The 115,343-nt window shown below is 66.8% G+C and carries 106 protein-coding genes and 2 tRNA genes (2 of these 108 running past the window's edge); 51 read left to right on the forward strand and 57 right to left on the reverse strand.

Annotated elements, in window-relative coordinates; translation table 11 throughout:
- The 3 genes from RIA68_01475 to RIA68_01485 form a co-directional block, all read left to right on the forward strand.
- Window positions 1-53 carry the final stretch of a hypothetical protein gene (locus RIA68_01475; GenBank protein MEQ8316101.1) on the forward strand. The gene continues 535 nt to the left of window position 1, outside the view, so only the last 53 of its 588 coding nucleotides appear in the window; its start codon lies off the left edge, out of view; the stop codon is at window positions 51-53.
- A gap of 390 nt (window positions 54-443) precedes the next feature.
- Window positions 444-1,052: a hypothetical protein gene (locus RIA68_01480; protein ID MEQ8316102.1), complete on the forward strand. Its 609-nt coding sequence runs from the start codon at window positions 444-446 to the stop codon at window positions 1,050-1,052.
- Between the two features lie 30 nt (window positions 1,053-1,082).
- Window positions 1,083-1,724, forward strand: coding sequence for a hypothetical protein (locus RIA68_01485; GenBank protein ID MEQ8316103.1), 642 nt, complete (start codon window positions 1,083-1,085; stop codon window positions 1,722-1,724).
- Here the strand turns inward: RIA68_01485 and RIA68_01490 are convergent.
- The 4 genes from RIA68_01490 to RIA68_01505 form a co-directional block, all read right to left on the reverse strand.
- Window positions 1,678-3,711, reverse strand: coding sequence for a hypothetical protein (locus tag RIA68_01490; protein ID MEQ8316104.1), 2,034 nt, complete (start codon window positions 3,709-3,711; stop codon window positions 1,678-1,680). The genes RIA68_01485 and RIA68_01490 overlap by 47 nt on opposite strands.
- Before the next feature lie 2 nt (window positions 3,712-3,713).
- Complete coding sequence (locus RIA68_01495; protein ID MEQ8316105.1) at window positions 3,714-5,894, reverse strand: efflux RND transporter periplasmic adaptor subunit; 2,181 nt, start codon at window positions 5,892-5,894, stop codon at window positions 3,714-3,716.
- Between the two features lie 11 nt (window positions 5,895-5,905).
- Complete coding sequence (locus RIA68_01500) at window positions 5,906-7,912, reverse strand: efflux RND transporter periplasmic adaptor subunit (protein MEQ8316106.1); 2,007 nt, start codon at window positions 7,910-7,912, stop codon at window positions 5,906-5,908.
- A 94-nt stretch (window positions 7,913-8,006) separates the two neighbouring features.
- Window positions 8,007-9,041 (reverse strand): efflux RND transporter periplasmic adaptor subunit, encoded by a 1,035-nt coding sequence (locus RIA68_01505; GenBank protein MEQ8316107.1) that lies wholly within the window; start codon window positions 9,039-9,041, stop codon window positions 8,007-8,009.
- A gap of 156 nt (window positions 9,042-9,197) precedes the next feature.
- Here RIA68_01505 and RIA68_01510 point away from each other — a divergent pair, with 156 nt between their 5' ends.
- Genes RIA68_01510 through RIA68_01520 form a run of 3 tightly spaced genes read left to right on the forward strand, consistent with a single transcriptional unit; the run spans window position 9,198 to window position 11,887 of the window.
- The gene (locus RIA68_01510; GenBank protein MEQ8316108.1) at window positions 9,198-10,247 is read left to right on the forward strand and encodes a hypothetical protein; all 1,050 of its coding nucleotides are present in this window, start codon (window positions 9,198-9,200) and stop codon (window positions 10,245-10,247) included.
- 24 nt (window positions 10,248-10,271) lie between these two features.
- The gene (locus RIA68_01515) at window positions 10,272-11,303 is read left to right on the forward strand and encodes a type II secretion system protein (GenBank protein MEQ8316109.1); all 1,032 of its coding nucleotides are present in this window, start codon (window positions 10,272-10,274) and stop codon (window positions 11,301-11,303) included.
- A complete protein-coding gene (locus RIA68_01520) occupies window positions 11,303-11,887 on the forward strand; it encodes a 4'-phosphopantetheinyl transferase superfamily protein (protein MEQ8316110.1) in 585 nt (194 codons plus the stop codon). The genes RIA68_01515 and RIA68_01520 overlap by 1 nt, the downstream gene beginning before the upstream one ends.
- Here the strand turns inward: RIA68_01520 and RIA68_01525 are convergent.
- The 15 genes from RIA68_01525 to RIA68_01595 form a co-directional block, all read right to left on the reverse strand.
- Entirely contained in the window at window positions 11,884-12,972 is a 1,089-nt protein-coding gene (locus RIA68_01525) for a 5-(carboxyamino)imidazole ribonucleotide synthase (GenBank protein MEQ8316111.1), read from the reverse strand. The genes RIA68_01520 and RIA68_01525 overlap by 4 nt on opposite strands.
- On the reverse strand, window positions 12,969-13,505 hold the full coding sequence (gene purE / locus RIA68_01530) for a 5-(carboxyamino)imidazole ribonucleotide mutase (GenBank protein ID MEQ8316112.1): 537 nt from the start codon (window positions 13,503-13,505) through the stop codon (window positions 12,969-12,971). The genes RIA68_01525 and purE overlap by 4 nt, the downstream gene beginning before the upstream one ends.
- A gap of 39 nt (window positions 13,506-13,544) precedes the next feature.
- Entirely contained in the window at window positions 13,545-14,075 is a 531-nt protein-coding gene (gene mnhG, locus RIA68_01535; GenBank protein MEQ8316113.1) for a monovalent cation/H(+) antiporter subunit G, read from the reverse strand.
- Window positions 14,072-14,395: a monovalent cation/H+ antiporter complex subunit F gene (locus tag RIA68_01540; GenBank protein MEQ8316114.1), complete on the reverse strand. Its 324-nt coding sequence runs from the start codon at window positions 14,393-14,395 to the stop codon at window positions 14,072-14,074. The genes mnhG and RIA68_01540 overlap by 4 nt, the downstream gene beginning before the upstream one ends.
- Window positions 14,392-14,844: a Na+/H+ antiporter subunit E gene (locus RIA68_01545; GenBank protein MEQ8316115.1), complete on the reverse strand. Its 453-nt coding sequence runs from the start codon at window positions 14,842-14,844 to the stop codon at window positions 14,392-14,394. The genes RIA68_01540 and RIA68_01545 overlap by 4 nt, the downstream gene beginning before the upstream one ends.
- Before the next feature lie 20 nt (window positions 14,845-14,864).
- Window positions 14,865-16,505, reverse strand: a complete 1,641-nt coding sequence (locus RIA68_01550) for a proton-conducting transporter membrane subunit (GenBank protein MEQ8316116.1) — start codon at window positions 16,503-16,505, stop codon at window positions 14,865-14,867.
- Window positions 16,502-16,849 (reverse strand): Na+/H+ antiporter subunit C, encoded by a 348-nt coding sequence (locus RIA68_01555; GenBank protein ID MEQ8316117.1) that lies wholly within the window; start codon window positions 16,847-16,849, stop codon window positions 16,502-16,504. The genes RIA68_01550 and RIA68_01555 overlap by 4 nt, the downstream gene beginning before the upstream one ends.
- A gap of 18 nt (window positions 16,850-16,867) precedes the next feature.
- Window positions 16,868-17,284 carry a Na+/H+ antiporter subunit B gene (locus RIA68_01560; GenBank protein ID MEQ8316118.1) on the reverse strand — a complete coding sequence of 139 codons (417 nt, stop codon included), beginning with the start codon at window positions 17,282-17,284 and terminating at the stop codon, window positions 16,868-16,870.
- Window positions 17,281-19,680 carry a proton-conducting transporter membrane subunit gene (locus RIA68_01565; protein MEQ8316119.1) on the reverse strand — a complete coding sequence of 800 codons (2,400 nt, stop codon included), beginning with the start codon at window positions 19,678-19,680 and terminating at the stop codon, window positions 17,281-17,283. Before RIA68_01565 ends, RIA68_01560 begins: the two co-directional genes overlap by 4 nt.
- 159 nt (window positions 19,681-19,839) lie before the next feature.
- Entirely contained in the window at window positions 19,840-20,499 is a 660-nt protein-coding gene (locus RIA68_01570) for a CoA transferase subunit B (protein MEQ8316120.1), read from the reverse strand.
- Window positions 20,500-20,525: 26 nt separating this feature from the next.
- The gene (locus tag RIA68_01575; GenBank protein MEQ8316121.1) at window positions 20,526-20,813 is read right to left on the reverse strand and encodes a hypothetical protein; all 288 of its coding nucleotides are present in this window, start codon (window positions 20,811-20,813) and stop codon (window positions 20,526-20,528) included.
- Entirely contained in the window at window positions 20,810-21,109 is a 300-nt protein-coding gene (locus RIA68_01580; protein MEQ8316122.1) for a hypothetical protein, read from the reverse strand. Before RIA68_01580 ends, RIA68_01575 begins: the two co-directional genes overlap by 4 nt.
- Window positions 21,102-23,093 carry an ABC-F family ATP-binding cassette domain-containing protein gene (locus tag RIA68_01585; protein ID MEQ8316123.1) on the reverse strand — a complete coding sequence of 664 codons (1,992 nt, stop codon included), beginning with the start codon at window positions 23,091-23,093 and terminating at the stop codon, window positions 21,102-21,104. Before RIA68_01585 ends, RIA68_01580 begins: the two co-directional genes overlap by 8 nt.
- A 52-nt stretch (window positions 23,094-23,145) precedes the next feature.
- Complete coding sequence (locus tag RIA68_01590) at window positions 23,146-23,607, reverse strand: PTS sugar transporter subunit IIA (GenBank protein MEQ8316124.1); 462 nt, start codon at window positions 23,605-23,607, stop codon at window positions 23,146-23,148.
- Between the two features lie 104 nt (window positions 23,608-23,711).
- Complete coding sequence (locus tag RIA68_01595; GenBank protein MEQ8316125.1) at window positions 23,712-25,178, reverse strand: transcription antitermination factor NusB; 1,467 nt, start codon at window positions 25,176-25,178, stop codon at window positions 23,712-23,714.
- Window positions 25,179-25,209: 31 nt separating this feature from the next.
- Here RIA68_01595 and RIA68_01600 point away from each other — a divergent pair, with 31 nt between their 5' ends.
- The 5 genes from RIA68_01600 (at window position 25,210) to RIA68_01620 (ending at window position 29,990) form a co-directional block, all read left to right on the forward strand.
- On the forward strand, window positions 25,210-26,838 hold the full coding sequence (locus RIA68_01600; protein MEQ8316126.1) for an ATP-binding protein: 1,629 nt from the start codon (window positions 25,210-25,212) through the stop codon (window positions 26,836-26,838).
- Window position 26,839: 1 nt separating this feature from the next.
- Window positions 26,840-27,301 carry a pyridoxamine 5'-phosphate oxidase family protein gene (locus RIA68_01605; protein MEQ8316127.1) on the forward strand — a complete coding sequence of 154 codons (462 nt, stop codon included), beginning with the start codon at window positions 26,840-26,842 and terminating at the stop codon, window positions 27,299-27,301.
- Window positions 27,302-27,755: 454 nt separating this feature from the next.
- A complete protein-coding gene (locus RIA68_01610; GenBank protein MEQ8316128.1) occupies window positions 27,756-28,172 on the forward strand; it encodes a hypothetical protein in 417 nt (138 codons plus the stop codon).
- Window positions 28,169-28,408: a helix-turn-helix transcriptional regulator gene (locus tag RIA68_01615; GenBank protein MEQ8316129.1), complete on the forward strand. Its 240-nt coding sequence runs from the start codon at window positions 28,169-28,171 to the stop codon at window positions 28,406-28,408. The genes RIA68_01610 and RIA68_01615 overlap by 4 nt, the downstream gene beginning before the upstream one ends.
- Window positions 28,409-28,556: 148 nt before the next feature.
- Window positions 28,557-29,990: an amidohydrolase family protein gene (locus RIA68_01620; protein MEQ8316130.1), complete on the forward strand. Its 1,434-nt coding sequence runs from the start codon at window positions 28,557-28,559 to the stop codon at window positions 29,988-29,990.
- A 245-nt stretch (window positions 29,991-30,235) separates the two neighbouring features.
- Here RIA68_01620 and RIA68_01625 read toward each other — a convergent pair whose 3' ends face one another.
- The 6 genes from RIA68_01625 to purD form a co-directional block, all read right to left on the reverse strand.
- Window positions 30,236-31,447: a pentapeptide repeat-containing protein gene (locus tag RIA68_01625; protein MEQ8316131.1), complete on the reverse strand. Its 1,212-nt coding sequence runs from the start codon at window positions 31,445-31,447 to the stop codon at window positions 30,236-30,238.
- A 735-nt stretch (window positions 31,448-32,182) separates the two neighbouring features.
- A complete protein-coding gene (locus RIA68_01630) occupies window positions 32,183-32,467 on the reverse strand; it encodes a hypothetical protein (GenBank protein ID MEQ8316132.1) in 285 nt (94 codons plus the stop codon).
- Between the two features lie 19 nt (window positions 32,468-32,486).
- Window positions 32,487-33,185, reverse strand: coding sequence for a heme-binding protein (locus RIA68_01635; GenBank protein MEQ8316133.1), 699 nt, complete (start codon window positions 33,183-33,185; stop codon window positions 32,487-32,489).
- Between the two features lie 90 nt (window positions 33,186-33,275).
- On the reverse strand, window positions 33,276-35,591 hold the full coding sequence (locus RIA68_01640) for a prolyl oligopeptidase family serine peptidase (GenBank protein MEQ8316134.1): 2,316 nt from the start codon (window positions 35,589-35,591) through the stop codon (window positions 33,276-33,278).
- 162 nt (window positions 35,592-35,753) lie between these two features.
- Window positions 35,754-36,500, reverse strand: coding sequence for a DUF1579 family protein (locus RIA68_01645; protein MEQ8316135.1), 747 nt, complete (start codon window positions 36,498-36,500; stop codon window positions 35,754-35,756).
- A 107-nt stretch (window positions 36,501-36,607) separates the two neighbouring features.
- A complete protein-coding gene (gene purD / locus RIA68_01650; protein ID MEQ8316136.1) occupies window positions 36,608-37,954 on the reverse strand; it encodes a phosphoribosylamine--glycine ligase in 1,347 nt (448 codons plus the stop codon).
- 41 nt (window positions 37,955-37,995) lie between these two features.
- Here purD and RIA68_01655 point away from each other — a divergent pair, with 41 nt between their 5' ends.
- The 14 genes from RIA68_01655 to RIA68_01720 all read left to right on the forward strand — a co-directional run bounded on the left by RIA68_01655 (window position 37,996) and on the right by RIA68_01720 (window position 48,964).
- Window positions 37,996-38,529 (forward strand): N-acetyltransferase family protein, encoded by a 534-nt coding sequence (locus tag RIA68_01655; GenBank protein ID MEQ8316137.1) that lies wholly within the window; start codon window positions 37,996-37,998, stop codon window positions 38,527-38,529.
- 18 nt (window positions 38,530-38,547) lie between these two features.
- Window positions 38,548-38,621, forward strand: a tRNA-Met gene (locus RIA68_01660).
- Between the two features lie 423 nt (window positions 38,622-39,044).
- On the forward strand, window positions 39,045-39,293 hold the full coding sequence (locus RIA68_01665) for a hypothetical protein (GenBank protein ID MEQ8316138.1): 249 nt from the start codon (window positions 39,045-39,047) through the stop codon (window positions 39,291-39,293).
- Window positions 39,294-39,319: 26 nt separating this feature from the next.
- Window positions 39,320-39,847, forward strand: a complete 528-nt coding sequence (locus tag RIA68_01670) for a DUF2924 domain-containing protein (protein ID MEQ8316139.1) — start codon at window positions 39,320-39,322, stop codon at window positions 39,845-39,847.
- Window positions 39,844-41,439: a recombinase family protein gene (locus RIA68_01675; protein ID MEQ8316140.1), complete on the forward strand. Its 1,596-nt coding sequence runs from the start codon at window positions 39,844-39,846 to the stop codon at window positions 41,437-41,439. Before RIA68_01670 ends, RIA68_01675 begins: the two co-directional genes overlap by 4 nt.
- Window positions 41,436-41,843: a hypothetical protein gene (locus RIA68_01680; protein ID MEQ8316141.1), complete on the forward strand. Its 408-nt coding sequence runs from the start codon at window positions 41,436-41,438 to the stop codon at window positions 41,841-41,843. The genes RIA68_01675 and RIA68_01680 overlap by 4 nt, the downstream gene beginning before the upstream one ends.
- 480 nt (window positions 41,844-42,323) lie before the next feature.
- Window positions 42,324-43,181: a hypothetical protein gene (locus RIA68_01685; protein ID MEQ8316142.1), complete on the forward strand. Its 858-nt coding sequence runs from the start codon at window positions 42,324-42,326 to the stop codon at window positions 43,179-43,181.
- On the forward strand, window positions 43,171-44,946 hold the full coding sequence (locus RIA68_01690; protein MEQ8316143.1) for a hypothetical protein: 1,776 nt from the start codon (window positions 43,171-43,173) through the stop codon (window positions 44,944-44,946). The genes RIA68_01685 and RIA68_01690 overlap by 11 nt, the downstream gene beginning before the upstream one ends.
- 370 nt (window positions 44,947-45,316) lie before the next feature.
- Entirely contained in the window at window positions 45,317-45,916 is a 600-nt protein-coding gene (locus RIA68_01695; protein MEQ8316144.1) for a hypothetical protein, read from the forward strand.
- Between the two features lie 168 nt (window positions 45,917-46,084).
- A complete protein-coding gene (locus tag RIA68_01700; protein MEQ8316145.1) occupies window positions 46,085-46,405 on the forward strand; it encodes a hypothetical protein in 321 nt (106 codons plus the stop codon).
- Window positions 46,405-47,262: a PD-(D/E)XK nuclease-like domain-containing protein gene (locus RIA68_01705; protein ID MEQ8316146.1), complete on the forward strand. Its 858-nt coding sequence runs from the start codon at window positions 46,405-46,407 to the stop codon at window positions 47,260-47,262. The genes RIA68_01700 and RIA68_01705 overlap by 1 nt, the downstream gene beginning before the upstream one ends.
- Before the next feature lie 35 nt (window positions 47,263-47,297).
- Window positions 47,298-48,110, forward strand: a complete 813-nt coding sequence (locus RIA68_01710; GenBank protein MEQ8316147.1) for an ATP-binding protein — start codon at window positions 47,298-47,300, stop codon at window positions 48,108-48,110.
- A 3-nt stretch (window positions 48,111-48,113) separates the two neighbouring features.
- Window positions 48,114-48,575: a DUF669 domain-containing protein gene (locus RIA68_01715; protein ID MEQ8316148.1), complete on the forward strand. Its 462-nt coding sequence runs from the start codon at window positions 48,114-48,116 to the stop codon at window positions 48,573-48,575.
- Window positions 48,563-48,964, forward strand: coding sequence for a RusA family crossover junction endodeoxyribonuclease (locus RIA68_01720; GenBank protein MEQ8316149.1), 402 nt, complete (start codon window positions 48,563-48,565; stop codon window positions 48,962-48,964). Before RIA68_01715 ends, RIA68_01720 begins: the two co-directional genes overlap by 13 nt.
- Window positions 48,965-48,980: 16 nt before the next feature.
- On the opposite strand, the gene RIA68_01725 is transcribed toward RIA68_01720, so the two are convergent.
- Complete coding sequence (locus RIA68_01725; protein MEQ8316150.1) at window positions 48,981-49,358, reverse strand: hypothetical protein; 378 nt, start codon at window positions 49,356-49,358, stop codon at window positions 48,981-48,983.
- 38 nt (window positions 49,359-49,396) lie between these two features.
- Here RIA68_01725 and RIA68_01730 point away from each other — a divergent pair, with 38 nt between their 5' ends.
- The 3 genes from RIA68_01730 to RIA68_01740 all read left to right on the forward strand — a co-directional run bounded on the left by RIA68_01730 (window position 49,397) and on the right by RIA68_01740 (window position 55,213).
- Window positions 49,397-51,100, forward strand: a complete 1,704-nt coding sequence (locus RIA68_01730; protein ID MEQ8316151.1) for a DEAD/DEAH box helicase family protein — start codon at window positions 49,397-49,399, stop codon at window positions 51,098-51,100.
- Window positions 51,100-53,268 carry an AAA family ATPase gene (locus RIA68_01735; protein MEQ8316152.1) on the forward strand — a complete coding sequence of 723 codons (2,169 nt, stop codon included), beginning with the start codon at window positions 51,100-51,102 and terminating at the stop codon, window positions 53,266-53,268. Before RIA68_01730 ends, RIA68_01735 begins: the two co-directional genes overlap by 1 nt.
- Before the next feature lie 613 nt (window positions 53,269-53,881).
- Complete coding sequence (locus RIA68_01740; GenBank protein ID MEQ8316153.1) at window positions 53,882-55,213, forward strand: DNA modification methylase; 1,332 nt, start codon at window positions 53,882-53,884, stop codon at window positions 55,211-55,213.
- 20 nt (window positions 55,214-55,233) lie between these two features.
- Here RIA68_01740 and RIA68_01745 read toward each other — a convergent pair whose 3' ends face one another.
- From RIA68_01745 to RIA68_01760, 4 genes are all read right to left on the reverse strand, one after another.
- Window positions 55,234-55,596 (reverse strand): hypothetical protein, encoded by a 363-nt coding sequence (locus RIA68_01745; GenBank protein ID MEQ8316154.1) that lies wholly within the window; start codon window positions 55,594-55,596, stop codon window positions 55,234-55,236.
- Window positions 55,597-56,115, reverse strand: coding sequence for a winged helix-turn-helix domain-containing protein (locus RIA68_01750; GenBank protein MEQ8316155.1), 519 nt, complete (start codon window positions 56,113-56,115; stop codon window positions 55,597-55,599). It abuts the gene before it with no gap.
- Between the two features lie 66 nt (window positions 56,116-56,181).
- The gene (locus RIA68_01755) at window positions 56,182-56,391 is read right to left on the reverse strand and encodes a hypothetical protein (protein MEQ8316156.1); all 210 of its coding nucleotides are present in this window, start codon (window positions 56,389-56,391) and stop codon (window positions 56,182-56,184) included.
- A 30-nt stretch (window positions 56,392-56,421) separates the two neighbouring features.
- The gene (locus RIA68_01760) at window positions 56,422-56,679 is read right to left on the reverse strand and encodes a hypothetical protein (GenBank protein MEQ8316157.1); all 258 of its coding nucleotides are present in this window, start codon (window positions 56,677-56,679) and stop codon (window positions 56,422-56,424) included.
- Between the two features lie 182 nt (window positions 56,680-56,861).
- Between RIA68_01760 and RIA68_01765 the strand changes: the two genes are divergently transcribed.
- On the forward strand, window positions 56,862-57,101 hold the full coding sequence (locus tag RIA68_01765; GenBank protein ID MEQ8316158.1) for a hypothetical protein: 240 nt from the start codon (window positions 56,862-56,864) through the stop codon (window positions 57,099-57,101).
- Window positions 57,091-59,382 (forward strand): hypothetical protein, encoded by a 2,292-nt coding sequence (locus tag RIA68_01770; protein ID MEQ8316159.1) that lies wholly within the window; start codon window positions 57,091-57,093, stop codon window positions 59,380-59,382. The genes RIA68_01765 and RIA68_01770 overlap by 11 nt, the downstream gene beginning before the upstream one ends.
- A 35-nt stretch (window positions 59,383-59,417) precedes the next feature.
- Here RIA68_01770 and RIA68_01775 read toward each other — a convergent pair whose 3' ends face one another.
- From RIA68_01775 to RIA68_01785, 3 genes are all read right to left on the reverse strand, one after another.
- Window positions 59,418-60,113 (reverse strand): hypothetical protein, encoded by a 696-nt coding sequence (locus RIA68_01775; protein MEQ8316160.1) that lies wholly within the window; start codon window positions 60,111-60,113, stop codon window positions 59,418-59,420.
- Between the two features lie 152 nt (window positions 60,114-60,265).
- On the reverse strand, window positions 60,266-61,234 hold the full coding sequence (locus RIA68_01780; GenBank protein MEQ8316161.1) for a nucleotidyl transferase AbiEii/AbiGii toxin family protein: 969 nt from the start codon (window positions 61,232-61,234) through the stop codon (window positions 60,266-60,268).
- On the reverse strand, window positions 61,231-62,034 hold the full coding sequence (locus tag RIA68_01785; protein MEQ8316162.1) for a hypothetical protein: 804 nt from the start codon (window positions 62,032-62,034) through the stop codon (window positions 61,231-61,233). Before RIA68_01785 ends, RIA68_01780 begins: the two co-directional genes overlap by 4 nt.
- Before the next feature lie 256 nt (window positions 62,035-62,290).
- Here RIA68_01785 and RIA68_01790 point away from each other — a divergent pair, with 256 nt between their 5' ends.
- The 18 genes from RIA68_01790 (at window position 62,291) to RIA68_01875 (ending at window position 76,357) form a co-directional block, all read left to right on the forward strand.
- A complete protein-coding gene (locus RIA68_01790; protein ID MEQ8316163.1) occupies window positions 62,291-62,515 on the forward strand; it encodes a hypothetical protein in 225 nt (74 codons plus the stop codon).
- On the forward strand, window positions 62,509-64,032 hold the full coding sequence (locus tag RIA68_01795; protein ID MEQ8316164.1) for a phage portal protein: 1,524 nt from the start codon (window positions 62,509-62,511) through the stop codon (window positions 64,030-64,032). The genes RIA68_01790 and RIA68_01795 overlap by 7 nt, the downstream gene beginning before the upstream one ends.
- 2 nt (window positions 64,033-64,034) lie before the next feature.
- Window positions 64,035-66,041, forward strand: coding sequence for a Mu-like prophage major head subunit gpT family protein (locus tag RIA68_01800; GenBank protein MEQ8316165.1), 2,007 nt, complete (start codon window positions 64,035-64,037; stop codon window positions 66,039-66,041).
- A 71-nt stretch (window positions 66,042-66,112) separates the two neighbouring features.
- Complete coding sequence (locus RIA68_01805; protein MEQ8316166.1) at window positions 66,113-66,445, forward strand: DUF2190 family protein; 333 nt, start codon at window positions 66,113-66,115, stop codon at window positions 66,443-66,445.
- Between the two features lie 27 nt (window positions 66,446-66,472).
- Window positions 66,473-66,859: a hypothetical protein gene (locus tag RIA68_01810; GenBank protein ID MEQ8316167.1), complete on the forward strand. Its 387-nt coding sequence runs from the start codon at window positions 66,473-66,475 to the stop codon at window positions 66,857-66,859.
- Window positions 66,856-67,128, forward strand: coding sequence for a hypothetical protein (locus tag RIA68_01815; protein ID MEQ8316168.1), 273 nt, complete (start codon window positions 66,856-66,858; stop codon window positions 67,126-67,128). The genes RIA68_01810 and RIA68_01815 overlap by 4 nt, the downstream gene beginning before the upstream one ends.
- Window positions 67,125-67,568: a hypothetical protein gene (locus RIA68_01820; GenBank protein ID MEQ8316169.1), complete on the forward strand. Its 444-nt coding sequence runs from the start codon at window positions 67,125-67,127 to the stop codon at window positions 67,566-67,568. The genes RIA68_01815 and RIA68_01820 overlap by 4 nt, the downstream gene beginning before the upstream one ends.
- A gap of 3 nt (window positions 67,569-67,571) precedes the next feature.
- Window positions 67,572-68,000 carry a phage tail tube protein gene (locus RIA68_01825; GenBank protein MEQ8316170.1) on the forward strand — a complete coding sequence of 143 codons (429 nt, stop codon included), beginning with the start codon at window positions 67,572-67,574 and terminating at the stop codon, window positions 67,998-68,000.
- Window positions 68,001-68,016: 16 nt separating this feature from the next.
- A complete protein-coding gene (locus RIA68_01830; protein ID MEQ8316171.1) occupies window positions 68,017-68,535 on the forward strand; it encodes a hypothetical protein in 519 nt (172 codons plus the stop codon).
- A gap of 20 nt (window positions 68,536-68,555) precedes the next feature.
- Entirely contained in the window at window positions 68,556-68,786 is a 231-nt protein-coding gene (locus tag RIA68_01835) for a hypothetical protein (GenBank protein MEQ8316172.1), read from the forward strand.
- A complete protein-coding gene (locus tag RIA68_01840) occupies window positions 68,776-69,240 on the forward strand; it encodes a hypothetical protein (protein ID MEQ8316173.1) in 465 nt (154 codons plus the stop codon). Before RIA68_01835 ends, RIA68_01840 begins: the two co-directional genes overlap by 11 nt.
- Window positions 69,237-69,677, forward strand: a complete 441-nt coding sequence (locus RIA68_01845; protein ID MEQ8316174.1) for a hypothetical protein — start codon at window positions 69,237-69,239, stop codon at window positions 69,675-69,677. The genes RIA68_01840 and RIA68_01845 overlap by 4 nt, the downstream gene beginning before the upstream one ends.
- Entirely contained in the window at window positions 69,678-71,666 is a 1,989-nt protein-coding gene (locus RIA68_01850; protein MEQ8316175.1) for a hypothetical protein, read from the forward strand.
- 29 nt (window positions 71,667-71,695) lie between these two features.
- Complete coding sequence (locus RIA68_01855) at window positions 71,696-72,505, forward strand: hypothetical protein (GenBank protein MEQ8316176.1); 810 nt, start codon at window positions 71,696-71,698, stop codon at window positions 72,503-72,505.
- Window positions 72,506-72,508: 3 nt separating this feature from the next.
- Window positions 72,509-73,537, forward strand: coding sequence for a hypothetical protein (locus RIA68_01860; protein ID MEQ8316177.1), 1,029 nt, complete (start codon window positions 72,509-72,511; stop codon window positions 73,535-73,537).
- The gene (locus tag RIA68_01865; protein MEQ8316178.1) at window positions 73,534-74,094 is read left to right on the forward strand and encodes a methyltransferase domain-containing protein; all 561 of its coding nucleotides are present in this window, start codon (window positions 73,534-73,536) and stop codon (window positions 74,092-74,094) included. Before RIA68_01860 ends, RIA68_01865 begins: the two co-directional genes overlap by 4 nt.
- Entirely contained in the window at window positions 74,094-74,993 is a 900-nt protein-coding gene (locus tag RIA68_01870) for a hypothetical protein (GenBank protein MEQ8316179.1), read from the forward strand. Before RIA68_01865 ends, RIA68_01870 begins: the two co-directional genes overlap by 1 nt.
- A complete protein-coding gene (locus RIA68_01875; protein MEQ8316180.1) occupies window positions 74,990-76,357 on the forward strand; it encodes a Hint domain-containing protein in 1,368 nt (455 codons plus the stop codon). Before RIA68_01870 ends, RIA68_01875 begins: the two co-directional genes overlap by 4 nt.
- Before the next feature lie 4 nt (window positions 76,358-76,361).
- Here RIA68_01875 and RIA68_01880 read toward each other — a convergent pair whose 3' ends face one another.
- From RIA68_01880 to RIA68_01955, 16 genes are all read right to left on the reverse strand, one after another.
- On the reverse strand, window positions 76,362-78,731 hold the full coding sequence (locus tag RIA68_01880; protein MEQ8316181.1) for a heavy metal translocating P-type ATPase: 2,370 nt from the start codon (window positions 78,729-78,731) through the stop codon (window positions 76,362-76,364).
- Window positions 78,715-80,061 carry an APC family permease gene (locus tag RIA68_01885; GenBank protein MEQ8316182.1) on the reverse strand — a complete coding sequence of 449 codons (1,347 nt, stop codon included), beginning with the start codon at window positions 80,059-80,061 and terminating at the stop codon, window positions 78,715-78,717. The genes RIA68_01880 and RIA68_01885 overlap by 17 nt, the downstream gene beginning before the upstream one ends.
- A gap of 2 nt (window positions 80,062-80,063) precedes the next feature.
- Window positions 80,064-81,128 (reverse strand): hypothetical protein, encoded by a 1,065-nt coding sequence (locus tag RIA68_01890; protein MEQ8316183.1) that lies wholly within the window; start codon window positions 81,126-81,128, stop codon window positions 80,064-80,066.
- Complete coding sequence (locus tag RIA68_01895; GenBank protein ID MEQ8316184.1) at window positions 81,125-84,967, reverse strand: efflux RND transporter permease subunit; 3,843 nt, start codon at window positions 84,965-84,967, stop codon at window positions 81,125-81,127. Before RIA68_01895 ends, RIA68_01890 begins: the two co-directional genes overlap by 4 nt.
- Window positions 84,960-87,020 carry an efflux RND transporter periplasmic adaptor subunit gene (locus RIA68_01900; protein ID MEQ8316185.1) on the reverse strand — a complete coding sequence of 687 codons (2,061 nt, stop codon included), beginning with the start codon at window positions 87,018-87,020 and terminating at the stop codon, window positions 84,960-84,962. The genes RIA68_01895 and RIA68_01900 overlap by 8 nt, the downstream gene beginning before the upstream one ends.
- Window positions 87,017-88,459 (reverse strand): TolC family protein, encoded by a 1,443-nt coding sequence (locus RIA68_01905; GenBank protein ID MEQ8316186.1) that lies wholly within the window; start codon window positions 88,457-88,459, stop codon window positions 87,017-87,019. Before RIA68_01905 ends, RIA68_01900 begins: the two co-directional genes overlap by 4 nt.
- 744 nt (window positions 88,460-89,203) lie before the next feature.
- Window positions 89,204-90,118 (reverse strand): cation diffusion facilitator family transporter, encoded by a 915-nt coding sequence (locus tag RIA68_01910; GenBank protein ID MEQ8316187.1) that lies wholly within the window; start codon window positions 90,116-90,118, stop codon window positions 89,204-89,206.
- A 9-nt stretch (window positions 90,119-90,127) separates the two neighbouring features.
- Window positions 90,128-90,646 carry a hypothetical protein gene (locus tag RIA68_01915; protein MEQ8316188.1) on the reverse strand — a complete coding sequence of 173 codons (519 nt, stop codon included), beginning with the start codon at window positions 90,644-90,646 and terminating at the stop codon, window positions 90,128-90,130.
- A 2-nt stretch (window positions 90,647-90,648) separates the two neighbouring features.
- Window positions 90,649-93,885, reverse strand: coding sequence for an efflux RND transporter permease subunit (locus RIA68_01920; protein ID MEQ8316189.1), 3,237 nt, complete (start codon window positions 93,883-93,885; stop codon window positions 90,649-90,651).
- Between the two features lie 3 nt (window positions 93,886-93,888).
- Window positions 93,889-95,364 carry an efflux RND transporter periplasmic adaptor subunit gene (locus RIA68_01925; GenBank protein ID MEQ8316190.1) on the reverse strand — a complete coding sequence of 492 codons (1,476 nt, stop codon included), beginning with the start codon at window positions 95,362-95,364 and terminating at the stop codon, window positions 93,889-93,891.
- A complete protein-coding gene (locus RIA68_01930; GenBank protein ID MEQ8316191.1) occupies window positions 95,361-96,809 on the reverse strand; it encodes a TolC family protein in 1,449 nt (482 codons plus the stop codon). Before RIA68_01930 ends, RIA68_01925 begins: the two co-directional genes overlap by 4 nt.
- Window positions 96,810-96,930: 121 nt before the next feature.
- Entirely contained in the window at window positions 96,931-97,356 is a 426-nt protein-coding gene (locus tag RIA68_01935) for a hypothetical protein (GenBank protein MEQ8316192.1), read from the reverse strand.
- Window positions 97,357-97,642: 286 nt separating this feature from the next.
- Complete coding sequence (locus RIA68_01940; GenBank protein MEQ8316193.1) at window positions 97,643-98,245, reverse strand: cation transporter; 603 nt, start codon at window positions 98,243-98,245, stop codon at window positions 97,643-97,645.
- Window positions 98,242-101,355 (reverse strand): CusA/CzcA family heavy metal efflux RND transporter, encoded by a 3,114-nt coding sequence (locus RIA68_01945; GenBank protein MEQ8316194.1) that lies wholly within the window; start codon window positions 101,353-101,355, stop codon window positions 98,242-98,244. The genes RIA68_01940 and RIA68_01945 overlap by 4 nt, the downstream gene beginning before the upstream one ends.
- Before the next feature lie 12 nt (window positions 101,356-101,367).
- Complete coding sequence (locus tag RIA68_01950) at window positions 101,368-103,143, reverse strand: efflux RND transporter periplasmic adaptor subunit (GenBank protein ID MEQ8316195.1); 1,776 nt, start codon at window positions 103,141-103,143, stop codon at window positions 101,368-101,370.
- The gene (locus RIA68_01955; protein MEQ8316196.1) at window positions 103,140-104,546 is read right to left on the reverse strand and encodes a TolC family protein; all 1,407 of its coding nucleotides are present in this window, start codon (window positions 104,544-104,546) and stop codon (window positions 103,140-103,142) included. The genes RIA68_01950 and RIA68_01955 overlap by 4 nt, the downstream gene beginning before the upstream one ends.
- A 532-nt stretch (window positions 104,547-105,078) precedes the next feature.
- On the opposite strand from RIA68_01955, the gene RIA68_01960 reads away from it, so the two are divergent.
- Both RIA68_01960 and RIA68_01965 read left to right on the forward strand, forming a co-directional pair.
- A complete protein-coding gene (locus RIA68_01960; protein ID MEQ8316197.1) occupies window positions 105,079-105,564 on the forward strand; it encodes a metalloregulator ArsR/SmtB family transcription factor in 486 nt (161 codons plus the stop codon).
- 321 nt (window positions 105,565-105,885) lie between these two features.
- Window positions 105,886-106,452 (forward strand): hypothetical protein, encoded by a 567-nt coding sequence (locus tag RIA68_01965; protein ID MEQ8316198.1) that lies wholly within the window; start codon window positions 105,886-105,888, stop codon window positions 106,450-106,452.
- Between the two features lie 35 nt (window positions 106,453-106,487).
- Here RIA68_01965 and RIA68_01970 read toward each other — a convergent pair whose 3' ends face one another.
- From RIA68_01970 to RIA68_01990, 5 genes are all read right to left on the reverse strand, one after another.
- A complete protein-coding gene (locus RIA68_01970) occupies window positions 106,488-106,856 on the reverse strand; it encodes a DUF2200 domain-containing protein (GenBank protein MEQ8316199.1) in 369 nt (122 codons plus the stop codon).
- A 71-nt stretch (window positions 106,857-106,927) separates the two neighbouring features.
- A complete protein-coding gene (locus RIA68_01975) occupies window positions 106,928-110,728 on the reverse strand; it encodes a DPP IV N-terminal domain-containing protein (GenBank protein MEQ8316200.1) in 3,801 nt (1,266 codons plus the stop codon).
- Window positions 110,729-110,912: 184 nt separating this feature from the next.
- A complete protein-coding gene (locus tag RIA68_01980) occupies window positions 110,913-111,821 on the reverse strand; it encodes a DPP IV N-terminal domain-containing protein (GenBank protein ID MEQ8316201.1) in 909 nt (302 codons plus the stop codon).
- Between the two features lie 39 nt (window positions 111,822-111,860).
- Window positions 111,861-112,352: a hypothetical protein gene (locus tag RIA68_01985; GenBank protein ID MEQ8316202.1), complete on the reverse strand. Its 492-nt coding sequence runs from the start codon at window positions 112,350-112,352 to the stop codon at window positions 111,861-111,863.
- Between the two features lie 143 nt (window positions 112,353-112,495).
- Complete coding sequence (locus tag RIA68_01990) at window positions 112,496-112,705, reverse strand: hypothetical protein (protein MEQ8316203.1); 210 nt, start codon at window positions 112,703-112,705, stop codon at window positions 112,496-112,498.
- Between the two features lie 230 nt (window positions 112,706-112,935).
- On the opposite strand from RIA68_01990, the gene RIA68_01995 reads away from it, so the two are divergent.
- Window positions 112,936-113,008, forward strand: a tRNA-Thr gene (locus RIA68_01995).
- Window positions 113,009-113,044: 36 nt separating this feature from the next.
- Here the strand turns inward: RIA68_01995 and RIA68_02000 are convergent.
- The 3 genes in view from RIA68_02000 to RIA68_02010 are tightly spaced (at most 53 nt apart) and all read right to left on the reverse strand, a layout consistent with a single transcriptional unit that may run on beyond the window.
- Window positions 113,045-114,328, reverse strand: a complete 1,284-nt coding sequence (locus RIA68_02000; GenBank protein ID MEQ8316204.1) for a M20/M25/M40 family metallo-hydrolase — start codon at window positions 114,326-114,328, stop codon at window positions 113,045-113,047.
- A 52-nt stretch (window positions 114,329-114,380) separates the two neighbouring features.
- Window positions 114,381-114,836, reverse strand: a complete 456-nt coding sequence (locus tag RIA68_02005; protein MEQ8316205.1) for a hypothetical protein — start codon at window positions 114,834-114,836, stop codon at window positions 114,381-114,383.
- 53 nt (window positions 114,837-114,889) lie between these two features.
- A protein-coding gene (locus RIA68_02010; protein MEQ8316206.1) for a class I SAM-dependent methyltransferase crosses the window boundary here: on the reverse strand, window positions 114,890-115,343 show its 3' portion. The gene runs 353 nt beyond the window's last position; only the last 454 of its 807 coding nucleotides appear in the window; the start codon falls outside the window, past its right edge; it ends in the stop codon at window positions 114,890-114,892.

A 115,343-nucleotide genomic window follows, 5' to 3' on the forward strand; every position in this document is an offset into this window, starting at 1 on the left:
CAACGAGCTTCGCCTTGCTCGGCCTGCTCGCCCTCGGCCACCGGCGTCGATGAGGCGATATGCGGACCTTGGCCAATGCTGCGCGAGCGTCGGCCACCGCCAACGGTCCTTCCGTCAGCATTGACGGTCCTTCCGTTACAGCAACCGGTCCTTCCGTCACGGCCACCCGTCCTTCCGTCAGCGTTGACGGTCCTTCCGTCACAGCAACCCGAACTTCCGTTAGCGTTGACGGTCCTTCCGTCACAGCTAACGGTCCTTCCGTTACAGCAACCCGGAGGACCGTCATCGCCGTTCTCGGACCGGGTTTCGGCCACCACGGGCCGTGCGGCCCGCTCTGGCCATTTGCGGGACCAAGGCAACCGCGCGCCCGCCCGACCACGTACCGGGGCCTAGGTTCTCGCAAGGCGCGACGGTCGCCGCGCTCGCACGCCCGGGGGTCCACCATGCACCGCACGTCCACCGCCGTCGCCGCGTCCGCCGCGCTCGTGTTCTCGATGACCGCCGCCGCCGTCGCCCAGACGCCCGGCACCGTCTTCATCGAGATCGACCAGCCCGTGCTGGCGCCCGGCGAGTCGACCACCGTCCGCCTGCTCGCCGGCTGGGGCGGGCCCGACTTCGCCATGGCCGGCGTCGCCACGAGCCTGCTCGCCGATGCCGGCGGGCGCGACGTTGCCGCGTCGTGGTCGGATTGGGCGCTCATCGCTCCGATGGACGGCCCGGGCACGAGCGAGGGCGAGGCGATCGGCAACGGCTTCGGCGGCATCATCGCCGGCCAGCTCAACTTCCCCGTCGCCGGAATCTACTCCGAGCCCGACCCCAACCCCATGCCCTTCTGGGAGGTGACCTTCACCGCGCCCACGGACCTGGGCGCGTTCGAGGTCGACCTCTCGACCGACACCGAACGCTTCGACGTCTACATCGCCCGGTTCTCGGCGTTGAGCGAGAGCCGCCTCGACGGGCTGACCGAGGGCGCCGGCACGATCGTCGTGGTGCCCGCGCCCGCGGGCGGCGTCGTGCTGCTGGGCCTCATCGCGCTGCGTCGCCGCCGCTGACGCACCGGTGCTGGACCGAGGAGCTTGAGCATGCGTGTTCGCAACGCCTCCATCGCAATGGCCCTCGCCACCGCGGCGAGCCTCGCGCACGCGCAAGTGCCCGGCGAGGTCATCATCGAGATCGACCAGCCCGTGCTCGCGCCGGGCGAGGCGACCACCGTGCGCTTGTTGGCCGGCTTCGACAGCACGCAGGACTTCGCCATGGCCGGCGTGCACACCAGTCTGCTCGCCGATTCGGGCGGGATCGACATCGACGCCGCGTGGTCGGACGTTGCGCTCGTGTCTCCGATGAACGGCCCCGGCACGACGGCGGGTCTGCCCGACGCGGGCGGCTACACGGGCATTATCGCCGGCCAGCTCCACTTTCCGATCGCCGGCCCCGGGGCCGACACGAGCGACCCGATCGCCTTCTGGGAGGCGACCTTCACCGCGCCCGCGGACGCGGGTGCATTCACCGTCGACCTCTCCACGCTGACGACGACCTTCGCGATCTACATCGAACACGATACGAGCCGCTTCGAAAGCCGCCTCGACGGCCTCACCGAGGGCGCCGGCACGATCGTTGTCGTCCCCGCGCCCGCCAGCGCACTGGCATTCGCCGGATTGCTTGCGATGCGACGCCGCGCTAGCCGCCCGGCAGGTGCTTCTCGATCCAGTCGTCCTGCCGCATGACGTGGCCGCGGTTGACGCGGTCGCGGTGCTCGGCCCGGCGCTGGCTCTGACGCACCGCGAGCCGCGCCAGGCGGTCCTTGCCGACCTCTTCGCGGGCCGTGCGGCGGCGGACGAAGCCGGCCAAGCCGGGCGCGTTGTGCTCGACGAGCTCGTCTTCCAGGCTCGCGAAGATCTGGGCGCTGCCCGGGTCGCCCTGGCGCCCGGCGCGGCCGATGAACTGCCGATCGATGCGCGTCGAGGCGTGCAGCTCGGTCAGGATCACGTGCAGGCCGCCGGCTTCCTTCGCCCGTTCGTCCAGCATGATGTCCGTGCCGCGGCCGGCCATGTTCGTCGCGACGGTGATGGCCCCGCTCCGCCCGGCCTGCGCGATCAGGTCGGCCTCGGTCTTGTCGAAGTTGGCGTTCAAGACCTGGTGGGCCAGACCGCGGGCCTCGAGGCGTTCACTGATCCGCTCGCTCACCTCGATCGACCGCGTACCCACCAGCACCGGCCGCCCCTGGGCGTGCTGGGCGACGACCGAGTCGACGATCGCCGCGAACTTCGCGCTGCTCGAGCGGAAGATCCGTGTCGGCCACTGCTCGCGGATCATCGGCTCGTTCGTCGGCATGACGACGACCGGCCGCGAATACACGGCCTCGATCTCGCTCCGCGCATCGATGGCGGTGCCGCTCATGCCCGCGAGGAACCGGTAGCTCCTGAAGAACCGCTGGAAGCTGACTCTGGCCAGGGTCTCGCGGTCGGCGGTGACCTCCACGCCCTCCTTGGCCTCGACCGCCTGATGCAGCCCGTGCTCCCACGAGCGGTCGGCCAGGTACCGCCCGGTGTACTCGTCGACGATGACGACGCGGCCGTCGACGATCTGGTAGTGGTGCCCGCGGAGGTAGCAGTGCCGCGCGGCCAGCGCCTGCTTGATGAGCTCCTCGGCCCGGCGGGGCGCGCGCCAGATGGCGTCCTCTTCCTTGGCGAAGAGGTCCCTGAGCCGATCGCGGCCGCGACGCTTGAGCTCGGCCCGGCGGCGCACGTGTTCGACGGTGTAGTCGGGCCCCTCGTCCAGCCGGGCGGCGAGCCTGGCGGCGGTCGCGTAGACCGCGCTCATCTCGTCCTCCTTGCGGGCCTGGGCGATGATGAGGGGGACGACGCCCTCGTCGATCAGCACGGCGTCGGCCTCGTCGACCAGCGCCGCGTGCAGCCCGGGCACGAGCGGGCTAAACGCCGCGGCCTCGGGGCGATCACCAAACCGAGCCAGCGTCTGCCGGCCGGTCCACGGCGTCTTGAGGCGGCCGATGCGAAGCTGGTCGCGCAGCCAGTCGGCCGTGATCTGCTTGGGCGTGCCGTACACGATGTGCCGCGCGTACACGCCCGCGCGGTCCTGGGGGCTGAGCTCCTGCGTGATGGCGCCCACCGTGAGCCCGCATCGCTCGTAGATCGGCCGGCGGCTCTCGGCGTCGCGCGCGGCGAGGTAGTCGTTGACGGTCAGCACGTGCAGCCGCTTGCGGCTCCACGCGATCAGGGGCGCGGCGATCGAGCCCGTCAGCGTCTTGCCCTCGCCCGTGGCCATCTCGACGACGCGGCCGTGGTAGAGGCCCAGCGCGCCGGCGAGCTGCACGACGTACGGCTCCTGGTCCGTCTGTCGCCGAGCGACCTCGCGCATCAGACCCATGGCGTGGCGGAGCTGCTCGGCATCGGCCCGGCCGCGCACGAACGCCTCGCGGGCCGTGCGGACCGCCTCGTCGAGCTGGGCGTCGCTCAGGTCGACGATCGTGGGGCGGAGGGCGTCCACGCGCCTGGCCTCGGCCAGCAGGTGCCGCGTCGTGGTACGCAGCCGGTCGGCCCGGGCCCGGGCCATGACGGCCAGCTTGTCGAGCCCGCCGTAGTGCTCGGGCTTGCGCTGGCGGGCGCGCAGCGCCTGGAACATGACCTCGTACCGCGTCAGCTCGCTGACCGACGGACCACCGACGCCGCCCGGCATGGAAGGGGTCGCGCTCATCGTCAGATGTCGATCCGTCCCTGGACGAGCTGGCGCAGCCGGTCGACCCACTGGCCGAGCAGCGGTCGCGGCGGCAGCTCGAAGCGTACGGCCACCCGCTCGCCGGGCATCGGCGGCACCGTCGCGCCGTCGGCGTCGAAGTTGGCCTCCATCTCGACGATGAACCTGGGCCGCGTTGCCTGGGGCGACTGGCTCTGGCGGCGGTCGGTCTGCACCTGGCCGCCGCCGATGTCGGCCAGCGCCGGGTGCGGCAGCGTGCGATCGCCGGCGCTGCGACGCACGAACTCGGTCACGTCGAAGGCCACGCCCGGCTGCGTCCGCCGGCGGATCTCGGCCGTGAAGTCCTGCTCGAAGCTCATGGTCTGCAGCCAGTCGGCCTGACGCTGGTCCATCGACGCGACCACCCGAACGTCGTCGCTGGCGACCACCGCGCACACCGGCGCGCCCTGCCGCACGTACTGACCGGCCAGCCGCCGCGGATCGTCGGCGACGTAGCCCGCGTGCGGCGCCCGCATCGTGAGGGCGTCGACGCGCTCCTGCAGAAACGCGAGCCGTTCGAGCAGCACGCCGCGACGCTCGTTCATGAGGTCGCCGACGGGCACCTGCTGGGCCATCGCCGAGCGGAAGCGGGCCTCGAGCTCTCGGAACGCACCCATCGTCCGCTCGAGCTGGGCGACCAGCTCGGGATTCTCGGCCACGGCGAGGACCTGCCCCTCTTCGACCCACTGGCCGGGCGAGACGAGCACCTCCTGGACGAACCCGTCGCTGCCCGCGAACACGCCGGTGAACTGCTCGCTCTCGATGACCGCGCTGGCGCGCCGGTAGTCGGGCATCGGCACCGCGCCCACCAGCAGACCAGCCAAGCCGACTGCCGCGATGCTCGTGAGCACGACCCGCGAGCGCTTGTCTGCGATCATCGGGCTCGTCGCAAGCCAGTGCGTCCACTTGCCCAGCGGCATGACGAACCACACCGTCGCCGTCCAGATGGCAAGCACGAGCCCGAGCCCGAACATCTGCCCCATCACGAAGAGCGTGATCGAGAAGAACAGGAACACGCGGTACACCATCGCCGCCCAGCCGTAAGCGATCAGCCAGGGCCGCTCGCCCGCCTGCACGGTGGGGGGCTTGGCGTTGCGAATGCGGTACATGTACTTCTGGAAGTGGAACTTGATGAGGTTCTGCGCCCGCTGCATGAGGTTGGGCGCTTCCAAGAGATCGCTGAGGATGTAGTACCCGTCGAACCGCATCAGCGGGTTGGCGTTGAACAGGATGGTGCTGATGCTGGCCGTCAGCATCGCGTTGTAGGCAAATTGGTTGACCACGCCGCCCGTGTCGAGCGTCGCCAGCCAGACGAAGGCCGCGATCGACGCCGCCGCGAGCTCGAAGATCATGCCCGCCGCGCCCACGGCCACCCGCTGCCACTTGCTGGCAAAGGCCCACGTGCTCGACGCGTCGACGAAGGGCGCCGGGAACATCACGAGCATCATGATGCCCAGCTCGGGCACCTGCCCGCCGAAGCGCTTGCACACCAGCCCGTGCCCGCTCTCGTGGATGATCTTGCTGACGATGAAGACCACGATCAGCCATGGCCAGTTCGCGGGCGCGATGGCGCCCTGGAAGCGCTCCGAATCGAAGAGCGCCCCGGCCTCGCTCGTGAGCGCGGCGATCGCGCCGAGCAGCAGCAGGCACCAGGCGATGAAGCCCCAGCGATTCAGCAGCGGCCGCACGATGGGCTCGACCGCCGTGAAGATCGAATCCGGGTTGAACAGCCGGATGCGGAAGTACATGATGCCCATCGCCTGGCCGATGGCCTTCTTCTTGATCCGCTGGCGGGCCCGCGTGAGCAGCTGCTCGGTCTCCGGCGTGTCGTCGGCCTTGAGCAGGTTCGCGTTATAGAGCTGGCTGATGAGCTCGACCGTCTCGACCTGCGTCGGGGCCGCATCGCCGTGCGTCTCGAGGCACAGCGTCCACGTCTCCTCGACGGTTCGCTTGCCGTCCAGCAGGCACACGAATTCGTAGGCCATGGGCGTGAGGCGATAGAACTGGTTGCTCGCCGGGTCGTGCACCACGTGCCAGCGCCGGCCGCGGTAGTGCTGGCGGGTGATCTGGGTGTGGCTCCGCAGGCGCGGCTTCATCGCGCGCACGCGGCTCCACATCGGGCTGAAGGTCGGCCGTTCACTCATGCGCCGTCACCTCAATACCACAGCCAGAGTCGGGCGGTGTCGAGCAGGCGCCTGCTCAGCACCCAGATGATCCGCTTGTTGCCCGTATCGATGTACGCGATGCCCTCCATGCCCGGGCGCAGCCAGCCGGGCGGATCGTCGAGCGAGCCGCGCAGCTCGAACACGTTGCTGCCCTCGTCGGGCTGGCCCATGGGCACGAGGCTGTTCGCCGTGAACGTAAATCGCTCCCCCGGCCGCGCCCGCGTGGCGAAGCCGCCGATGCTCTCGGGCGAGACGTAGCCGATGTCGTTGTCGGGCACGCGGGCAACCACCTCGAGCTGGTCGAGGCTGGCGATGCGGAACATGGGCTCGCCGATGTTGATCGCCGAGCCGATCATCCGCCTCGGATCGCCCGAGACGATGGTCCCGTCGATGGGCGCCACGATGGTCGAGCGCTCGATCTGCGTCTCGATGTACCGCAGCCGGGCCTGCTCCTGCTCGAGGCGACCGAGCGCCTGCTCGGCGGAGCTCAGGTCGCCCTCCTTGCGGGCCTCGTCGGCCTCGCGCCGCGCCGCCGAGACCGACGCCTGCGCATCGATCCGGCTCTCGCGGAGCTCGGTGGTGTCCAGCTGCATCAGCAGGTCGCCCTTAGCCACCTGCACGCCGGGCCGGATGCCTTCGGGAACGCTGGCGATGATGCCCGCGAACGGCGCCGCGATCGAGCGTTCGTGCACGGCCAGCAGCTCGGCCTGCGCGTCGATGCGGTACGGAATCTTCACAAACGTCACGACGATCAGCAGCACGAGGGCGACGAGTGCCGCCACCTTCCAGGCCGTGTGCCGCGGGCCGACGAGCCAGGTACCGCTCTTGAGCACACTGTGCCACGCCCGCTGGGGGAGCGGTCGGTCGTCGCTGCGGCGCAGCTCGATGACCGGGCCAACCAGGTCGAGCGTTGCCTGGAGCAGCTCGAGCTTGGCCGTGTCGAGCTGATCTTCTTCAGAGAGCTCGATGGTGACGACGCCCACCACACGCTCGCCCGCGCGGATCGGCAGCGAGGCGACCTTCAGCCGCGCGTCGGACGACGCGAGCTGCCGGTGGGCGTGCGAGACCTGGCCCGCCAGCGTGGGATCAACAGCGGGCTCGGTGTCCGGCTGCCCGGCCGACTGCGCGGGGTCTTGCGGCACCTGCGGCACTGGGTAAACCACGGCGTGGGCCTGGTCGTAGCACTCTTCCATCGCGGCCTGCAGCATGCGCACCATGTGCAGCCGGCGGTCGACGTGCTCGGTGTCGCTGAGGGCCTGCACCCGGACCACGCCCGAGTCTCCGAGCCCACGCACCCAGCCGATGGCCGCGCGATCGGCCGACGCCGCCCGCGACAGGTCGTTGGCCAATTGCAGGCACGCGCCCTTGAAGCCCGAGGCCTCGTTAATGGAGGCAATCAAGCGACCGGCCAGGTCGAGCGCCGCCGAAGACTGCCACGCGCCCTTGGCCTCTTGCCGTGCCGCGTGCAGCTTCGCGTAGCCGCACAAGACCTCGACGAGCGCCATGGTGGTCTGCGTCGCCTCGCGCGAGCGTTGCTCGATCGTCAGGCAGATCGCCGCGGTGTGCCCGCCGCCAAGCGGCATGTCGATCGGGCCGGCGATGACCGCGCCACCCTCGTTGCCGGCGCCGTACATGGGCGAGCTGTTGGCGTTGAGCGCGAACACCCGGGCCTCGCCGCCGCGCACGGCCTCGGCAGCCGCCGAACGCACCCACGATCCATGCTCGACCTGGGTCGGGTCGATCCGCCGCGCCTCGGCCGGCCGCCCGCCACGCGCCTCGCCGGCCGCGACGGCGTAGGCGATGGACGGCTCGTCGGGGCTCTGGTCCTGCGTGTCGCTGGTCGAGACGATGACGACCGATCCCTGCCGGGCGTTGGCTACACGAGTGAGCACGCCGCACAGCCGGGCCAGGAAGGTCGTGGCATTGGGCGACTCTGCCGAGAGTTCCTCGACCACGCGCCGCCAGGCCGGTGTCCTCAGATTCGAGATATCCGTCAAGGTCGCTCCTCTCGGGGCAACGGGTCAATCGCGACCCGGTCCGCACGCGGAAGCCGGGCACGCTCGATTCGTTCTGGTTGGGCCGCGCCGCCGGTCAGCCGGCGTCGGCGGCCAGGGCGGGCTCGGCCTGCTGCTCCCCATCGTCGGCCAGCCGATCCCGGGCGGCCTGCTCGTCTCGCTGCGCCTCATGCTCCGCAAGGATGCGCATGAAGCCCTCGGTCGGCTCGCTGAATCGCACCCAGGCAGGCAGGCCCGAGAGCAGGCGGTCCGGGTTGGGCATCTCGACCTTCACCCAGACCTTGTCCGAGCCGAAGTCCGCCACCGGGCTCACCTCGGTCACGGTGCCCTCGAACATCCGAGGCTCGCCGGCCACGCTTACGGCGACCCAGGCCTTGTCGCCCCGCTCGAGCTGCTCTGCGAGCACCGTGCTCGTCGGGGTGGGCACCTTCACCTGCAGGGGGTCGATCGACACCAGCCGCAGCACGGGCTCGCTGTCCTGCATGGCCTGGCCGGGCGTAACCTCAATGGCCGCCACCATGCCATCGAACTGGGCCGTGATGGCGAACCGCTCCAGGTCCGCCTCCTGCCGCTCGAGGATGATCCCCTGCTCGATGAATCGCTCGTTGGCGGTGTCGAGCTCGATCTTGGCGTTCTCGAGCGACGCCCGGGCGCGCTCGTACTCGAGGGTGCTGCCGCCGCCCTGGTCCTGTGCGGTCTGCTGGTTGTCGAACTCGATCTGGGCCAGTTGCACGCGGTTCTCGGCGGCCAGGATCTCGAAGCGGTTCTTAGCGCGACGCTGCTGCAGGCGATAGGCCGCCTGGATGTCGCCGTCGCGGGCCCGCACGAGCACGTCGCCCTTCTCCACGCGATCGCCCACGCTCACGAGCACCGAGCGCACCTCGCTGGGCTGGCTGAAGCCCATCATGGCGTCCTTGCTGGGCTGGGTGAAGTGGTAGATGCCCCCGAACTCGGCCGCCCATGACGGCTCGAATGCGTAGCCGCGCGGTCGTTCGTCCTGGCGATCGCCGGCCTGCCCGGCGTGTGCCAGGGGCATCGCGGCGGCGAGCAGGGGGATCGTGAGGGCGAGGAACAGGCGGCTGGGGCGGGTCTTGGGCGTGGCTGTGGCCATGGTGGCCAAGTATACGGTTGGGACGTAGGTCTTTGTTCCCCTTCCGCCGCATTTCGCAACCGCGCGAGCCGCTGCTCCGTAGAAACCCCTAACGTCTCGATCCCGTGTTCGCGTGGACCTCGACCCGCGAAACGAAAATCCGGAAGGAGCCTCCCCATGCGCCGTCCGCCCGCCTCCCGCCGTGGCCTCTCCGCCATCGAGGTGCTCGTCGTGGTCGGGGTGGTGGTGCTGCTGACCATCGTGGTCTTGCCCCTGGTCGCCGGATTCCGGACCGGCACGAGCGGCGGGTGGCAGCTACGAGACTCCACCCAGATCCGCGGCATCACCCAGGCGTGCGCGATCTGGGCCCAGAACAACAACGAGCGATACCCCACGCCCAGCGAGGTCGACCTCCAGGGCACGACGATCGCCAGGCCGGCTGGTCTGGTCGGTCCCGATCGCCGGCTGGACACGACCGGCAACACGTTCTCCTTGATGATCTGGAACGGCTTCTTTCCCGTCGAGTTGACCGTCAGCCCCGCCGAGGCGGGCAACGTGGACGTCATGAGTGGCTTCCAGGTCGCAAGCCCATCCACGGCCGTCGATCCGAGAAACGCCCTCTGGGATCCGGCCTTCCGCGGCACGCCCCTGGACGAGTGGGGCGGCGGCGTTCCCGGCAAGGTGGGCGATCCGAGCCACAACTCCTATGCCCAGGTGCCGTGGTTCGACGATCGCGGCTTCATGTGGGGGAACACGTTCAGTTCGATGCACGCCTGCTTTGGCAACCGCGGCCCGGCCTACGCCTTGGACAAGAAGGGCCGATGGGAGCCCATCCGGGGCCACAACTTCGGCTCACGATCGACCACGCTGCTCATGCACGGGCCACGCGACGAGTGGAACGGCAACGTCGGCTTCAACGATCAGCACGTGGAGTATCTGACGACGGCGGCGTCCCCAACGCTCACGTGGACCTTCCCAGGAATCGGCGACCCGTCCAACATGATGCTGCCCGACAACCTGTTCCACGCCGAACACGACCACACCCGCGCGCTCATCGACGAACACGTCAAGCCCGTCATGGGAACCGATGGCGTGGGTACCATCTCCGGCGATGGCGCGGACGCTGGTGTCGGTGCGCTGGACCAGAAGAATAACTACCTAAGGCCCATCGCCAGGATCCTGCCAGGCGAGAACGGCAAGATCACGGCGGAATTCTGGATCGACTGACCACGACGCAGGGGAGGAAACACGATGCGACACGCACGGGGATTCACGCTCATCGAGGTCGGCGCCGTCACGGCGGTGCTGTCGGTCGGGGCGGCGGTGGTCATGCCGCAGTTCCAGGAAGCACGTGCCACGGCCCGTCAGTTGAAGGACTCCACCCAGTTGCGCGGCATCACCCAGGCGTGCGCGATCTGGGCCCAGAATACCGACGAGCGATACCCCGTGCCAAGCCGCATCGATCGCAAGGGCGTCACGCTACCGCGGCCCGCCGACCTGCCGGCGGATGCTCGCGACCTCCGCCTGGACACGACCGGCAACACGCTGTCGCTCCTGATCTGGAACGGCTTCATTCCCTGGAACCTCACCGTAAGTCCGGCGGAGGTCGGCAACGTCGAGGTCATCAAGAACTATCAGACCGCCACGCCGACGACGGCGGTGGACCCGAACGCATGCCTCTGGGATCCGGCGTTCCGCGGCACGCCCCTGGACCACTGGGGCGGCAAGGTGCCCGGCGAGGTTGGCGACGCGAGCCACAACTCGTACGCCCAGGTCGCATACTTCGGCGCGCGAGAGTCGATGTGGGGTAATACGTTTAAGGCCACCGAGGCCTGCTGGGCCAACCGCGGGGCGGCGTACGTGCTGCGTGACGACCAGTGGCATCCGCTTGCGGGCAGCACGTTCGGCGATGGCTCGAAGACGATGAAGATCCATGGCCCGCCGGATTCGTGGGCGGGCAACATCGCCTTCAACGACCAGCACGTCAGTTTCGTCGAGCGGCCCGACCCCGAGATGCTGGTCTGGGCGTTCGCCGGGCTCGAAGGCGACGGAGAGCGCCACTTGCCCGACAACGTGTTCCACTCCGAGCGCGACCAGAACCGTTGGCTCATCGACGAGCAGATCGAACTCGTCACCGAGCACGACGGGCGCGGCTCGGTGTTCGCGACCGGCAAGAACGGTGGGACGGGCGCGCTCGACCAGCGCAACGCCTACCTCAGGCCCATCTCGACCGTCGTTCCGGGCGAGGGCGACGCGCTGAAGGCACACGTCTGGATCGATTGATGCGGATCTCGGTGTGGTCGCAGCGAGCACCCGACCAGCGCCGCAAGCCGAAGCTGGCCAGAGAGCTTCTCCGGCAGGCCGTTGCACTCGAAGCAGGCGAAGAACGTCACGTCGCCCACGAAGATGGCCGCGCCCCGGCCGTCGATGGGCTGTCGGTCTCGCTGTCCAGGGCGGAGGGGCTGGCCATGTGCGCCGTGAGCGATTGCGAGGCCATCGGCCTGGACGTCGAGCAGCTACGGCCGTGGACCGAACTCGCGGACATGGCGACGCTCGTGAGCGATCCGCCGCCGCGTGACGCTCGGTCGTTGCTGGAGCTCTGGACGCGGAAGGAAGCCCTGGCAAAGGCGATGGGAACCGGCCTGCTCGACGACGTGCGTGCGCTTGCCGTTCCAGATCGATCGCCCGCGATCGGCGAGTGGATGCGTCGGGATGGCTGGCTCTGGATCGGATGTCCGTGCGAGAAGCATCACGTCGCGGCCCTGGTCGTGCGACACCCGGGCGACGACGCGGAAGGCGGCTACGACGTGTTCGAGATGCGCGGGAGTCCGGCAATCCGGATCTCGTCGCTCCAACTGCTCTTCTAGCCCAGATCGATGCCGAGCGTCCGGGCCAGTTCCTCCGCCCGATCGCCCGTGCAACTGCACACGTTCACGTGGGCGACCTTCCGGCCCGGCCGCTGCTGCTTGCGGTAGTCGTGCAGCCGCGAGTCCGGCCGTGACAGCACGCGTCGCACGTCGGGCAATTGGCCGACGCAATTGAGCATGACGGTGGGGCAGCGGACCTCGGTCGAGCCCAGCGGCAGGCCCATGACGGCCCGAACGTGGTTCTCGAACTGGCTCGTTGCGGCACCGTCGATGGTCCAATGCCCGCTGTTGTGCACACGGGGAGCGAACTCGTTTGCGACGAGGCGGCCGTCGACCTCGAAGAACTCGATCGTGAGTACGCCCCGGTGGTCGAGGGCGGCCATGAGCGTGCGGGCCATGGTCTGCGCCTGGGCGTTGATCTCATTGGAAACGCCGACCGCGGGCGCCACGGTGACTCGAAGGATGCCCTGGCGGTGCTCGTTCTCGACGAGCGGGTACGAAGCCGAGTCGCCCTCGATGCCGCGAGCGACGACGAGGGACAACTCGCGATCGAATCGCAGCATCTGTTCGAGCACGGCCGGCTGCTCGTCGATGGCCGCCCAGGCGCGCGGCGCGTCGGCGGCATCCGCGATGATGGCCTGGCCCTTGCCGTCGTAGCCGCCGCGGCGGGTCTTGAGGATGGCGGGCGCGCCGATGGTCTCCAGGGCCTTCTGGAGTGAGTCGAGCGAGTCGACCGGGGTCCATGGCGCGACCTCGAACCCTGCGTCGGTCAACGCCTGCTTTTCGAGGCAACGATCTTGGGACAAACGCAGGCTCTCGATGCCCGGTCGGATCGGCACGCGCGATGCGATCGTCTCGGCGGCGATCGTCGGTACGTTCTCGAATTCGTATGTCACTGCGTCCAGTCCATCGGCGAAGCCACGCAGCGCTGCGGCGTCGTCGTATGGACCGTCGATCAGTTCGCATACGTCGGCGGCGCACGCGTCAGGGCTCGGGTCGTAGGCCCGCACGCGAACGCCGAGTGGCGCGGCCGCCAGCGCCGTCATCCGCGCGAGCTGGCCGCCCCCGAGGATCCCCAGCCTCACGGGCCGCTCTCCGGCGGAAGCTTCGCATCGAGCACCACGCCGGTCTGCTTCGATCGGAACGCGTCGATGGCCTCGGCGACACGCTCGTCGGAGAGAGCGACGATCTGGGCTGCCAGGATGCCAGCGTTTCTCGCCCCGGCCGTGCCGATGGCCAGCGTGCCGACGGGTACGCCGCCGGGCATCTGTGCGATGGAGAGCAGCGAGTCGAGGCCGCTGAGCGCCTTGCTCTGTACGGGCACGCCCAGGACGGGCAGCGGCGTCTTGCTGGCGCACATGCCCGGCAAGTGTGCCGCGCCGCCCGCGCCGGCGATGATGACCTTGAGCCCGCGGTCCTTTGCGTTTTCGGCGTACTCGAAGAGCAGGTCGGGCGTGCGGTGGGCCGAGACGACCCGGCACTCGAAGGCGACGCCCAGGTCGGCCAGCGCGGCGGCGGCGTGGGCCATCGTGTCCCAGTCGCTCGTCGATCCCATGATGACGCCCACCAGGGGCGGGCCGGGGGGCGACGTCGGATTTGGGGTTGCCGGTGCTGCCATCGAGCAGGATAGGTGGGCGGGCGGGCGATCGGGCGCAGGTCAGCCGGCCTGCGAGCGCGACTGGCTGCTGCGCTTGACGCGCGGGCTGGTGTCCTCGTCGTCCTCGTCGGTCATTACCTCGCGTGAGGTCCGGCCGGCGAGCAACGAGGGCCGCGGATCGCCCGGTTCTTCTTCGGCGTCGGTCGGCTTCTGGTGGAGGATGTGCGAGTCGGCGTCGTAACAGCCACGCATCTCGTCGTGGGCGGTGCCGTCCCAGAGGGGGCTGCCGACGAAGTAGGCCGCCCGTGCGATCAGGTGGCTGGCGATGGGCGCCGTGATGAAGAGCATGCCGATGACCAGCAACGCCTCGAGCACGACGTCGAGGCTCACGAAGTGGGTGGCGACAGCGAGCACCATGCAGCCCACGCCGAGCGTGCCGGCCTTGGTCGCTGCCTGCATGCGCGTGTAGACGTCGGGCATCCGCAGCAGGCCGACGGCGGCCAGCACGCTGAAGAACCCGCCGATGAGCACGAGGCCCACGGTGAGCCCGTAGTTCAGCCAGGTAACGGAACTGACCATCCACTCGCTCATGGCCGGGCCCTCCGCTCGAGGTACAGCGCAAAGGCGGCCGTACCCAGGAACAGGATGAGCCCCATGACCAGGCAGACGCTGAGCAGCACGGGCTGGCCGATGAGGATCGCGAAGATGGCGATGACGGCGACGGCGAACATGCCCATGAGGTCAAGGGCAACGACGCGGTCGGGCAGCGTGGGACCGATGAGCAGCCGGACCAGGCAGCCAATCATGGCGATCGCCAGCATGCCAAGGACGATCAGCACGATGGCCTCGATAAAGACCGGACCGTCGTTGAGCGCGGGCGTGATGATGGTGGCCGGAGCGAGCAGGTTCATCGCGTCACCTCCAGCAGCCGTCGCTCGAAACCGTCCTTGATTTCCCGCCGCATCTCGTCGGGGCTGGTGACGTGCATGAAGTGGATGAACAGGATCGACTTGTCGGCCGAGACGTCAAGGCTCAGCGTGCCGGGCGTGAGCGTGATGAGGTTTGCCAGGATCGTCAACTCGGTGTCGGTGATGTCCTCGACGAGCGGGATGGCCAGCACGCCCGGCTTGAGCTTGCGCAGCGGGCTCATGGTGTAGTAGGCCATCTTGATGTTCGCGATGACCAGCTCGACGACGACGTAGAAGCAGAACAGAGAGATTCGGCCCACCTTGGAGTAGTACGAACCGCGCATCTCGCGGGGAATGCACAGCCGCAGCGTCACGAATGCGATGACGAAGCCGATGAAGAAGTTGGCCGGCGAGAACGGCCCGATGGCCATTGCCCAAACCAGTGCCAGCACGAGATTGAGAACGAGCGCGCCTATGGCTGGTCCTCCTGCGGAGCGTCCGCCGCCGATGGAACAGTATCCAGTTCGTGCAGCGTGCCGTCGACGGCCCGCTGGTAGTACTCGCCAAGAACGGCCCGCTGGTAGCCCTCGGTATCAAGCAATTGTTCGCCTGCACGCTCGGCTACGCGGTACAGCGGCTCGATGAGCACGCCCAGGGCGATCGTGGCGGTCGCGAGCACGATGATCGGCGCGGCCATCAGGCCGATGCGAACGCGGTCACTCTTCCCGCTCACGCGGGGTGGCTCTGGCATCGACTCGGGCGGTTCCTTCCAGAACGCTTCGGCCCAGATCTTCGTCATCGAGTAGAGCGTCAGGATGCTCACGCACAGCGAGGCGGCGACCAGCGCAAACGCGCCAGCGGCCAGGCCGCTCTTGATGAGCACGAACTTGCCCCAGAACCCCGTCGAGATCGGGATGCCCGCCAGCGACATGGCCGATGCCATGAACAGCACGCCCGTCCACGGGTGCGTCTTGACGAGCCCGCCCAGGTGTTGCAGTTCGCTCGTGCCCGCGATGCGCTGGACCAGGCCGCTGATGAGGAACAGGTTCCCCTTCACGATGCCGTGGTGCAGCAGGAACATCGCCGAGCCGGCGAGCGCGACCGTCGCCGTCTCGCGGGCGCCAGCGCTGTCGGGCTCAGCATGGGCTAGTGCATACAGCGCCACGGATAGGCCCATGAGCATGTAGCCGATCTGGCTGACGCTATGGAAGGCCAGGATGCGGCGGATCTCGAACTGGCAGGCAGCGCCGAGCACGCCGGTGACCATCGTCAGCCCGCTGATCCACATCAGGATCGGAGCCGTGATCTCCAGTTGCTGGTCGAACAGCAGCGTAAACGTCCGCATGATGGAGTAGACGCCCACCTTGGTCAAGAGCGCGGCAAAGAGCGCCGTGATGGCCACCGGCGGCGTGTGATAGCTGGCCGGGAGCCAGAAGAAGAGCGGGAAGACGGCTGCCTTGATGCCGAAGGCAACCAGGAAGAGCATGGACAAAGCCGTGATGGCGCCCGGGTTGTCGGCCCGTTCGAGCACGATCGAGAGGTGGGCCATGTTGAGCGTACCGGTCATGCCGTAGAGCAGGCCGATGGCCGCCAGGAAGATGCCGCTGGAGAGCAGGTTGAGGGTCACGTACTTGATGGCGCCCTCGAGCTGGCCCCGCTCGCCGCCCAGGGTGAGCAGCACGAAGCTGGCCAGCAGCATGATCTCGAACCAGACGTACATGTTGAAGACGTCGCCCGTCAGGAACGCGCCCGAGCAGGCGGCGAGCACGGCGTGCATCAGTGGGTGGTACCCGAAGCTCTCTCGCTTGCGGTCGATGGCGCCCAGGCTATAGACCGTGATCGCCACGGCGATCACGCCCGTGAGGCCCACGAGCATGGCGCTGAGCGTGTCGGCGACGAGCGAGATGCCGAAGGGCGCGGCCCAGCCGGCGGCGTTCGTGGTGACGACCGTGCCGTCGCTCGTGGCGTACAGCAGGGAAAGTGATGAGGCGAGGAGGCTGACTGCGCCCGCGACGCTGACCCATCGCTGCATCACGCGATCCTTCCACAACCCGATGCACAGCACCGTGGTTGCAAGAGGGATCAGGATGGGGGCGATGATCGTCAGGTTCATCGGTCGGTCGTCCGCATCGCGTCGAGGTCGTCCGTGCCGACCTCCTGATAAGTGCGCTTCACGAGCACGATCGTGAATGCGAGGATGGCAAAGCTGATGACCACGGCCGTCAGGATCAGGGCCGGCGGCAGCGGGTCGGTGTACTGGCCGACGAGCTCGTCTTGATCTGCGGGGATCAGCGCCGGCTTGCCGCGCGTCAGGCTTCCCGCAGCGAAGATCAGCAGGTTGGCGCCATGGCTAATGAGCGCGAGGCCGATGATCAGCTTCACGAAGCTTCGACGGAGGATCATGTAGATGCCAGCGGCGTAGAGGAATCCGACGGCGATGGCAAGAAGCAGTTCCATGTCGCGATCCTCCTTTCGTCAGCTTTCTTCGGCCAGGGTGCTCAGCATGAGCAGGCACACGCCCATGACGGTGACATAGACGCCGACGTCGAACAGGAGCGGCGTGCCGACCTTCAGTTCTCCGATGCCCGCGAGTTCGAAGCTCGACCACATGCCATACAGGAACGGCTCGCCCCCGAGCAGCCCCGGCACGCCGCTCACAAGGGCCATGCCGAGTCCGATGGCGATGTAGGTCGTCAGCGGCACGCGGAGGATGCGCTGCATCGCGGGAACGCCAAAGGCCATGGCATACAGCGCGAACGCCGAGGTCGCCAGCAGGCCGCCCACGAAGCCACCTCCGGGCTGGTTGTGGCCGCGGAGCAGCACGACGATGCTGAAGAGGATCAGGAGCGGCAGCATGAACCGCGTCGCCGTACGGAGGATGATGGAGTTCATGCCATCCCTCCCTGCGCCGGACGATCCTGTCGGAGCTTCAGGAGCGTGTAGACGCCGACCGCCGCGAGGCCAAGCACGACGATCTCGCCGAGGGTATCGATGGCGCGGAAGTCGACCAGGATGATGTTGACGAGGTTGCGGCCGTAGGCGACGTGCTCGCCCGCGGCACTCGGCAGCGCGTAGCGGTTGTAGAACCAAGAGATGCCATCATCGGCGTCGATGGCGAACGACGAGACCACGAACGCCGCCATCATGAGGCCGAACGCGGCGCCCAGGAGGGCGTCGAGCGACTTGACCTTCTTCGAGCTGTACACCGAGAACCGAGGCAGGTGGTAGACCACCAGCACGAAGATGATCACCGTGAGCGTCTCGACGGCGAACTGCGTCATGGCGACGTCGGGCGCACCGAAGAGCACGAAGATCACGGCCGAGCAGTATCCCACGACGCCCAGCACCGCGATGGTGGACAGGCGGCCGCGCATCTGCGTGCTCGCGATGGCGGCAACACAGATCATGAACACGAGCACGGCTTCGAACAGGAGCTCGGTCCAGGCGATCTCGCCGAACTTCGGCAAGGCCACCGAGATCGATTCGACGAGGTCTCCCTGCAGCACCATCAGGCCGCCACCGAGGGCCAGCACCGTCAGCACGGTCACTTGCACGTAGACGCGGAGGTAGCCGCTCTGGAGCAGCTTGGTCTGGATCGTTGCCAGCGATACGCTGCCGACCGTCCCGGCAAACAGCAAGTGGTAGATGCGCTCGGGCCCGATGATGGCGCCGATGCGGTCCAGCGGTGCGGTGATCGCCCGCCATGGCCCGCGGAGGAAGAACAACACGGCGCCCGCGACCAGCGCGATGCCGCTCAGCAGCAGCGCCGTGCTCGCGTGCGTCGCCATGTAGATCGCGCTGAGCTTGACGAGCTCGACTTCTTTGGCGCCGGCGATCGACGCCGTCGTGCCGTTGATGATGGGCTTGGCGAACAGGGCCGGTACGAGGCCGCCCACGAGCGTCAGGCACGTCAGCACGACCGGGCCCAGCAGCATTGGCGGAGGCGCCTCGTGCGGCGGCTTGGGATACTCGCCCTCGGCCGTTCTCTTCATCAGGAACGGCCGGATGCCCGCCTGGAATCCCGCGACCGCCATGAAAGCGCCGGCGATCGTCGAGATCGTGGGCCAGAGCCACGCCACGTCGTGCGGCCCGCCGTGGGCGTGCAGGCTGCCCTTGAGCAGCAATTCCTTGGCGACGAAGCCCAGCAGCGGAACCATGCCGGCCATCGACAGGCCCGAGATGATCGCGACGAGCGCGGTCACGGGCATCTTGCCGAAGAGCCCGCCCATCTGCTCGGTGTCCTTCACGCCCGCCTCGTGGTCGACGATGCCGGCAACGAGGAACAGGGCCCCCTTAAACAGGGCGTGTGCCAGGATGTATGCCGCGGCGGCCTGGGGGGCGCCAAGGCCGATGAGCATGACCATGATGCCCAGCGAACTCACGGTGGTGTAGGCCAGGACCTTCTTGTAGTACGTCTGCCGCGTGGCCATGTAGGCACCCAGCAGCATGGTCGCACCGCCGAAGCCGGCCAGGGCCCACTGCCACGCCGGGTCTTCGGTGAACGCCGGATTCAGACGCGCCACGAGGTACACGCCCGCCTTGACCATCGTCGAGGAGTGCAGGTAGGCACTCACGGGCGACGGCGCTTCCATCGCGTTGGGCAGCCAGAAGTGGAACGGGAACTGAGCGCTCTTGGTGAACGCGCCGCCCAAGACCAGGATCATCGCGGCAAGCGTGAGCGGGCTTTCAGCGAGCACCTGATAATTCTCGATGATGCCCGAGACCGAGAAGGTGCCGGCGATCTGCCCGAGCAGCACCAGGCCGGCGAGCATCGACAGCCCGCCCAGGCCCGTGACGACGAGCGCCTGCAGCGCGCTCTTACGAGCCTTCTCACGCTCGTGGTCGAAGCCGATGAGCAGGTAGCTCGTGATGCTCGTGAGCTCCCAGAAGATGAAGAGCAGGATCAGGTCGTCGGCGAGCACGAGACCAAGCATGGCGCCCATGAAGCCCAGCAGGTAGCCGAAGAAGCGACCCCGCTTCGGGTGCCCTTCGAGATAGCTATTGGAGTACAGCACGATGGCCGTGCCGACGCCGGTGACCAGGAGCGCGAACAGCGTGCTCAGGGAGTCGACCCGGAACGAGAATTCAACCCCCAGCGACTCGGCCCAGGCCACGGCGACGGTGGTGGCCTCGCCGGCGGCCGTCGGGGTCATCTGCGTGAGGTAGTACCCAAAGGCGACGAGCGGCCCGAGTGCCAGCACGTACCCGGTCGCCCGCCCCAGCACGCGATGCAGGGACGGGGCCGCTAGGGCCAGTGCGAAGATGGCAAGGAGCGTGCCGACGATCACCTAGGGGCTCCACTCTCAATCGGCCCCGGCTCGCGTCCAACGCGGATGCTGAGGTTCGATAATCCGGCGATGGTATCCGAAAGGACCACCACGCCGGCCCCTACCGATCGGCCGTCTGGTTTTCCCGCTTGAATGAATGCCGCGGACTGGACCGAATTTTCAGGCCACGACCTCGGCGACGGCGTCCGAGACGAGGATTTCGGCCTCGGTCTTGGCCTTAACCTCGTCGACCGTCACGCCGGGGGCCACTTCGGTGAGCACGAAGCGATGCTTGTCGTGGTCCATTTCGAGCACGCACAGGTCGGTGATGACCATGTTGATGCAACGCTGGCCGGTCAGCGGGAGGGAGCACTGCTTGACGATCTTGGGCTCGCCCTTCTTGTTGGTGTGCTCCATGGTGACGACGACCTTGCGAACGCCGGCGACAAGGTCCATCGCGCCGCCCATGCCCTTGACCATCTTGCCAGGAATCATCCAGTTGGCAATATCGCCCTCCTGGCTGACTTCCATGGCGCCCAGGATGCACATGTCGATGTGCCCGCCCCGGATCATGCCGAAGCTCTCGGCGCTACTGAAGAAGCTGGCGCCGGTGCGGGCGGTGACGGTCTGCTTGCCGGCGTTGATCAGGTCGGCGTCGACCTCGGCCTCGGTGGGGAAGGGGCCGATGCCCAGCAGCCCGTTCTCGGATTGCAGCCATACGTCCATGCCCTCGGGGATGTGGTTGGCCACGAGGGTCGGCATGCCGATGCCGAGGTTCACGACGTATCCGTCGCGCAGTTCCTGGGCCGCCCGCCTGGTGATCTGGTCTCGGGTAAGCATGGCCAAGTGTACCCCCAGCGGCCCGCTTAGCGGCCGGCCGCAAGCCGCTTGGCCCGCATGCGGTTCAGCCGGCTCTTGAGCGTCAGCAGGGCACCGACGGCCGCGAAGGGAACGCCAGCGAGCCCGACGATGGCCCACCGCAGCATGGCGCCCGCCTGGGCCTTCTCGGGCTCGTCGCTTGCGGCCCCTTCGGCCAGCGGATTGCTGACGGCCTCGTGGATGATGTGCACGTAGCCCTGCAGCGCCATGCCCAGGCCCGTGATCATGAGACCGAGCCCGATGAGCAGGAAGATCCAGCCGACGAGCCGCATCATGGCGTGTCTCCCTCGCTGCGTTGGCTCGGCTTGCCCGTGATCGCCAGGCCAACGATGCCCAGAATCATGATCGCCAGCCCGACCACGCTGACGAGCGCGCACACCGAGAGCGTGGCGATCGCCAGCGGACGGATCTCGTCGATGGGCAGCCGCGCGGCTCGTGCCGCGGTCACGCCGGCGGAGATGAGCCCGACGAGCCCGAGCAAGAGCCAGGGCGTGCAGGCGACGATGGCGCCGAGCTTGATGCGCTGCGTGTGCTTGCGGCGATTGGGATCTTGGTAAGGCATGTCAGACACGGCCGAGCCACTCCGTTTCCAGGGCGTCCAGCTCGGCCTTGAGATCGTCGCGACTGGCGTTGATCTCGGCGGCCTTGATGGCGTCCTTCCAGATTTCGGGATCGTCGAGCTTCACGTCGATGCGGGCGATCTGGCCCTCGAGCTCCTGGATCTTCTCTTCGATGGCCTCGACGGGCATCCAGGAGTACTTGCTCTTGCCGGCCTTCGATCGAACCGTTGGCGTGGGGGCGGTCGGCGGCGGTGGGGGCGGGGGCGTAGATGCCGGGCGCTGCACGGGCTCGGGCGCCGAGATCGAGCGCGCCCCGCCCGCGAGCCAGTCGCTCCAGCCGCCCAGGTGCAGGCTCACGCCGCCCTTGCCATCGAACACGATGAGATGATCGCACACGGCGTCGACGAGCGTGCGGTCGTGGCTGACGACGATGAGCGTGCCGTCGAACGTGCCGCTCTTCTTGTCCTTGCTGCGCTCGAGCATGGCTTCGAGCCGCTCGGCGCTGGGGATGTCGAGGTGGTTGGTCGGCTCGTCAAGCACCAGCACGTTTCGGGCGCAGGCCAGGAGCGCCGCGAGCGCCGCCCGGGCGCGCTCGCCGCCCGACATGTCGCCCAGGATGGCCTCCTGGCGATCGCCCGAGAACAAGAACGCGCCGGCGAGGTCTCGCGACTCCTGCTCGCTCAGGAGCTTTGGCTTGTCCGGGCCATCCTCGGCCTCGGCCAGGCGGGCCACGACGCGCTGGATGTGCCTCGGCACGGTCGTCATGGGGTCCATGTCGCCGCGGCCCTGGCTGAAGTAGCCAACCTTGAGCCCAGCGCCGTGCTTGACCTGGCCGGCGGTTGGCTCGCGCTTGCCGAGCAGGCACTCGACGAGCGTGCTCTTGCCCGCGCCGTTCGGGCCGACCACGCCCCAGCGCTCGCCGCGCGAGATCGTGACGTCGAGCCCCTCGAAGAGCGTGAGCATCGAGCCGTCGTCGCGCGGGTAGCGCATCGTCAGGCCCGTCGCCTTCACCACGATGTCGCCCGTGCGTGGGGCCGGCGGCAGGCTGGGCTTGAAGACCGCCAGCTCGACCGGCTTCTCGAGCGTGGAAGACTCGCGGGCGCGATCGAGCCGGCTCTCGCGGCCCTTGGCCTGCTTGGCCCGCTGGCCCGCGCGGTACTTGTCGATGAACGCCTGCTCTTGCCTGAACTTGGTCTGCTGGCGCTCCCAGGCTTCCATCTGGGTGCGCAGCCGATCGGCTCGAAGCGTTCGGAACGCCGTGTACCCGCCCGGGTAGCTGATCACCCGTCCTCGTTCCAGTTCGACGATGCGCTGTGCGACGCGGCTCAGCACCGAGCGATCGTGGGCGATCAGCACCACCGCGCCCTTGAACGTCTCGACGAGGAAGTCTTCCAGCCAGATCCGGCCGTGCACGTCCAGGTGGTTCGTGGGCTCGTCCATCAGGAGCACGTCGGGCTCGGTGAGGAGGGCTCGAGCGAGCGCGAGCCTTGCCTTCTGGCCGCCGCTCAGCTTCTCGACGGGCAGCGAGAACTGGGCGTCTCGGAAGCCCAGCCCATGCAGCACGCCGTCGATCCGGTGATCGACGTTGTAGCCGCCCGAGGCCTGGATGCGCTCTTCGAGACGCGCCTGCTCGGCCATGGCCCTCTGCAGGTCGTCGCCCTCGGCATCTGCCAGCTTATGGAACACGTCCTCGAGCTGGCGGTGGAGCGTGGCGAGCTCTTCGAACGCGCCCGCCGCGTGCTCGCGGAGCGTGACGCCCCGCTCGATCTTCGGGTCTTGGGCGAGGTAGGCAATGCGGGCCCCACGCTGCAGCGAGATTTCGCCCGCGTCGGGCTTCTGCACGCCGGCCATGATCTTGAGCAGGCTGCTCTTGCCCGTGCCATTCGGTCCGACGATCACGACGCGTTCGCGCGGCTCGACCGAGAGCGAGCATCCGCGCAAGATCACGTCGTCGCCGTAGGAAAGATCGAGATTCGCGACAGCCAGGACGGGCACGCGGAGATTCTAGAGGGATGTCCGTTGGAGAACGGGCGGCCGCGGGCTCGCCTTAGCCGGCCTTTTCTTGTTCTTTGAGGAGTTCGTAGATCTCCTCGGGCGTGCTAGCCGCGTAGATGCGGTCGCGGAAGTCGTCCATGGTCATGAGGCGGCTGATGCGGGCGAGCGCCTGGATGTGGTCGCTCGTGCGGTCGGGCGGGCTGGCGAGCAGCACGATGAGGCGGACGGGCTGGCCGTCGATGGCCTCGAACTCGATGGGGCTGGCGGGCTTGCCGATCGCCATCGCCAGGCCGCTCAGGCCCTCGCACTTGCCGTGAGGGATGGCCAGGCCGTGGCCGATGCCGGTGGTGCGGGTCTGCTCGCGCGCCCAGACGGCATCCTTGAGGGACTGCGCGTCGTTGACCCGGCCGAGGCCGGCCAGCAGGTCGACCATCTCGTCGATGACCGCGCGTTTGTCGGCCGAGTCGAGCGGCGCCTTCACGCACTCGGGCGTCAGGATGTCCAGCAACTTCATCGGTGTCCCGCTCCGCCGCTCGCCCGCGTCCGCCACCCTTACGCGGCCGCGGACGCCGGTCGTGGGGCCACTGTAGACCCCCTGCCGCCTGCCTATCGGGTCAGCTATCGGGTCTCTCGTGCTCCGGCGACCAGCAAGGCCGCGTATCCCCCGTCTCGGTAGGCCGTCGCCGGCTCGCCCGGCAGCCCCGCCGGCCGCGTCGAGGTTTCCTTGCGCAGCTCGAACCCCGCCGACTCGCGCGCCCACGCGGTGATGTCCTGGTTCTCTTCCGCGTCCATGCTGCAGGTGGCGTACACGACCAGGCCGCCGGGCGCGAGCATCGCGCGGCTCTGGGCCAGCAGGTCGCGCTGCACGCCGGTCAGCCGCTCGATCTGGCCCTCGGCCTTCTCCAGTCCCAGCCGATACCGCGCCTCGGGCCGGCGCGGCAGCACGCCCGAGTTGCTGCACGGCACGTCGAGCAGCACCAGGTCGGCCTTGCCGGCGGCCTCGTAGCGCACGTCCTCGATGTCCAGGACCCGGGTCTTTTCGTCCTTGGCGAAGACGCGGCGCAGTCCCTTCGCCCGCGCGTCGTTGGTGTCGCACGCGAGGATCGTGGCCTCGGGGAACATCGCGCGCAGCTGGCGGGTCTTGGTGCCCAGCCCGGCGCAGAGATCAACGATGAGCGAGGGCTTTGCCACCACGTCCGCGAGCACGTCGAGCGCGCCCGCGGACGTCGCGTCCTGCACCCAGACGTCCTTGCGACCCTTGAGCAGTTCGCGCGGGCTCGCGCCGGCGGGGCCCAGCACGCTCAGGCCCTCGCGCTCGTGGGGCGTCAGCGTCTGACCCTCGGGCGCCTCGACCGGGTCGCTCGCGTGGGCGTGGTTAATCACGACCGGAGGGTGGACGAGCGTGTGCAGCGACTGCTCGACGGCGCCGGCCTCGCCCAGCGTGCCGTGCCATCGCTCGACGAGTGCGCGCGGCACGCCGCAGGCCTGCTCGAGCCAGGGGAGTGTCTCGGTGGGGAAGGCATCGCGCGTGAGCTGGATGGCCCGGTCATCGTGCATCGGCATTCGATCGGGCTTGCCGACGTGGTCGGCGGCGGGGCCGTCGAGGACAACCGGCCAGCCCTCCTCCCCGCGGGCGACCGACTCGGAAACCCGGCGGAGCACGGCGTTGACCAGGCCGGTGGCCTTGGGCTTGCCGGCGGCGCGGGTCCAGTCGACGGCCTCGTTGATCGCCGCGTGGGGCGGGATGCGGTCGAGCAGCAGCAACTGGGCGGCCCCGGCGAGCAGGGCCGCGCGGACGGTGCTGTCCATTTCGGCGATCGGCCGGCTGGTGTGGGGCGCGATGATCGCCTCGAGCGTGATCCAACGCCGCATCACGGCGTCGTAGATCGCGTGGGCCAGCGCGGCCTCGCGGCCGGCGCCCGGGCCCTTGATCGCGCCGGTGTCCAGCGGCTCGAGCCCCAGGTCGGGGTAGCGATGGGCCTCTTCGCGGAGCCGCTTGTGGACCACCGAGCGGGCGGTCTCGTATCGAGGGGCGGCCGAGCGAGCGCGGCCGCGGCCGCGTGTGTTGGTTCGTGCGTGTGCCAAGGGGGATGATAGGGACGCGTACGATGGCGGCGTGCAGGACCAGCCGGCATCGCGCGCTCCAGCGGCCCCCGCTTCCGCGGCCCCGTCCGATGCGGCCGCGCCGCCATCGGGCACGCCCACCGAGCGACTGCGCCGGGCCCCCAAGAAGCTGCTTGGCACGATGCGGATCCGCAAGAAGCTGATCCTGCTGCACACCCTCTTCTCGGCCGGGCTTGCGGCGCTCATGTTCTTCATCCTGCGGCCGGCCATCGGCGACCTCGTGCGCCAGGCCGAGGCCGAGGACGCGGCCTACGTGCTCGGAACGCTCGACCTTCGGGACCTGACCGAGGACCGGGCCGGAGGGCAGCGGACCGTCGCGCCGGGCATCACGCTGCGGTGGGGCCAGGCCGACGCGCTCGGGCTGGGCTCGGACGCCGTGGCGGCGCTGCAGCGGGCCGCGACGGCGCCGGTGCCGCTGGCCCACGGCGCGGGCGACGGGCTGGGCCTGGGGTCGGCTGGCGTCTACCTGCCCCACGCGGCGGGCGGTGGCTACTTCGTGGTCGACCGGCGGCTCCAGGGCGTGCGCGCCTCGGTCAAGCGGCTCGACGTCGTGCTGCTGCTGAGCATGCTGGGCGTGTACCTGCTCATCGCCGCGGCGCTCGAGATCTTCGTGCTGCCCAAGAACGTCTACCAGCCCATCCGCCGGCTGCTGCGCGCCGACCTGGCGGTGCAGCAGGGCGATCGCGGCGGCGAGCTGATCGATCCCAGGTTCATGCCCGCCGACGAGCTGGGCGAGATCATGCGAAGCAGGAACCGTTCCATCGCCGCGCTGCGACGGAACGAGGCCGAGCTAGCGCGCACGCTCGTCGAGCTCGAACGCGTCGCCGGTGACCTTAAGCGCAAGAACCACCTGCTGGAGAACGCCCGGCGGAACCTGGCCGACGCGGATCGCCTCGCCTCGCTGGGCATGCTCAGCGCGGGCGTTGCCCACGAGATCAACACGCCCCTGGCGGTCCTCAAGGGCCTGGCCAGCGAGCTGAACGCCCGGCCAGGACAGCCCGTCGACGAGCGCAAGGCCCGGCTGATGGGTCGCGTCGTCGATCGCCTGGAGCGATTGGGCGAAGGGCTGCTCGACTTCGCGCGCGTGCGCTCGCCGCGCGTGTCGCGGGTCGAGGTCGCCGGCCTCGTGCGCCAGGCGCTCGAGCTCTTGAGCCTGGACGATCCCGTGCGCCGCGTGTCGGTCGAGGTCGACGTGCCCGAGGACCTGGCCGCCCCGTGCGACGGCGACCGCATCGTGCAGGTGCTGGTGAACCTCGTGCGCAACGCGGCCGAGGCGTTGATCGAAGACACGCACGCCGAGCGCGGCGCGCGCGATCCGACGGTGCGCATCGCCGCCGAATCGCTCGAGCGCGAGGGCTCCAACTGGGTGAGCATCACGATTGCCGACAACGGCCCGGGCATCCGCCCCGAATTGCTGGCGACGCTGTTCGAGCCGTTCGTGAGTTCGCGGCTGGACGCCAAGGGCACGGGCCTGGGCCTGGCGGTCGCCGACGGCATCGTCCGCGAGCACGGCGGCGTGCTGATCGCGCGCAACCAGGAAGCATCTCAGGGCGAACGTGGCCAGGGCGAACGCGGCGGCGCCGAGTTCGAGGTGCTGCTGCCCGCCTTCGAGGGAGCCTGACGTGCTCGACGCGAGCGTCCACGAGAGCATCGAGCGCAGCGTGCTGTGCTGGCTGGCCACGGTCTCGGCCGAGGGCCAGCCGAGCGTGTCGCCCAAGGAGGTGTTCGCCGCGTTCGGCTCCGACTCGATCGTCATCGCCAACATCGCCTCGCCCAACTCGGCGCGGAACATCCGCGCCAACCCGCGGGCTTGCGTGAGCTTCGTCGACGTGTTCGTGCAGAAGGGCTGGCAGGTGCGCGGCACTGCGAGCGTGCTGCGCGCGGGCGACGATGCGTACGACGCCATCGAGCGCATCCTGCTGGAGATCACCGGCGGCGCGTTCCCCTTCAAGAGCGTCTTCCGCGTGCTGGCCGAGGACGTGCGCGAGATCATCGCCCCGCGCTACCGGTTGTACCCCAAGACCACCGAGGCCGACCAGATCGCCAGCGCGATGACGCGATACGGCGTGCGGCCGAAGGCGTGAGACGCCCGCCGGGGCGTGGGTGCCTCCCGCGGGGGTGTTGACGAGTCTTGCAATCGTGTGGCTGCTTCCCGCAGGGGTGCGGACGCCATCTGCAGGGCTGCGATTCTCAATCACACCCCTGCGATTCTCAATCGCACCGACAACGATCCGGCCGATGTTCGGGACTCACTCCCGCTGGCGCCGCGTGGGAGGGGCGAACCCGAAACGTGACCGAACGCGATTCGCGGACGCTCGGGCCCGGCCGCGTGCGGGGCATCGCCGCGGCGGCTTTTGGGCCGTTCTGGTCCGTCGAGGCAGGGGGTCCTGCCCCCTTGTTGCCGCTCGCGGGAAAGGGCCGGCCTGAGGGGGGTGCCGCTTCAGCGGTCTGGTCCGGCGGTCTCCAGACCGCACCCAAAACCTGGATCAAATGGAAAGTGTACTTGACAAATTGTCAAGTACGCTTTATATTCGAGGCATGCTGCTCTCTCTTCCACGACGAACCCGGATCCTGGCATGGAGCTGCGTGGGCCTGGCCGCGGTGGCGTTCGCGACCGGAGCGCTCCTGCAGTTGTTCGGCGTGTCCTTCGTCCCAGACGTGCCGGTGACGGCGCCGTTTTGGACGACGGCCCGCTTCGGGCTCTTGGTGGGCCTGCTTCTCCTCGCGCTGGCTCGCGCTCCGATCCAGGACGAGTTCATCGATCGCCTACGGCTCGAGGCCTTTCGCGTCGCGTTAGTCGCCGTTGCGGCCGTCGTGATCGTCAACGAGTCGATCTACTTCTTCGCCGATCGCGTCCTGCTCGATGGCGCGGGCGTCGTGCTCGTCGTGCTCGTGGTGTACCACGCGACGCTGGCGCTCCGGCTGCGCTCCATCGGACGCGAGGCTCGACCATGACGAGCACGCTCAGGGTGCTGCGAGCCCAGCACAGGCTCTCGCAGGCCGACCTGGCGGCGCGCGTCGGCGTATCGCGGCAATCGATCAACGCGATCGAGGCCGGGCGATACGTCCCGTCGACCATCCTGGCCTTGAAGCTCGCGCACGTCTTCGGCGTGTCGGTGGAGCACGTATTCAAGCTCGAACCCGACGAGTTGGAGGGGCTCGCCGTCATCGGCTCCCAGGAACCCAGCTAGTCCGCATACAGGAGGTTTGTCCATGCGTCCATCTCGCATCTCGTGGTGTCGCGCGCGCTCGTTTCTTTTCGTCCTTCCGTGCGTCCTCGGTCCTACGGCCGCGAATGCCGCGCCGATGCCATCGTCGCCGGAGCCGAAGCCAACGCCAATGGGTGTGCTGCTGCGCGAGGTTTGCATCGTCGATCCGGCCGCGGGCGTCACACGGCCGCCGACGGACGTGCTCGTCCTTGGCGATCGGATCGTGGCCATCGGACGCGGCATGGACGCCGGTGCCGTGCCCGTCGTGGAGGGCAACGGTCGATTCCTGATGCCCGGCCTCATCGACACGCACGTGCACCTGTCTTCCCTGCCCGATGCGATGCGCGACGTCGCGCTGCGGCGCACGCTCGAGGGCGGCGTGACACGCGTGCGGGACATGGGCGGCCACGGTCCGATGCTCGTCGATCTTCGCGCTCGCTCGAAACGGGCAATCGATGATCGCGACCAGGCCGATGCGCGGCCCGCGGTCTATTGCGTGGCGGTCGTCGCGGGCTCGACGTGGATGGCCGCCGATGCTCGGGCGGCGGCCTCGGCGGGCGAGGGTGCTCCGGGCACGCAGCCGTGGCTGGCCGCGATCGACGACCCCGGGCGGGCCGCGGGCATCGCGGACGCGGCCGCCGCGTTCGGGGTCGATGGCCTCAAGCTCTACGCCGACATGGACGCCGAGGTGGTCGAGGCGCTCTCGGCCGAAGCGCGCGAGCGCGGCCTCGCGGTCTGGAGCCACGCCACGATCTTCCCGGCGAAACCGGACGCCGTCGTCGCCGCCGGGGTGCAGGCGGTGTCGCACGCCGAGATGCTTTTCTTCGCGGCCGACGCCAGCGTGCCAGCGCGCTACCACGCCGCGGCGTTCGGCGGACGTGAGGCCGAGGATGCGAAGCATCCCGCGGTGCTGGACGCGTTGGACCAGATGGCCGCGGCCGGCACCATGCTGGAGCCCACGCTGACCGTCACCGAGGTCCGCAGATCACGCGGGCTCGTCAACGCCGCCCACGTCGCCGCGACGCATGCGATCGTGCGCGAGGCCGAGCGACGGGGCGTTCCAATCCTCGCGGGCACCGACCTGATGATCACGCCCGGCACGGACGGCCCGAACATCCATCTCGAGCTCGAGTTGCTCGTCGAGGGTGCCGGTCTCTCGCCGGCCGCCGCGCTGCGCGGCGCGACTACCCACGCGGCGACCATCCTCGGGCGCGAGGGCGAGCTGGGCGTGGTCGCGGCGGGCGCTATCGCCGACCTCGTGCTGCTCGAACGCGACCCCCTGGAGAACATCGGCGCAACACGCTCGATCGCGATGGTGATCCGTGGGGGCCTCGTCATCGAGCCAACGCCGGTCGATCACGGCGACGCTGGTGCCAATGGTGAGCACTGGCGGGGCGGTGGGTCTCCTGGTGCGACAGCCGGCAGACGCGTGGCCGCGATGAGCTGGTTTGGCGGCCACCAACACGCCGGGCGGCACCGGCCGGGCACGCCCTTTTCGCGCTACTTTGATGACCCGTTCTGCGTGTGTGCCGATGTGCTGCCGGGGCGCTCGTCGGCGCGCTGAGGGTGGTCCACGACAATCACCCCCGCTCGACGCTGACGGATCTCTACGACCCGCTCACCATGCCCCAGGACCTCGCAAATGCCACGCGAAGCTGGACCGGGCGGTGGACTTGTGTTATCGAAGGGACCCCCTTAAGAGCAAGCGAAAGCGGTTCGAGTTCCTGTTTGAGCGGTGGGAGGGGCTGGTGGCGCCGGTGGTCGCGAAGAAGAAGCGGAAGCGATGAAGACGACATAGGCCGGGATCGATCAAGGCAGGTCTTCAGAAATATCGGCGAGCAGCCGCCACTGAACACCAGCCTCAACTTTGGACATCTCCCAACGGATGCCACCCCATCGCGGCAGCGAGCCAACAGGGCCCCGTAAGTCGGCTATTGCAAAACGGACGCCGGGCCACTCGGGCAATTCACAGAAGTAGCGTTCCGACCCCGGAAGTGCCGACGCCGTGGCTTGCTCGCTGTAACGGATTAGATACGGCTCCCGTGCAAAACTCGCCAGGACATCCTCGAGCATCATATACGCTTGGAAATACGCAGGGAGGGGGGCAAAATGCTCTTGAGACGCGACCTGGTCGCCGAGGAGATCTTCGCCGTCAAGATGGCCGGCCTGCTGGGCCCGGTATCGGATGCGTGCGGCAGCACTCAGCATATCAAGTGTGCCCAGCTCGGAAATGGTTCTCTCGGTTGAAGAGATGTCTCGCTCGATAGACCTGCTCCCGGACCGGCCTTTGTACAAGTCGCCGGCGCGCGGCATCGGCCATCGTTCTCGGATGCTCGAACGAGAGGAGTGCGTTCCCGGTTGCACCTGGTCATCGGATTCGGCTAGTAGAAACCCGTCGGCAGTGAGGACGACCTTGTCGTAGTCGAGCAGCGACTCTTCGAAGACGTCATGCGGGAACGTGACTGCGGCCAGCTCGATGTCCCGGCCCCGGGCGGCGCTCCAGTCGCACGCATCGAAACGGGCGCCCGCAAGCCGAACATCGCTGAGGTCGAGCCCGAGGGCGACGCCGCTCCACGATGCATCTCGCAGGTCGCATCCTCGAAGCTGGGCGCGTGAAAGATCGACGCCCGAAAGCGATGTGGATCCAAGGGCCGAGCCCAGAAGATCGATGGGTGACTCCGGCATCGTTGCGACCGCCATCGCTCGCACCGCATGAGCGCGGACGCCCGGCCTCGCCGCAGGATCGTGCAGTGTTTCGAGCAGTGTCTGTCGATTGGCGAGGCGCGAGAGTTCCTCCGACGCGGCGGCGCGCCGGTCCGTTTGGGCGATCTGTTGTTGGAAGTACTTGTTCTGGGCCTCAATCAGTTCGTTTTGCTTTCGCATCAGCGTGGTCTGCGCCCCAAGGAAGTAGATCGAAAGCAGGCCTCCGCCAGCGATCGGGGCGGCAACCGTTGTGCGCCCGAGCAAACTCGACCAGAATCCCGCACGAGCGCCAACACGCAGCGCAGCGTTCTTATCCATACCCCATGTTTTGAAAAAGTACCTCCAACTGGCGAGCCCCAGCCGGTGTTCTTGAGCGTACAACGCGCTCTGCACGGCTTCTGGTGTAGTCTGGGCGTTGGATTCAGGCGGGGGTTGTTGATGACTCATGGAACGCGGCATGTCCAATTATTCGGAGTCAAGAGACCATAGTTGCCGCATTGGGCTCTGCACCCAAACTTTTGGGTCGCTCATACACATGGATACAATCGCTTTCGAAAGACCGCAAAGCGGAGCAAGGACCCCCTCAGCCTCGGCAGACCTCGGCAGCTCCCCCGCTGGGAGCGGGGGAGCGGGCAAGAGGGTCCGCGTGCTTACGCAGCGCGGCTCGGCAAGAGACTGCCACGAAGCCACCCCGCACGGCGTGCGTCCCAGAACCCCGTACCCCGGGCCATCCCCCTCGTCCAATAGAAAAACCGCCCTGGCGCCCCTGAGAAAGATTTTGATTCGATCGTCAAGAGTTTTTGAGGCTTCGGAAATCGTTTCCAAGGCCTCGGAAATCATTTCCGAGCCTTCGGAATCGATCTTTGAGCCTTCGGAAATGATTTCCGGAGGCTGCTCAGGCGTTTCCGAAGCCCCGGAACTCGTTGTTGAAGGCTGGTCAGGAGTTTTCGCGGCTTCGGAAATCGTTTTCGAGGCTTCAAGATTCGTTCTTGACGCTCCATCAAGAGCCGACCCAGCCGGGTCGGAACCGGCCGCGGCCGATATCCGGACGCCTCAGCCAGCCGGCGACAGCAGCGGCGCGATCACGTAGATCAGCACGTGGCGGCCGAGCACCAGCGCCGCCACGATCGCGATGACGGCCCAGCTCCAGCCCCAGCCGCTCTGCCACCACGCCGATCGGTACGTGCCCAGGTCGCCGCAGTCCTCGGCCTTGGGCGGCGGAGCGGCCGAGGGGCAGGGGTGGTCCTCGATCACGCGCTTCGGCGGCGCCGCGGGCCCGCCGCGCGGGGCGATCGGCTGATGGAGATCTCGGCGTGGTCCCTGGCCGCGTGCGGACATGGCCGATGGTACGGGCCGCTCAGCGGTCGCCGTCGGCGGGCGGCTCTTGAACGGCTCCATCCTGAGCGGCGTTCTCCTGCACGGGCACCTGCACCTCGCCGTAGCGCCAGAAGACGGGCGTGAAGGGGCCGTTGTAGCCCAGGTAGCGCGGCGGGCCGATGGGGCGCCAGTCCTCCTGGCTCTCGAGCCAGGCGTTGACGAGCCCGAGCCCGCGCTCGAAGTTCGTCTGCGAGTAGCCGCCGCGCACGCCGACGCTGGCATACGTGGCCGGCTCGACGTCATCGATGCGCACGAGGCCGTCCGTTCCTGGCTCGCCGAGGTCGGGCGTGCGGTAGAGGAAGGCCATCGACGACATCGCGTCCGATGATCCCGTGTCCCCCGCTCCATCGTCCGCCGGCCCCTGCTCCGCATAGCCCATGTCGACGGGCGCGGTCATGGCGATGTCGTTGGACTTGATGTGCTCGAAGAGCGTGCCGAACATCGGGCCCATGCCGCCCTCGGCATCGTCGCGGGTAACCGTCGCCGCCCGGTACACCGGATACTCGCGGATCTGCACCTCGCCCACGGGCGTCAGCTCGGGCCAGCCCTCGGGGAACGCGGCGCTCTTGAAGTACCACACGCCGCCGCTCGTGCGGACGCAGCCGACGATCGTCAGCAGGCCCAGGGCGACGACGGCGGCCAGGGCGAACGAGGCGATGCGGACGGGCTTCTTCGGCACGGGCGGCTCCTCCGTCGGCGGGCCCGGTGTTCTTCCGCTAAGCACGCGTTCGCCGCGTTACGCTTGCGGGACCGTCCGGGCGCTGCCCGCCTATTCCAGGACCATCTCCAGGAACGCCCAGACGTCGGCGGTGCCGGCGATGCGCTTCTCGGTGCTCGTGCCGGCGCCGTGGCCCGCGTCGCGCTCGATGCGGACCAGGATCGGCTCGGCCGAGCCGGTCGCCTTCTGCAGGGCGGCGGCGAACTTGAAGCTGTGCATCGGGACGACGCGGTCGTCGCGGTACGCCGTCGTCACCATCGTCGCGGGATAGTGCTCGCGGTGGCGCACGTTGTGGTAGGGGCTGTACGAGTAGAGCACCTCGAACTGCTCGGCATCGTCGGCGCTGCCGTAGTCGCTCACCCAGAAGCGGCCCGCGCTGAACTTGTGGAAGCGGAGCATGTCGAGCACGCCCACCTGCGGGATGGCGGCGCCGAACAGCTCGGGCCGCTGCGTCATGCACGCGCCCACGAGCAGGCCGCCGTTGCTACCGCCCTGGATGGCCGTGCGGCTGGGCACGCTATAGCCCATCTCGTGCAGGTACTCGGCCGCGGCGATGAAGTCGTCGAAGGTGTTCTGCTTGTTCAGCAGGCTGCCGGCCTCGCGCCAGGGCAGGCCGTACTCGCTGCCGCCGCGGAGGTTGGCGACGGCGTAGATGTGGCCGCGCTCGAGCCACGCGGCCCGGCTGGTGCTGAAGCCCGGGGTCAGCGGGATGCCGAAGCCGCCGTAGCCGTAGAGCAGCACCTTGCTGGAGCCGTCCAGCGGCGTGCCCTTCTTCATCGTGATGAACATGGGGATTTGCGTGCCGTCCTTGGAGGGGTAGAAGACCTGGACGGTCTCGTACGGCTCGCCGTCGAAGTCGACCTCGCTCTCGCGGAAGAGCTCGCTCTCGCCGCTGGCGACGTGGTAGCGGTACGTCGTGCTGGGCTGCGCGTAGCTGCTGTAGCCGTAGTACGTGTGCTCGTCGTTCTGTCGGCCACCGAAGCCGCCAACGCTGCCCACGCCGGGGAGCTCGACGGTCCGGACCAGCTCGCCGGCGGGCGTATACACGTTGACCTCGGGCAGCACGTTGCGCAGTGCCTGGGTGATGAGGTGGCCGCCGACCATCGAGGCGCTCTGGAGCGGGACGTCGCCCTCGGGGATGATCTCTTCCCAGCTCTCGCGGCCGGGATTCGCCGGATCGATCGCGATGACGCGGCCGAACGGGGCGTCGTCGGTGGTGTAGACGATGAGGCGCCCGGCACCGAGATCGACGGCGGGGTCGATGCCCACCGCATCATCGCTCGTGACCGGTTCGAGGTCTTCCGACACGCTCCCCAGCACGCTGTATCGCGCCTCGAACTCGGTGACGATGGGCACGAAGCCCGCGTCGTCGGTCAGGTCGTCGACGTAGAGCAGGTTCTGCGGCGCGGTCGTCTCGCTGCCGTAGATCAGCAGGAATCGGCCGTCGTCGGTCAGGCTCGCGCCCCAGCCGCGATTGGGGTGGTCGGGGCTCTCGTAGACGAGCTCGCCCTGCCAGCCGTCTTCCGTCATGCGGTGGAAGTAGACGTTGCGGAACTCGTTGAGGCTCGTCAGCTCGGCGCTGCCAGTCGGACGCTCGGGGTAGCGGCTGTAGTAGAAGCCGCTGCCGTCCTTGGCCCAGGTGATGCCGGTGAACTTGGCTTCGACGATCTCGACGCCGAGGTCTTCGCCGGAGTCGACGTCGATGACGCGGATGGTCCGCCAGTCGCTGCCGCCCTCCTGCTCGAGGTAGGCCAGCATGGTGCCGTCTTCGCTCGGGCTCCAGCCGGCGAGGCTGTTGGTTCCCTCCTCGGTCCACGAGTTGGGGTCGAGCAGCACGCGACCGCTGCCGAGCTTGGCCAACTCGAGAGACGACGTGACGCGAAGCACGCTCTGGTTCTGCAGGCCGTCGTTGGTCGTGAAGAAGTAGCGGCCGCCGCGTTCGACCGGCGTGCCGAAGCGTGGGTAGTCGAGCAACTCGGTCAGGCGTTCCTGGTAGGCCTCGCGCGAGTCGGCATGCTGGATGACGTCTTCGAAGAGTGCGTCCTGCTGGTCGGCCCACTCGATGAGGCGTGGGTCGTCCGGGTCCTCCATGTAGCGGTAGGGGTCGGCAACGGACACCCCGTGCAGCTCGTCGACGACGTCGACGGTGGGGGCCGCCGGGTACTCGAGCACGTGCCAGGGCTCGAACCCCTGCTGGTACGCTTCCTCCCAGCGCGTCAGCGGCATGCCACCGCTCGATGCCGCGTCGAGCGGTCCCGCGTAGGCGTCGCGCTCGGGGCGATCGATGGTGCAGGCGGGAAGGCTGGCGGCCACGGCGAGGCCGGCAAGGCCCAGGCACGCGGAGACGGTGGAGCGGGTCGGCGACATCGGATTTCCTCGTGGAGACCTGGAGTTCGGGGGCGCGAGGCTCGCGCCGGGCGGCGTGGTCCAGCCGCGGCGGCATGCTAAGCCGCCCGGGGCCGGAACGAAACAGCCCCCGCTCGCGTCGGGCGGGCGGGGGCGCTCCTGAGGTTGGGATGGGGCGCGGGCCTACCGACCGCGGTTCTGGTTCATGCCAGCGCCGCCGCCACGGTTGCCGCCCATGCCGTTGCCGGCCTCCTGGCGGGTGTAGGTGATCTGGAAGCCGGGGACCCAGTCCTGGCCTTCCTCGACCGGAGCGCCCATGGCCGCGGCCGCCTCGGCGGGGTAGTGCCGGGTAAAGACCATCGTGTCCTTGCCCTTCATGTCGATCGTGTCACGGACCGGCATGGTGACACCGGCCATCGGATCGGTCTCTTCGCTGTCATAGACCCAGCCGGTGTCGGTCTTCTTGCCGGTGGCGTAGGCGATGGCCGTGCCCGTGCCGTCGATCCAGATGCTCTCGTAGCGATCGAGGGTCCGGTGATAGCCCGAGATGCTGATGCCGTGCATGGGCGTGCCCATCACGTCGCCGCGGAAGTCCATACGGACGAACCGGCCGCCCATGATTGACTCGTACTTCGCCGTGCCGGTGCTCTCATAGTCCATGCCCGGCATCAGGCCCTTGAGTTCTGCGTCCCAGTCGCCCAGGAAGACCTTCATCTCCTCGTGCTGCTCGACGGGCTCGCCCGCCTGCATCCAGGCCTTCATCATTTCTTCTGGGTCCATGCCCTCTTGGACGGGGTTGATCTCGGCAGCGCCGGTGTCCTGGAACGTGCCGGCGGCGACGCCCAGGCCGAACGCGAAGCCGGCGGCGAGTGCGACGGCGACCACGGGGCCACGCCCGCACGAAGCGAGCAGGGTGCTGATGCGTTGCATGTTGCTTCTCCCACAGCCCGGGCGTGCGTGGTGCGTGGGTGGCGGGGGAGGATGCCGCCCGGGCAAGACCAGAGTCTAGACGCGGGAATGCGTACAACGGACTCGGGTCATCCCTGACGATTTGCCACGGCCTTCGGCGCCTCTGCCTGCGTTGCGGCGATGTCCCGGCGCAGTTGCATGCCCGGGAAGTGGATCTTGTCGGCCGCCGCGTAGGCCCGCTGGCGGGCGTGCTCGACCGAGTCGCCCAGGGCCGTCACGCCGAGCACCCGGCCGCCCGCGGTCACGAGGCTGCCCGACGCCTTGTCCCGCTTCGTCCCGGCGTGGTAGACGAAGACGCCTTCCATGTCCTGGGCATCTTCGATGCCGGTGATCTTTTGCCCGGTGATCGGCTCCTGCGGGTAGCCCTCGCTCGCGAGAACCACACACACTGCCGCGCCGGGATGCCACGCGAGTTCGAGGCTCTCGACGTTGCCGGTCGCGGTGGCGTAGAGCATCTCGAGGGCGTCGCTCGCAAGGCGGGGCATGAGCACCTGGCACTCGGGGTCGCCGAAGCGGACGTTGAACTCGAGCACCTTGGGGCCGGCGGCGGTGAGCATGAGCCCGGCGTAGAGCACGCCCCGGTAGTCGATGCCCTCGCGGCGGAGGCTGTCGACGACGGGAAGCAGGATCTCGCGCTGCACGCGCGCCATGGTGGCGTCGTCGAGGAGCGTGCTGGGGCAGAACGCGCCCATGCCGCCGGTGTTGGGGCCCTCGTCGCCGTCCTTGAGCCGCTTGTGGTCCTGGCAGGCGTCGAGGATGTAGACGCCCTTGCCATCGGTGAGCGCAAAGACCGAGACCTCGGGCCCTTTCAGGCGCTCCTCGACCAGCACGCGAGCGCTCGCATCGCCGAAGGCCCGGCCGTCGAGCATCCAGCGGATGGCGTCGGCTGCCTCCTTGTGCGTCTGCGGCACGACCACGCCCTTGCCCGCCGCCAATCCGGTGGCCTTGATCACCGGCGGCTCGGTCCGGCTGAGCGAATACTCGACGGCGCGCTCGGCGTCGGTGAAGCTTCGGCTCTCGGCCGTCGGCACGGCGGCGCCGCGCATGAGGTCCTTGGCCCAGTGCTTGTCGGCCTCGAGTTGAGCCCCGTCCTTACCGGGCCCGAAGACCGCCACGCCCTTGGCCCGGAGCTTGTCGGCCAGCCCGTCTGCCAGCGGGCCTTCGGAGCCGACCACGACGAGGTCGATGGCCTTGTCCCTGCAGAACAGCTCGGCCCGGTAGGCCTGGGCGGCGTCGATCGGGACGCCCGCATCGGTCGCGACGGCGGCGATGCCGGGATTCTGCGGGTGGCTCGTGTACAGCGTGCCCAGGCGCGGCGAGGCGGCGATGGCCTCGGCCAGGGCGTGCTCTCGGCCGCCGCCACCGACCAGCAGGACGTTCAGCTTCTTCGTGCGTTCATCGCGTTGGGTGCTCACGCGGCAGTGTAGTGCCGGGGCGAGCGGGGTAGCCTTTGGTCATGCCCATCGTGCGTGATTTCGCGCAGCACGACGTCTCCCCCGCGAACGCCGCGACGAACTGGTACATCGAGCATACGGCCGTGCACTTCGCGTCCGAGCCGAGCAGCGACGACCAGTTCGATGCCCTGTGGCGGCGGGGGAGCGCGACGCATCCGTGGCTGGCGGCTGAGGTCGACGGCCGGTTCGCCGGGTACGCCAAGGCCGCCGTCTGGCGCGAGCGGGCGGCCTACCGGCACACCTGCGAGACGGGCATCTACGTCGCCCGTGGCATGGAACGCCGGGGCGTCGGGCTCGCCCTGTACACCGAATTGCTCCCCAGGCTCAGGGCCGCGGGCTTCCGCGCGGTGATCGGCGGCATGACGCTGCCCAACGACGCGTCGGCCGCGTTGCACGAGCGGGCCGGCTTCCGCAAGGTCGCCCACTTCGAGCGCGTGGGCTTCAAGTTCGGCCGCTGGCACGACGTGGGCTTCTGGCAGCTGGTGTTCCCCGACGCAGCGGCCGACGGGCTGGATTCGCGGCCCGACGGGGCGTAAACTCTCGACCACAAAGATTGCGGGGTAGAGCAGTCTGGTAGCTCGTCGGGCTCATAACCCGGAGGTCGTAGGTTCAAATCCTGCCCCCGCTATTCCCAAGCCGGTTGCGAAAGCAGCCGGCTTTGTGGTTTTTGGGCCGGGCCGATGAGAGACCCCCGCGCGTGTCGGCCCCTTCGGGCCCCGTTCCCACGTCTGTGGGGCCGATGGGCCAACGGACCCCAACCGTGACGCGGTCTCTGGTCTGGACGCCTGGATAACCGGCTCGGTCGCTCGGTGGGCGCGACTTCGCTCGAATCGCCCCGAAGTCTCTGCCGGCCGCCGAGAGACACCCGCCGCGGTGAAGTCTCTGTTCGACCGGGTGAGCGGGTTTGACGGGGGTGATCAACTGCAAGGGCTGCTCGCGACATTGATCCAATCGATGCGCCGCGGTGAAGCGGGCGCGCACCGTTGATGCGCCGCGTCATAGGTCACCCGTGGCGAGGTCGCGATGCACGCGGGTCGCCTTGGAGCGACCCATGCCACGAGCGAGCGACGACAGCCGGCGCAACCCCGAAGCGATGACATCCGAAGAGCGGCAGGACGAGATCTCGCGCATCCTCGCGCGTGGTCTCGTGCGCGCGGTTCGCATCGAGCGGGACGCCGCATCGCGGGCGTTGCGCGAAGTTAAAGAAGGTGCCGCGACATGCCTTGAACTTCCGAGCGATCCGAGCCTCACTGTGGCGACGCGATCCAAATCCCGACCGGCGGGTGAAGGAGACGCGTGATGGAGACACCAGCCACAGGAGGCCGCATGAAGCATGCGACGGCAAGACGGATCGAGGACGAGATCGATTCACTCAAAGACATGTCCACCAACGAGCTCGTGGAGCGGTTTGTTGAGCTGCACGGCTACCAGACGCGGACGCGTCACCGGACGTACCTGATCCGCAAGATCGCCTGGCGGCTTCAGGCCAACGAGGAGGGTGACCTCAGCGAGCGGGCGAGGAAGCGGGCCGAGGAGCTCGCAGACGACGCTGAGGTTCGGGTGATGCCCCCAAAGACGCTTGTCACGCCGCCACAGTCGGGGCGGTCGGCCACGGTGACGCGGGGACTCGACCCGGAGGCGGAGCGTGACCCGCGTGTCCCGCCGCCAGGCTCAGCGATCGTCCGCGAATACCAGGGCCGGGCCATCCGGGTGCTGGTGCTCCCCTACGGCGAGGGCTTCGAGTGCGACGGCGAACGGTTCAAGACGCTCAGCGGGGTGGCCAAACACATCACCGGGAGCCACATCAACGGCTTTCGGTTCTTCCGGCTCGGCCAGGACAGGAGCACGCGATGAAGGTACGCAAGCGCGATCGGCCAAAGGAGGCCGCCGCCCCGGGCAGCCGCATGCGGTGTGCCGTGTACACCCGCAAGTCCAGCGACGAGGGACTCGACCAGGAGTTCAACTCGCTCGACGCCCAGCGCGAGAGCGCCGAGGCGTTCATCGCCAGCCAGAAGACCGAGGGTTGGGTCTGCCTGCCAGACCGGTACGACGATGGTGGTTTCTCCGGCGGCAGCATCGAGCGGCCGGCGCTCGGGCATCTGCTCCGCGACATAGAGGCGGGAAAGATCGACTGCGTCGTGGTCTACAAAGTTGACCGGCTCAGCCGCTCGCTGATGGATTTCGCCAAGATCATGGAGGCGTTCGACCGCAAGGGCGTGTCGTTCGTCTCGGTCACCCAGCAGTTCAACACGACGAGCTCGATGGGTCGTCTGACGCTGAACATCTTGCTCTCGTTCGCGCAGTTCGAGCGGGAGATCATCGGCGAGCGGATCCGGGACAAGATCGCGGCCCAGAAGCGAAAGGGCAAGTGGGCCGGCGGTGTGCCGGTGCTGGGCTACGACGTGGACCGCTCCGGACCGAGCCCACGGCTGGTGGTGAACGCCCGCGAGGCGGTGCGGGTCCGTGCCCTGTTCGATCTGTATCTGGAGAAGCAGTCGCTGTTGCCGGTCGTCCGCGAGTTGCGACACCGCGAGTGGACCAACAAGAAGCGGGTCACGAAGAAGACCGGCAAGGTCATCGGCGGGAAGCCATTCAATAAGGCCACGCTGCACAACCACCTCGTGAACTCCGTGTACATCGGCAAGATTACCCACAAGGGTGAGATCTACGACGGCGTGCACGAGGCCATCGTGGACCCGGAGATCTTCGAGCGGGTCCAGAAGCTGCTGCGCTACAACGGACGGACCGGAGGTTTCGAGGTCCGCAACAAGTACGGTGCCCTGCTGCGTGGTCTGATCACATGCAAGGCGTGCGGGTATGCCATGACGCACACATTCACGAAGGACAAGAAGGGCGGGCCGCGGTTCTACCGGTACTACCGGTGTACGCACGCCATCAAGAACGGGGCATCCGAGTGCCCGTCGCGGACGCTGCCGGCGGCGGAGATCGAGCGGGTGGTAGTCGACGAGATCCGCGGGCTTGGCTCCGATCGCGCTTTGCTTAAGCAGGTGCTGGCCGACGCCCACGCCACGATCGCCGAGGAGCGTGAGGGTCTCGTCATCGAGCGTGCCGATCTGAAGCGGACGCTGGACCGTTGCCACCGCGAACTCCAGACGCTGGCGGCCGGAGGGCTTGCGGATACCGATGTCTCCCAGCGGATCGCAGAGCTGCATGAGCAGATCACTGCCGGGGACAAGCGGCTGCCCGAGGTCGAGAAGCGGATCGGCGAACTGGACGCAGAGACGATCACCCAAGCACAGGCCGAGGCGGCATTCAGGGACTTCGACCCGGTGTGGGAGAACCTGATCCCGCGAGAACAGGCCCGGCTCATCCGGCTGCTAGTCTCGGCAGTGGAATACGACGCCGTGAAATCGAGCGTGAGCGTGACCTTCCGCCCAACGAGTATCCGGGCCTTGCTCGACCGCATCAAGGAGGACGCGGCATGACCACCGTCACCCGGCCCATCCACTTCCGCGTCCGCCAAACCGGGCGGCGGATCGTCACTGAGCCCGCTCCGCCCTCTCCGCCGGGCCGGGTGCCCCGAGTCGCCCGCCTGATGGCGCTGGCGATCAAGTTCGACAAGATGCTGCAGGACGGGGTGGTGGGCAGCCAGACCGACTTGGCGGCCTTGGCCCGAGTGACCCAGCCGCGGATGACGCAGATCATGAACCTGCTCCATCTGGCCCCGGATATCCAGGAGGAGATCCTGTTCCTACCGCCGGTGACGGAGGGTCGGGATCCGGTGACGGAGAGAGATTTGCGGGAGCTCGTGACGCTATGCGTTTGGACGTCACAGCGGGAAGCATGGCGTGGCCACCAAAGTCCAAGAATCTGTCACGTAAAGGCTTAAACACCGATTCTGGGTCAACCCGGTGACAGAATGTTGTCATTGCGGTCGAAGAGGAATAGTCATCGACGGTGAATAACGACTTCCGCTCTGAGCGGGATGTCATCTTCAGCTCACCCAGTCCTGCTGCGAGTCTGGTCCCCGGGAGCAGTGCGAATGGCTGGATCGAGTGGTGGAATGCTAGAGGCCAGCCCCTGGAAGATGTCCGAAGACGGTGTCCGACTTCTGCGCCAACGGGGACCGTGCGTGATGCCCGTAGTTCCGATAAGGACACTTCGTGTAAGCGACCGATTCGCATAGGCATTGATTCTCTGTGGTGATCCCGATCCTGGCTAGCTCTGACTCATGAGCCGCACTTCAAGTGCCGATGCAGTCCGGTATTCGGACGGCAACATGGGCGGCCGTTTCGGACATCGGCATAGGGCCTCTCCACCTCGACGTGTCCGAGATAGCTTGGCGGCCCTCTAGCGGAGAACCCTCCCTATGGGCCACCATCAGGTCGAAAGTCTACCGGCCACGCCATCACACAGACGCGTTGTTGCCATGCTGGGCGATGGTGCTGGCATGACGGGTTTGCCCGGCGTGGGCCAAGCTGCGCTCGCGCAGGTGGCCGACGCGATGCTTACCGCTGCGATCGCGGGATTCGAGCGTGCTGCGAGCGATGAAGGGCTGATTCATACGTTCTATCTGCTGACGCAGGTCACGCAGGCAGCTCGGGATGAAGACCGCTTCAACGAGCGCCTGGCCGAGCTTGGGGTCACGGGCAGCGCCTGGGAATCCACTACATCCCAAGGCGATGGTGCCGCCATTGCCAACACCATCTACGACTTGGTCGGGAACTTCACGTACGCCATCGATGACCACCTGGCATGGACACGAACTCGCTCGGACCTTAGCGAGATCGCTCAGCGGGCCGCCGCTCAAAGCCTAACGGTGCTGGGTCAGGAGTATGCGAACACTCTCTTCGGGACAGGGCCGGACGCTGTTCAAGATGCACTGCGGCGGCTGTCCACGCAGTCAGGATTCGCTCGCCTGACCCAAGATTTCTTCGGTCGGGTGGCAAGCGGCTTTCTCATCTACCACTTGAGCAAGGAGCTCTCGAACCACGTTGGACCGGGCCGTAGGTTCGCCGACGTATCTGAGCACAATGCATTCCTCTCGGCGATGGAAGCGCATTGTCGAACTGCTTCGTCCGTGCTGAAGGAGTTTTCAGGAACCTGGTACTCCAAGCACAACTTCCAAGGCGGCATCACACCGCGGAAGAGTGCCGGCTTTGTCCGTCATGCTTTGGAGAAGGTGGGCGATGCGCTGACGCATCTCGGAGGAGCGGATGCCTCCTGATCCACCCAAGCCGCATCTGTTCTTGTGCAACGGCGCAGGCCTCTCTACCCGCCGGAAGCTGTGGCGTGAGCTAAAGGCTACAGAACTCATCACAGATGGTCCTGCAAGCAATGTCGTCATCAAGATCTCAGAGATCTCCAAGTCGCTGACGGCCAATGTGCCGAAGCGAGCAGCCGATCTTATCGAGATCGCAGCGGCGGTGTATGTCGCTGACCAACTGTCCAGGCGAACCGGACGAAAGACCCAGGACTACGGCGATTTGTGGTACCGAGATATTCGGATGGAGATCGCTGTCCGTGACCCAGACTTCTGGAATCAGGAAGACGTTGCTGGCCTGCTGTCCCGCATGTTGAACTTCATCTCCGGTGACAACTTCGAGTTCGCCTTCTGTGAACTGGACGAACCCCCTGCGGTAGAGAACTACTTGGAATTCGGCTCCGGCGACCCGAATCCAGAAGGCATCGAGAAGGTCCTCCTCTTCTCAGGCGGAATCGATTCCCTGGGTGGAGCCGTGCAAGAGCTTTCTGCCGGGCGGCGCATTGCAATGGTGAGCCACAAGCCAGCGGGTCATGTGGCCGGGTTGCAGAAGAGTCTCGTGAAGGAGCTTGTCAAACGAGCCTCCGTGTCCGGTAATGCCCCGCTGCCAGTGTCTGTCTGGTGCAACAAGAAGGGGTTGGTGGAAAGGGATCACACACAGCGGACACGATCCTTCCTCTATGTCACGCTTGGGGCGGTTGTGGCGAGGATCTTCGGCTTGGATGCTGTCGACTTCTTCGAGAACGGAGTGGTGAGCATCAACCTCCCCCTGGCTGAGCATGAGCTCGGTGCACGGGCAACCCGGACGACACATCCCCAGACCCTGGCATGGTACAGCCAACTCCTGTCAGCGGTGTTCGAGCAGAAGTTCCAGGTTCGGAACGAATTTCTGACGAAGACGAAGCAGGACGTGGTAGAGATCATCAAGCACGCAGGGCAGGGAGAGTTGATCGCTTCCAGCGTGAGTTGCATGCACACTCGGGAGACGACCAAGGCGAGCCCGCACTGTGGCGTGTGCTCACAGTGCGTGTCGCGTCGCTTTGCAACGCTCGGTGTAGACGGCGGAACGCTAGAGCCATCGAGTCTTTATCGACACGATGTACTCACGGAACCCCGCAAGCAAACCGAGGACCGCATTATTGCTGAGAGATTCCTTGGCTTTGCGCGCGAGATCGCTGCACTGGAGGACTCCACCGAGTTCGCCCAGCGGTACGCCGCCGAACTGGCTCGAGTTACCCGATTCACGTCGCTCGCGCCGACCGTGGTCATTGACAGCGTGTTTGACTTGCATCGGCGGCATGCCGAACAGATCAACGCGGTCATCATCGAGGCTATGCAGGCGTCGGCCGAAGATCAGTATCACGGGAAAATCGCCGATGGATCCATGCTTGCGTTTGGCTTCGGCACGAGCGGCGGTGATCACAAAGCTGCGATCCCCAAGGCCGCGCAGCCATCAGAAGCTGATGACGGATCACGCCCATCTCATCCACTGAGCAAGAACCAGATGCTGCTCCTCACCGTTCTCTCAGAGGCTAAATCGCTGATGAGCCAAGCCGACATGGTTGAGGCTACGGATGCCAAGGGCCATCGTCTCACGCGCAAGACCATCGGCGGCGAGCTCAAAGATCTTCGGGACCTGGACTATGTGTGCTATCCCAAGGGCATGCGCTCGGGGGCTGCCATTACCCCAGGCGGCCGTTCGTATCTGGCGGAAGCGACGGCACACTAATTACCCACTATTTGCCCCTTGATGACGCGCTGAAGACGCCGTAACTACCCACTAGAAAACCAGATAAGCGGCACCATTCCTCCGACACCTAACGGCCAGGAGTCGGAAGCCGCATGGCCCACACCAACCAACAGAGAGAGCCTGTCTTGCCCCGCTGTCGGGGGCCTCCGCGATGGTCGCGGCTACCGCAAGGTGCATGACCATCATCGTTGTCTAAGTCCATCATCAACTTCGCAACTGGCCGCGAAGCAGTGCCGTTCGGGTGTCGTCGTCAACGACGATTCCGCGAACCGCCGCTAAACGGTCGGGCGCGATCCGTGCGCACTGATGGCGACACCCCAGGCGCTGCCTCCGGTCTCGGAGGCCCGTCATGGGTAACCCCAACCAGATTGTTTCTGACCCCTTCACCGCCACCCTCATCCGCATCAAAGCCGCCCAGCTTTGCCGGCGCACCGACTTCTCCTGGTCGGACCGCGACGACCTGACGCAGCAGATGCTGCAGTATCTGCTGGAGAAGGCCCACCTGTTCGATCCCACCCGGGGGAACATGGAGGCGTTCGTCACGAACGCCATCGATTCCTGGGTGGCGATGGAGCTGCGATTCCGTGGCCGCCACAAGCGGCGCGGCGATTACGAGGCGATCTCCCTTGAGGGGACGCTCGTCGAGTGCGACGGCGACGCCGTCCCGCTTCGCACCGTCCTCGGTCCTGCCGACCAGCAGCGCCGCCGCCAAGCCGCCCCCGCTTGCCAGTTCGATACCGCCGAGACCGCTGAGGCCGTCGCGGCGGTCATGGCCACCCTCGACCCGGAGGACCGGGACCTGCTTCGGCTGGTCGCCGAACACGGCAAGGCGGCGGCCGCGCGCGAGTGGTCGCGCCGATCCGGCGCTGCGGTGAGCCGCCGGCAGATCCAGAACGCCCTCGAACGGTTCCGCGCCCGCTTCGAGGCGGCCGGGTTTGGGCCGGCCTGACCGCGCACCGGCGGCGATGGCGGCATAGGTGACCCAAGAAGCGCCCCCCGCCCGCCGGTTCTCTCTCTTCCCTCCGGAGGCCCCGGCCCCTCGACCACGGTGTACGCCGCGGCTCGAGGGGCTGGGTCTCACGGGCGGCGGTCGGTGCGCCCGTGAAAGGAGCTCCTGATGTTGACCGATGTGTTTCGATTCCGATTCGCCTCCCCTGCCGCTCTGGCGGAGGCAGAGGCCACGCTGCACCTGTCGATCCTGGCCGCGGAGGGCCTCTTCGGTGAGGCCCGGACCCGCACCGATGTCTCCTACCACGCCGATCCGCCCCGCGCTGCGCTGCTTGTCGATGGCGGCTCGCCCTGCGGGTCGGCCGTGGTCCGCATCTTCACGGCATTCCTGATCAAGGAGTTTGGGGCCGACGGGTTTGCGGTCCGGCGGATGCCCTGCGGTGGGCCCAGAAGCGGTCAGGCCCGCGCACGGCAGGGGGTGGCCGCCTGATGAGCGCGATACCCCAGAACACAGACGACCTCCAATCTTGCCTCGCCCGCGTGCTCATCCGCGAGCCCGCTGAGATCTACCACGCCCGTCGCGGCGACTGCCTGACCTCGCACCGCCTGGCGGAGTTCCGCTCGTGCCCGCTTCTGTTCCGGCGCAAGGAGATGGGACTGATCCCGGATCGGGACAGCCACGCGTTCCTCGTCGGTCGGGCGGCGCACACACTGATCCTTGAGGGTCGCGGGCGGTACGAGGCCGAGTACGCGGTCGGCGGGCCGATCAACGAGAAGACAGGCAAGCCGTACGGCTCGAGCACGAAGGCCTTCGCCGAGTGGGCCGAGAACCGCGGCAAGCCCGTGCTGGCCGACACCGACGCCGCGACGGTCGAGCAGATGGCCGCGAGCGTGCGCGAGCACCTGTTCGCCCGCGAGCTGCTGACCGAGGGCTTCGCGGAAGGCGTCGTCCGCGGCCGGATGAACGGCGTGCTGTGCCAAGCTCGGTTCGACTGGATCAACCCCAAGGACGGCCGCGGGCTCGTTGATCTGAAGACCTGCGACTCGATCGACTCGTTCGAGTGGCACATCGACGCGTTCAAGTACATGCACCAGCTCGCGTTCTACCGGGCTCTGCTCGCCGTCGTGAGCGGTGTCACGTTGCCCGTCCACATCATCGCGGTCGAGAAGCGCGAGCCGTTCCGCTGCGGTGTGTGGCAGATCGCGCCGCGGTGCCTCGACGCCGCCCAGGCTGAAAACGACCGCGCCATCGAAGAGCTCATCCGTTGCCGGGAGACCGGCCAGTGGCCCACGGGGTTCGAGTCCCTGCGGCTGTACGACCGCCTTCCGCTCACCACCCAGTCCTGAACCTGCAACACCAACCACAAGGAGATCCATCGATCATGACTGCACTCGCACACATCCAGAAGGGCCGCACGCTGATGCCGCGTCGCGTGATGCTCTACGGCGTCCACGGCGTCGGCAAGTCCACCTTCGGCGCGATGGCTGAGACGCCCGTCTTCATCACGACCGAAGAAGGCACCAACGACATCGACTGCGACCGCTTCCCGCTGGCGACCAAGTACGCCGACGTGCTCGGGGCGCTGTCGGCGCTCTACAGCGAAGATCACGGCTACCAGACGGTGGTCATCGACTCTCTAGACTGGCTCGAGCGGCTGATCTGGGCCGAGGTCTGCGCGAAGCGCGGCGTCGAGACCATCGAGGACATCGGCTACGCCAAGGGCTACATCTTCGCACTCACGCAATGGCGCGAGGTCCTGGCGGGGCTCGACGCGCTGCGGACCGAGCGCGGGATGCAGGTCGTCCTGATCGCGCACGCGGCGATCGAGAAGTTCGCCAACCCCGAGACCGACACCTACGACCGCTACGTGCCGCGCCTGCAGAAGCAGGCCTCGGCGCTGATCCAGGAGTGGTGCGACGAGGTGCTCTTCGCCACCTACCGCGTCCACACGAAGACCCAGAGCGAGGGCTTCGACCGCAAGCGCACGCAGGGCATCGGCACGGGCGAGCGGATCCTCCGCACGACCGAGCGGCCCGCCCACGTCGCCAAGAACCGCCTGAACCTGCCCGACGAGCTGCCGCTGGATTACCGCGTGTTTGCGGCGCTGGCGCGCGGCGAGGGCGATCCCGGCGCAGCCATCGAGAACGCCAACCAGAACGAGATCAACCAGACCACCCAAGAGCAAGGAGCCTGAACCATGGCAGACCTGAACGGATTCGACGCGAATAACGTGGAGCCCAATGCCGGCTTCGACCCCATCCCCGCCGGCAAGTACGTGGCCGCCATCACGGCCAGCGCCATGAAGCCGACCAAGAACGGCAAGGGCGAGTACCTGGAACTCGAGATGGAGGTGCTGGAGGGGCCGTTCAAGGGGCGGAAGCTCTGGGACCGCCTGACCCTCAAGCACCCCAACACGCAGACGGTCGAGATCGCCAAGGGCACGCTGTCGGCGATCTGCCGGGCGGTGAATGTGCTGCGGCCCCGCGACTCGGTCGAGCTGCACAACCTGCCGGTGGTGGTCAGCGTCGCGATCAAGACTCGCGAGGACAACGGCGAGCCGACCAACACCATCAAGGGCTACGCCAAGCGGGACACCGGCGTCGCGCCGCAGCGCCCGATGGCGGCCGCCTCGGGAGGGACGCCGCCGTGGAAGCGCTGACCGCCGCGGCGGCGGACGACGGCGCGTTCGTCGTCGAGCTGCCGTACCCGCCCAGCGTGAACCACTACTGGCGTCGCGTCGGCGATCGGACGCTGATCAGCCGCGAGGGACGGAAGTTCCGCAAGCGGGTCTGCGCCCGGCTCGAGCGGCGAACCGCCGAGCCCATGTCGGGCCGGGTGGCGGTGCATGTCACCGCCCACCCGCCCGACCGGCGGCGGCGTGATCTGGACAACGCGATGAAGGCCCTGCTCGACGCCCTCGGGCACGGCGGGGTGTACGAGGACGACGGCCAGATCGACCGGCTCGAGATCGAGCGCGGACCGGTCGTGCCCGGGGGCAAGGTGGTCGTGCGCGTAAGCGTGCTACCGGGAGAGCGTGATGATGATTGACGGTAGGAAATTGGACCTATGGCTTAGAGGCCCGAAGCCGGGCGGCGATTTCATCCGCGGTTGGCAACCCGCCGGGGTACATGCGGCAACCCATGCTCGGCGAAATCGGCTTGGGCATCCCGAAGATGTCGTTTCCTCCGACAAGAGCGGTCGGGGTCGCATAGCCGCGGCGAAGGTCGTCCTCGGCCAGCGATTCTTGATCGATGTAGACCACCTGGAATCCGCCGACGGCCTCGGCAGCAGCCTCGACGCGCTCGGTGAACGGCGGCGTGTTGGGACATCCAGCAAAGCCGAGTACCTCGATCTTCACAGCGCCTCCGGGATCTGGAGCGGCGGCCTGCTGGCATCCCACAAGGGCGAAGACGAGACAGAGGCCGGCAAGGGTGCGTCGCATGGTCACATCGTAACGCCGCCCGGGCCGGGGGTATTCCAATGAGCCAACTCAGGCCCTACCAACGCGATGCGGTCGATGCGGTGTGGAACCACATCGCCACCAGCGATATGAACCCAGCCGTCGTGCTTCCGACCGGCTCGGGCAAGACCCACGTCATCGCCGAGCTGTGCCGCGACGCGGTCCAGAAGTGGAACGGGCGGGTGATCGTGGTCGCCCACGTGAAGGAGCTGATCGAGCAGGCGGCGGGCAAGCTGCAGGCCGTTGCGCCGGACCTGCCGGTGGGCGTGTTCAGCGCCGGGCTCGGTCGGCGGGATCTCGGGTACGCCGTGACGATCGCGGGCATCCAGTCGGTCTACCAGCGGGCGCACGATCTCGGTCCGCTCGACCTGGTCATCGTCGACGAGGCGCATCTGATCCCCCCGGACGGCGAGGGCATGTACCGCCGCTTCCTGGCCGACGCGCGGGACCTGTGCGACCACCAGCGCGTCATCGGTCTGACGGCGACGCCGTACCGCATGAAGACCGGCACGATCTGCGGCCCCGACTCCGTCCTGCACGAGGTGTGCTTCGAGGCGGGCGTGCGCGAGCTGATCGTGCAGGGCTACCTGTGCCCGCTCAAGAGCCGGGCAGGGAAGGCGGTCGCCGACACCAGCGACATCCATGTACGGGGCGGGGAGTTCGTCGCCGGCGAGCTCGAGGACCGCATGGACGAGGACGGGCTGGTCGAGGCGGCGTGCGCCGAGGTCGTCCTCGCTACGGCCGACCGGCGCAGCGTGCTGATCTTCTGTTCGGGCGTCCGGCACGGCGAGCACGTGGTGCGGGTGCTGCGTGAGAGGCACGGCGTCGAGTGCGGGTTCGTCGAGGGCGGGACACCAGCCAAGGAGCGCGACGCGCTGATCGCCCGCTTCAAGTCGGGCGAGCTGAAGTACCTGGCGAACGTGAACGTGCTGACGACGGGCTTCGACGCCCCGAATGTCGACTGCGTGGCGATGCTGCGCCCGACGATGAGCCCCGGGCTCTACTATCAGATGGTCGGGCGGGGATTCCGGCTGGCCGAGGGCAAGACCGAGTGCCTCGTGCTGGACTTCGGCGGCAACGTGCTCCGGCACGGCCCGGTGGACGCGATCCGGCTGGCCGACACCAAGGACGCCTCCGGTGAAGCCCCCGCCAAGCAGTGCCCCGAGTGCGATGCGCTGATCCACGCGGCGTATGCCGTCTGTCCCGAGTGCGGGCACAAGTTCCCGCCGCGGCAGGTCAAGCACGCGGCGATCGCCTCCGACGAAGAGGTCGTCAGCGGCTCGGAAGGCCCGGCCCGGCGCGACGAGCGCGTCATCGAGGTCGCGTACTACGTCCACCACAAGCGCAACGACCCGCTGGCCAAGCCGACGATGCGCGTCGAGTACCGCATCGGCTTCAACCGCTGGGCCCGCGAGTGGATCTGCCTGGAGCACCCCGAGGGCGGATACGCCCGGCGGAAGGCCGAGCAGTGGTGGCGAGAGCGGTCCAATGACGCGCCACCGTCTTCGGTCGAGGAGGCCGTCGAGTGGGCGAACGCGGGCGCGGTGGCCCGGACCGAGTGCATCACGCTGGAGAAGAAGCCCGGCGACGAGTGGGAGCGGATCGTCGGCTACGCGCTCGGCGACAAGCCGCCGCGGCTCGAGGATCCGGACAACCTGCCTGACCTGGGGCCTGAACACGCCCTCGCGGCGTACGGCTACAGCGATGACGAGGTGCCGTTCTGATGCAGGACGCGCCTCACCCATCCGATTCACCCCGTCGCAACGGCACGCTCGCTTCGCACGCATCGGCCTGCGTGGCCGCGGGGCTGTGCGCCCTGCCCGCGATCCGCCGCGGCGAGGAGAAGCGCGTCGCCCTTTCCTCGTGGAAGCCGTACCAGACGCGGCTGCCGTCGGGCGAAGAACTTGGATCGTGGTTCAACCCTGAATCGTCGCCCAGCGCGATGTGCCTGGTGTGCGGCTCGGTCTCGGGCCACCTCGAGATGATCGACTTCGACAACTGGGACGGCGGCGGCGGCGAGGCCTTCGAGGCGTGGCGCGAAGCGGTCGAGGCGGCAGCGCCGGGACTGCTGGAGCGGCTGGTCATCGAGACAACGCCTTCGGGTGGGAGGCACGTCGTCTACCGCTGCGACACGCCCGTGTCGGGCAACACCAAGCTGGCCCAGCGCCGGATTGACGTCGATACCGACGAGCCGGTCGTCGTGGGCAGCAAGGAGTACGCGCCGAGGCGCGACGCGGCGGGCGCGTGGGTGGTCACGGTGACCATCATCGAGACCCGGGGCGAGGGCGGGCTGTTCCTCTGCGACCCGTCGCCGGGCTACGAGGTCGTCCAGGGCGATTTGTGCGAGCCGCCGCTGATCAGTGCCGACGAGCGGGATGTGCTGCTCGGGTGTGCGTGGGCGCTGGACGAAACGCCCCAGCCGGTGATCGGCGGTGATCTCGAACCCTCCAACTCTTCGGCATTCCCGAATAGTTGCCCCTCCCGCCCCGGCGACGACTTCAACGACCGGGGCGACCCGCGCGAGGTCCTGCTCCGGCACGGCTGGGCGATGGTCCGCTCCGGGGAGAACGAGCATTGGCGTCGGCCCGGAAAGTTGGCGGGGACGAGCGCGACGCTCAAGGACCGGGTCTTCTACGTCTTCAGCTCCAACGCCTCACCGTTCGAGGCGCACAAGGGCTACTCACCGTTCGCGGTCTACGCGCTGCTCGAGCACCACGGCGACTTCGCGGCCGCGGCGTCAGCCCTCGCGACCGAGGGCTACGGCTCGCGCGAGCACACGACCGGCGTCGACCTCTCGGCGTTCATGACCGACATGCCGCCAGCGACCGGGCCGCTCGATCCCTGCCCCGTGCCGGTGGGCGAGCTCGTCGCGGCGTACCCGCAACTGCGTGAGCCCGTGATCCACGGCCTGCTCCGCGCCGGCGAGACGATGAACGTGATCGCCAGCCCCAAGACCGGCAAGAGCTGGCTCACGCTCGATCTGGCGATCGCCGTCGCCACCGGTCGGCCGTGGCTTGGGCGATACCAGACCGAGGCCGGGCCAGTCCTGATCATCGACAACGAACTGCACCGCGAGACCAGCGCCCACCGCCTACCGAAGGTCGCCCAGGCCCGGGGCGTGGCGATGCGCGAGATCGCCGAGCGGATCTTCGTGGACAACCTGCGCGGTCGGCTGCAGGACATCTTCACGCTCGCGCCGTACTTCGAGGCTCTCGAGCCCGGGCGGTTCAAGGTCATCGTGCTCGACGCGTTCTACCGCTTCATGCCCGCCGGCGGCGACGAGAACGACAACGGCACGATGGCCAACATCTACAACCGCATCGACGCCTTCGCGGATCGCCTCGGCTGCTGCTTCGTGCTCATCCACCACTCGACCAAGGGCAGCCAGAGCGGCAAAAGCGTGACCGACGTTGGGGCCGGGGCAGGCGCACAGTCCCGGGCGACCGACACGCACCTGGTCCTGCGGCCGCACGAGGAGGACGGCGTGGTCGTGCTCGACGCGGCCGTACGGTCCTGGCCGCCCATCGACCCGACCTGCCTGCGGTGGGACTTCCCGGTGTGGTCGGTGGACGACACGCTCGACCCGGCGTCGCTCAAGAACGAGCGGCCGGGCAAGAAGAAGGACGCCTCGCCCAAGGCGGACAAGCCCGCGGAGCCGTCGTGGGGTGTGGAGCGGTTTGTCGCCCGGTTCATTTCAACCGAGCCCGTCGGGAAGGCCGAGATCCGCGAGGACGCCAAGGGCGAGCCCGGGCTGTCCTGGCGTCGCGTGGCGGACCTGCTGGACATCGCCGAGAGCCGCGGGCTGATCTACCGCTGGCGGGTCGGCCGGGCCCACAAGGTGCTCTTCGCCACCGTGCCTCAGCCCGCCGCGGGCGAGGAGGCCGGGTCATGATCACCGCCTCCCGCACCATCGGACTTCGCTCGCGCGCGCAGTCGCTCGTGCGCTTCGCCGAAGCGCTCAAGCGAGCCAAAACGGCTTCGGGGGTGGTTTCGCTCGTGCGCGCGCACACCCCCCATACCCCCCGGGGGCGTGCGCTCACGCGACGCCCCGGGTCGCTCGTGCGCGCGCGCTCCAGCGCTCAAGCGAGCGAGCGAAGCCGGACGGGCGTCGTTGGCCCGTGTGGCGGGAATGCCCGGGTGGCCCGTTGGGCCAACGCCGTCGCCGGGACGCGACACGGCGGAACGTGGGCCGCCTGGTTGGGCCGTGGGCCGGAGAGCGCGGGCCAAGGCAGGCGGCATAGGTACTTCCGAGGGGGGATGGCCAGCCGACGCCCGCGGGAACAGCCGCAATCCCCGACTGAGTTTGTTTCGCCTGTCCGGTCCGCACTGCAAGCCCTCGCCCGTCCGGCCCCGGGTCGCCCCACGTCCGCCCGTGTCACGCCCGGCGGCGGGCCCCCGCCCCAACCCCCGATCCCGCCAACCGGCCCGGCACGGGCGAACGTCGCCCGCCAGTCAGCCGGCCTGTTCACCCCGATCCCCAACCCCGAAGCACGGAGGCTCCTGCCATGAAGATCGAACTGCGTCCCCTCGCCGACATCACCCCGTACGAGAACAACCCCCGGATCAACGACCAGGCGGTCGATGCGGTCGCCGAGAGCATCGCCCGCTTCGGGTTCCGCCAACCGATCGTCGTGGACGAGGCCGGCGTGATCATCTGCGGGCACACCCGCTTCAAGGCCGCGACGAAAATGGGTCTGGCCCAGGTGCCGGTGCATGTCGCGACCGACCTCACGCCCGAGCAGATCCGGGCGTACCGCATCGCCGACAACCGGACGGCCGAGCTGTCCGAGTGGAACATGGAACTGCTGCCGCTCGAGCTGGCCGACCTTCAGGACGTCGGGCTCGACTGGTCGCTGCTGGGCTTCGACGATCGCGAGTTGCAGAAGATGCTCGATCAGGGCGCGAAGGCCGGGCTGACCGAACCCGACGCGATCCCCGAGCCACCCGACGAGGCGACGACGGTTCGAGGGGACATCTGGATCCTCGGCGAGCACCGGCTGATGTGCGGCGACTCGTCGCTGCCAGAGGACATGGCGCGGCTGCTCGCCGGCGAGCCAGTGCAGCTCGTGAACACCGACCCGCCCTACAACGTTGCGGTCCAGCCGCGGTCCAACAACGCGTTCGTGACCGGGCAGACCAACTTCGCCCCCAAGAAGCAGCACGCCAGCAAGCGCGACCGCGGGCTCGACGCGAAGCGCAAGGCCGGTCCGAGCAAGGGCACCACCACCAAGCTGCGAGCCAAGGACCGGCCGCTGGCGAACGACTTCGTCTCCGACCAGGAGTTCGACCGGCTGCTCATGGCGTGGTTCCAGAACGCGGCCGACGCGCTCGAGCCCGGGCGGGCGTTCTACATCTGGGGCGGCTACGCGAACATCGCCAACTACCCGCGGGCGCTCGAGGCGGCGGGGCTGAAGTTCAGTCAGCAGATCATCTGGCACAAGATGCACCCGGTGATCAGCCGCAAGGACTTCATGGGTGACCACGAGTGGTGCTTCTACGGCTGGCGCGAGGGCAAGGCCCACGTGTTCCTGGGGCCGAACAACGTGCCGGATGTCTGGCAGGTCAAGAAGGTCAACCCGCAGAGCATGGTTCACCTGACCGAGAAGCCGGTCGAGCTGGCGGTGCGGGCGATGCAGTACTCGTCCAAGCCGGGCGAGCGGGTGCTCGACATCTTCGGCGGCTCCGGGTCGACGCTGATCGCCGCGGAGCAGACCGAGCGCAAGGCACTGCTCATGGAACTCGACCCGCTGTACTGCGACGTGATCGTGAAGCGCTGGGAGGAGTTTACGGGGCGGAAGGCCGAACGAGAGAAAGCCCCGGCGACGGCCGAGGCGTGAGGGAGGGGGACGCGATGCGGTCAGTCGCTCGGGCCCTTCTCTCGGAGGGCGTGGTATTCAGTCATCCCGTCGAGATGGACATCGGTCGTCGCCGGGAAGTTCCGCCGGCGCTCGGTGGTGACGATGCCGCGCTCGAGCAGGAACGCCAGCGCCGTCGCAGCCTGGGTGACCGGGATCTGCGCCGCGGCGGCGAGCGTCTCGACGGTGTCGCCGTCGCCATGCTCATCGAAGCGCCAGCAGACACGCTTGAGGGCCCACATCGTGCATCGGTGCTCATAGGGCGAGCCGACCCTGGGGACGACGCTGCGCACCAGGCTGCCGTCGGCGTCGACGCAGAACGACTCGGTGCGCTCGGGCCGGGGCTCTTGGTCGGGCCGGTACATTCAGCGGCCCCCCTTCGGCTCGGCGGCGACGAACAGACCTCGGTCGGTCTTCTTGAAGCGGGCCGCGTCGCCCTTCTTCGAGATCTCTCGGATGATCGCGGCGTAGAGCGTGGCGTGCGGCGTCTTGCCGCTGGTGGTCCAGCCCGCCGCGATCGCCCGCTCGGCGATGGCCTTAGCAGCCAGGGGCTCGCTCGCTTCGGCGAGGACCTTCGCGGCGAGGTCGAGCCCGCTCGGCTTGCGATCCGTCGCGGGCTTCTTCGGGCGCGGCTGCTTGGGGACTTTGCCCTTCGCGTACGCCTCCAGATTCGCGTCGTTGGCGATCTCCTTCGGGCTGGGCACCTCGTGGTCCTGCGAGACGGCCTTGGCCTGCCGGGCCCGCTTGGTCTTCGCCGCGCCCTCGGCTCGGGCGGCGCTCGCGGACATGCGGGGCGTCTTCTTGGCCGGGGTCTTCTTCGGGGTCGCCTTGGTGCTGGCGTTCTTGGTGGTCGTCTTCTTCTTGGGGGTGGTCTTCTTCGTCATGTCGGTACTCCTTCGTGTTCCAAAAACAGCGAAGCCCGCAACGAGCGGGCTTCAGAGGGGTCGGATCTAAATGTCCCGGTTGCAGGCCGGGCATGTGGTTCGTGTTGGCGCGGCCGACTTGCGGCCCGCTTCGTACGCCCGTTCGAGCGCTTCCTTGATCGACCAGACCGAGAGGTCGTGGAAGTCGAGGCTGTCCATGTTGCGGGCGTCGAGGGTTTCGAGGCCGAGGGCCTCGCGGGCGATGCGGTTGATGGGGCTGTCGCGTGCTTTGCTCATGGTCGTCTGCTCCTCCGGGGTGCGGTGCGTTCAGTTGGCGTCGGCGTCGTCCGCTTCGGCCAGGAAGTCCTCGATGCGCTCGCGCTCCATCCCGCTCATGCTCATCACCAGCTCGATCAGCCCCTCGCGGATGCGGCCGAGGTCGCCCGGGTAACCCCAGTGCTTGTCGGCGAGCGCTGCCCGCTTGGCGTGGGCGTCGAGTTCCATCTGCAGGACGTCGATCAGGCGGGCGATGTCGCTGCGGCGCTTCGCGTAGGCCTGGCTGGCGGTCTCGTTCGTGGTCGTCATGGCGTGGTCTCCTTCGGGTGGTCCCGGCGTTGGTTGGGGCCGCGGGGATCCGCCCCGCGTGTGACACATGAAGCCATGACACTTGGCCAAAGGGAAGGCGTTTTGGCCTGCATTTGCAGATGTTTTCGAGATTCTGGGGTGATGTGGGGCGCGATGTGGCGGCAAGGTCCGGGAGGTGCGCGATGACTCCCGAACACGCGCCTAGCGACGCCAGGCCGCAGCGCCTCAACCCGGCCGCGATGTCCCCGGCCGATGTGGCCCGGGTACTCACCCGCTTGGGCGCAAGCCCCGTCACCGAAGGCATGCTCCGGGCGGACATCGACGCCGGCGCACCGACCAACGCGGACGGCAGCATCAACCTCGTGCAGTACGCCGCGTGGCTTGTGCAGCAGATGAGCGCCGGGGGTGGCCGTGGCGAGTGATTCACCCAAGATCGATCCGCGCTCGCTCAAGCCGTCGGAGACGTGCCGGCTGCTGAACTCCACCCCGCTGGGAGAGGTGATCAACGAGCGGCAGCTGCACCGCCACCGCACCCGTGCTGGGTTCCGGATTGGGGATGGGAAGACCGTCGACTTGTTCCGCTACACCGCCTGGCTGGTGGCGACGCGCCACGAGCCGAAAACCGAGCCAGCCGAGGATGAACTTTCCGGCTACGACGCCGTGCGCGAGCGGGCCCGCGAGCGGAACAAGGCCCTCTCGCTCTCAGGCCGGAACATCGGCGAGCTTCCACCGGTCGGGAACCCCGAGCGCAAGCGCCGCTGCATCGAGTCGTTCAAGGCGTTCTGCGACACTTACTTCCCGCAGACCTTCCATCTGCCGTGGTCGGACGATCACCTCAAGGTGATCGCCAAACTGGAGACGGCGGTGCTCGAGGGCGGCCTGTTCGCGATGGCCATGCCGCGCGGCAGCGGGAAGACCACGCTCTGCGAGACGGCCTGCCTCTGGGCGATCCTGATCGGGGCCAGGCCGTTCGTGTGTCTGATCGGCTCCGACGAAGAGCACGCGGCCTCGATGCTGGAGAGCATCAAGAGCGAGCTGGAGAACAACGACCTGCTCGCCGACGACTTCCCAGAGGCGTGCTATCCGATCCGCTGCCTGGAGGGGATTCACCAGCGGGCTTCGGGGCAGCTCCACAAGGGCGAGCCGACGCACATCGGATGGACCGCCAAGGAGATCGTCCTTCCCACCATCGAAGGATCCGCCGCGTCGGGCGCAATCATCGCCGTTGCGGGGATCACCGGACGCATCCGCGGTATGAAGCGCAAGCGTCCGGATGGCCAGAGCGTCCGCCCGTCGCTCGTGCTCATCGATGACCCGCAGACCGACGAGTCGGCCCGGAGCCCCAGCCAGTGCGCGGCACGGGAGCGCGTGCTCGCGGGGGCCATCCTCGGCCTCGCCGGGCCGGGCCAGAAGATCGCCGGGCTCATGACCGTGACGGTCGTGCGCCCCGACGACCTAGCCGACCGGCTGCTCGACCGCGACAAGCATCCCCAGTGGCAGGGCGAGCGGACGAAGATGGTCTACGCCTTCCCGGCCGACGAGGCGCTATGGGCCAGATACGCCGAGATCCGGGCCGAGGGACTGCGGGCCGACCGGGGTCTCTCGCAGGCGACATCCTTCTACAAACGGAACCGCAGGAAGATGGACGCGGGTGCATCGATCGCCTGGCCGGCGCGGTTCAACCACGACGAGCTGAGCGCCGTCCAGCACGCCATGAACCTCAAGCTCCAGGACGAGGCCGCGTTCTGGGCCGAGTACCAGAACGAGCCGCTGCCCGAAGTCGCGGCGGACGACGACCTGCTCACGCCCGAGCAGATCGCGGCGAAGACCAACGGCATGCCGCGGGGTGTTGTGCCCATCGGCTGCACGCGTGCGACGGCGTTCATCGACGTGCAGGGCAAGCTGCTGTTCTGGCTCGTCGCGGGCTGGGAAGACGACTTCACCGGCTACGTGCTCGACTACGGCGCGTGGCCGGACCCCAAGCAGCAGTACTTCTCGCTGCGGGACGCGCGGCGGACGCTACTGACCGAGTTCCCAAGGGCGGGCCGGGAGGGCGCGATCTACGCGGGGCTCGAGGCCCTGACCGGCGAGCTGCTCGGCAAGGCGTGGCGGCGCGACGACGGGACAGACCTGCGCATCGAGCGCTGCCTGATCGATGCGAACTGGGGACAGTCGTCGGACGTGGTGTACCAGTTCTGCCGCCAGTCGCCCCACGCCGGGATCGTCATGCCCAGCCACGGTCGGTACGTGGGCGCGAGCAGTATCCCCTTCAGCGACTACAAGCGCAAGCGCGGTGAGCGGGTCGGGCTCAACTGGCGCGTGCCGCTGGTGACCGGCAAGCGGGCCGTGCGGCATGTGGTCTATGACACCAACTACTGGAAGAGCTTCACGCACGCGCGGCTGGGCGTGCCCATGGGCGACCCGGGCTGCCTGTCGCTCTTCGGCCGCGAGGCCTCACGGCACCGCCTGCTCGCCGATCACCTGACCAGCGAGTACCGGGTGAAGACCGAGGGCCGCGGCCGCACCGTCGACGAGTGGAAGCTGCGGGTCGCGGGCCTCGACAACCACTGGCTGGACTGCCTGGTCGGGGCGGCGGTCGCGGCGTCCATGCAGGGGGCGGTGCTGTTCGGGACGGACCACAAGGTCGCGGCGAGGCCTCGTTTGCGGCTGTCCGCTCTGAGGAAGTCTCGCACGGGGTTCTGATCAGTACACTGGCTTCGCTGGGCACTGTACCGTGATCAGCTTGACGACAGGCCCTTCTTCTCAAGCCAATCCGAATATGCGGAGCAGTTGCTATGTCCTTTCTTTCGCTGGATACGGCCGAGTGTCGTATTGTCGATGCGCCGCTGAAGGAATGAGCACGCAGCTGCAAACTGCTCCACGGGAGTATCCTTCACCTTGCACCCGATTTCCTTCTGGTAGGCAATGCGGATCAAGGGAAACTTCATCGGCGTGCCGGTTCGTTCGCAATCCCACTTCTTCATCTCGTTGTAGCGATCGATCAGATAGTTAAGGTAGTTTGCCATGTTCGGATGCTCAGATACAGTCCCCGGCATGACGGGCGACCGGACGCTTCTCTGACCGGAGCGGACTGTCAGAGATCCCACATTGAGGTCGCGACCAGCCGCGAAGTTGTTCGTGCCGACGAGTCGAAGCATCGATGGCTGTTCCGAGCTTGGCCTCGTCAGTGTCGTCCGCGAGGAGTGTTTAGCCTCATAGAGATCCTTCTTGGACAGGCCGCCGCGCTCTGCCTTCGCGTGGCATGATGCGCAAAGGACCAGCATCTGTTCTTCGACGTGCTCTGATGGATCTCCCTCGATGTGGTGAATTTCCAGCGTCCTCACGTCGGGTTCACCGCACACACAGCAGGAACTGCCGCTCTCTTGAAACAAGCGTTTTTGGAGCTGTGACGGAATGGTTCGCCGCTTCGACATGAGTGATGATACCTCGACAGGCTGAGGAAGGTTGAGCGGTATCAAGCATCGCTCGTGAAGGCCAGGCCACAACGGGATCAAGTGCACCACAGTTTTTCACAAATATGGTGGATTTGATCCATCGCAGATGGGTTCCCCGCACCGGGTCATGGCTACTCACCGTGGTGCTGCCGGACATTCTGGGCTTTCCACGCGATCAGTGGATGCCCGGCGACGCGCTCAGCAAGATCTGAATCTGCGGTGATCAACTCCGGCCGGGCTTCACCGTGATCGAGCAGCCGATCGAGAAACTCCCGCTCATTGTCCCGGAAGGGGAGCAATCGCTCCAGGCCCTGTTGGCACTCGGATACAAGACGCCGAGCCCAGTCCTCAAAGTCCCCGGCCTGCTCTCGTGTTTGATGGCGGAGTACCGGGACCAGTTGGTCCTGCAGTTCCTGCGGTTCAAAGGCGATGTCATCGAGCGTGACAGTTCTCCAGTCCTTCCGATTCATCGCACCGATTGCGACGAACCCACTACGCAGTCGTGTGTCGTCAAGATCGCTGCGCCCGAGCAAGGCGTGGGCATCGAACAGATCCCTGCTGGCATGCCGGGCGAACAGGGCCGCGAACTTCCCTGCGGCGATCTCGTGGATGTCGAGGACCGGTACCCGCTGGGCGGAGAAGTGGCCGAGCGGGCGCGAGTCCATGGGCCCCGCCGGCCACAGCGGGATTCGGAACATGAAGTTGAGATCGACTTCGATGTTGCCGTTCCCGCCCAGCACGCTCTGGTATCGCATCCGCCACTTGCCGCCCGCGTGGTCCGCGGGCGCTCGGGTGATCGCGAGCCCTTCGGCCTGGCTGACTACTTGGATCGCGCGCTCGACCTCGGGCCGCTCGGCGAGCATGGCCTCCCGGTCCGTCGAGCCGATGTAGTTCAGGTCGATGTCCACCGACAGCCGAGGCACATCGAACAGGAAGAGATTCAGCGCTGTGCCTCCCTTGAGCGCCACACGCTCCTTGAGGTGCGGATGCTTGCGGATCGCTTCGAGCAGTGATAGAAGTCGCGCGACTTTCTCCAGGATCTCTGGGCGGAAGGACAGCGAGGCGGACTCGGCGAGCAGGCGCTCTCGTGAAAGATTCATCCGACCTCCTTCCACGTCTGCTCGGCCAGTTCCAGCGGCACGACTATGTTCCATGTGCTGACCATGCGGTTCGCTTTGGTCGCGGCTCGCTCGATGTAGTGTGGTGACTTCGGTCGCTGCCTGCGGAGCGTTTCCAGGTGCACGGGCTGGACGGCGAGTCGGCTGGCGTGCATTTCCAGGAAGTAGCCGACCTTGGCGACGGTGGTGGCGGAGCCGAGCCGCAGCGCGTACTCGACAAGCTCATCGAGGTCGAAGTACGGCACGGACTCCAGCGAACGCCAGACCTCTTCCAATCCGCCAGAGAGATCGAGCCGGTCGAGCACGTCGACGCAGGTTCGTTCCAAGGTGGTCACGCGAACATCCAGACCGAGCCGGTCTACGACACGGACGCCCATCCGGTGATCGTGATCGAGCGCCTTGGGCACGCGGACCGGCTGGAACGAGAACGACCGCACTTTGGCCGGGCGGCTTGAGGTCCTGGTGAGGTACTGGTACTGCTCGAAGACGCTGTGGGCATATCCATGGAGTTCGAGGGCCGTGTGGTATGCGAGCACCGCGTCGGGAGCCATGCGGGAGGCGACCAGATACGGATCGACGGAAGCCGTTGCCGGATCGCTGCCCGTTGGAACGGTCATGTAGAGGCCGCGTCTGAGCCGGACGATGCGGCCTCGCGACTCATGGTGGGCCAGAACGGACTGCCGGGTCGCGCTGTGGCCCGAGCCCATCTGCCGGTGATGCTCGGCAAACTCGTCGGCCGTGAAGACCGGATAGCGTGCGAAGAAGCTCTCTGGGTCCATCATACTTGAATTCCTTTGCCGAAACCTGGCCCAATGATACTGGTGTCGGCAATCAGAATCAAGTCTCTTGATCCGGAGACTTGATATGGTGTGCAGAAACATGGCCCAGTGGGCATAGTATCCGCAATCAGAATCAAGTTCTGGTGCTTTGGTGGGGCTCTGCGGGCCTAGTCCGCCCCCGTTCGGCGTGCAGGGGACGATTTCACGGCATAGGTGACCCGAGAGGCCCCCGCGAGGTGCGGGGGCACGCGAGGTTGCCGTGCCCGATCCCACCCCCAATCTCGAACAGGCGATCGCCGACAACGCCGCCGGGCCCGCGAAGGCCTCGGTGGACGGGCAGTCGGTCGAGCAGCACGCGATCCGCGACCAGATCGAGGCGGACCGCTACCTCGAGTCCAAGCGGGCCACGCGCCGGCGCGGGCTAGGGATCCGGCTGTTCAAGATCGTGGCAGGCGGCACCGGCGGACGGGAGGGCGGATGCTGAAGCGCCTGCTCGCCCCGCTCTCGCGCCAGGCCGACCCGGTCCGGACCGCCTCGGCGATCATGCCTCAGCGGGCACGGATGGTCCGGGCACGGTTCGACTCGGCCCAGACCACCGCCGACAACCGCCGACACTGGGCCGCGGCCGACGGGCTCTCGCCCAACGCGGCCGTCAGCCCCGAGGTGCGGCGCATCCTGCGCAACCGCGCTCGCTACGAGGTGGCGAACAACTCCTACGCCAAGGGCATCGTCCTCACGCTGGCCAACGACACCATCGGCACCGGGCCGCGGCTGCAGATGCTCACGCCCGACGCTTCGGTCAACGCCCGCGTTGAGGAAGCCTTCGAGGCTTGGTCGGCGGCGATCGACCTGCCCGGCAAGCTCCGCAGCATGCGGATGGCCCGGGCCGAGAGCGGCGAGGCGTTCGGCCTTCTGATCTCCAGCCCCGGGCTCGACACACCCGTCAAACTCGACCTGCGCCTGCTCGAACCCGATCAGGTCTGCACGCCGTGGTTCGGGCGTACGCCCACCGGTCAGGCGGTGACCGATGTCGACGGCATCGTTTTCGACGCCAGCGGGCTGCCGGTGGCGTACCACGTGCTGCGGCACCACCCCGGCGACGGGGCGTGGCATGCCGTTCGAGACCACGACACCTACCCGGCCGCCTCCGTGCTGCACTACTTCCGGCCCGACCGGCCAGGGCAATGGCGCGGCATCCCGGACATCACACCCGCCCTGCCGCTCTTCGCGCAGCTCCGCCGCTACACGCTGGCGGTGATCGCCGCCGCCGAGACGGCCGCGGACTTCGCGGCGGTGCTCTACACCGATGCACCCGCCAACGGCGAGGCCGACCCGCTCGAGCCGATGGACGAGGTCGAACTCGAGAAGCGGATGGCCACCGTGCTGCCCGGCGGCTGGAAGCTCGGGCAGGTCCACGCCGAGCACCCGTCAACGACCTACGGCGAGTTCAAGCGCGAGATCCTCAACGAGATCGCCCGCTGCCTGAACATGCCCTTCAACGTCGCGGCCGGGAACAGCTCGGGCTACAACTACGCCTCGGGCCGCCTGGACCACCAGACCTACTTCAAGAGCATCCGCGTCGAGCAGCACCGCCTCCAGCAGACGGTGCTGGACCGCTTGCTGCGCGCCTGGCTCGACGAGGCCGCGCTGGTCGAGGGGCTGCTGCCCCAGGCGATGCGTGTGCGCGGCGCAGCCACACCACACGTCTGGTTCTGGGACGGCGTCGAGCACGTCGACCCGGCCAAGGAAGCTAGCGCGCAGGCGACGCGCCTTGCCAACCACACCACAACGCTCGCGCACGAGTTCGCACGCCAGGGACGCGACTGGGAGGACGAGCTCCGCCAGCGGGCCAAGGAACTGGCCCTCATGCGCGAGCTGGGGCTGCCGGTCACCACCAATGCTGGCGGCCCAAGCGACACAGCGGGCGAGCCCGCACCCGAAGACACCAACCCCGACACCGACGAGACCGTCACCGACGAAGCCACCAAGGAGGCCGCGTAGCGATGTCACACCACCGCATGATCCAGGCGTCCGCTGCTCCCGCGCAGCCCACTGCCCTTGCTCACCTGAACCCCGGCTCGCACCCCAAGACGCTGGCGCTCACCGCGCAGGCGGAGTTCGAGATCGAGGGTGCTGAAGCCGCTGATAGTGCTTCGGCTCCCCTGCCGCGGTTCCGGATGATGGCCTACAGCGGCGGGCCGATGCGCGTCGCCGGCTGGCGGCACCCGGTCGTGATCGACCTGGCCGGACTGGCGATCCCCTCGCCGTCGCGGCCGATCCGGTTCGGGCACGACGCGACGGCGGGCGTCGGGCACACCGACCAGGTGATGGTCGAAGACGGTCGGCTGGTGGCGACGGGGATGATCTCCCGCGACACGCCCGCGGCCCGCGAGGTCGTGGTCTCAGCGCGCAACGGCTTCCCCTGGCAGGCGTCGGTGGGCGCGAGCGTCGAGGCGTTCGAGTTCCTCCGCGAGAACCAGACCGCGACGGTCAACGGCCGCGAGGTCGCCGGCCCCTTGAACATCGTGCGCAAGTCCACGCTCGGCGAGATCAGCTTCGTCGACCTCGGGGCTGACGGCTCGACCTCGGCGACCATCGCCGCGGGCGCTGCCGCAGGGGACGATGCATCCGATCCCGTCCAGGGCGCGGGCAATCCTGCGCCCGAAGCGAACCAACCCGCGATCACCGACCCGGTGCAGGCCATGCGGCAGCAAATCGCCGCCGAGAGCGAGCGGATCGCCGCCGTGCGACGCCTGTGCGCGGGCCAGCATCCGGAAATCGAGGCCCGCTCGATCCGCGAGGGCTGGGACGCGACCAAGACCGAGCTGGAGGTCCTGCGGGCCAGCCGGCCCAAGGCCCCTGCCATCCACGCCCCCGCCGCGCCAGCGGTGAACCAGCGGGTACTCGAAGCCGCGTGCGTTCTCTCTGGTCGTCTGACCACCCCGGAGCGTCACTGCGCCGAGCAGGATCTGGAAGCCGCGACGCGGGCCTTTGGGCAGTCGATCGGGCTCCAGGAACTGCTGCTCCACGCCGCGTGGGCCAACGGCTACACCGGCCGGACCTTCCGCGACTGGCACGGCGTGATGGACGCGGCCTTCGGACGCGGGATCGAGGCATCCAACAGCACGATCAGCATCGGCGGCATCCTCTCGAACGTCGCCAACAAGTTCCTGCTCGAAGGCTTCTTCAGCGTCGAGCGCACCTGGCGGAACATCACCGCCGTGCGCAGCGTGACGGACTTCAAGGCCGTCACCAGCTACCGCCTGACGGGCAACGACCAGTACGAGCGCATCGCGCCCGGCGGCGAGATCAAGCACGGCACCCTGGGCGAGGAGACCTACACCAACCGGGCCGAGACGTACGGCCTCATGCTGTCGATCGATCGCACCGACATCATCAACGACGATCTGGGCGCGATCACCAGCGTGCCCCGCAAGCTCGGAGCGGGTTCGGGCAAGACCATCAACGACATCTTCTGGAAGACCTTCCTGGCCAGCTCGGGCTTCTACACGGCGGGCAACAACAACTACCTCGCCGGCGCGGACACCGCCCTGTCGATCGACGGGCTGACCAAGGCCGAGGTCGCCTTCATGGACCAGGTGGATTCCGACGGCAAGCCGCTGGGGGTGATGCCGCAGGTGCTGCTGGTGCCCACAGCGCTGTCGGCGCTGGGCAGCCAGCTCTTCAAGAGCATGGAACTGCGTGACAACACCTCGAGCGCCAAGTACCCGGTGACCAACCCGCACCAGGGCAAGTTCCGCGTCGAGGTCAGCCGCTACCTGGGCAACGCGGCCTACCCGGGCCAATCGAGCAAAGCCTGGTACATGCTCGCTTCACCGGCGGACCTGCCGGTCATCGAGGTGGCGTTCCTCAACGGACAAGAGGCCCCGACCATCGAGACCGCCGAGCAGAGCTTCAACCGGCTGGGGATCCAGATGCGCGGCTACCACGACTTCGGCGTGGCGCTGCAGGACCCGCGTGGCGGCGTGAAGAGCAAGGGTGAGGCATGACTCAGTTCGGCGGCGGCGGGTTCGACCCTGTCGACCCCGGTGACACAGGCAACGGCAACGGAGGCATAGCGATGGCAACCACATTCGTACAGCAGGGCGCGGCGATCGACTACACGCCGGGGGCAGACACGCCCGCGGGCACGGTCGTTGTGCAGGGCGATCTGGTCGGGGTCACCCGGGTGGATCTCAAGGCGGGCCAGCTCGGGGCGCTGGCGGTCGAGGGGGTCTTCGACTTCCCCAAGGCGACCACCGCGGGCACGGGCTTCACCGCCGGGCAGCTCGCCTACTGGGACAACACCAACGACGTGGCGACCAAGACCGCGACGGGCAACAAGCTCATCGGCAAGGCGGTGCGGGCCGCGGCGGAAGCCGACGCGACCGTCCGCATCCGGCTGTCGCAGTAACCGGCCGCATCGATCGGAGGCTGAACCGTGGCGGACCTGCTCGAACAAGGCGCATCGTTCCTCGATACCCAGCGGCACGCGCACATGACGCGCCAGGTGGTGTACCAGCGGGGCGCTGCGCAGGTCGAGGTGAGCGCCACCATCGGCCGCACGGAGTTCGAGCAGGCCGACGAGGCCGGGCTCATCCACCGGATCGAGTCGCGGGACTTCCTTGTCCGCATGGCTGATCTGGATCTGGGTGATGGCCCCGCCTTGCCCAAGGCCGGCGACCGCGTCCGCGAGACCGTCGGTTCATCCGTGTTCGTCTATGAGGTCAACGCGCCCCGGGGTCAGCCGCCGTGGCGGTACAGCGACCCGTACCGCAAGGCGCTCCGCATCCACACCAAGCACATCGCCACCGAGGACCTTTCGTGACCAGTGTTCCCACCAACGGACATCCCGCCAGGCCCACGCCCCCGCCGAGCGCTGGACACCGCTGGGCCGCGATCGCGCTGACCGTGGGCATGGCCGCGCTCGCCGTCACCGTCCAGTGGGGCGTGGTCACCACCAAGCTCGACCACGTCGAGCGGCGGCTCGATGAGCTCATCGTCGAGGCCCGGTCGCTGCGGGCCGAGTACCAGGCGATCGAACGCCGGGTGTCCTACCTCGAAGGCCGCTTCATCGGAGGCGCAAAGGGGCCATGAGCACGATCAGCACCCTCGCCGACGCGGTTGCCGAGCACATCAACGCGGGCACCTACGCCCAGCCGGTGTCGGCCGTCCGCACCTACCAGCCCGCGTTCACGCTCGAGGAACTGAGCGAGCTGCGGGTATCAGTGGTGCCGAGGACGACCACCGTCTCGGCCGCGAGCCGCGAGAGCAGCACCTACGAGCATGTGCTCGATGTGGGCGTGCAGAAGAAGCTGCCGGCCCCCTCTGAAGACGGGAACGAGCAGGCCGCGATCGACGAGCTGCTCGAACTCACTGAGGCCATCGGCGACCGCCTGCGGCACACGCGACTGGCGGGCTCCCCCGAAGCGGCGTGGGCTGGCCTTGCGCACGAGCCGGTCGTCTCCAGCGAGAGCCTTGAGCAGCACCGCGTATTCACCAGTGTTCTGAGCGTCACCTACCGGGTGAGGAGGTAACCGATGGCAATCAAGCTCGGCATGGAGGCCAAGCTGCTCTACCTGGTCGGCGGCCAGGGCGGGGCCGGCACGTGGACGGCGATGGACAACGTTCGGGACGTGACCCTCAGCCTGGAAGCGGGCGAGGCCGATGTGACCACCCGCGCCAACGCGGGCTGGCGCGCCACGGTCGCCACGCTCAAGGAGGCAAGCGTCGAGTGGGAGATGGTCTGGGACACCGCCGACGCGGGGTTCGGAGCCATCAAGGACGCGTTCTTCAACAACGACTTGATCGGGCTGCAGATCCTCGACGAGGCCGACGGCCAGGGGCTGCAGGCGGACTTCTCGATCACGAACTTCAGCCGCAACGAGGCGCTCGAGGAAGCCATCACCGTCTCGGTGACGGCCAAGGTGACCTACTCGGACACGGCTCCGAGCTGGATCGGCGGATAACGGATCGGAGGCATCGATGCGCACGTTCAAGGACAACCAGGGCCGCGAGTGGACCGTCGAGATCACCGTCGCGGCGATCAAGCGCGTGCGAGGGCTCGCAGGCGTTGACCTCATGGAGGTGCTCGAAGGGTCAAACGGGCTCATCGAGAGGCTCGTGCGCGATCCAGTACTCCTGTGCGACGTGATCTACGCCGCGTGCAAGCCGAAGGCGGATGAGCGTCAGGTCAGCGACGAGGCGTTTGGCGCGTCGATGGCCGGGGACGCGATCGAGCACGCGACGGCGGCCCTCCTGGAGGAACTGGTGGATTTCTGCCCGAGCCCGAGGGACCGGGCCAACCTCGGGCGGGTGCTCATGGCCACACGCGAGGTGATGGACAAGGCCCGGGACGTGGTGGAACGCCGGATCGACGAACTGATCGACGGCGGGGCGCTGGAGCGGGCGGTGCTGGAAGCGGTGCCGCCCACGGTCGAGGCGGCGGCTGGCGGCTCGTCTGGCAGTGCGCCGGCATCCTCGGCATCGATCCAGCCCCCCTGACGCTGCGCGAGCTGGTCGCGATGGCCGAGGCCCGGCAGCGCGACGAGTGGAGTCGGACGAGTTCGGTCATGGCGCTGGTGGCCAACACCCAGCGCAATCCCAAGAAGACCCGCCCGTTTCGGCCCGGCGACTTCGACCCGTTCGCCCGGGCCGCTGACAAGCGAGCGAAGGTCATCCCGGCCCCCGTGTCGGTGCTCAAGGACGTGTTCATCAGGAACCAGAAGCAGCAAGGAGGCACACGTGAAGATTGATCCCAAGCATCTGGCCTTCGGCTTCGGCGTGGTGATGCTTTCGCTCGGGCTCGGCGCGTGCGCCGGCTTTGACCTGGGCGACGTCGTCAAGGTCAAGACGCCGAGCGGCATCCAGCAGACCCGCGGCCTGCCGCGCACCACCACGCTCAACGAGGCCGAGGCCGAGTACCGGGCCTGGTTCGAGGACACCCAGCGGGTCGGGGCCCTGTGGAAGGCGTCGATCGAACGCGGCGGCGAGATCCGTGGCCTCTTGGGGCAGATCACCCTCTCGGCCCTCGACGACTTCGGCCCCACGCTCGCGGGCGTGCCCATTGCGGGCCCGGCTCTGCCGGCGCTGACTGGTCTGGCGGGACTGTTCATCGGCGCAGGGCGACTCCGCAAGGAGAAGGAGGCGTCGTTCAACAAGGGACTGAAGGAAGGCCGCGTGGTGCAAAGCGGAGGATCGCCCGCGTGATCACCATGAGGATCAAGGATGTGTTCTTCGACCGGCCCGCGGTGAAGCGGTCGGTGGACGCCGCGAAGCGCCGGGTGCTGAGCAAGGGCGGCGCGTTCATCCGCACCGCCGCCCGGACCAGCATCCGCAAGCGCAAGGGTTCGGCCCCGCCCGGCAAGCCGCCGCACTCGCACGAGGGCTCGCTGCGGCGGCTGATCCTCTTCGGCTACGACCGTCGGTCCGACAGCGTGGTGGTCGGCCCGGTGGGCTTCAAGAAGAGCGTTGCGCCGCGAGCACTCGAGCACGGTGGCGCGACCGTCGTCGTCTCACGCCGACGCGGTCGGCTGCTGAGCCGGAAGGTCAAGATCGCCGCCCGTCCCTACATGGCCCCGGCGCTCGAACGCGAGCGCCCGAAACTGCCGGTGCTATGGCGCAACAGCGTGCGGAGGGGGTCCTAGATGGCCGACACCCGAGGCATCCGGGCCGGACGGGCGTTCGTCGAACTGGGCGTCAGCGACAAGCTGTCGGCCGGGCTGCGGCGCGCCCAGAAGCGGCTCAAGGCCTTCGGGGACGGGCTCCGCAGCGTCGGCACCAGGCTGACGGCGATCGGGGCTGGCGCGGTCGCCTCGCTGCTGAGCACGGTCAAGGTCTTCACCGCCATGGGCGACACGCTGGACAAGATGAGCAAACGCACCGGCGTGAGCGTCGAGTCGCTCAGCGAGCTCGGCTTCGCCGCCGAGCAGTCCGGCGCTGACCTGGCGACCTTCGAGAAGGGCGTGCGGTCCATGCAGCGGTCGATCAACGACCTTGGACGCGGGCTTTCCACCCAGACGGACGCGTTCGCTACCCTCGGGCTGACGATGGCCGACCTCGACGGGCTCTCGCCCGAGGCGCAGTTCAAGCTCATCGCCGAGCGGCTCAGCCAGATCGAAGACCCCAGCCGACGCGCCGCGATCGCGATGCAGATCTTCGGCCGTGCGGGCTCGCAGCTCCTGCCCCTCATGGAGGGCGGGGCCGCGGGCATCGAAGAGCTCCAGGAACAGGCTCGGCGGCTCGGGCTGACCGTCTCGACGCAGACCGCCAAGGACGCCGCAGAGCTCAACGACACGCTCAACATCCTTTGGCGGGTCATCAAACAGGGCGTGTTCGTCATCGGCTCGGCGCTCGCGCCGGTGCTCAAGGACCTGACCGAGCGCATCACCCGGGTCATCGTCGGCGCATCGGACTGGATCCGCCAGAACCGGGCCGTGGTCGTCTCAGCGCTCAAAATCGCCGCCGCGATCGCGCTGGCGGGTGTGGTCCTGATCGGGCTGGGCGTGCTGGTGGCGGGTGTCGCGGCGACCTTCGGCCTGCTGGCGAGCATCATCACCGGCGTCGGGACGGCGATGGGCATCGTCGGCGCGGCCTTGGGGGCGCTGCTCTCGCCCATCGGGCTGGTGGTGGCGGCCGTCGTCGGACTCGGCGGCACGCTGCTGGTCACCTCGGGCAAGGGCGGCGAGGCGCTCGCCTGGCTCATGGAGCAGTTCACGCGCCTGCGCGACTGGGTGTCCAAGGTCACCCGCGGCATCTCCGACGCCCTCGCCGCCGGCGACATCGCGCTCGCGGCCGAGATCCTCTGGCTGTCGCTCAAGGTCATCTGGCAGAAGGGTGTGGCGGCGCTGAACTCGGCGTGGCTCGAGGCGCGGCGGTTCTTCGTCTCGACCGCCCAGTCGATGTGGTACGGCGCACTGGCGGCCGCGCAGATCGTGCTGCACGCGCTCGAGGTCGGCTGGATCGAGACGACGGCGTTTCTCTCCAAGACCTGGTCACGCTTCACGGGCGGCTTCCAGAAGGCGTGGGAGTCGGCCTCGTCGTTCGTCGCCAAGCGGATGCTGGAGATCCAGGGGCTGTTCGACGATGGGCTGGACGTCGAAGCGGCCAAGAAGGCCGTGGACGAGCAGCTCGAGCAGCGGCTTGGCGAGATCGACGACCGCACCCGCGCGGCCCTGGCCGACCGCGAGGCCCGGCGATCGTCCGAGCGCGACCGATCCAGCGATCTCAACGACGCCACGCTGTCGGAGATCGGCAAGCAGTACGAGGACGCCCAGAAGGCCCTCGATGCCCAGACCGACGAGCGGGTCACCGATGCGCAGCGCGAGCTCGAAGCCGCCCGCAAGCGTCTCGACGACGCCATCGAAGAGGCCCGCAGGCGTCGCGAAGAAGCCGAGGCCGAGCCCGACAGCCGCCCGCGCAACCTGCTGGCCGAGTTCGAGGACCGCCTGCGCGGCATCGGCGACCTCGTGGCCGAGGGCATCTCGGTGCGCGGCACCTTCAACGCCAGCGCCGTGCAGGGGCTGGCCTCCGATGACGCCGTCGCCGAGCGGACAGCCAAGGCCACCGAACAGACCGCCAAGCACACCCGTCAACTCGCCGACGCCGCCAAGAGTGGCGGCCTGACTTTCGCATGAGCAGGACCTTCGCGTAGGAGCAACACCCCGTGCCGATCACCGTGACGGAGAAGTTCGAGAGCCGCCGGTCCACCAAGGGAGACAACCCTTCGGCGGAGCTCGTCTACACCGTGCGCGGCACCAACGACGACCTCGCGGCCCGGTCCGCCGCCGAGGCCGAGAGCCCGGGTACTTACGACGGCCTGCCCCGGCAGACGGTGTCGGTCGAGCCGGTGGGCTTCGAGCTGTGGGAGGCCACGGCCCGGTACGCGCAGGCTCAGGGCGGCGGGTTTCCGCAGACCGGTGAGAGCGTCTTCAGCTTCGACACCGGCGGTGGCACCCAGCACATCACGCAGAGCAAGCAGACGATCAGCAGCCACGCGGCATCGGGGACGACAGCGCCCGACTTCAAGGGCGCGATCGGCGTGACGGGTGACGGCGTCGAGGGCGTGGACATCACCGTGCCGGTGTACCAGTTCAGCGAGACGCACTACCTGCCGGCCAGCCAGGTCACGCAGGCGTACAAGGGCACGCTGTTCAACCTGACCGGCAAGGTCAACAGCGGCTCATGGAAGGGCTTCAGCGCGGGCGAGGTGCTCTTCCTCGGCGCGTCCGGCTCGCGCCGTGGCACGGGTGTGGACTCCGACTGGGAGATCACCTTCCGCTTCGCGGCGAGTCCCAACGCCTCGGGCATCTCGGTCGGGCCGATCAGCGGGATCAGTAAGAAGGGCTGGGAGTACCTGTGGGTCCGCTACGCCGACGCTGAGGACGCGGGTTCGCAGGCGATCGTCAAGCGGCCCGTCGCGGCGTACGTCGAGCGGGTGTACGACCAGGGCAACTTCTCGGCGCTGGGGATCTGAACCATGACCGACGCCTTCCGCAAAGTCCGATCCGGCCAGCCGCTGGTGATTCCCGCACGGGCGTACAACGCATTCGTCGATGCGGCCGTGGCCGAGCGCCGGCGCGAACAGACCCAGGGCGGCGGACCGCTCGCCGATGCCATGCCGCGTGGGCTGGTGCTGGTGCGCAACGACTCCGACCATACGATCGAGCCGTACCACGTGCTCGCGATCTTGGGCGTGCTGGTCGAGCCGGGCGAGAACGATCAGGAGCGGACGTTCCTCAGCCGCACCCCGCTGACCGGCGTCGTCGCCAACGAGGGCTCGAGCCCGATGGCGTTCGTGCTGGCGACCCAGCCGATCAATGCGGGCGAACTGGGGCGTTGCGTGCTGACGGGCGTGACACCCGCGCGGGTGTTCGTCAACAACGAGCTCGACACCACCTGCGATCTCGCGCCCGAGGAGACGGTGCTCACGAGCACACCCATGGGCGGCATCCCGATCCTGTGGAAGGAGGAAGGCGTCGGCGAAAAATGGGCGGTGATCGAGATGGGCCAGCCGTCGTCCGGCCGTGTCACCGCGATCCTCGGCGCGGCCCAGCCAATCCCCAGCGAGCACAACCGCTGGCGCTACCCGTGGCAGGAGGCCCGCCTCGACGGCGATCCCGGCAGCGAAACCTACCTCCGCTATGTGGCGGTGACCGACGGCCTGTCGTCGCAGTTGCCCGGTGGCGGCGAAGACCCCACGCTGCTGGCGATCAACCGCTTCGAGGCGCACCACATGAACACAGCCGAGCCGGGCTCGGGCTTCGAAGGATTGCTGGGCCTCGGTCCGGTGTGCGACCTGCCAGGCGTGCTGCCCAAGTGTCCGCCCGCGCGGTCACTTCGCCCCAAGCTCGTGCCCATCCCCGATGGCGTGTGCGTGCAGCTCACCTGCGAACGCAGCAGCAGGGGCCGTCCCGTCTGGGTCTTCGAAGCCATGACGCTGATGGAACTGGCCGACCCCGCCGACGGCGACCGCAAGTTCAACCTGTTCGTGGAGGGCGGGGCATGAGCCAAGCCACGAACGATATCGAAACCCGCCGCGACCACGAGCGGGCCAAGTACCTCGAACTGGCCGCGCGGCCGAGCTCGGCGTATGGCTCGACAAACCATGGCCGCCGCGCGGTCCCGATCGTACGGGCCTGGAAGCCTCGCTTCGTCGTCGACTTCGGCTGCGGCCGCAACGACTTCATCCGGCAACTGCGCCGGCTCGGCATCGACGGTTTGGGCGTGGACTTCGCGTTCGACAACGCCGATGTCGTCAAGCCGATGCACGCGACGGGCTTCGTGGAAGGCGTGGCCGACGTGGTCACCTGCTTCGACGCCCTCGAGCACCTGCTGCCCGAGGACGTGAACCCGGTGCTGGCCGAGATGCGGCGCGTCGCCCGGCCGCGGGGGTGGTTCTGCGTCTCGGTGTGCACTCGCCCCAGCCGCATCACCGCCCTGGGCGAGAACCTGCACCCGACCGTGCGGCCCATGAACTGGTGGCTCGACCGCATCGGGCGCGTGGGCGCGGTGACCGATCGCCGGGCGGGCAGTCGCTACATCATCGGGAGGTTCACCCGCTGATGCGCGAGAACCAGTCGGACATCGCGGCGCTCCAGCACGGGCTCAAGTCACGCCGACCCGCCCGGGACGGGCTGCGCTTGTATACCGCGGACTTCGACTCGGTCTCGCTCGCGCGCTTCTACCGCGGCCGCTCGGCGTTCCTGATCCTCTCTGGCCCGTCGCTCAACCAGGTCGATCTCTCGCTGCTCAATCGGCGGGGCATCGTCACCATGGGCGTGAACAACTCGTGGACGATCCACCGGCCGACGCTGTGGACCTGCGTGGACGACCCGGGCCGGTTCATCGACACCGGCTGGAAGGATCCGGGCATCCTCAAGATCGTTCCGACGTGCATGTGGTCCAAGCGGCTGCGCATCCAGAACCCGGACGGGACCATGCGCGACAGCGCCTTCAAGGTCCATCAGATGCCCTCGCTGCTGTTCTTTCGCCGGGCCGACCACTTCGACCACGAGCGGTTCCTGACCGGTGACTCGATCCCCTGGGGCAACGACGGCAAGACTGCTGATTCGCTCGGGATCGTGGGCAAGCGCAGCGTGATGCTCGTGGCCCTGCGCTTGCTGCACTATCTGGGGTTCGGGACGGTGTACCTGCTCGGCTGCGACTTCAAGATGGCCCCGGACCGGCGCTACGCCTTCGATGAGCACCGCTCCAAGGACGCCATCCGCCACAACAACGTGCTCTACGACTCGCTGGCCCGGCGCTTCGAAGCGCTGCGGCCGCACTTCGACCAGCACAAGTTCCGCGTGGTCAACTGCTCGCCGGGCAGCGAGCTGCGGGCGTTCGAGACGATGACCTACGAGGACGCTGTGGCGGCCGCGAGCGCCGAGTGCGCCAAGCGTGTCAGTTCGCAGGGCTGGTACGAGCCGAATCCCGCGCCCGAGAAGGAGGCCGTCCGATGAGCAGCGGCCCGACGCGCTACTACCTCTACATCCCCGTCTGGGCGACAGGTACGCCGCCCCAGGGCGGAGGGTCGAGCCAGTACTCGTCCGGCTCGGGCTCTGCTCCCAGCGAAACTCCGTCGTCTTCGCCGTCGATGCCATCCAGCGAGCCGTCCAGTTACTCGACCACCGGCGACGTGATCTACACCACCGGGCCCGGTGGCACGCCCACGCTGACGACCTACACCACCGGGGCATTCACCAGCAACAGCGGCACCACGCAGTCGGGCAGCGGCACGCCGACCGAGACCGCCTCCAGCCAACCGACCGAGTCGAGCGGCAGCGGATCCAGCGGCTCATCGAGCGGCGGCGCGAGTTCGTCGGCCGGCAGTTCCGGCTTCAGCAGCGTGCAGTCGTCGGGCGGCTCGTCCGGGGGCTCCTCGGGTGGCTCATCTGGCGGTGGGTCGAGCGGCGGAGGCTCCAGCGGTGCTGGTTCTTCGGGCGGCGGGGGTTCCTCCGGTGGTGGCGGTTCGTCCGGAGGCGGCGGGTCGTCGGGCGGAGGCGGATCCTCTGGCGGCGGTGGCTCCAGCGGCGGAGGCGGCTCGTCCGGGGGCGGTGGGTCGTCGGGTGGTGGTGGCTCTTCTGGGGGTGGGTCGAGCGGCAACTGCCTGCTCTTCGGCACCCTCGTCCGTCTGGCCGACGGCCGCGTGACGCCTATCGAGAACTTGAGGCCCGGGGATCTGGTCGCCTCCGTCCGCGTCCCCGGCCTCGCGGTCGATGTGCCGTACCGCGCTCAGTACAACTGGCTGTCCCACCACGGCCTGCAAGGTGCAGATCGCACCGAGGCCCGCGTCGCCAGCGTGACCCTGGGGGAGCACCAAGGCTTCGTAGTCATCAACCGCCGCATCAAGGCGACACCCGAGCACCCGGTCCTCATCCGCCGCGGCGACGAGTGGGGCTTCGCGTCCGCCGAGTTCGTCCAGCCCGGCGACCGCCTCGTCGACGACCAGTTCAACGAGGAGCCGGTCGAACATTTCGATCGGGTGGAAGCGCCCACGAGGACCGTTGCCATCCACATCCCGGGCACCAACACCCTCCTGGCGGAGGGCGTCTGGGTCCACAACGACCTGCCCGCCACCGCCGCCTCCTCTGGCTCGGGCAGCGGCATCTCGGCGTCCGCATCAGGCTCCGGATCGGGCTCCAGCAGCGGCTCGGGCTCATCCGGCAAGTCGAGCGGCTCCTCGTCCTTCTCCTCCTCGGGCTCCTCCAGCGGCTCGGCCAGTGCCTCCGCCTCCAGCAGCGGACCGGGCTTCTCGGCGACAGCGAGTAGCCAGAGCGGCGCGCTGACCGAGGCTACAGGGCCGGGGCAGTCGGTGAAGAAGTAGTCTGCTAGGAGCTCGAAGTGATCCACCGCAACCGAAGTGCATTGGTAATCACCGACACCGAACTGAGGCTCATCGCCGCCGCTGCGATCATGGGGCTCAGCAGGACGCCGAACACCGGATACAAGATACCCGCGGCGATCGGCACGCCCGCGGCGTTGTAGGCGAAGGCGAAGAACAAATTCTGGCGGATGTTCCGCATCGTCGCGCGGCTCAACTCGCGTGCCCGCACCAGACCGTTGAGATCACCACCGACAAGTGTCATCGACGCGCTCTCGATCGCCACGCCGGCTCCGGTGCCCATGGCGACACCGACATCGGCCTGGGCGAGGGCGGGGGCGTCGTTGACGCCGTCTCCCGCCATTGCGACCTTCTGGCCCTCGCTCTGGAGTTTGCGGATGATCTCGGCCTTCTGGTCCGGCAGCACCTCAGCCTCAACACGATCGATACCGAGTTGTTCGGCGATCGCCTGTGCCGTGGTGCGGTTGTCGCCGGTCAGCATCACCACCTTCATCCCCTGCTGGTGCAGAGCGTCGATCGCCTGACGCGTGGTCTTCTTGATCGGGTCGGCAACGGCAAGAAGGGCGGCCGGTTTGCCATCGATCGAGGCGAACATCGAGGTCCCGCCCTCGCGCCGCTGCTCCTCGGCCCGTTCGGCCATGGATTCAACGGTGACGCCCTCGTCCCGCATCAGCGCGGGCGAGCCGATCGCGATACGCGCTCCATCGACCGTGGCGATGATTCCCTTGCCGGTAATGCTCTCGAAGTCCGCGGCGTCAAAACGCAGCTCGGTCCTGCTTTCCAGGCCGGAGACGATTGCTTCGGCAAGGGGGTGCTCACTGCCCCGCTCCGCCGCCGCAAGCAGAGCGAGTACTCGCTGTTCATCCATGCCTTCCGCCACCTCGGCCACCACGAGTTCTGGTCTGCCTTCGGTGAGGGTTCCGGTCTTGTCGACGACGATGGTGGTGATCTTCTCGAAGGTCTCGAGCGCCGCGGCGTTCTTGATCAGCACGCCCTGTTTGGCCCCTTGACCTGCCGCAACCATGATCGACATAGGTGTGGCCAGCCCGAGAGCGCACGGGCAGGCGATGATGAGCACGGACACCGCCGCGACCAGGGCGTAGCTGAAGGCCGGCGACGGTCCGACCAGCATCCACGTGCCGAAGGCGATGGTGGCGATGACAACGACGATCGGCACGAACCAGGCGGCTACGGCGTCCGCAAGCCGCTGGATGGGCGCTCGGGACCTTTGGGCCTCGGCGACCATCTGGACGATCTGGGCGAGCGTCGTATCCGACCCGGTCCGGCTGACCCGCATGACGAACGAGCCCGCCTTGTTCACCGTCCCACCGGTGACCCCGTCGCCGCTCGTCTTCTCCACCGGCACTGGCTCGCCGGTCAGCATCGACTCGTCGATGGTGCTCCGCCCCTCGAGGACCTCTCCGTCGATGGGGACCTTGTCACCGGGTCGGACCCTGACACGATCGCCTGGGTGCAGTTTCTCGACCGCGACATCCTGCTCGCTTCCATCGTCCAAAATGCGCCGGGCCGTCGGGGGCGCGAGTTCAAGAAGCTCTCGGATCGCGCCGCCGGTCCGTCTACGAGCGCGAAGCTCCATGACTTGTCCGAGGAGCACCAGCGTGACGATCACTGCGGCCGCCTCGTAGTAGACCCCGACCCGCCCCGACTCGTCTCGCAGAGAATCCGGGAAGAGCTGCGGGGCGATCGTGGCCACCACGCTGTAGACGTATGCCAGAGAGACGCCGATCGATATCAGGGTCCACATGTTGGGCTGCACTGCGCGGACGGATCGAACGCCCCGGACGAAGAACGGCCAGGCGCACCAGAGCACCACGGGGGTTGCGAGGACCAGCTCACCCCACTGGCTCACTGCTGGGTCAATCCACTTGTGGAACGGGTGTCCGAAGAGCATGTTGCCCATCACATACACGAGCAGCGGCGCGGTGAAGGCGGTGGCGACCCGGAAGCGACGGGTCATGTCCCGCAGCTCGGTGTCGTCATGTGCCGCGGTCGGATCGAGCGGCTCAAGCGCCATCCCGCACTTCGGACAGTCACCGGGCCCGACTTGGCGGACCTCCGGGTGCATCGGGCAGGTGTAAATTGCGTCCTTCGGTCCGTCGTGCCGTTGTGCCCCTTGATCCGCGTGCTCGTGCGAGCAGCAGGAATGCTCTGTGGTTCCCGCGCCGGCATCATCGTCCGACAGGTAACGCTGGGGATCGGCTCGGAACTTGCCAGCGCAGTGCTTGGAGCAGAACAGGTGCGTGACACCGTCGTGCATGACGCGCTCCGCTTCCGAGCCGGGCTCCACGGTCATGCCGCACACGGGATCGGTCGTGGGCCTATTCGGATTCGTCATCGCTGGAGTCCTTTCGTCGCAGGAACCACCATTCGGCCCCGAAGATCAGGGCCATTCCCCCCGCCGACACGGCTACTACGAGCGGGTCGGTGGTGAGCTTGAGGTAGAGGAAGGCCCCGAGCACGACGGCGTCGAGGATGAGGGCGGTCAGAAGGACCCACGCCTTGGCGTTCAGCTCTGTTCGCAGGTACTTGAACACGCCCCAATGGATCGCCATGTCCATCACGATGTAGAAGATCGCGCCGAGAGAGGCGATTCGGCTAAGGTCGAAGAAGACGGTAAGTGCGAGCGCGACAACAGCGGTGTACACCAGTGTGTGCTTCTGGATGCGACCCGGCATGCCGAAGTGACTGTGCGGGACCAGCTTCATGTCCGTCAACATCGCGAGCATGCGAGAGACGGCGAACATGCTGGCGATGATGCCGGAGATAGTGGCCACGATCGCAAGGCCGATCGTCAGCCACTCACCCCACTGACCGACCGCCGGACGGGCGGCCTCGGCGAGCGACGAGTCGCGAGCGGCGATGATCTCATTCACGCTAAGGTTGCCGGCGACGGCGAGCGTCACGAGCAGGTAGAGCCCGGTGCAGATGAGCAGGCTGAAGATAATGGATCGTCCGACATTCTTCTTGGGCTCCTTGATCTCATCGCCGCTGTTGGTGATGGTCGTGAAACCCTTGTATGCCAGGATCGACAGTGCGACGGCGGCCAGAAACCCGGTAATGCCGCCATGGGCGTCGGACGATGCACCATCGCCCGTCAGCGTGTCGAAGGAGAGCCCCGACACCCAGAGCCCAATGCCGGCGAAGACCGCGATGCCCACGATCTTGACGATCGCGGTGACCTTACTCAGCCCGCCGATGACCTGATTGCCGAGTAGGTTGACGACGAACGCAACGACGATCAAACCGACGCCGAGCGCGGGCACGAGCCATGAGTCGGACCCCTTGCCGAAGATCCGCATCGTGTATGTGCCAAATGTGCGGGCAACGAGGCTTTCGTTGATGACCATCGAGAAGTACATCAGCAGCGAGCAGCCCGCGGTGACAACGCCCGGGCCGTACGCCTTCTTGAGGATCATCGCGATGCCGCCCGCGGACGGGTACTCGTTGCAGACCTTGATGTACGAGTACGCGCTGAACGCGACGACGACCGCTGCGGCGATGAACGCAACCGGGAAGAGGCCGCCGGCGAGCTCGGCGACCTGACCGGTCAGGGCGAATATGCCCGCGCCGATCATGACGCCGGTTCCCATCGCAATCGATCCGGTCAGGGTCAAACTTCCGCTGCGGTAGTCCGACCCGTGATCTTGCTCGTCGTGATCCGCCATGCTTACTCCCGTGGCAGCTTGGCCAAAAACTCGGCAGGGTTCGCGTTGAACTTCGGCAGGCAGCCGGCGCAGCAGAAGCGAACGAGCGTCGTCCCAGCGACCAGCTCGACCGGATCACCCATCGAGCCGAGCTTCGCCCCGGTCACGACGCACGTGTCCAAGGGGTAGTCCTGGCGCTGTTCTTCCGCGTACGCGGCATCGAGCTTGGCCATGTACTTGGCGGGTTCCTTGGCGATGGACTGTTCGCATCCCGCGCAGCACAAGCGGACGAGGCGGTTCATGTAGACGAAGTTAACCGGATCGCCCATCGAACCGAGAGGCCCACCCACGGGGCAGTTGTCCATCGGGTAGGCGGGGAGCTGTGAGTCGATGATTCGCTTGTTGAGAGCGTCCAGGTGCTTCTTCGGATCGGTCTTGAACGCGGCGGCCGCGTCGGCGCTCGCGAGTCGGACCAAACGATTGTTGTGCACATGGTTCACGGCATCTGCGCCAAGCTCCTCTCCGGTGACGATGCATGTGTCGATGGGGTAGTGCATGAGCTGCTGCTCGACGATCTTCTGGTCGATCTCGCCCCAGTACTTGGCCTTGTTGCCCTCGAACTCTTCGATGCAGCCGGCGCAGCAGAAGCGCACCTCCCGGTTGTCGTAGACCTTGATGATGGGATCTCCCATCGAGCCGAGGGGGCCGCCGACCGGGCAGTTGGGCAGCGTGTAGGGGTAGGAAGGACCCGGCGAGGCCGCGCCCGTCGCGGATTCGTCGGCGGGCTGGCCGTTTCGCTCCGAACCGGGCTCGCGGCCCGCCGCGGCCAGCACTACGAACTGGTCCTTGCGGGCTTCATCCCAGGCGAGGAATGCCTCACCGCAGCCGGGGCAGCAGAGGCCGATGGTCTTGCCCTTGTACTCGACGGTCCCGGCGGAGGGGACGATCGGCTCCTTGCCGATCGGGCACATGGCGTTGACGGGCTCGGCGGCCTGCTGAGCGAGCGAGCCGGAGTCGTGGTGCTGAGCCGTCGCCAGAGCAGCCGGTGCGGTGAGGCAGAGGCACGCGATCAATGTTGCGGGTTTCATTCAGAATCTCCTTGTGCCGGAGGCACATTGGTGTTGGATGCGGGGCGTGCGCGTGAAAGACGGAACTTCCACTCCTGCGCCCAGCAGTAAAGAATAGGGACGACGAACCATGTGATGGATGCGACGGCCATGCCCCCGAACGAAGGGATGGCCATAGGAACCATGATGTCCGAGCCGCGACCCGTGCTTGTAAGCACCGGGAGAAGCGCAAGGATCGTGGTTGCGCTGGTCATGACGGCGGCGCGGATTCGGAGCTGCCCGCCATCGACCACGGCTTTGCGGATCGCTTCGATCGAATCGGGTTTGCTCTCCGACATCGACTGCTCGATGCGGGTGGCCATGATGACGCCGTCGTCGGTGGCGATGCCGAAGAGCGCGAGGAACCCCACCCAGACCGCGATGCTCAGATTGAACTCCCGGATCTGGAAGAGTTCGCGGAGATTCGTGCCAAGCAGCGAGATGTCGAGGAACCACGGCTGGGCGTAGAGCCACAGCATCAGGAACCCGCCGCCCCACGCGACGAACACCCCGCTGAAGACCATCAGGGTGACGCCCACCTTGCGGAACTGGAAGTAAAGCAGGAGGAAGATCACCGCCAGTGAGAGCGGCAGGACGATGCTCATCCGCTTGGCGGCCCGGACCTGATTCTTGTACGAACCGGAAAACTCATAGCTGACGCCCGCAGGCACGACGAGATCGCCCGAGTGGATCGCTTCCTGGATGAACGCCTGAGCGTCCCGGACGACGGACACTTCCGCTTCGCCGGGCATCTTGTCGAAGAGCACATAGGCGACGAGGAAGGTGTCCTCGCTTTTGATCATCTGCGGGCCGCGCCGATACTCCAGCGTGGCGAGTTCTCGCAGAGGAACCTGCGCGCCCATCGGTGTGGGCACGAGGATGTCGCCCAGCGTCTCGGGCTGGTCGCGCAGCTCCCGGAGGTAGCGCACCCGGACGGGATAGCGCTCCCGCCCCTCGACGGTCATGGTCAGCGGCTTGCCGCCGATGGCGACCTCGATGACCTCCTGCACATCGGCGATGCGCAGCCCGTAGCGGGCGATCCGCTCGCGGTCGATGTCGATCTCAAGGTAGGGCTTGCCGACGACGCGGTCGGCGAAGACGGCCGCGGGCTGGACGCTCGGCACCCGCTTGAGCAGGCGCTCCAGCTCCAGCCCGAATGACTCTATCGTTTCGAGATCTGGTCCGTAAACCTTGATTCCCATCGGGGCACGGAAGCCCGATTGGAGCATGACTATCCGCGTCTCGATCGGCTGGAGCTTGGGCGCACTGGTTACGCCGGGCATCTCGGCCGCCGCCACGATCGCGTCCCAGATGTCCTGTTGGGATTCGATCTCGTCCCGCCACTGCCGGTATGGGCGGCCGTCCTCGTCGGGGATTAGGTCGCCTCGCTCGTCGCGGACGAACTCGTCCGCCGCGTCGTCGTAGCGGAAGTTGATGCGCCGGCCCTGATCATCGGTGCGGTACTCGCTCTGGTACTGGATGACCGTCTCGACCATCGAGATCGGCGCGGGGTCGAGTGGGCTCTCGACACGACCGATCTTGCCCACGGCCATCTCGACCTCGGGCACGCTCATGATGCGGCGGTCGAGTTCCTTGAGGATGTCCGTCGCCTCGCCGATCGAAGCGTGCGTCATCGTGGTCGGCATGTAGAGGAACGCGCCCTCATCCAGCGAGGGCATGAACTCGCTTCCCAGTCCGGGGAAAGCGTGCGCGATCTCGACCATTGTTTCGTTACTGCGGATCGAGTCCGGCAGCCATCCGAAAACTCGATCAAAGCCAAGCCATGTCGTCGCGCCCAGCAGAACTACGAGGAGAGCTGGTGAGAGTCCGATGAGTTTGTGGCGAAGTGTCCACGCGAGCACATGCGGGAATGCCAGACGCACGGCCCAGAATGCGAGCAAAATACCGCCCACGATCACTCCGATGAATACCGCATTGCCTACCACTCCCGGTTCGGGGCCGAGCGGCTCCCACGCGCCAGCCAGGACGACGAGCACGACGATGACCGCCACGAGATTCGCAGACCATTGGAGGCCCCGCGCGACAATCTTGGGGAGCCACGGCCGGGCGAGATAGAACGCGCCGAACGCCGCGAGGATCAGCCCGCCGAGCGGCTGAACAAAGATCGCGAGCGCAAGCCCCGCCACGGTAAGCGCCGCGGCTGCCGCCGTGCGGACCGCCCCGGCCCGGAGCCGGAACCCCATCAGGACATGCGCCGCCGCGGGCAGGATGGTCAATGCGATGATGATCGAGGCGATGAGCGCAAAGGTCTTGGTGTATGCCAGCGGCTTGAACAGCTTGCCCTCGGCGGCCTCCATCGTGAAGACCGGCAGAAAGCTGACGATGGTGGTGGCCACCGCGGTCAGCACGGCGCTGCCGACCTCGGTCGTAGCGCGGTAGATCGTCTCGATGGTCGGCTCTCGGTTCGCCCCGTCGGCCTGGGCCTCGTCGAGCCGCCTGAGGATGTTCTCGCTGAGCACGATGCCCATGTCCACGATCGTCCCGATCGCGATCGCGATGCCCGAGAGCGCGACGATGTTCGCGTCGACGCGGAACAGCTTCATCCCGATGAAGGTCATCAGGACCGTGATCGGGAGCATGGCGCCGATGAGCAGGCTGCTGCGCAGGTGCATCACCATGAGCACCACGACGATGATCGTCACCAGCACCTGCTGAGAGATCGCGGAATTGAGTGTCTGGAGCGTTTCCCGGATCAGGCCCGAGCGGTCATAGAAGGGAACGATCGTCACGCGGCTTTCGGTGCCGTCGGCGAGAACCTTCGACGGCAAACCAGAGGCGGTGTCGGCGATCGTGTCCTTGACGCGCTGGATGGTCGCCATCGGGTTCTCGCCGTAGCGTACGACCACGACGCCGCCCACCGTCTCCTCGCCGGCCTTGGTGAGCACGCCGCGACGCAGGGCGGGACCCAGCGAGACCTTCGCGATGTCTCTGATCAGGATCGGCTGCCCATCCCGCGCGGTGATAGCCGCCTGCTCCAGGTCTTCAACCGATTCGATGAACCCGAGCCCGCGCACGATGTACTCGGCCCGGTTCACCTCGATGGTCCGCGCGCCGACATCGATATTGCTCTGCCGGACCGCGCCGATGACCTGGCCGAGCGAGACGCCGGCGGCCCGCATCGCGTCGGGGTTCACATCGACCTGATACTCCTGCACGAACCCGCCGATGGAGGCAACCTCGGAGACGCCCTCCACTCCCGCGAGCTTGTACTTGACGATGAAGTCCTGGATAGAGCGCAGCTCGTGCGGGTCCCAGCCGCCGGTCGGATTCCCATCGGGATCGCGTCCTTCGAGCGTGTACCAGAACACCTGCCCGAGCGCCGTCGCGTCGGGCCCCAGCGCCGGCGTCACGCCCTGCGGCAGCGTGCCCGCCGGCAGCGAGTTGAGCTTCTCAAGCACTCGCGAACGCGACCAGTAGAAGTCGATCCCGTCCTCGAACACGATGTAGATCGAAGAGAACCCGAAGACCGAATAACTGCGGATATCCTTCACACCGGGGACTCCGAGCATCGCCACGGTCATGGGGTAGCTGATCTGGTCGTCGATGTCCTGCGGGCTCCGACCGGGCCACTCGGTGAACACGATCTGCTGGTTCTCGCCGATGTCGGGGATCGCATCGACGGGGACCGGATCGCGGGGCAGGCCCCCCAAGTCCCAGTCGAAGGGTGCGACGAGCACGCCCCAGAAAAGCGTACCGACCAAGAGGATCGCCACCACCAGTTTCTGCTCCAGACAGAACCGGATCACCGTGTTGAGCGGTCCGCGGGGAGTTGGAGGAGTGGTCGGGGCGTGGTCACTCATGATCGTGACCCTCGCTGCTTCCCTCGGTCGCGCTATTCATAGCGTCACCGTTGAGCGGCTCAAAGGACTCGCGGATCTCCCCGCACCGGAGCATGCTCGCGCCGAAGTACGGGTTGTTGATCTGCTCGCCGCGCTGGAGCCAGTCTGCTCCCTGGTTATCGAAAGCCATCGGGCAGTGCGCGAGTTGCCATTCTTCGCTCCCCCGGTGCCCGAAACGACGTTGGAGCGCGATGACCGCCTTGCTCATGCCCTCGAACTTAGTCCGAGCGATCTCAATATCTGTGATACCCGGCTCGACACGCAGCCGGGCCGCGGCCCGCCGCCACTCGCCGAGCGGTTCGCCGACCAGTCCGGCCTCTTCGACGAAGCCGATCGCGGTTCGGAGGTCCGTGGCCGCCTGCGAGAACCCGCCGAGGTCGTCCGCCGCGAGCGCCTCCTGGGCGTCGAGGTACGCAGCGTAGATCGGCTTGAGCGCGAACATGAAGCTGTCGGGCACGCTGACGCGCTCGGGCATGGTCGGCATCGCGCCGCCGGAAGTGTCGCCGTGCCCCGCGTGCGGGTCGCCCCCGCCGCCACCGGCGGGCGTCATCATGCTGGGCTTCGCGGCGATCTGCATCGCGCTGTCGATCCGGAACGCACCGTTGACGACCACGCGCTCGCCCCGACTGAGCCCTTCTCGGACGATATAGAAGTCGCCGGCTCGCGGCCCGAGCACGACCGCCCGGCCTTCGTAGGTTGGCCGCTCTGTATCGGACACCTCGACATACACGACCGAGCGCGTTCCTGTGTAGAGGACCGCCGAGCGAGGGATGACCAGAGGCTCGGTCGCTGAGCTCGGGTCGCCAACCACACCCAGCGACTCGGCCGGCACGAGGTCCATCCCGCAGATGTCGCATTGCCCGGGACCGTCTTTGACGATCGTCGGGTGCATCGGGCTGACCCAGCGACCGGCCAACTCATCGTTGACGACGGCTCCGTCTTCCGAAACCCGCGTGCGAACGACGGCCGATGCGAACATACCCGGCTTGAGACCTCGATCGGTGTTGTCCACGGCAACGCGCACTGCTGCTGTCCGCGTTTGTTGATCGATCATCGGTTCGATGAATGCGATGCGACCCTCAAACACTTCGCCGGGATGCGCCTCGACCGTGAAGCTCACCGACTGCCCCCAACGCAAGAGCGGGAGCTGAGACTCGTACGCCTGCATATCAACCCACAGTTGTGACAGGTCGGCGACCGTGGCGATGGCAGCGCCCGTCTGCACATAGTCCCCCTCGCGCACGGCCAGATGCGTGACAACGCCTCCAATCGGGGCATAGATGGGCAGGCGATCCGATTCGAAGCGGCCTTCCTCGACGGCGGCAATCTGCTCGGATGTCAGGCCAAATAACCGCAACTTCTCCCGTGCCGCCGTCAATGTGTCCCGCGTGGCGGATCGCAGCAGTTCGCTGGCGGATCGTGAGTCCCGGGCCGCAGAGGCAACTTGTCGGAGTTCCTCGAAGGCCGCGAGCAACTCCGGGCTGTACACCTCGGCCATGTGGTCTCCGGCCGACACCGGAACACCGACATAGTTGACAAACAACCGCTCGATCCGCCCCGGGAAGTACGCCGTCAGTCGCGCCACCGAGGTTTCGTCATAGGTGACCTTGCCATACATCCGCACCTCGGCCGTCGGGAAGAACCGACCGACCGGGGCTGTCTCGATGCGGCTGAGCGCGGCGGCCGCCTCGCTCATCGTGACACGCAGTTCATTCCCCTCGCCCTCATCCGCGGTCACCGGGATGAGGTCCATGAAGCAGATTGGGCACTTAGCATTTGGGTCAGGCAGGCGCACAGACGGATGCATCGAGCATGTGTACATCTGCGGTTGGCTCGTGTCTTCGCCGTGCTCGTGGGCCTCCGCCGCCAGTTCAGTTGCGGGCTCTGGGGCGGGACGACCAATCCGATAGCCGATGACCAGCGCCGCGATAATGAGCATGACTGCGATTCCCGCCGCGGTGTGCTTCCATACCCAACCGATTGTGACCCGGAGGCGTGCGAGGACGGTGTTCATGGCTGCACCTCGTCAGAAGCATCAGTTCGTGCGGAAGGATCCGCAGCGTCTGTGGGAACGGGTTCACCAACGAGCGTATTGAGCCGCGCGAGTGCTTTGCCTCGGTCCGCCCGTGCTCGTTCGGCCGCGATGGCGAACTCCAGGAGCGTCCTCTCCGTGTCGAGCAGGTCCAGGAAACTCGTCTCGCCCGCACGAAAGCCGGCGAGGGAAGCGCGAAGCGATTCCTCGGCCTTAGGGATGAGGGTATTCTCGTACAGCCGGACCCGACGGTCAGCGTCCGTATGCTCGAACCACGCTCGGTGGATGCCCGCGGCGATGCGGTTGGCCTGGTCTGCGCGCTCGCCGGCGACCGCCAGCCGCCGCGCAAGCGCCTCACGGACGCCCGCGTCGTACTTGTCACGCCAAATGGGAAGGCTGATGCCGAAGTTCAGAAGAATCGGATCATTGCCGCTTCCCGGCGTCGAGCTGTTCATCGCCTCGCCTGTGACGATGTAATCCAGGCCCACCATGAACTCCGGCAACCCGTCCCGCCTTGCAACCTCGGACAGGAGCCGCTGCTCTTCGATCTGCTCATCCATAGCCAGCAGCATCGGATTTGAGCGCCGGGCGATCTCGGCCAGACCGTCGGCGTCAACTGACGCGATCCGTCCAGGCAAGCCGGTCATCCTCGCGACCTCTTCGCCGGACGGGCGATTGAGAGCGGCGTTCAACTCGGCGATATAGGCCGGGCGCATCGACCGGAGCTGCGTGAGCCGGTCTTCGAGTTGCCCGAGTTCTACCTGTACACGGATCAACTCCGGGTGCGACCCCGATCCCACGCGGTAGCGAGCCCGCAGCACTTCTTCGAAGGACCGCAGTAGGTCAAGGTTCTCCTCGGTGATCGAGATCGTCGCGTCGAGGTACGCCAGATCGTGCAGGGTCGATACGACACGCTCCGTGACAGAAAGCCGGACGGCCTCGAATCGCCTCCATGCCGCAGCCGCCGCCTTCGACGCTGCGTCCTCTCGGTTCTGGAGCTGACCCGGCCACGGGAAAGCCTGACTGACGCCGACTCTCGCCTCCTGCGGGCCAGTGCGCGTCTGCACCTCTTCGAGAAAGAATCCGACACTCAATCGAGGATCGGGTAACGCGCCGACCTGGGGTAGCCGCTCGGCGGAAGCACGCCAGCGCTGGTACGCCGCCTCAACCTCGGGGCTGTGGTACAGGGCGTAGCGGACAAACGCATCGGGCGAGGCGTCTGGCGCGATTGATGGCCCGAGCATCTCGGTTGATGCCGAGGATTCCCGGAAGGCAGACGGAGGCATCTGCTCGATCCCCCGCGGCAGAGTTCGGTCGTGTGACTGCGTGATGTCATGGGGCCGATCGAACGGGGACGAACACCCCGCGAGCAGACCAGCCGCTGCGGCGCAGATCGCGCTCGCGGCAATTCGCGATGCCATGGATGGCTCCTGAGTTTCTGGTGATCGGAGAGCGCGACAAGCGAGGTCAGCACGGCCTATGTGAGCGCGCACTGCCCCTACCGAGCTTGGGCTCTACGTTCGCCAGATACCGAGGAGCGCCTGGATCTCGTTGTGGGTCAGCCCCGCGAGCAGGCTCAGCGGGTTTGAAGACCAAACAAATGATCGTCGCTGTACAACAGCCTCGACCTCCACCCGGATGGGCGGAGCCGGAACTATCGTCACCGAATCACGATCTGTCCTCGGCAACGGAGTATCCGGTGCCGGCTGACGATCAGGGAGAGGGGATACCCCGCACTCGCATGGCCCGTTGCTCATCGGGCAGAAGTCGGCAGCCGAAGGCTTCGAATCGCAGCAACCGGTTTCAGGAGGCGAAACGACTTCCGCCACGCACTCTGCATGGCCACAACCGCCATGCGATCCCCAAGTTGGACCTGGAAGCCGCAGAAGGCCGGCCGTGGCGAGCAACAGGATGGCAAGAAAACGTGTCACGATTGAAGTCTACTTCGGATAGGTCGCAAGTGAACGCTGACGCGGGCTCAAGTATTTCGTCGGCGATCAATCCTACCGGCGAAGTCGCCGAGAGTACAGGATGCGAACGCAAACCAATCGGACGCCAAACATGCAGTAGATCACGACACAGACTACATGACTGGAGTTTCTGGTCGTGCAAGATTCGTAAATCCTTCGTGATCCTGTCTACAACTTACGTGATTGATCTCTGCATTAGGGCATGTGGTCCTGTATGAGCCCACGATCGGCCACCTCTACGAGCAGCCTAGTTTCGAACGTGACGTGGTGGATGCCGTAACGCTTGGTCAACAGATCGATGGCATCTCCGCGAATCTGTTCGACATCCTGAATGGTCGCATTCTCTGCGATACCAACAGAAACCTCCAAAGAAGTGGTCCGCTCGTCGATCGGCCAAACATGCAAATGGGCAACCTCTTCTATCCCGCCGATTGAGCGGAGCGACTCCGCGATTGAATCGATCGACAGATGCTCGGGGGTGCTCTGCATCAGAATCCGGATACAACGCTTCATCGGTGACCACGACATCCACACGATGTAGACCGAGATTCCGATGGTCGCGACGATGTCGGTCCAGTACCAGTCGAACAGGATGATCAAGGTGCCGGTGATGATGACCGCCACCGAGGCCAGCGCGTCGGCGATGTTGTGCAGGAACGCGGCCTTGATGTTCACACTGCCCTTGGACATCGAGTATGTGAGCAACGCGGTCGCCGCATCAATGACCAAGGCGAAACCGGCCACGATCACCACCATCCATCCATCGACTTCTGGCCGGTCGAATGTGCGGGTGACGGCCTCGATGAGCAAATAACCCGCGATGACCATGATGGATGTGAGGTTGATCAGTCCGCCGACCACTTCGGCTCGCCCGTAGCCGAAGGTACGCTGCTCGTCCGCGGGCCGCTTGGAGATCCGCCGGGCGACCAACGCGAGCAACAATCCGGCGGCATCACTGAAGTTGTGCAGCGCATCGGCGACCAGAGATAGGCTGCCAGACAGCACGCCACCGATCACCTGGGCCGCCGTCAACAGGAGGTTGATGGCGACGGCCCAGGCGAGCCGGCGGGTTCCGAGATCGGATCCGTGATGATGGTCATGGCCGCTCATAGAGGATGCCTATTCGAGGGATACGGCCGCGGTCTGACGTTCGCCGCTGGCGGTCTCGATCTCGATCCACAGGCTCGCACCGGCCATGGTAGCGGGCGCTTCGGTCTGGCCGTGAAAGTGATCGTCGTGAGCGTCTGCCTTCGATTTTAGCGCGCCCGTCCCGGCCTCATCGCCGATCCAGAAACGCACGGCGGCGGGGATCGGCCCGGACTCGACTTCGAGATCGAGATGCACTTCGGAAGAAGGCTTGATGTCGCTGGATACCGAGACCGCCAGCTTCGTCCCGGCGATCGTCACGCTGCCAAGCGACCGCATCTCGCCGTGCTCATGATCGTCGTGCTCGCCGTGTTCACCCTCGGCATGGTCGTGCCCCTCATGGTCGTCGCCGTCACCAGCGTGATCATGACCGTCGTCCGCGGAGTGTGTTTCGGCGGACTTTGATTCTGAGGACTCCCCGCAGCCGGGCAGCGAGACCGACAGTGCGATGGCCGCACCGGCAACGGCGAGAACCTTGATGAGATCGTTCATGTTCAGGACTCCTTTGAGGTAATGGCCTTGGGTCGGCGGAACACACCGACGAGCCGGGTGAGCACGGATGGGTGTTCAGCGGGACGACGCTCGGGCTTGTGGCCGAAAACGAGCGAGTATCCCGCCGGGACAACAATGAGATTCAGGAACGTGGAGGTCAGCAGTCCTCCGAGGGTGACGATGGCGAGGGGCGCGAGCAGTTCGCTGCCCGGTTCACCCGCGGCCAACGCCAGCGGGACGAGCCCGAGCACCGCCGAGATCGCGGTCATCAGGATCGGCACGAGCCGCTCCATGGACCCTTGGACGATGGCCTCGCCGAGGGGGACGCCCTCAGCTTCCATGAGGTGATTGTAATGATTGATGAGCAGGATGCCGTTACGAACGGCGATCCCGAAGAGGGTGATGAAGCCGACGAGGCTGGCGATGGACACCACGGGCGGGATGTACGGGCCACCGATGCCGATCAACGCCAAGGTGTTGTGGACCAGCCCACCCCCCTCGGTGATATAGATCGCCGCAATGCCGCCGATGAGCGCGAGGGGCATGTTGAGCATCACAAGCACAGCGGCCCGCATTGATCCTGTCGAGATCTGGAGCAGCATGAGCATGATGAGCACGACCGCAACACCCGCCACGAGAATGGTCCGGGAGGCCGACTGCTGCGCCTCGAACTGACCGCCGTAGGACACGGTCATGCCGGCCCGTTGGACAATGGGATCGACACGCTCCTGCACCTGGGCCACGAGGTCGCCGAGGTTGGACCCTTCGGCGACGTTGAGGGACACCACCGCCTTGCGCTGTGCGTTCTCGCGGGTGATGAGGTTGCTCGATCGCTCGGGGCCGATATCAGCGACATCGCTCAAACGAACGGTGGCCCCACCCCGGCCCCTGAGCAGCAGGTCGCGGACCTGCCGGATGGACTCGCGTTCCTCGGGTGCGAGCCGCACGACAAGGTCGTACTGTCGCACTCCTTGGTTCACCGTATCCACGACCTCGCCATATAGAGCTTCGCGGACCTGCTCCGCAGCGTCGGCGGGGCTGAGACCGACCGCCGCGAGCTCGGCGTGCCGGTAGCGGATGGGAAGGGATGTGATCAGGACCTCACGATTCGCGTTGACATCGCGAGCACCCGGCAGGCCCTGGAGTTCGGCCTCGATCGCCTTGGCGACATCACGAAGCTCGGTGAGGTCCTCACCGAAGACATTGATGGCAATCGCCGCGGGCGTGCCTGACAGCACATGGCTGAGGCGGTGCTCGATGGGCTGGCCGACCATCGTCGTGATGCCTGGGACCGCCCCGAGGATGCGATCGATCTGCTCACGCACCTCGAATCGGTCGCTCCCCGCATCGACGGTGACCTCGATCTCGGAGTTGCTGACCGGCTCGGCATGCTCGTCACGTTCGGCCCGGCCGGTACGCCGGGAGACGGAACGGACCCCCTCGATCTGGACGAGTTGCTTCTCGACCTCCGTCGCGAGCCGATCGCTCTCGACGATCGAAGTGCCGGGAGGAGCGAGCAGGAAGACCGTGAACGTGCCCTCGTTAAACGACGGGAGGAACGAGCTTCCGAATGTGCTCGCCAGCAAGAGTGCGGCGGCGGTTACGGCAGCGGCGGTGCCGAGCACCCACGCCCGGTACCGAATGGCTGCCCGGAGTGACGGCTCGTACGCCCGCTTCAGAAGGCGGACCAGGAATCCGTCCCGGTCCTCGTGCTTGCCGCCGAGTTTGCCCTTGAGCAGGAACCGGCACATCGCGGGCACGACCGTCAGCGCGACGACCAGTGAAGCGAGGATCGAGATCATGTAGGTGAGTGCCAAGGGCTGGAAGAAGCGGCCTTCGAGCCCTTGCAGGAAGAGAAGCGGCACGAACACCATGACGATGATGACCGTGGCGAAGACCATCGCCGGTCGGATCTCGTTGCTGGCGTCGAAAATGACCTCCGTAAAGGGACGCTTGTCGGCCTCGGGCATGGCCCGGTTCTGTTTCAGGCGTCGGAAGACATTTTCCACATCGATGATCGCGTCATCGACAAGCACGCCAATCGCAACCGTGAGACCGCCGAGCGTCATGACGTTGAGCCCGAGGTTCATCGCGTCCATCATCAGCAGCCCGACGGCCAGTGAGATCGGGATCGCGGTGAGCGTGATGAGAGTCGTCCGCAGATTCATCAGGAACAGGACGAGTACGACGAGCACGATAATGACCGCCTCGCCAAGCACCTTGGTGACGTTGTGGACCGCTCGGTCGATGAAGTGCGACTGGCGGACAACATCTCGGTTGAGCACAACGCCTCCGGGAAGCGTCGGCTCGATCTGATCGAACAGCGCATCAAGACTGTCGGTCAGGGCGAGCGTGTTGGTGCCCGGCGACTTCTGGATGGACAGCACGACGGCGGGCTCGCCCCCCTCAGAAGCGGTGCCCCGCTTGATCGCCGGCCCGAGGATGACCTCGGCGACCTGGCCGATCGTCACGGGGACGCCTTCGTGGTACTTGATGACCGTGTTGGCGATGTCCTCCGGGCGCGTCACCCGGCTCTGCTGGCGGATCGGGATCTCGAAGTTGTCCACATTCACCAGATAGCCACCGCTCGCGGTGCTGTGCGCGCCGCCCGCGGCTTCGACCACATCCGTGATGGTCAGGTCGTAGAGCCTCAGCCGCTCCTGATCGACATTGACCTGGTACTCGGGCAGTTCGCCACCGATCGCGACGACCTGGGCGACGCCGGGCACCGCGAGAATCTTGGTCCGCAGGTCGAACTCGCCGTACGAGCGGAGCTGCATCGGGCTGACGGAACCGTCGGGTGACGACAGGGAGATCAGCATGATCTCGCCCGCGATGGAGGTGATCGGGGTGATGAAGGGTTCGACCTCATCGGGAAGGTTCTCGCGAGCAGTCACGAGCCGTTCGGCCACGAGCTGCCTGGCATCGAACAGGTCCGAGCCCCATTCGAGGTCCACCCACACGATGCCGAGGCCGATCGCGCTGGCACTGCGGACCCGCCGCACGCCGGACATGCCGTTGACGGCGGTCTCGATGGGAAAGGTGACATACTGCTCGACCTCGTCGGCGGCGAGCCCGCCTGCCTCGGCCATGATCGTCACGGTCGGGGCGTTGAGTTCGGGGAACACATCGACGCTCATCCTCGGCAGGCGATAACCGGCGTAGCCGACGATCATGACCGCCGCGATGAGCACGAGCGTGGAATAGCGGAGCGAGAAGCGGATAACGGCTTTCAACATGGCTCAATCCTCCCCTTCGTGGAACGTGCCATCGGAGTGGAAGTGGCCACCCTTTTGGATCGATCCGCTGGTGGCGAGCATGAGCTGAAAAGCACCGTCGAGGACGACTTCGTCGCCGTCACGAAGACCACTGAGCAGGGCGACCCAACGCCCATCGTCGAGACCGAGGTCGGCCTCTATGCGGATCGCCTCGTTCGGGTTGCTCGGGTTGCGACGGAAGATGACGGGCGAGAGCCCATCACGCTGCACAGCGGCGAGCGGGATGGCGAGTTCGGGCGAAGCCGTCGAGTCGGTCACGATCTCAAGTTGAGCCGAGACGCCCGGTCGGGCCCAGGGCTTGAGTTCATCGGGTACGACGAACAGTTCGAGCGTGCGGGCGTTGGGATCGCCTGCCAATCCAAGTGTGATCGTGCCGTCCATCGTCTCGGTCAGGGGCACGGCGCGTCCCGCGGCGGTCGGCGTCGGTGGGACGATCCGGGCCGTGAGCCCGTCCCGCAGCACGCCCAGGTCGCTCTGGAGCCCGGACGCTCGGAAACGGAGCCGATCGGGCTGCACGACGGTGACGACGGGTGTCTTCTCGTCCGCCCACGAGCCGTTCGTCAGGCCCAGCATTTCCACGACGCCGGCTTCGGACGCATTGACCTCGATCGCGGCGATCGTGGCCCAAACGGGCTCGGTCCCATGAGGCGTCTCCACGGTCCGGGCGAGTTCGTCCCTCGAACGAGAAACGACCGATGAGGCGGCATCGAGCAGATAGTCCAGGCGTGACCGGGCCGCACGGAGATCAGCAACGGTCTGCTGCCGGTCCGCTCCGAGTTCCGCCTTCTTTTCCATCACGTTGGCAAGGTCGGCTCGGGTGCTTGCGAGCGACGCACGGGCCTGGGCGAATTCATCGACGCGGCCACCGCCCGCCTCGCGGACCGACTGCAACTGCTCGACCCGCTCGTTCCAGACGGCGACACTCTCGTGGAGGCTGTCCTCGTGCTGCTGGTGCGCCGCGAGCAACGGCTCGAAGGTCTCAAGCCGTGCATCCAGCCGCTCGATCTGGGCCTCAGCATCGGCCAGTTGCTGCTGCATCTCCCGCCATGACGGCGAATCGAGCCGGTAGAGCGGTTGGCCCGCTTCGACCCGGTCGAACTGCTCGACGAGCAACTCAACCCGCCCGGGCACGGCCGTGCGATACTCGCGTCGCGCCGTGGGAAGGTACTCGAACCGGCCCGGCACGCGGAGGGTCTGCTCAACTCGCCGGCGCTCGACCTTGACGAAGCTGATCCCGAGGTTCGACCGCACCGCGGCCGGGATCGCGACACGGTCGGACCCGGTTGCCTCGGCCTCGGCCTCTGACGAGTGGTCGTGCCCATCCGCCTCGCCGTGCTCGGCCTCGCCGGATGTCTTCGGGGATCCGCCATCGCAGGCGGCCAGTGTCAGCGGCAGAACTGCCGCGAGGGCGATCGCGATCGCCCGTTCCATGATGTTCATCGGGATGCCTCCTCGGCGGGCGTTTCGCCTCGCGCCGCGGTGTGTGGTGTGGTTACCGTTGTGGTGTCATCGTCGGTCGCTGGCCCGACAGCAGCCGGCATTTCCGGCTCGTCCGGGCCGAGCAGGCGAGTGATCTCAATCGCCGCGTTGGTCTCGGCCAGACGAAGATCGAGCAGACGGCTCTTGGCCTCGAACCGTCGCGTGACGGTTTCGAGCAAGAGCAGCGTGTTGACCTCGCCAAGATCGATCAGTTGCTCGACTTCGGATGCCTGCTCGTCGAGCATCGGTACAAGATCACGCTCGAACGCGTCTCGCTGCTTCTGCGAGGCGTTATACGCGGCACGGGCCATTGCGAGTTCGCGGGCCAGACGCTCGAAGGTCGTCTCCGCCGCGGCCCGAGCGACCTCGCGGCGAGCCTTCGCTTCCGCGATGCCCGCCCGGTTGGCGTTGTGAATCGGTATCGGAATCGACACGCCAAGCAGGAGTCGGTCGTCGTTGTCCTCGCTCCCATAGCCCGTGCCGATCGTGATGTCCGGATACTGCTTGCGGACCTCCAGGCGGAGTGTCTCCTCGGCGACCTGATACTCGGCCCGCCGCACCGCGAGGGTGGTGTTCGCCTCGATGAGTCGCCCGATCGCATCGGTGATCTCGGCGATCGACGCAGGCGGAAGCGCCGGCAGCAACTCCACCGGAGCGTCCGGCGGAAGCCCCATCAAACCGAGAAGTTCGACACGGGCCCGGGCTTCTGCGAACACCGCCTCGGCAACATCCGCACGGGTCTCGACCAACTCGGCCCGCAGGAGCCGAGCCTCGACCCGCGTGAGTTCTCCCGCCGTCTCCAGCCGGTCGGTTATGGCGGAGATCCGCTCGACCTGACCGATCACCTCACGTAGCAATCGGAGCCGCTCGGACGCTGCGGACCACGACGCCCAGGCCGAGCGAACCGCGGCCCGCGTGCTCCATTCTGCATCGACGATCCGCCGCAGCTCGGTCTCGTACGCCGCCCCGGCCCGATCCTTCTCGACGCCGAGCCGACCCGAAATCGGGATCGTCAGGCTCAGCGTGAGTCCGTATTCGAACGGCCCCGACGGCGAGAGGATCTCCGCCCCGTCGAAGCCGAACTGTGGGTCCTCCCACAACCCCGCCGTCTCGAAGGTCGCGAGCGCGACGCCGGCATCGAGGCGAGCGAGCCGGAGGTCAGGGTTATAGAACAGGGCGAGCACTTCGCCCTCTGCGGTTGAGAGCCCGTCGTTCGGGTCGAACCGCTCCGGCACCTGGTTGCCGGCCTCGGAGAGCCGCTCAACGAAATCCGAGATGGGTTCAGTGGCAACGAGCCGTGCATCGAGCGCGGCCCGATGGTTGGCCAACTCCAGCGGTAACCGCTCGTAGGACTGGCAGCCCGCCAGCGCGATCAGGGCAAATGTCGAGCCGAGGCCCGGCAGCATGACCCGCGTTCGACGCGGGCGTTTCAGATTGTCCATTGTTTGTGATTCCTGTCTGGGTCCAAAGCGATGACAGCCGCAACGGACAGCGCCGCCGCGGCACGCGCGAAGGAACAGACAGAAATCAGATGGTCAGACGAACGCTCGCCACGATCGCGAGCCTGTGGACCCCACCGGGGTCAAACCAACGCGGCGGCATCGGCGGGCCGCGGCGACCAAGGCCGGTCTCCGCAAGGATGACGCCCCACGATGGCGACGAGACGATCGCGGGCGGCACATCGCTCCCAGTGTCACTCCGGGGCAGCGTCAGGATCTCCGCGGTTGTGATCTCGACATCGGTACAGCCGCAGTCGTGCTGATGCTCTCCCGCGGGCACGGGGAGTGGCCATGACGCATCGTGGCTGCACGAGGATTCGCAGTGATCGGACTCTGCGGGTGCGTGCTGATGGCCGCCGCCGAGGCACAGCACCGCTATACCGCCTGCGCCGCCAGCGAGGGCGTGGAAGGCGATGATCGCGGTGAGCAGGATGGCGAGCGGGCGATACTTCACGCGTAAAGTATACCTCGGCTCTCGCCGAGCGTTGCTTGAGATCCGGAGACCTGACCGAGATGGATCGATTGCCGGGACATCCCTTTCTCTACCAAAATTATTACGGGTCATCGAGGTTCAGTGCGGTAAGGCCCGTTCAAGGGGTTGCCGGGGCCTCGGGGAGCCCGTGCGCAGGACTCGCCCTCCGGTGCCCGGGTCTCACCACCAAGGCCAGCCATGCCCGCCGGGCACCCGGGGGTGAGGGGGAACACCTACCTAAAGCCGCGAGAGGACGTACCTACAGAAATCAGTTCTGAACCCCCGCATCTCTGCTTGAGTCCGCCCAGATTTGAACGCCCCCACGAATCACAACCGCGGCGACAATCGAACCGACCACGAGATCAGGAACGCGGCTACCCAATGCCATCACGAGAAGCCCAGCTACGATCACACCAGTGTTCGCGATGACATCGTTCTTCGAGAAGATCCAAGACGCTCGCATGTGCGCACCGCCCTCGCGATGCTTTGCGATAAGCCGGAGACAGATCAGATTTGCAACAAGCGCGACAGCCCCAGCCCCAATCATCAGATGACTCGTCGGCTCGCTGCCGAACAGCGTCCGGCGGATTACCTCGACCAAAACTCCAAGACCCAGCGCGATCTGAAGGACGCCGCTCACTCGCGCTGCGGTCCGCTGTGTGCCGCCGGACCGGCTCGCCGCGTACAACGCGATGCCGTACACCGTGGCATCGGCCAGCATGTCAAGCGAGTCGGCCAGCAGTGCGGTGGACTCCGCGATCCATCCAACCATCACCTCGGCAACGAACATCACGCCGTTGATCGTGAGTAGCGCTATGAGCGTTCGCTGCTCCAGACCAACGGCGTCCTCTGCACAGTCGCAGCCGCTCACTGATCACGCTCCGAGTCAGCAACCTGCGCACTTTGTTTCATGAAGACCGATGCGATAACCGGAAGCACGAACAGTGTGAGGAGCGTCGACGTGACCATGCCGCCGATCACCACCGTCGCCAGCGGCCGCTGGATCTCGCTCCCCACCCCCGTTGCAATCGCCATCGGGACGAACCCAGCGATATCAGTGATCGCCGTCGCGAGCACCGGCTGGAGGCGAGTCTTCGAGGCCGCAATGATCGCATCCTTGCTCTGCTGGCCGGTGTTGAGTGTGTCGCGGATAGCGGTGATGAGGATCTGCCCGTTGAGCACGGCGATGCCCGTGAGAGCGATAAACCCGACGGCGGCGCTGACGCTGAATGGGATATCTCGCCACCACAACGCGAAGATCGCACCGACGGCAGCAAAAGGGATGCAGGTGTAGATAATGACAACATCCCGCAGGTTCTTCAGGCTGAAATACAGCAGAAAGAACACCATGAGTAGAACCGCGGGCACAACGATGACCAAGCGAGTCCTGGCGCGTTCCAAGTTCTCAAACTGTCCGCCCCACTCAAGCACGTAACCCTCGGGCAACGCAACCTGTGCATCGATTGCCGCCCTTGCTTCATTGACGAATGACGCGGGGTCTCTGCCACTGACATTCGATTGCACACGGATGAGTCTTCTGCTCCACTCGCGGTTGATCGTGGCCGATCCTTCCGAGAGATCGACCGAGGCCAGGGACGAGAGCGGAACCGCGACACCCCCCTCGGTCGGGATACGAACCGAAGACACGGCTGCGACATCCTCTCTAAATGTCTGCGGAAGTCTGACGACAAGCGGAAAGACACGCTGGCCCTCAAACACCTCGCCGACGCGGATCCCACCGATCGCCTCAACGAAATCCAGCACCTCGCTGGCCGCGACGCCGTAGCGGGCAACGCGGGACTGGTCGACGGAGACAGACAGCGACGGTTGCCCCGTGATCTGATCGACCGAGATGTCTGACGCACCTGGAATATCCAGCAGCACGCGCTGCACGTCGTCAGCGATCCGAAGCAGCTCGTCGAAGTCGTCGCCAAAGATCTTGATCCCGATGTCTGATCGGATGCCCGAGACCATCTCGTTCATGCGCATCTCGATCGGCTGCGTGAACACCATATTGACGCCGGGGAACTGCGAGATGATCTTCTCCATTTCGATCACGAGCCCAGCCTGCGTGTCCGCTCTCGCCCACTCTGCACGCGGCTTGAGCGTCAAAAAGATATCCGTCAGCTCGATCCCCATCGGATCGGTCGCCACCTCGGCGGTCCCGATCCGGCTCCAGATGTGCTCTATTTCATCTGGGAACTCATCGAGTAGGACCTCCTCAATCCGTGTGTTGTACCGCACGGACTCATCGATCGAGACGCCAGCGAGCCGGATGGTGTTCACAACCATCGAGCCCTCGCTCAGCCGCGGGATGAACTCGCCGCCCATCTGCGTGCTCCGGTAGCCCGCAACGCCAAGCAGGGCCACGGCCAGCAGCATCACGACCCACCGGAGTCGAATCGCTCTGCCGACGGCCCAACCGTATGCCGAGGCCAATCCGCGTAGCAGAACGGCATCCTTGGGCTTCGCGCGACGCGGAAGGAAGTAGTACGACAGGACGGGTGACAGAAACACGGCGACCATCAGGGCTCCCAGGAGCGCGAAGATGAACGTCCACGCCATCGGCCGGAACATTTTCCCTTCGATGCCTTCAAGCGTCAGCACGGGGGCAAAGACGAGCGTGATGATGCCCATCCCGAACACGATGGGTCGCACCACGCGCGCGCTAGATGTCGCGATCGATTCGAGCCGCTCTGAAGGCGAGAGCTTCCGGCCAAGCTCTCGCTGCCGTTCCTTCAGCGAGCGGAGGTTCGCTTCCGTCATGACCACCGAGCCGTCGACAAGGATGCCGAAGTCGATTGCACCGAGGCTGAGCAAACTCGCCGCGATCGCGAACTCGTACATGCCCTGCACGGCGAACAGCATGGAAATCGGGATGGCGACCGCTACGAGCAGCCCGGCTCGGATGTTGCCCAGAATGATGAGCAACACAACAATCACCAACACGGCACCGATCACGAGGTTGTGCTCGACCGTCTTGATGACCTGCTCGACGAGCAGGGTCCGGTCGTACACCACATCTACGACAACATCAGTGGGCAGCGAGGGTGTGAGGGACTCAAGACGCTCGCGGAGTTCCTCGGTCACCACACGACTGTTCTCGCCCATCAGCATGAAGGCCAGGCCGAGGACGACCTCGCCATCGCCGTACGCCGAGACCGCGCCGCGGCGGATCTCGCTGCCGATTTCAACCTCCGCGACATCCTGAATCCGCACCGGCGTGCCGTCGCTGGAAGCAACCACGATGTTCTCGATCTCACCGATCGTCGCAACACGCGCCAGCCCCCGCACCACCCTCGCTTCACCGGAGGTCACGATCTGCCCGCCGCCGACGTTGGCGTTGTTGCGGCGCAGCGCATCTAGCACATCCTCAAGCGTGAAGCCAAACTTGATCAGTGCTTCAGGCTTGACGACGACGTGATACTGCCGCTCCAAGCCACCCCATGAATTGACCTCGGCCACACCCGGGACCTTGCGAAGCTCGGGCTTGATCACCCAATCGTGGATGGTCCGGAGTTCTTCGATAGAGTGTTCGCCGGTCTCCGACCGGATGACGTAGTGAAAGACCTCACCGAGACCGGTCGCGATCGGGCCGAGCTCCGGCCTTCCGACACCATCTGGCAGTTCGACCGCCGAGAGCCGTTCAGTAATGTACTGCCGCGCGTCGATAATGCGGATGTCATCATCGAAGGTCGCCACGACCTGTGAGAAGCCGAACTTTGAGACGGACCGCACGTTCTGGAGACCGGGCAGTCCGCCGATTGAGAGTTCGACAGGGAGAGTGATCTGTTGCTCGATTTCTTCCGGGCTGAGCGCGGGGGCCACCGTGTTGATCTGCACTTGGATCGGCGTGGTATCGGGAAACGCGTCGATCGGAAGCTGGATCATCCGGTACACACCGGCGGCACACGCGATCGCGAACAGCAGAATGACAAGCACTCTGTTTTTGAGTGACATCTCGATAAGACGGGTCAGCATGGCGGCTCCGGATCAGTCGTCAACGCATCCCGCGCCGAGGCGAGACTTGAGGAACTCGGTCTTCATAGTGAAACTGCCGCCTGATACGACGGCCTCGGTCTCGTTTAGACCGGCTAGTATCGCAACGGTACCTGAGGGCGAACGCGGGCCGACATCGACACGCCGAACTGCGAACAGATCTGGTTCCTGCCGCACAAACACGAACGATGTGCCATCGATCTCGTGTACCGCTTCACCCGGCACAAGCAGCGAGTTCGACGTGCCGCCGATCATTGCGGAGACCTCAGTGAACATGCCATGGCGAAGGATGCCACGATCATTCTGAACCGTCGCGCGGGCCCGTACCATCCGGGTTCGTTCATCGATACGCGGGCTGATCCATGTGATCTGTCCGGGGATCTCCAGCTCGGGCAGAGCCCGGACGCTCGCGACGATCTCCCCGCCGCGCTCGATCTGAAACGCCTGCTCTTCCGGGACAGCGAGCTCAATCCACATCGTTGACAAATCAGCGATCTCGAAGAGCGATTCCTCTGAGTCTGCTGCCTCGCCAAGCACAGCAGTCCGCTCGACGACGCTGCCAGCGAAGGGTGCCCTGACGTAAAGGTCCGAGGATGACGACTGCTCCGCCGCGATATCCGCGACTTCCGATTCAGTGAAGCCCAGATTGATGAGCTGCTGATGCGTGCGACGCACTTCCAGCTCAGCGAGCTTGAGCGCTGCCTGGGCATCCTGCAAGTCCCGGCGTGCAGCAATGTTCTCGTTGACGAGCTTCTGCTCACGCTCGAACACGGTGGTTCTCGCTTCGACCTCTGCGATCTTGGACAGGTACGCGGACTTCGCTTGTGCCACCGCCACGGAGTTGATGACCGCTAGAATTTGCCCTTCTTCAACCTGGTCGCCGACATCGACGCGGATATCAGTGATCACACCGGGAGCCAACGGTGTGAGCTTTGCCAATCTGTTCCCGTTGTAGCGGACCTCGCCCAACAAGCTGATCAACGCTGAAGCAGTGCCACGATTCGGGTGCTCAAGCGTCAGCCCGGCAAGCTCTGCCGATCTCGCGGAGGGCATGCGGACGAGCAGCGACTCGCCAGCCTCAAGCGTCCCAGCGAGCTGAGGCTGGCAGATTCCGCATTCGATCTCATCGACCCCGTGCTCATGACAAAAGAGCGCGGGGGCGCCATCGCGGGAGGACGTCGCTGAGGCGTCTCCCAGCAGGGCGGGGTTGCAGAGGTGGCACTCATCTTCGTAAAGAAAGTGCTCCTCGCAATACGCCCGATCCGCGTCTTCCAACTGTGGCTGGCAAATCCAGCACCGGTCCTCGTAGCGAGCGTGCTCGCTGCACCACAAGCGGCCAGCATCACGCTTAGCCGGGTCACAGATGAAGCAGGTCTCGTCAGCGCTGTGTCCATGGAGCCCGCCCGGCGACTCGCTGGCTACGTTCTCCGAGGCACCGAGTGCCGGGTTGCAGAGATGGCACTCGTCCTCATACAGGTAGTGCTCCTCGCAGTAAGGTCGGGAGGGATCCTCGAGCTGCGGCTGACAGATCCAGCAACGGTCCTCGTACCGGGCATGCTCGGTACACCACAAGCGACCGGCGTCGCGTTTCGTGGCGTCACACACAAAGCAAGTCTCGCCGTTCTCGTGCGAGTGCGCGACCTGAGTCACATCAGATGCGCGTGATCCATTGGACGCCGATGATGCTTCCTGCTCGCGATCGCACCCGCCAAGCAGGAGCGCCGTTGTGAACAGGCAAACGAGTGAAATGACGCCGTGTGATGGTCTCACGGTGTGTCTCCTTGATTGGGGTGATCAGAATGTTCGCGGAGCGAATGGATGTTCAGCGGCTCTGAGATGAGCCCCTCAACCTGCACCTTCGCGGCGTGGTATTCGGCGAGAGCTTCGAGCCTTTGGGTTTCAGTATCGAAAAGGGTGCGCTGCGCATCGAGGACATCGAGGTACGGTAGCTTGCCTTCGTCGTAGGCCCGACGCGTCGCGTCGTAGGCGTCCTTCGCCGCGGGAAGTAGGGCGGCATCAATCGCCTGGGCCTCGTGGTACGCGGCGGTCAATCGGGCGTGTGCCCGAACAAGCCGGGTGGCCAAATCGCGTCGGGAAGCCCGCCCCTCGTCGATCGCTTGTGCTGCTCGGAGTCGGGCGGCCAGTATCCCCCCCTGATTGCGATCAAAGATCGCCAATGGCACGGACACTGCCACGACGAGACCGACATCTTCGCTCTCTTCGGCATACCGAATGCCGGCACCAGCCGTCACGTCGGAGACGGCTTGAGCCCGTTCGAGAGCGACCACCAATGATCGTCGCTCGGTCTCTGCGCTCCAACGCTGAACTTCCGGATGGTGCTCAACGAGATCCGTCAGGGCATCGAGCAACGGCACAGGCATGAGGTCATCCAGCGATCCGATGGCCGTGTCAAACCCGGGGTCGGTTGCATCCCACATCGCACTGAGTTCACGCCTCGCGGCCTCAAGTTCCCGGCTGAGTCGATCTGCGGCGATGCGGGTGGATTCGCTTTCAAGCCGGGCCTTGATCTCGTCGATGGGTGAAACATCTCCGGCCTGCACCCGCCGATCAATGACGCGCCGGTTCTCCTCTGCGAGTGCTTGCGCGCGAACGGCGAACTTAACACGCTGCTGGAGCTCCAGCACCCGTACGAAGCGGGACGCGGTGTCGGTGAGCACGGCCAGCCGCTGTGCTTCGTAGTCGAGAGCAGCAACAGTCCACTGCCCCTCGGCGACCCGCACGCGGCGGTCTCGCTTCCCGCCAAGCTCAAGAAGCTGGCTAAAGGCTATGGTGGTCTCGGCAGAATCAAAGCCACTCAAGCTTCCAGAGCCCGCGAAGTCTTCGACCTCAATTCCGACGCTTGGATTGGGGGAGAGCCCGGCTTGCAGACGACGCGCTTCCGCAATCCTCGGCTCCCAGGCAAGCGATCGAAGTCGCGGGTTACGTACGAGCGCAGCCGCGAGAGCCTGGCGAAGGGTCAGCTGCTCACCGATGGTGACCACATCTGATGTTGGTCCGACTCGATCAGGATCCTCCGGTGCTTCGTAACGAGGCATATCGCGCAAAAGAGGCCTTGCGGCGGGGGGATCGAAGTCGAATGGTGACGGCGCGCAACCGCCCAACAGAGTGACGACGCCCAGGCAGCAAAACAGCTTTGGTTCAGTAAATCTCATGTGTTCCACTCGGATAGAGACGTTGCCCGGCGCACACCGAGCCTCTGGGAAAGACGGACGCAATACATGTACTGCGCAGAATCCCAGGTCGTCCTAAACGAGCAGAATCACGCTGCGAAGATGGCAACCAGATGTCCCGACATCCAACGGCACTGGAGGTCGCGGGATGAAAGTCGTACTTGCCGATCCGTTAGTGAGGAACTCGAACCAAGGGAAGGTCGGATCGTCTGGTCCATCGAAGGACCAGTCTTTGTCCGTATCTTTCTCAAGGCGATCAACGGCGACGATCGACTCGGATTCCACCTCGGTGGACTGGCATCGGCCGTCCGAGCAGGCAACGCTGTGACTCGCGTCTTCGCCGTCCTCTGAGGGAATCGGGCACGGGGCTTCACCCGGCCCGTCGCAGCAGAATTGGTCGCCAAACTGGGTGGTTGCTGTCCCATCAGCACAAACGCAGAGAAACCGCGGGCCGAGGCCAGCTCCCACGGCCAACAAGAAGGTGAGCAGGATCGAGATGGCTTGGCGGTGTTTCATGGATGCGCGGATGCGGGTCAATCAGGCCAGCGACATCTTGACTATTACACCATGCCGTGTAATAGTCAAGCGCGGTTCATCGCTTTTCACAAATCCGAAAGGGTCCCACATGGAGTCTTGCCGCCCAAAACTGCCTCTGGCCGCGCGCCCGCTCATTGGGGCTCTCGAAGCCGAGCGGGTCGGCATCCTCTTCAAAGGCTTGGCTCATCCGACCCGACTCCGTCTGCTTCACGCCCTAATCCGGGTGGACGAACTCAGCGTGGGAGACCTCGCGGATGAGAGCGGGATGTCGGTTCAGGCGGTGTCGAACCAGTTGCAACGACTTGCTGAGATCGGCGTAGTTGGCAAGCGTCGCAATGGGCTTCAGGCAATCTACTGCGTGATCGATCCATGCGTTCCCGTGCTGCTGGAACGCGCTTGGTGCCATGTAGATGAGTACGTCGAAGCAGATTTTACATCCGCCGATCAACGGGACATCCGATGAGCACTTCCGTCTTAAGAGCTTCTCCGACCCCAGACTTCCGGATGACAGGGCGGCTGGACTTGACAAAAGAGACCCCCAAGGAAAATGCGAACAGCGTGGGGGTATGGACTCTCGAATGGCTCATGAAACTGCCGATTACTCCCGGGTAGTTGTGCAACCAAGTCGAGAGGAAATCGCGTCGCGACCAAAGTCCAGCCAGCACTATTTGCAGCGAAGCCGACCCTCTTCGATCTCGGAGAGGGTCGTTTTCTTTGGTTCCATCGGTGCGCTGGCATCACGGAGTCGGAGTCGACGGCCCTCGATCAAGTCCTAGCCTCGGGCATGAAGAACCGTCTCCCCTGCGTCATGGGCTCTGCCGTGCTGGTCTCGATCGGCGCCGCGGGTTGCGCCACGCACGAAGCGCAATCGGAGGTCGCCATGAGCACGCAGCCATCGAACGCGTCTGCGCCACCTCCGGCGATCCAGGCTTGGATGGACCGCCTGACCGTCGACCATGAGTACGACCCCGAGACCGGCTTCATCGTCGCACGCGAGACGATCTCGCTCCCACCGATCATCGCGAACGGGCCAGCGCTCGACGCCGCCATCGACCAAGCGGGCGATCGCCGGGTCGTGGTCGCGTTCGCAACCGCCGATCGATGCGCGCCGTGCCAGCAATACAAGCGGGATGCCCTCAACGACGAGGCCGTCGTTGCGAGGCTGTCCGAGGGCCGCTTCCTGCCCACGCACGTCGAGGCTGATCGATCGCCAGAGCTCGCCGAGGCCCATCTCGGCTCTCGCGCGATCCGAATGACCTACGCACTGCGGGACGGCCGGGTCGTGTCGAAGCTTCGCGGACAGAAATCTGCTTCGGAGTTGCTCGTGTGGCTTGAGGCGCTGCCGGAATAGATCGCCGCCTACGCGTCGAACACGCTCGAGCAGCATCACCCTGACCGCAGGATCTTGTCCATCTTCTTGCCCTTGGCGAGCTCGTCGACGAGCTTGTCGAGGTACCGAACCTCTCGCGTGAGTGGGTTCTCGATGTCCTCGACGCGGTAGCCGCAGATGACGCCGGTGATCAGGTGGGCATTGGGGTTGAGCGTCGCGTCTTCGAAGAACTCGGCGAACGTCGAGCCGTCGTCGATGTGCTGCTGTACGCGCGCCTCGTCGAAGCCGGTGAGCCAGGCGATGACCTCGTGCAGCTCGTCCTTGGTCCGGCCCTTCTTCTCGACCTTGGTTACGTAGTGCGGATAGACCGAGGCGAAGGTCAGCTCCGCCATGCGCTTGTCGTGCTCGGGCGTGGTCGTTGGCATGGTGTGAATTCCCCCCTTACCAGCATTTGGCGATTCGAACCCATCATCGTCCGTAGGTGGTTGCTCGCGCCTCAGCCGTCTCCAGCGACCTCGATGCCCTGTTCTCCCGTACGCGAGTCTTGGTGGCTCGGTACCATCTGGCTCGGCTCGTCGACGTCCATCGTCCGCTTGATGAATTCCCACTGCAGGTGGCGGTACTGACGCGACCAGATGCCGTGGCGGCTTCCGGGGTAGATCGCCATCTCGAAGAGCTTGCCCGCTCGCTGGAGCGCGTCGGCGAAGAGCAGCGAGTTCTGCGCGTGCACGTTGTCGTCGATAGCGCCGTGCACGAGCAGTAGACGGCCGCTGAGATTGGCGGCTCCCTCGACGGCGCTCGTCCGCTCGTAGCCCTCGGGATTGGCCTGGGGTGTCGACATGTACCGCTCGGTGTAGATCGTGTCGTAGTCTCGCCAATCCGTCACGGGCGCGCCCGAGATGCCGGCGGTGAAGAGATCGCTGTGCGTGAGCGCGTACGCCGTGATGTAGCCGCCGAACGAGTGGCCGCTGATGCCGACGCGCGACGGATCGGCCCAGCCCTGGTCGATCGCCCAGCCAACGGCGTCCTCGAGGTCCTGCAACTCGCCGACGCCGAGGTTCAGGTAGCTGGTCCACGCGCTGCGCGCGCCCTTGCCGCTGGCCGCGTACGGATCGACCCGCAGCACGACGATGCCGGCCGAGCATAGCAACTGTTCCCACGTGCGCCCGCCGCGCCACGAGTCTCGGACGGTGGGGGCGTGCGGGCCGGCGTACGTCATGACCCAGAGGGGGTAGGTCTCGTCCGCGTCGAAGTCCGGCGGATAGTGCACGATCGCCTCGAGCTCGACGCCCGGGCGGCGCGAGGGAATCTTCGCGTGCTCGAGCGTGGCGAGCTGGTAGTCCTGGAGCTCGTACACGGGGTTGGTGTCGAGCCAGCGGATCAGGGCGCCGTCCTCGGTCGAGCGAAGGGCAACCTTGTTGGGCTGGTTCACGCCCGACCAGCGATCGATGAACATCGTGGCCGAGGGATTCAGGCTGACCGAGTGCGTGCCGGGCTCGTGCGTCAGGCGCGTAAGCTCGGTGCCGTCCAGGCGGATCTTGGAAAGGTCGCTGCCGACGTGCGAGTAGGTCGTGCCCGCGAAGTAGAGCCAGCCGCCCTCTTCGTCGACGTGCAGCACGCGTTGGCACTCCCAGTCGCCGCTGGTGACCTGGCGGATGATCTGGCCCCGTGCGCTGTAGTGGTACAGGTGCTTGAAGCCGTCGCGTTCGGAGAACATCAGGAAGCTGCCGTCGTCGAGGTAGATGAAGTCGCCAGGCGAGGTAATCCACGCCTCGGTGCGGTCTCGCATGAGCTTCGAGGGCGATCCGTTGCGCGGCGAGACGTGCAGCACGTCGAGCCACGTCTGGATGCGATCCTGCACGTGCACGATGCACCGGCGGCCGTCGGGCGTCCATGACACGCCGCTGATCAGGAACTGGCCCTCGTCGTAGGCTGAGAGGTCGGCCAGCCGGATCCGTCCGCCCTCGGGGCTGACGAAGCCGAGCTCGACGTCGGGGTTGCGTTCGCCGGGCCGGGCATATCGCTCGACTTCGATGCGCTGCTCGCGCCGCTGGTTGTCCACGATGGTGTACGTCGGGACCGCCGTGCTGTCGGTTATCAGGAAGGCGATGTTCACAGAGTCGGGGCTCCACCAGTAGGCCTTCCAGCTGCGGCCGAAGAGCTCCTCGAAGTAGAGCCAGCTCGCCTTGCCGTTTCGGACGTCGTCGCTGCCGCCCTCGGTGAGCGCTCTGGGCGTCTGCGTTGCGACGTCGACGACCCACAGGTCGTTGTCGTGGACGTAGGCGACGAAGCGTCCGTCCGGGCTCAGGGACCACGACTCCTCGCGTTGCGGCGTCGCGGTCAGCCGCACGGCGCTCGAGTCGTCGGCGGACACGTAGTAGAGGTCCTGCTCGTGCTCGAACACGAGGCCGTCTTCACGAGGCGTGCGGAAGGCTGAGCTCGCGACTCGGCGCGCGTGGCCTTCGCTGATCGTGGGTAGCTCGGCGATGACCGCGGCCACGGCGTCGGCGGCGCTCTCGTCCAGCTGCTCGATCACGCGCCCGGTTCGTGCGTCGATCTTGAAGCGACCGGGAATGCCGGGAACGGACTTGCTCAGGTGCTCGTCGTCGATCCAGTCCAATCGCGCCGAAGCCGCGCCGTTGAGATTTGGCACGCCCTGCCGGTCGATGATCATCTCCGAGGTGATGCGCTTGGGTGGGTCGCGGAACTCGTCGAGCGGCTGGGCGCTGCGCGTCAGGATCGGCGCCGCCTCGGGCAGGCGGTAGATCGGGAATCGGCCGCCCTCCTCGACGTGCCCGTCGAGGAAGTTCCAGGCCGTCAGCCCGTCCGTCGACTGGGGCTCGAGCATGTACGCCGCCAGCGTGCCGAGCGGCTGCTCGGTGCGGACGAGGTGCCAGCCGGCCTCGATGCGCACGCCCAAGGTCTGCTCGGTTACGTCCCAGACGTCCAGCATCCGATGGCCCTGGAACTCGCGCTCGGCCCGGCGCATCGAGTCGATGCGGTAGGCCCGCACGTCCAGGTCCATGTCCTCGCGGACCTCCCGCACCTCGACGCCATGCCGCTGGAGGTGCCGGGCAACGTGGGCGAGGTCGGCCGGCACGAGATAGGCCCACGGCCGATCGACGGTGACGGTGGCCTCGAAGTCGTTGACGAGCTCGACCTGGTAGTCGCGGGGCTCGTCGGTTGCCTCGATCTTGTTGCCCTCGTCGTCGTACTCGACATAACCCAGGGCCTCGAATCGCTCGCGGAAGGGGATGGCCCGCGAGCGCAGCGCGACCGGGCTCGCGTCGCCCGAGCGGTTGTGCTCGTCGGCGGCTGCGACGACCTCGCGGATGGCGTCGGCGTGCTCGGCGGATTCCTGCAGCACCGCCCGGCAGAACTCCAGCGTGCCCAGGACGCGGTCTTCAAAGCTGGCGTAGGCGTAGGCCTCCGACAGGATGCCGATGCGGTTGCGCAGCCCGCGGTAGGGCGTGCCGTAACGCGGCGAGGCGGGATAGGTCGTCCAGCGGGTGTGGCCGTCCGCAAAGTTGCCGTAGACCCATGCGTCGTAGCCGGTCTGGGCTTCGAAACGCTCGTCGATCTCTGGGATGAACGTCTCACGCGAGAACTCGAGCAGGCCGGGGTGCGTCGAGGGATGCTTGGGCCCCTGGTGCGTAATGACGTAGCGGTGGTTGGAGCCGTTGGTCGTGTGCGAGTCGACGATGACGGCTGGATCCCACTGGTGCATGAACCGCACGAGGGCGCGCGTCTCGGGCGCTTCCATCTTGATCCAGTCGCGGTTGAGGTCGAGGTCCTGGGCGTTGTGCCGCTGGCCCATCTCGTCCGGGCCGTTCTGGTTACGGCGGTTGCCCGGGTCCATCTTGTCGTTCGAGTCGGGGTTGTAGTTGGGCACGAAGCAGACGACGAGGTCGTCGAGCAAGTCAGGCCGCTCGCCCAGCGCGAGCTCGCGCGCCAGCATCTGCAGGGCTTCCTTGCCGCAGGTCTCGCCCGAGTGGATGTTGCCGAACAAGAGGACGACGAGCTTGCCGCTCCGCCGCGCCTCTTCGGCCGAGGTCACCGGCGGATCGGCCACGACAAGCAGCGAGAGGGGCTTGCCCTCGTGAGAATTTCCGATCGAGCCGAGCCAGGTGCGTTCGCTCTGGTCGTGGAGCGCCTGCAAGAACGCCTGGACCTGGGCCGAGGTGCCGGTCTTGCGGTAGTCGGTCTGCTCCGCGATGGTCACCGGCGGGTCGGCGGGCTGGAGCGCGAGGGCCGGCCACGGAAGCAGGAGAATGAGGGCAAGGGTCGCGATACGCATGCGTGCCTCCGGTGCGTCTGGACGACGATGGCCGCGCCTCGATTCGCGGTCCTACGGGCGGTTATACCACGCCGACCCGCCGCGTTCTACGGATGCCTGCCCCCAGCGAAAGATCGTGGCGATGCTGGGTCTGATATCCCGCTGGACGGTGGTGGCGGGGCTGCGGAGTTGGCCCAAAGGCCTTCTACGGAGTGCGCGGCCGCCAGCGCGGCTGCTCGTCGCGACCGGGCTCGTCGATGATCTGCCGGCGATTGCCGCCGTCGGCGTCCATGATCCACAGGTCCAGCGGGTCGCTCGGCCCGCGTGCGAACACGATGCGGCTGCCATTGGGCGACCAGTCGGGTTGCCAGTCGGGCTCGTCGTCTTGCGTCAGGTTGGTCAGGCCCGTGCCGTCGGGCGCGATGACGAAGATGTCGGCGCCGACGAAACCCGGGCCGACGTTTCCGTAGAACGCGATACGCGAGCCGTCGGGCGACCACCGCGGCGCCGAGTTATGGCCCGGGAGATCGGTCAGCTGGCGCTCGTTCGAGCCGTCGGCATCCATGACGAAGACCTGGAGCACCTGCTCGCCCTGCTCGTTCTGGGCAAGCGCGCCAAACGCGATCATGCGGCCGTCGGGCGACCAGGCGGGGACCTCTTCGTAGCGATCGTTCGTCGTGAGGCGCGTCACGCCCGATCCGTTGGCAGACATCACGTAGATCTCGCCGCGATCGGAATCCCTCCGCGACACGAACGCGAGCCGAGATCCGTCGGGCGACCACGCCGGCGAACTGTCGGCAGCCTCGTGGTGCGTCATTCTGGTGACCGCCTCGGTCGAGAGATCGAGGGCGTAGATCTCCCTGTTGCCATCGCGATCGCTCACGAACGCAATCTTCGATCCATCCGCCGCGCAGTCGGGGCCGTAGTCGAACGCGTCGTTGTCGGTCAATCGTCGCGTCTCGCCGGATGCGACGTCGTAGAGGTACACCTCGTGGTCGCCGTCTCGGTTCGACGTGAAGATGATGTGGTCGCTACTGGTCGTACAGCCGGTCAGTGCCAATCCGCACAGCACGAAGAGCAACGCCTGGAGGGTCACCCGATTGCTGGTCGTCACATCGCACCCCCTGTGGCAGAGGCTGGGCCCCGCCCGTTGCTACCTGAGCGGAACCGATCCCACGTGCGTCGCACCATCGAATCTCTGCACCTCGATCCACCAGCTTGCGCTGGCGGGCAGCGGGTCCGGGGCGGTCGTACGCAGCTCGTAGCCGCCGAACTGCTCGGAGAATCGAGCCCCGACGACCGCCGAGGAAAACCGGGCATCGGTGCCGATCCAGCCGGTCACCGAGGACGTGCCGTCGTCGTCGGGCACGACGATGACGAGCCGGAGCTCCTGGCCGGCCGACGGCGCGCCACGGCTGCGCAGTGCCCGGACGCTGATGGCGCCGACGTCGACCGAGCCCAGGTCGACCAATTCGGCGGTCCGGCGGGCCTCCGGCAGCGCGGTGGGGTCGGCGACCTCTCGCTTCTCGCCCGCGCTCGCGGCTGCGGGTCCGCCCGTCGCCGGCATGCCGATCTCCTCGCATCCGAGGGCGAGTCCGAGGCACGCCAAGCCCAGCGTGAACACGATCCGTTCGAAGCCATCCATACCCGCCTCCCTGCGTGGTGCCGCCCGAGGTCCCCCTCATCGGCAATCAGGGGCGTTCGAGCTTGCACGCGATCGTCCCACTGCGCACGAAAGACCCGCGGCTTCGTGCCGCGGGTCATGAGGGCTTCGTTGTCGGCTGGAAATCAGCCGGCCTTGGCCGCGACGAACCCGGCGCAGCCGCTGGTGGCCGTCACGGTGAGGTTGAGCGGCTTGAGGTCGGGATGACCGCAGTGCTCCTGGAAGTCTTCGGGAGCTTGCCCGCTGATGCGGATCTGTACGAGCTTCTGGTCGGCTGGGTGGTCTTCGCCGAAGTGGGCGCACTTGCCGCACTGGCCGTCGGTGATCTGGAGCATGGATGCCTCCTTGGATGCAGGGCTCCGGTTGGTCCGGGGCTCACTGCACAAGTATGGCATGAAATCTGCGAAAGTGCGCTGAGAATCGGTCTCATTCAAAACATGAGACGGAGTCGCATTCGCAGCCAGCACGGTTCGTTACTGGACAGCGGCCGGCGAACGCCGAATACTACCGGCCCTCCGACGAGTGCCCGGCAGGCCGGCCTTGTTTGGAAGGAAAAAGTTTGGGTGCCACCTTAGCTCAGTTGGTAGAGCGAAGCTTTCGTAAAGCTTAGGTCATCGGTTCGAGTCCGATAGGTGGCTTTCCCTTCTCGAGCGTGTCCGGCGGCCGCGGGCGTCTCAGGCGCCGCCGCGGTCTTGCAGCGTGGCCCTCAGATCGATGCGCTGACCATCGCGTTCGACCGTCACGATGACGACGTCGCCGGGCTCGTGCCGCATGAGTTGCCCCATCCAGTCGCGGACGTCGCCGACCTTCTCGCCGTTCCACGCGACGAGCAGGTCTCCGGCCTGCAGGCCCGCGTAGTCGGCCGGCGAATCGGGCGTGACGCCCCCGACCGCGACGCCCTCGACGCCCTCGACGTACGAGCCGGGGCGGATGCCGAAGCGGACCTTGATGCTGCCCATGCCCGGGCCCGACGCGGCTCGCGGACCACCGACGAACTGGAACTCATCGGTGGAACTGGCGATGGCGTGCACGACCTGGCTGAAGACGCGCGCGGTGTGCGCGCCGTGCGTGCGGCTGATCTTCCACGAGACGTCGCGCTCGGTGTGGTAGTCGTCGTGTTGGTCGGTTTGCGTGACGAACAGGACTGGCACGCGCGATTCGTAGAACGCAAAGTGGTCGCTGCGCCCGCTCAGTCCGCTCTCGACCTGCTCGACGAGCGCCGACGCCTCGAAGATCGGCGTGACGACGTCTTCGAGGCCGTGCCCGGTGCCGACGCCCGACACGCTCAGACGGCCTCCCTCGACGCGCCCGATCATGTCGAAGTTGAGCATGAGCGTGTGGGAGGTGATGGGGACTACGGGGTTCTCCACGTAGTGCGTCGCGCCCTTGAGGCCCGATTCCTCGCCGCTGAAGGCGATGAAGAGCACGCTGCGGCGATCGCCGGGCAGCTCGGCGAAGTCGGCTGCGAGCGACTCTGCCATCACCAGCATGCCCGCGATGCCCGAGGCATTGTCGTCGGCGCCGGCGTGCAGCAGCCCGGTCTGGCCACGAGAGCTGATCTGCCCATCGCCCAGATGGTCGAGATGGGCTCCGACGACGATGAACTCGTCCGAGAGCTCGCCCGTGCCGCGCAGGATGCCGGCCACGTTCTCGGCGCTCGTCCCGTCCATCGCGAAGGGCTGGCGATACGTCGCGTTGCCGCCGCTGCCGAAGGCCGGCTCGAGGCCAACAAGCTCGAATGTTTGCTCCACGTATCGCTTGGCGAGTTCCATGCCCTCGCTGCCTGGCAGGCGTCCGCCCATTGCCGGGCTCGAAAGCGTGGTCACGTGGGTGTCGAACATCCGGACGTCGGCGTCGCTCGCCGACAGGGCGTCGGCGATGGGGCAGTCCTGGGCGAACGCAGGCAGGGCGAGCGCGACGGCGGTGATGGCGGGGAGAACGCGCGAGATCGTGGGCATGGTCGCTCCTTGAGACTTCGTCTCAATAGTCTAGGAGCGACGCCGCCCCGCCTCAGCCTCGCTTGAGCAGGCCCAGGATGGTCCCGCGCCGCAGCACGGCCACCATGGCCGACAACAGCAGGACCGCGACTGCCATGCCGAAGAGCGTGCCGCCGTCGTCGCCCGTGCCGTCGGGCGTCGGGACGGCGATGCCGATGACGGCCAGGTGCGAGGCGATGGCGCCGAGCATCATGAGCGCGCCGCCAACGGCCCCGAACGCGGCAGTCCTCGGGATCAGGATGAGCACGACCACGACGAGCTCGAAGACGCCCGAGGCGATCGCGGCGGGGCGTCCGCCCAGGTCCTCGAAGATGACCTGCGTCTCGGGCGCGTTGGTGAACTTGAAGAACAACGTCTGCGCGAGGATGCCTGCCACGACGAGCTGGCCGACCCACGACGCGATGACGAACGGCTTGCCGCTGTGGATGGTGGGGATGCCGGACTTCGACGGTGTGCTGGCGTCGCTCATGACGGGGCCTCCTCGATGGGTGCTGGCCCTGCCAATCCCGTTGTTAGTGCGGACTATTCCGCTCTGCCCGCGACGCAGACGATGAAGCTGTCGTCGAGGTCGTCTGGTTCCATGGGCCGGATGTACGGCGTGCCGTCGTCGTCGACCGCGTCGGGGAGCTGTGCGTAGACCGCCGTCGAGCCGAATCCGGCTTCGGCCATTGCATCGCGCAGCTCGGGCACGCTCCACAGCCGCCAGTGGTACACGAACGCGTCGGTATGCTCGGCCTCGATCACGCCGGCACGCTCGATCCTGAAGTGCAGTGCGTTAACGACCATGCCCGTGAGCGCGTCGGCCTCGCGTTGCTCCCACGTATAGCGCACGCGCCACGCGCCGGTGCCGTCCGGCGACAGGTGCTTGGGCAGCGGGTGATAGCGGTGGACTTCGCCAATGAGGTACGCGCTGTCCCCGCCGTAGGTATCGCACACGAATACGCCGGCCGAGCTAAGGCGGGATCGTGCGTGCCTC

The organism is Phycisphaerales bacterium, assembly GCA_040217175.1.
Classification (GTDB): domain Bacteria; phylum Planctomycetota; class Phycisphaerae; order Phycisphaerales; family UBA1924; genus JAHCJI01.

Excerpts from the sequence above, each read along its gene's own strand:
- RIA68_01675 (MEQ8316140.1), top strand. The coding sequence starts at position 39,844 with ATGAAGGTACGCAAGCGCGATCGGCCAAAGGAGGCCGCCGCCCCGGGC.
- RIA68_01805 (MEQ8316166.1), top strand. The coding sequence starts at position 66,113 with ATGGCAACCACATTCGTACAGCAGGGCGCGGCGATCGACTACACGCCG.
- RIA68_01900 (MEQ8316185.1), bottom strand. The coding sequence starts at position 87,020 with ATGAACACCGTCCTCGCACGCCTCCGGGTCACAATCGGTTGGGTATGG.
- RIA68_01915 (MEQ8316188.1), bottom strand. The coding sequence starts at position 90,646 with ATGAACGATCTCATCAAGGTTCTCGCCGTTGCCGGTGCGGCCATCGCA.
- RIA68_01725 (MEQ8316150.1), bottom strand. The coding sequence starts at position 49,358 with ATGCGACGCACCCTTGCCGGCCTCTGTCTCGTCTTCGCCCTTGTGGGA.
- RIA68_01495 (MEQ8316105.1), bottom strand. The coding sequence starts at position 5,894 with ATGAGTGAACGGCCGACCTTCAGCCCGATGTGGAGCCGCGTGCGCGCG.
- RIA68_01875 (MEQ8316180.1), top strand. The coding sequence starts at position 74,990 with ATGAGCAGCGGCCCGACGCGCTACTACCTCTACATCCCCGTCTGGGCG.
- RIA68_01680 (MEQ8316141.1), top strand. The coding sequence starts at position 41,436 with ATGACCACCGTCACCCGGCCCATCCACTTCCGCGTCCGCCAAACCGGG.
- RIA68_01920 (MEQ8316189.1), bottom strand. The coding sequence starts at position 93,885 with ATGTTGAAAGCCGTTATCCGCTTCTCGCTCCGCTATTCCACGCTCGTG.
- RIA68_01880 (MEQ8316181.1), bottom strand. The coding sequence starts at position 78,731 with ATGACGAATCCGAATAGGCCCACGACCGATCCCGTGTGCGGCATGACC.
- RIA68_01480 (MEQ8316102.1), top strand. The coding sequence starts at position 444 with ATGCACCGCACGTCCACCGCCGTCGCCGCGTCCGCCGCGCTCGTGTTC.
- RIA68_01630 (MEQ8316132.1), bottom strand. The coding sequence starts at position 32,467 with ATGTCCGCACGCGGCCAGGGACCACGCCGAGATCTCCATCAGCCGATC.
- RIA68_01665 (MEQ8316138.1), top strand. The coding sequence starts at position 39,045 with ATGCCACGAGCGAGCGACGACAGCCGGCGCAACCCCGAAGCGATGACA.
- RIA68_01655 (MEQ8316137.1), top strand. The coding sequence starts at position 37,996 with ATGCCCATCGTGCGTGATTTCGCGCAGCACGACGTCTCCCCCGCGAAC.
- RIA68_01640 (MEQ8316134.1), bottom strand. The coding sequence starts at position 35,591 with ATGTCGCCGACCCGCTCCACCGTCTCCGCGTGCCTGGGCCTTGCCGGC.
- RIA68_01710 (MEQ8316147.1), top strand. The coding sequence starts at position 47,298 with ATGACTGCACTCGCACACATCCAGAAGGGCCGCACGCTGATGCCGCGT.
- RIA68_01750 (MEQ8316155.1), bottom strand. The coding sequence starts at position 56,115 with ATGACGAAGAAGACCACCCCCAAGAAGAAGACGACCACCAAGAACGCC.
- RIA68_01800 (MEQ8316165.1), top strand. The coding sequence starts at position 64,035 with ATGTCACACCACCGCATGATCCAGGCGTCCGCTGCTCCCGCGCAGCCC.
- RIA68_01975 (MEQ8316200.1), bottom strand. The coding sequence starts at position 110,728 with ATGCGTATCGCGACCCTTGCCCTCATTCTCCTGCTTCCGTGGCCGGCC.
- RIA68_01745 (MEQ8316154.1), bottom strand. The coding sequence starts at position 55,596 with ATGTACCGGCCCGACCAAGAGCCCCGGCCCGAGCGCACCGAGTCGTTC.
- RIA68_01540 (MEQ8316114.1), bottom strand. The coding sequence starts at position 14,395 with ATGAACCTGCTCGCTCCGGCCACCATCATCACGCCCGCGCTCAACGAC.
- RIA68_01520 (MEQ8316110.1), top strand. The coding sequence starts at position 11,303 with ATGCGGATCTCGGTGTGGTCGCAGCGAGCACCCGACCAGCGCCGCAAG.
- RIA68_01820 (MEQ8316169.1), top strand. The coding sequence starts at position 67,125 with ATGAGCACGATCAGCACCCTCGCCGACGCGGTTGCCGAGCACATCAAC.
- RIA68_01945 (MEQ8316194.1), bottom strand. The coding sequence starts at position 101,355 with ATGCTGACCCGTCTTATCGAGATGTCACTCAAAAACAGAGTGCTTGTC.
- RIA68_01490 (MEQ8316104.1), bottom strand. The coding sequence starts at position 3,711 with ATGAGCGCGACCCCTTCCATGCCGGGCGGCGTCGGTGGTCCGTCGGTC.
- RIA68_01615 (MEQ8316129.1), top strand. The coding sequence starts at position 28,169 with ATGACGAGCACGCTCAGGGTGCTGCGAGCCCAGCACAGGCTCTCGCAG.
- RIA68_01985 (MEQ8316202.1), bottom strand. The coding sequence starts at position 112,352 with ATGGATGGCTTCGAACGGATCGTGTTCACGCTGGGCTTGGCGTGCCTC.
- RIA68_01895 (MEQ8316184.1), bottom strand. The coding sequence starts at position 84,967 with ATGAGTGACCACGCCCCGACCACTCCTCCAACTCCCCGCGGACCGCTC.
- RIA68_01515 (MEQ8316109.1), top strand. The coding sequence starts at position 10,272 with ATGCGACACGCACGGGGATTCACGCTCATCGAGGTCGGCGCCGTCACG.
- RIA68_01610 (MEQ8316128.1), top strand. The coding sequence starts at position 27,756 with ATGCTGCTCTCTCTTCCACGACGAACCCGGATCCTGGCATGGAGCTGC.
- RIA68_01775 (MEQ8316160.1), bottom strand. The coding sequence starts at position 60,113 with ATGTCGAAGCGGCGAACCATTCCGTCACAGCTCCAAAAACGCTTGTTT.
- RIA68_01885 (MEQ8316182.1), bottom strand. The coding sequence starts at position 80,061 with ATGGCGGATCACGACGAGCAAGATCACGGGTCGGACTACCGCAGCGGA.
- RIA68_01870 (MEQ8316179.1), top strand. The coding sequence starts at position 74,094 with ATGCGCGAGAACCAGTCGGACATCGCGGCGCTCCAGCACGGGCTCAAG.
- RIA68_02000 (MEQ8316204.1), bottom strand. The coding sequence starts at position 114,328 with ATGCCCACGATCTCGCGCGTTCTCCCCGCCATCACCGCCGTCGCGCTC.
- RIA68_01485 (MEQ8316103.1), top strand. The coding sequence starts at position 1,083 with ATGCGTGTTCGCAACGCCTCCATCGCAATGGCCCTCGCCACCGCGGCG.
- RIA68_01830 (MEQ8316171.1), top strand. The coding sequence starts at position 68,017 with ATGCGCACGTTCAAGGACAACCAGGGCCGCGAGTGGACCGTCGAGATC.
- mnhG (MEQ8316113.1), bottom strand. The coding sequence starts at position 14,075 with ATGAGCGAGTGGATGGTCAGTTCCGTTACCTGGCTGAACTACGGGCTC.
- RIA68_01555 (MEQ8316117.1), bottom strand. The coding sequence starts at position 16,849 with ATGGAACTGCTTCTTGCCATCGCCGTCGGATTCCTCTACGCCGCTGGC.
- RIA68_02005 (MEQ8316205.1), bottom strand. The coding sequence starts at position 114,836 with ATGAGCGACGCCAGCACACCGTCGAAGTCCGGCATCCCCACCATCCAC.
- RIA68_01930 (MEQ8316191.1), bottom strand. The coding sequence starts at position 96,809 with ATGCTGCCGGGCCTCGGCTCGACATTTGCCCTGATCGCGCTGGCGGGC.
- RIA68_01670 (MEQ8316139.1), top strand. The coding sequence starts at position 39,320 with ATGAAGCATGCGACGGCAAGACGGATCGAGGACGAGATCGATTCACTC.
- RIA68_01905 (MEQ8316186.1), bottom strand. The coding sequence starts at position 88,459 with ATGGCATCGCGAATTGCCGCGAGCGCGATCTGCGCCGCAGCGGCTGGT.
- RIA68_01785 (MEQ8316162.1), bottom strand. The coding sequence starts at position 62,034 with ATGATGGACCCAGAGAGCTTCTTCGCACGCTATCCGGTCTTCACGGCC.
- RIA68_01730 (MEQ8316151.1), top strand. The coding sequence starts at position 49,397 with ATGAGCCAACTCAGGCCCTACCAACGCGATGCGGTCGATGCGGTGTGG.
- RIA68_01685 (MEQ8316142.1), top strand. The coding sequence starts at position 42,324 with ATGGGCCACCATCAGGTCGAAAGTCTACCGGCCACGCCATCACACAGA.
- RIA68_01550 (MEQ8316116.1), bottom strand. The coding sequence starts at position 16,505 with ATGAACCTGACGATCATCGCCCCCATCCTGATCCCTCTTGCAACCACG.
- RIA68_01560 (MEQ8316118.1), bottom strand. The coding sequence starts at position 17,284 with ATGAACTCCATCATCCTCCGTACGGCGACGCGGTTCATGCTGCCGCTC.
- RIA68_01755 (MEQ8316156.1), bottom strand. The coding sequence starts at position 56,391 with ATGAGCAAAGCACGCGACAGCCCCATCAACCGCATCGCCCGCGAGGCC.
- RIA68_01760 (MEQ8316157.1), bottom strand. The coding sequence starts at position 56,679 with ATGACGACCACGAACGAGACCGCCAGCCAGGCCTACGCGAAGCGCCGC.
- RIA68_01620 (MEQ8316130.1), top strand. The coding sequence starts at position 28,557 with ATGGGTGTGCTGCTGCGCGAGGTTTGCATCGTCGATCCGGCCGCGGGC.
- RIA68_01700 (MEQ8316145.1), top strand. The coding sequence starts at position 46,085 with ATGTTGACCGATGTGTTTCGATTCCGATTCGCCTCCCCTGCCGCTCTG.
- RIA68_01510 (MEQ8316108.1), top strand. The coding sequence starts at position 9,198 with ATGCGCCGTCCGCCCGCCTCCCGCCGTGGCCTCTCCGCCATCGAGGTG.
- RIA68_01575 (MEQ8316121.1), bottom strand. The coding sequence starts at position 20,813 with ATGATGCGGCTCGTCGGCTGGATCTTCCTGCTCATCGGGCTCGGTCTC.
- RIA68_01960 (MEQ8316197.1), top strand. The coding sequence starts at position 105,079 with ATGGATGCGCGGATGCGGGTCAATCAGGCCAGCGACATCTTGACTATT.
- RIA68_01505 (MEQ8316107.1), bottom strand. The coding sequence starts at position 9,041 with ATGGCCACAGCCACGCCCAAGACCCGCCCCAGCCGCCTGTTCCTCGCC.
- RIA68_01825 (MEQ8316170.1), top strand. The coding sequence starts at position 67,572 with ATGGCAATCAAGCTCGGCATGGAGGCCAAGCTGCTCTACCTGGTCGGC.
- RIA68_01740 (MEQ8316153.1), top strand. The coding sequence starts at position 53,882 with ATGAAGATCGAACTGCGTCCCCTCGCCGACATCACCCCGTACGAGAAC.
- RIA68_01970 (MEQ8316199.1), bottom strand. The coding sequence starts at position 106,856 with ATGCCAACGACCACGCCCGAGCACGACAAGCGCATGGCGGAGCTGACC.
- RIA68_01910 (MEQ8316187.1), bottom strand. The coding sequence starts at position 90,118 with ATGAGCGGCCATGACCATCATCACGGATCCGATCTCGGAACCCGCCGG.
- RIA68_01715 (MEQ8316148.1), top strand. The coding sequence starts at position 48,114 with ATGGCAGACCTGAACGGATTCGACGCGAATAACGTGGAGCCCAATGCC.
- RIA68_01765 (MEQ8316158.1), top strand. The coding sequence starts at position 56,862 with ATGACTCCCGAACACGCGCCTAGCGACGCCAGGCCGCAGCGCCTCAAC.
- RIA68_01865 (MEQ8316178.1), top strand. The coding sequence starts at position 73,534 with ATGAGCCAAGCCACGAACGATATCGAAACCCGCCGCGACCACGAGCGG.
- RIA68_01965 (MEQ8316198.1), top strand. The coding sequence starts at position 105,886 with ATGAAGAACCGTCTCCCCTGCGTCATGGGCTCTGCCGTGCTGGTCTCG.
- purE (MEQ8316112.1), bottom strand. The coding sequence starts at position 13,505 with ATGGCAGCACCGGCAACCCCAAATCCGACGTCGCCCCCCGGCCCGCCC.
- RIA68_01705 (MEQ8316146.1), top strand. The coding sequence starts at position 46,405 with ATGAGCGCGATACCCCAGAACACAGACGACCTCCAATCTTGCCTCGCC.
- RIA68_01990 (MEQ8316203.1), bottom strand. The coding sequence starts at position 112,705 with ATGCTCCAGATCACCGACGGCCAGTGCGGCAAGTGCGCCCACTTCGGC.
- RIA68_01780 (MEQ8316161.1), bottom strand. The coding sequence starts at position 61,234 with ATGAATCTTTCACGAGAGCGCCTGCTCGCCGAGTCCGCCTCGCTGTCC.
- RIA68_01625 (MEQ8316131.1), bottom strand. The coding sequence starts at position 31,447 with ATGGATAAGAACGCTGCGCTGCGTGTTGGCGCTCGTGCGGGATTCTGG.
- RIA68_01645 (MEQ8316135.1), bottom strand. The coding sequence starts at position 36,500 with ATGCAACGCATCAGCACCCTGCTCGCTTCGTGCGGGCGTGGCCCCGTG.
- RIA68_01695 (MEQ8316144.1), top strand. The coding sequence starts at position 45,317 with ATGGGTAACCCCAACCAGATTGTTTCTGACCCCTTCACCGCCACCCTC.
- RIA68_01955 (MEQ8316196.1), bottom strand. The coding sequence starts at position 104,546 with ATGAGATTTACTGAACCAAAGCTGTTTTGCTGCCTGGGCGTCGTCACT.
- RIA68_01835 (MEQ8316172.1), top strand. The coding sequence starts at position 68,556 with ATGGCCGAGGCCCGGCAGCGCGACGAGTGGAGTCGGACGAGTTCGGTC.
- RIA68_01925 (MEQ8316190.1), bottom strand. The coding sequence starts at position 95,364 with ATGAACATCATGGAACGGGCGATCGCGATCGCCCTCGCGGCAGTTCTG.
- RIA68_01860 (MEQ8316177.1), top strand. The coding sequence starts at position 72,509 with ATGACCGACGCCTTCCGCAAAGTCCGATCCGGCCAGCCGCTGGTGATT.
- RIA68_01570 (MEQ8316120.1), bottom strand. The coding sequence starts at position 20,499 with ATGCTTACCCGAGACCAGATCACCAGGCGGGCGGCCCAGGAACTGCGC.
- RIA68_01795 (MEQ8316164.1), top strand. The coding sequence starts at position 62,509 with ATGCTGAAGCGCCTGCTCGCCCCGCTCTCGCGCCAGGCCGACCCGGTC.
- RIA68_01735 (MEQ8316152.1), top strand. The coding sequence starts at position 51,100 with ATGCAGGACGCGCCTCACCCATCCGATTCACCCCGTCGCAACGGCACG.
- RIA68_01690 (MEQ8316143.1), top strand. The coding sequence starts at position 43,171 with ATGCCTCCTGATCCACCCAAGCCGCATCTGTTCTTGTGCAACGGCGCA.
- RIA68_01850 (MEQ8316175.1), top strand. The coding sequence starts at position 69,678 with ATGGCCGACACCCGAGGCATCCGGGCCGGACGGGCGTTCGTCGAACTG.
- RIA68_01890 (MEQ8316183.1), bottom strand. The coding sequence starts at position 81,128 with ATGAAACCCGCAACATTGATCGCGTGCCTCTGCCTCACCGCACCGGCT.
- RIA68_01590 (MEQ8316124.1), bottom strand. The coding sequence starts at position 23,607 with ATGAAGTTGCTGGACATCCTGACGCCCGAGTGCGTGAAGGCGCCGCTC.